The sequence below is a fragment of the Streptomyces sp. 2-1 genome, assembly GCF_048564895.1.
GTDB lineage: Bacteria > Actinomycetota > Actinomycetes > Streptomycetales > Streptomycetaceae > Streptomyces > Streptomyces phaeochromogenes.
On record NZ_CP183383.1, the window covers coordinates 284,530 to 396,519 of the forward strand.

The window sequence follows — 111,990 nt, forward strand, 5'->3', positions numbered from 1 at the left end:
ACGCACCTGGAGCGCTACCCTGCCGGTACCGTCGCCTACCCGCACCTGTACCAGAAGTTCGCTGTCGAGGGCGTCTGCGAAGGGGAATGACGTCCGCTCCCCGGTTCCGGGTTATACGTCGCCACGCACACGACGCGTGGCGACGTATAGCCCCTGGGCCGCCGGACGACCAGCGGAAGCGGCAGCATCACCGCAAAGTCGTCCGCCCGTCCTCCGCGGCGGCGGACACTGTCACACCGCCTCCACGGAGTCTGCCTTGCCACGGACAACTTCCCGCAGGCGCTTCTTGTCGATCTTGCCGACCTTCGTCAGCGGAAGTTCGTCCAAGAGCAGCAGGTCCTCGGGGAGTTTGTAGCGGGCCACCTGCATCGTGGTGAGGGCGGCGCGGACCGATTCGAGGGTCAGGTCGGTGCCCGGTTCGAGGACCACCACCACGCACACCCGCTCACCCAGGTCCGGGTCGGGCTTCGCGACGGCGGCGACGCGGGCGACACCAGGCAGGCGGTAGATGAGGTTCTCGACCTCTTCGGCGGATATCTTCTCGCCGCCCCGGTTGATGAGGTCCTTGTCGCGTCCTTCGACGACGAGGTTGCCCGAAGGGTGCAGCCGGACGATGTCGCCGGTGCGGTACCAGCCGTCGGAGGTGAATGCACGGGCGTTGTGCTCGTCGGCCCCGTAGTAGCCGCATGGGGTGTACGGGCCACGGGTGAGGAGGGCGCCCATGCTTCCGGGGGGCACGGGATTGTCGGAAGCGTCGACGAGCAGGATTTCGTCGTCCGGGCACATGGGGCGCCCCTGGGTTTCGATCTTGATGTCGTCGGGGTCGTCGGGGCGCGTGTAGTTCAGCAGCCCCTCCGCCATGCCGAAGACCTGCTGGAGCGTGCCGCCGAGCACCGGTTCGGCGCGGCGGGCGACCTCCGGGGCGAGGCGGGCGCCACCGACCTGCAGGAGCCGCAGCGCGGGCGGGGCGGCGTGGCGGCCGGAGGACACGGCGTCGATCCAGCGCTGGACGACGGCCGGCACGGCGGCGGTGGCCGTCACACCCTCGGCGGCCATCAGCGGCAGGACCTTGGCGGGGTCCGGAGTGCGGGCCAGCACCACACGGCCACCGTTCATGAGGGTGCCCAGGATCCCGGGGCAGGCCAGGGGAAAGTTGTGCCCGGCGGGCAGGGCCACCAAGTAGACCGTGTCGGAGTCGAGGCCACACACCTCGGCGCTGCGCCGCGCGTTGTACTCGTAGTCGTCGTGAGTGCGGGTGATGAGCTTCGGCAGTCCGGTCGTACCGCCGGAGAGCAGGAAGACGGCGATGTCGCCGCTGTCCGGGGCGATGTCGTCGAGCCGGGCCCGTGCGGCGGCCGGGTCGTCGGCCGGGTCGGCCAGGGCGCGCAGATCCGTGGCATCGGTGTCGACCGTGCCACCCGCGACGAGCAGCAGCCGTACGCTCGGCGTGGCTTCGGCGACCTCCCGCCCCAGTGCCTGGTGATCGAAGTCGCCCAGCCGGTCCGGTACGGCGATCGAGGTGACCTCGGCATGGGCTGCCAGGTAGCGCAGTTCGTGGCCGCGGTGCGCGGGCATCGCCATCACGGGGGCGATGCCGGCTCGCAGACAGGCCAGGGTGAGCGTGACGAACTCCCAGCCGTTGGGCAGCTGGACGAGCATCGAGTCACCAGGTCGGAGGCCGGAGTCCAGCAGACGGCACGCCAATCCGTCGGCGCGGTGGACGAGTTGACGGTAGGTCAGGCGTGTGTCGCCGTCCACGACGGCCACCGCGTCGCCATAGGTCCCGGCCCATTCGTGGAGGTACGAGCCGAGCGGCCTGCCACGCCAGTACCCGGCCTCGCGGTAGCGGTCGGACGCTTCCTTGGGCCAGGGGACGAATCCCTCACGCATCGTCGGATCCTCCTTGATCCCGGGGGTCACGCAGCAGCAGTACGGCGTCGAGCGCGACGACATCGCCGTCGGGCAGAACGCGCAGGGGGTTGATCTCGCACTCGGCCACGGCGTTGTCGGCGGCGAGCGAGGAGAGGGCGAGCAGCACGTGAGTGAGTCGCGCGCGGTCGACCGGGGTGGCGCCGCGCGCGCCGAGGAACATGTCGCGGGTGGCGAGTTCGTCGAGCATCGCGTGGGCCTCGTGCGTAGGCAGGGGCGCGAGGCGCAGTGAGACGTCTCCGAGGATTTCGGCCGCCGTCCCTCCGGCGCCCAAAGCCAGCACGGGGCCGAAGACCGGGTCGCGGCGTACGCCGACGATGAGTTCGGGGCCCGTGGGGGCCATCTGCTCGACCAGGAGTGCGGGGCTTGCGGGCATGCGGGCGAGCGCGTCGTCGAGCTCCTCGTGCGTGCGGATGCCGATCTGGACCCCGCCGACCTCCGTCTTGTGCAGGATCTCCGCGTCGAGGATCTTCACGACGACCGGTCCGCCGAGCTCATCGAGTGCCGCGTGCGCCGCGGCAGGGTCGGCGCACACCCGTCGCACAGGCGTACGCATGCCCAGGTCCGCGAGGACTTCCTTGGCGGTGTGCTCGTCGACAGGGCCGGACAGGGGCAGCGCGGGTGCACCCGGTGCGGTAATGACGCCGGCCTCCAGGCGGGCGCGGGCCGCCGCGTCCTCGACGAGCGCGCGGACCATGGCCGCTCCGGAGGCCGGTGTGGCCGCGCAGGGGATGCCGGCTTCGCCGAGTTGTCGGCGGGTCTGCCGCGCCTGTTCCTCGGGTCCGCCGACGACGGCGACGAGCGGGGTGGCCGTGCGGGCGGCGGCCAGCGCGGCCGAAAGGTCGACGGCCGTGGGTTCCAGCAGCCCGTAGACAGCGGTGACGTCGATGCCGGGATCCTCCGAGACCCGCTCCACGACCTGCGTGAGCGCGGGCGAGGGGCGGCCGGTGTCGACGGGATTGTTGAGGTAGGTGAGGGCGGGGAGCAGCTCGCGCAGTTCCTTCACCGTCCGTTCGACCAGTGGCGGAACCTGGATGCCGTGGGAGCGCAGGTCGTCGGTGAGCAGCAGGCCGGGTCCGGCCTGTGCGGTGACCAGGCCGATGCCTGGACGTGGGTTGGCCGGGAGCCGTACACGGCTGAGGGCTGTGACGGCGTCGACGAGGTCGCGTTCGTCGTCCACGAGGACGGCTCCGGCCTGGCGCAGGGCCGTCCGTGTCACACGCCAGGAGGTGGCCAGGGCGCCGGTGTGGGAGCGGGCGAAGTCGCCGATGTCGCTGCGGCCCACGACCAGGGCCACGACGGGGACATGACCGGTCAGGCGGCGTACGGCCTCGGTGAGGCGGCGGCCTTCCGCGGCGGTCTCCACGTGCAGGGCGACGGCCCGTACGGCGTCGTCCTCGGCAAGGTGGCCCAGGACGTCGGCCTGGGTGACGTCCAGGCTGTTGCCCAGCCCGACCCCGAGGCGCAGGCCGACGCCTGCCTCGGCCAGGGCGAAGGCCAGCGCGTGGTTCACGCCGCCGCTGGCGGCCACGACCGCCACCGGGCCCGGTTCCAGGTCGGCCACGCCCGGGACGAAGCTGGCCGTCAGTCGTCGGTGGGGGGCGAGGAAGCCTGAGGTGTTGGGTCCGAGGACACGGATGCCGGTGTCCCGCACCACGTCGGCCAACGCCTGTTGCTGCAGCGCACCGTCGCCGCCGGCTTCGGCGAAACCGCCGGCGCACACCAGGGCGGCGCGAGCGCCGGCGGCCGCCGCGGCTCGGACGGCCCCGGCGGTGGCGGCGGCCGGGATGCAGGACACCACCAGGTCCGGTGCAATGCCATAGGCCTCGGCGGCCTCGGCGACGGTCGGGAAGAAGCCCTGGCCGGGATCCGGTCGGCCGGCGTTGACCTTCATCACCGGTCCGGGGAACGAGGCGAGGGAGTCGGTCATCGCCGAGCCGAGCTTTCCGGGCGTGGCCGACGCACCGAGCACGGCGATGGCACGGGGCGCGAACAGTGCATCCATGGCGGTCACTTGGTGCCTCCGACGAGGTCGGCCCGGCCGGACAGCAGGAGTGTGGTCGCGCTGTCGTCGTCGTACCCGCCGATGACCGCGGCGGGCAGGCCGTGCGCGAGTCGGGCCTCCTCCGCGACCAGTACCCGGGTCAGCGTCGTACCTCCGCGTATGCCGACGAGCGGGGCGCCCGCCTCTGCCGTCTCGCGCACCTGGTCGAGGGCGAGCGGCAACCCCTCTTCGGTGTCCGGGGCGTCGATCCACACACCCGCGCACGACGACTGACCGCTGAACGGGACCATCGGGATGTCAGTGCCGTCGGTCCCGGTCAGAAGGTCGTCCCCGGCTGTCACCCGGCGCGACGGAAGCCTAAACGGCCCCCCACGGAAGGGTGTCTCCAGGGGCACTGCCTCGTGGCGCTGTCGCCACCATCCGTCGACGCGGTCCGCGTACGCCGCGTCGCGCACGGCCAGTTTGCCGCGCGGGATGCTGCGGGTGAGGAAGTGGAAGGCGAACTGCGTCGGCTCGTCGAACGAACGGACATAGCGGCCGAAGTGCTCCCACCACGAGAGGCTGGGCCGAGCCGAGTTCTGGATCTTCTCGACCTTGGGGCGGCGGCGCGTCTCGTAGATCTCGAGTGCCTCCGGCACGCTGTGCGGCGCCTCCCCCAGAGCCTCGGCCAGCGCGACCGCGTCCTCCATGGCCATCTTGGTGCCGGACCCGACGGAGAAGTGCGCGGTGTGCGCCGCGTCGCCGAGGAGCACCCACTTTCCCCGTCGCCATGAACGGGCCCTGCGAGTGGCGAAGTTGGCCCAGCGGGAGTTGTTGCCGACCAGTGGGTGCCCGTCGATCTGCTCGCGGAACAGGTCTTCCAGGTAGCTCTTGGTCTTCTCGTCGCTCGTGCCCGGCGGGGTCGAGGGATCGAAGGCGTCGAGTCCGGCCCTGGCCCAGGAGTCGGCGTCGGTCTCGACGATGAAGGTGCTCAGCGAGTCGCTGATGGGATAGGCGTGGGCGGCGAAGACACCGTGGGGGCCGTCCTGGTGGACGAAGGTGAGCCCGTCGAACATGTACGGGGTGCCGAACCAGATGAACTTGGCGGTGGCCACCTCGGCGGTCGGCCCGAAGTCGTCGGCGAACAGGGTGCGGAAGCGGCTGTTGGCGCCGTCGCACACGACGACCAGATCGAAGTCGTCCAGTTCGGCGGGGTCGCGGACCTCGTACTGGAAGCGCGTCGACACGCCCTCGGCGCGAGCCCTCTCCTGCAACAGGCCGAGCAGCGTTTTGCGGGCCACGGCCGCCATGCCCATGCCTCCGACCCGCTCCCGTGCGCCGTGTACGCGGACCTCGATGTCGTCCCAGTGCCGGCCGTGCTTGTCCAACGCCTCGCTGAGGACGGGGTCGGCGTTGTCGATGGCGTCGAGTGTGGCGTCGGAAAAGACCACTCCGAAGCCGAACGTGTCGTCGGGACGGTTGCGTTCGAAGACCACGACCTCGGCGCCGGGCAGGCTCCGCCTGAGCAGTGTGGCGAAGAACAGTCCTCCAGGACCTGCGCCGATGCAGGCAACTTTCATCGTCTTTCCTTCGCTGTCACAACCACGCGGGCAGCTTCGGCAGGGATGCCCCGCCGGCGGGATGGAGGGGGCCGGGCACGGGGCGTCCGGTCGAGTAGGCGGCCAGGCTGGGAAGGGCACCGCTCACCACGACCGGCTCCGCGCCGCCGGGCACGCCCAGGAGCCAGCTGCGGGCGTCGTCCTGGGTCCGCAGCTCGACGGGGGGACAGTCCGGGTGGGTCAGGAAGGCGGTGGCCACATCGTCGACGAGCGCCGCACACACTTCGTGCGGGATGTCGTCGAAGGTGGTGATGTCCAGGTCGACGGTGTGGACCCAGACTTCCCGCACCCGCATCCACGGCACCATCGTGGCGGGCACTTCGCGTCCCCGTGCCGTCCGCACGGTCGCACCCCAGCACTGGTCCGGCAGACCGGCGAGTTCCTCGGCCAGTCGTCCGTCGGCCGCGAGGAGGTCGGCGCGCAGGGCGCCGGCCGGTTGGCGGGCGCCATCCTCGATCTCGTTCGTACGCTGGTGGGGACTTGCGTACATGGGCGTCTCGACACCCGTACGCGCCCAGGTCAGCAGGTTGACCAGTGCGTCGGCGTTGCGGGCGACGTGGGCGACGACGTGGGCCCGGCTCCAGCCAGGCAGGTACGACGGCCTGGTGATGCCCGAGTCGGTCAGCCAGTCCACGGCGGCTTCGAAGGCCGCCGTGCCCTTGGCGACCCACTCCAGCATCGGGTCCGGGCGTGCACTCACCGCGTCTCCCGGCGGCAGGTGTTGCGGCACTCGCCGATGCCCTCGATCCGGGTGACGAGGCGCGTACCGTCCTGCAGATAGCGGGCGGGCTTGCGGGCATGGCCGACGCCGCCGGGAGTGCCGGTGGCGATCACGTCGCCGGGCACCAGCGTGATGATCTCGGACAGGTACGCGACCAGCGTCGCGGGGTCGAAGACGAGGTCACCGGTGTCGGCCTTCTGGACCGTGTCGCCGTCGACCTCACAGGTCAGGCTCAGGCCCTGAGCGGCGACCGCGGGGTCGTCGGCGGTCACCAGCCACGGCCCGATGGGGGTGGTGTCCTCGAAGGTCTTGCCCTGGTCCCACTGGGTGGTGCGGTACTGCCAGTCGCGGGCGGTGACGTCGTTCAGCACGGTGTACCCGGCGATCGCGGCCCGTGCCTGCTCCCGGTCGGCGTGCCGGACCTCGGCCCCGATGACGACGCCGAGCTCGGCCTCCCAGTCCACCTGCTCGGACGCGGCGGGCAGGGTCACGTCGTCGTACGCACCGACCAGCGCCCGCGCGTACTTGTTGAACAGCGTGGGGTGCGAGGGGAGTTCGCGGCCCATCTCCAGAATGTGGGTGCGGTAGTTGAGGCCGACGCACACGACCTTCTCCGGAGCGACGACCACCGGCGCGTAGTCCAGGGCGCCTTCGTACGTCTCACCGTCGGCGTTCGCGGCACGCGCGGTCCAGTCGCCGTGGCGCAGGAAGGCCACCAGGTCGCTCTCGCCCAGGTCCACTGCCTTGTTCTCGTCGACGCGGACGGCGCGAGTCGTGCTGTTGACGCGGATGGTGGCGAGCTTCACTTGTGTTCTCCTCGGGCGGTACGGGCGAGGCCCAGGGCCTCGTAGACGGGCTCGTCGCTGAACCGGAACAGGTCGACCTGGGTGCGGGCGGACAGCGAGACCTCGCACCAGGACGGGACGACGAACAGGTCGCCCTTGGCTATCTCGAAGACCTTGTCGCCGACATGGGCGACCGCCTCGCCGTCGAACACCTGCCAGACCGCGGAGCCGACCGTGCGCACCGGGACGGTCTGCGTACCGGCCCGCAGTCGGCGCATCTCGGTGCGCATCGTGACCAGGGCGTCCTTGCCGGTGGTGGGGTTGGAGAAGCGCACTCCGGCGTGTCCGGGCTCCAGCACGCCTGGTACGCCTTCGTTCTCCAGCTCGAGTTGTGCGGTCAGGGCGGCGTCGGTGTGCTCCCAGCGGTAGGCGCCCAGCGGGGAGTTGGGCTGGTCGAGCTGCCCGATCGGGCGCAGTCCGGGGTGGCCCCACAGTCGCTCGCCGCGCGAGCGCTCGGGGGTTTCACGGGTGGAGAGTTCGTCGGGTCCGAACTCGAAGAAGCCCGCGTCCAGTTGGGAGACGAGCGGGATGTCGAGGCCGTCGAGCCAGGCCATCGGCTCGTCGGTGACGTTCTGGTGCTCGTGGAAGGCCCAGCTCGGCGTGAGCAGCAGGTCACCCCGCCGCATCGCCACCGCGTCCCCGTCGACGTTGGTCCACACACCCTCGCCCTCGACCACGAACCGGAAGGCTCCCTGGCTGTGGCGGTGCGAGGGGGCGACCTCGCGCGGGCCCAGGTACTGGATCGCGGTCCACAGGGTCGCAGTCGCGTAAGGACGGCCCGGCAGGCCGGGGTTGGACAGGGCCATGGCGCGGCGCTCGCCGCCACGCCCCACCGGTACGAGTTCTCCGGAGCGCTGTGCGATGGGCAGCAGCTCTGCCCACCGCCACAGGTGCGGGACCGCGGCGGGCTGCGGCGACATCGGCATGAGGTCGTCCACCTGGGTCCACAGCGGGATCAGGCCCGCGTCCTTAAAGTCCGCGTACAGCTCGTCGAGCAGCTTGTGCTCGGTCTGTTCACTGGTGGTGTCGGTCACGGAAACCTCCACGTCGTGTGTCTGGCGACCGCCAGAAGAAGCGCGCTTCATTCCGCGCTGTTCCTGACGCTACGCGGCCGTTTCCCCTCACCGGAATCCTTGAAGGGTAGGATTCCTCTGTGGAGAATTCAGAGAATTCGGCGGACCGTTCGCCCAGCCCCTCGTATCCGGTGAGCGCCGCCGGCAACGCCCTGCGCGTCGTCCGGCTGCTGCACGAGCTCGACGAGCTTCGGGTGATGGACGTCGCGGACCGGCTGGGCGTCGCGCGTTCGACCGCTCACCGGATCCTCGCGATGCTCGTCTTCGAGGGATTCGCGGCGCAGGACCGCCACAAGGTGTACCGGCCCGGGCCGGCCCTGCAGGCGATCAGGGGAAGCCATGCGGCGCCTCCCCCGGACCTGATCACCATCGCGCAACCCCACCTGCGACGGCTGGCGGACGCCGTGGGTGAGACGACCCACCTGATGGTGCTCGAGGGCAACGGAGCCCGCTTCCTGGACGGCGTGGAGGGACCCCAGGCGCTGCGGGTCAGCTACCGCACCGGCACGCTGCTGCCCGCGCATGTGGCCTCGGGCGGAAAGGCCATACTCGCGGCCCTGCCGGCGGACCGGCTCCGGGCCCTCTACCCCAACGGACTCCCCGGGGACCGGGCAAAAACTCCCAGGGACTTCGAGAGCCTGATGCACGAACTGGTGTCCGTGCGCCGCCACGGCTACGCCCTCAATCTGCAGGAGAGCGAGCGCGGAGTCCTCGCCGTCGGCGCCTGCGTGCGTGACCGCACGGGGACCGCCGTGGCCGCCGTGGCCGTGGCGGCTCCGTCCGTCCGCTGCACCCGCGCACGGCTCACGGAACTGTCCCGACCACTGCTCGCGACCGTGCAGGACATCGGTCAGGGACTGTGAACGGCGGCGTGCGGCACCGTCGGCCCATGGGTGCCGTATTGGTCGCTGTACGCCGTACCTGCGAGGCGGTTACGCCGCCTCGCAGGCCGGGTTTCACTTGTCCGGTCCAGTCACCTCGAGGGACGGCGCCCAGCGCGGGATCTCGCCCCTGCCGGAGACCAGGCGGATGTTCTTGCTGTAGCCGTACTCGCGCAGGGTTTCCGCCGCGGTTTCGCGGCCGAAGCCGCTCGCACCCACACCACCGAACGGCGCGCCCGTGAAATTCCGGTTGTAGTTGTTCACGAATACGAACCCGGTGTGCAGGGCGCGGCTGACCCGCAGCGCGCGTTCGGAGTCCGGTGTGAACACCGCGGCGACCAGGCCGAAGTCGGTGCCGTTGGCGATCCTGACGGCCTCGTCCTCGTCGCGGAAGGGGATCATCGAGATGACCGGGCCGAAGATCTCCTCCTGCGCGATGCGCATGTCCGGTCGAACACCGGTGAACAACGTCGGCGCGACGTAGAAGCCGCCTGCCAGCTCGGGGTTGTCGGGGAGCGGAGCCTGCGCCGCGATCGTGGCACCCTCCTTGACGCCGATGTCGATGTAGTCCAGCACCCGCTTGCGCTGGGCGGCGGACACCATCGGTCCGATGTGCGTGCCGGGGTCGACACCGTTGCCGACGCGCAGCCGCTTCACCGCGTTGCCGTAGCGGCGCGCGACGTCGTCGTAGATGTCGGCGTGTACCAGGACGCGGGATGCCGAGGTGCAGGCCTCGCCCTGGTTGAAGAGGCCGCCCTCGATGGCCCACGGCAGCGCGAGGTCGAGGTCCGCGTCCTCGAAGATGATGAACGGGTCCTTGCCGCCGAGCTCCATCAGGGTCGGGGTCAGGTTGTCGGCCGCGGTCTTGATGACCGAGACGCCGGTGGTGGGCGACCCGGTGAAGGAGATCTTGCCGACGAGCGGGTGCCCGGCGAGCTGCGATCCGATCGAGCCGGTGCCGGGAATGATGTGCACCACGTCGTCGGGCAGGACGGACTGGATGATCTCCACCATGCGCATGGCCGACAGCGGGGCCTGCTCCGGCGGCTTGATCACCACCGAGTTGCCGACGGCCAGCGCCGGGGCCAGCTTGCTGGCGGTGTGAATCGGCGGCCAGTTGAACGGCACGATCGCGGCGATGACGCCATAGGGTTCGAGCACCGTGATGTCCAGCAGGCTTCCGCCGTCGTTGACCTGGCCGGGCATGGAGTCGCACAGGCTCGCGAAGTATTCGAAGATCCCGATGGCCGCGTTCACGTCCATATTGCGCGCCTGGGTCAGGGGCTTGCCGTTGTCGCTGCACTCCAGGGCCGCGATCTCGTCGGCGTGCTCGCGCACCGCCTGGGCGATCTTCCGCAGCCAGCTTCCGCGCTCGCGGGCGGTGCGGGCCTTCCAGGAGAAATGCGCGTCGTAGGCCGTCTGTACGGCCCGGTCGACTTCCTTGTCGCCGGCGCCCTGCACGACGGCCAGCGTCGCACCGGTCGCGGGGTTGTCGACGGTGAACTGATCGGCGGCGTCCTCGGACGACCACCGGGTGCGGATCGCACCTTCGGGTTGTGACGATATTGCCATGGTCCTGCTCCGCTCAGGGGTTTGCTTCGGTGTGACGACTCGCTCGCCCATGCGGCAGCCGTCGGTGTATGACGGCCTCTCAGGGCCTGAGAACGATCTTTCCGTTCGTGTGCCGGCGTTCCAGTTCGAGGAAGGCGTCGCGGACTTCGTCGAGCGGGTAGACGCGGGCGACGGGGATTTCCAGCTCACCGTCGGCGATCAGCGAGGCAAGTTCCCGCAGCACCTCGGCCCTTGCCGCCGCCGCGCTGCCCTCTGCCTTGGTGCCATGCTTCGCCGCGCCCGGGAAGTCGATGATCGTGTTGATCCGTTCACCAGGTACGCCGAGTTCCAGCGCCAGTTCGATGTAGGGAGCGCCGAAAGTGTCGATGAAGGCGTCGATCGTGCCGTCGACCGCGGCGCGGATGCGCTCGTCGACGCCCTCTCCGTAGGTCAGCGGGATCGCTCCGTGCCGGGTGAGCCATGCGTGGTGGGGCTCGCTCGCCAGTCCGATGACGGTGGCCCCGGCGTGCCGCGCGAGTTGGACGACGAGAGAACCCACCCCGCCGGCGGCCCCGGAGACGACGACGGTCTCGCCACGCTCGACCTTGACGGCGTGTACCGCCGCGTACGCCGTGGTGCCGGCGACGAAGAGCGCGCCTGCCTGCTCCCACGGGACGCCCGCCGGTCGGGGGCTGAGGTGGTCCTCCTCCACGATCACGTACTCGGCGTGGCTGGCCCGGTTGTCGGTGAAGGCGATCACCTCGTCACCGACGGCGAATCCGGTGACTCCCGCGCCGAGTTCCTCGACGGTCCCGGCGAGGTCGCTGCCCTGGCCAGACGGGAACGTCGCCGGAAACATGTCGTGGAAGAACCCCTGCCGGATCACGGCCTCGCCCGGATTGATCCCGGCGGCCACCACCTTGACGAGTACCTGGCGTTCACCGGGCTCGGGCCGTTCCACGTCGACCACGTTCAGTACGTCGATGTCCCCGTACTCCGCGAATCGCACTGCTTTCGGCATCGTGGCTCCTCTGATCGCACCGCGGGTGAAGAGAAAGCGGGACTACGTGCGGGCTGTCGGTCGTTCACAGCCCCAGAAGACGGTCGGCATTACCGTGCGCGATGCGTGCCAGGTCGGCCGGCGCGTACGGCGCGGAACGCAGGAACCCCACCGCCTCGGCGCTCGACTCGAACGGGTAGTCGATGGAGAACAGCACCCGGTCGACACCGACGGCATGAACGGCTCCCAGCAGCGCGGCATGCGACATGACTCCGCTGGTGGTCACGTACACGTTCTTCCGCAAGTAGTACGAGGGCAGGTGATCCACCCTCTGCTCAACAGGCACTTGGGGGTAGCGGCTGTCGAGCCGGGCCATCTGGAACGGCAGCAGCTCGCCCATGTGCCCCAACGTCACCGAGGCGCGCGGGAACTCGTCGAACACGCCGCCGTAAATCAGCCGGAGCGCATGGGCACCCACCGTCGCGGTCCAACCCCAGGACGGCCCGACCAGCACGGGATAGCCGTCGAAGACGCGCCAGTTGTCGGCCGGGATGACAGCCGGATGCAGATACAGCGTCACGCCGAGGCGCTCCAGTTCGGCCCATACCGGCCTGAACCGCGGTTCGTCCAGGTAGTGCCCCCGGACGTGGTCGTTGTACAGCACGCCCTTGAGCCCGAGTTCCTTCACCGCCCGGCGCAGCTCCACGACCGCGGCCTTGGGGTCCTGCAGCGGAAGGACCGCGAAGCCCGCGAACCGTTTCGGGTGTGCGGCGACCACCTTGGCCAGATGGTCGTTGACCCGCCGCGCGACAGCCACCGCCTCCGCCGGGTCCTCGATCACTTCCAGACCCGGCGTGGAGTACGAGAGGACCTGAACATCGACGCCGTTGGCGTCCATGTCCGCCAGGCGCAGTTCGGTCAGATCGTCCAGGCGCCGGAACCACTCCTGCTTGATCGCCTCCGGCACGTCCATGCGCTGGCGGATCGCTGCCTCCTGCCTGATGGCTCCAGGAATGGAGAACGCCTCTTCCACGGCCACGATGCGCATCTTCTTCTCCTTCTTGGCGTTCCGATCGTCCTTCGAGCCGCCGACCGCCGTGGCGGCACGGCCGCCGGGCGCCGCCTCGGCGGCGAGAGCGGGTTGACCCGCGGCCAGACCGCCGACCACGGCGGCTCCTCCGGCAGCGGCGGTCGCGGCGATGAATCTTCGCCGGGTGGCCGTAGTCGGGGGCTCGGCGGGCGGAGTCACGGCTTGGACGGGACGTTCGTTGGACATGTCCGCTCTCCCTCATTGGTGGCGCGGTGATTGTCGGGACGTGCCGATCGCTGTCGCGCTCCGCGAAGGTGCGCGTCGTTTCCCCCGGAGCGGTCCGATGGCCCGCCGAGCCGGTCAATGACCGGTCGTGACGCGGTGGATGCCGGACCGGGCTCCGCCCGAACCGTTCGTCTCCGCCCGTCAGTTGGCGAGCTGGTCAGTCAGTCTTCTCGGCGCTCTCGGCCAGGATCCTGTTGCGCACGCCGGCGAGGGCTCCCGCCATCGCGCCCGCGGGCCTGCCGAAGGTGGTGGCCGAGAACTGGGCGGGGCCGGTCTTGGCGGTGAAGGAGTGCGGGTAGGCGAACTCCCGGAGTCCTTCCTCGCCCTGCTTGCGCCCGTAACCGCTGTCGCCGCGACCGCCGAAGGGCACCGCGGGGTTGATGGAGAAGACCAGGGCGTCGTTGATGCTGGTCATTCCGACGCGGAGCCGACGGGCGATGTCCTCTCCGCGGTCGCGGCTGAAGACGGCGCTGCCCAGTCCGTAGCGGCCGCCGTTGACGTGGGCGATGGCCTCCTCGGTATCGGTGACCTTGACGACGGCGAGCGTGGGCCCGAACGTCTCCTCGGTCACCGCCAGCGCGTCGGGGCTCACGCCGACGAGGACGGTGGGGGTGACATAGCGCTCCCCCACCGCGTCGAGGCCGCCGACAGTGGCTGTCGCGCCGCGGTCGAGAGCGTCCCGGATGTGCTCCCGGATGATCGGGATCTGGGTGGGCAGGGGAACAGGGCCGATCTCCGCGGCGTCGTCGCTGCCGGCGCGTACCTGCTTGGCAAGGTCGCTGATCTTCTCGACGAACGCGTCGTGCACCGACTCGACGACGTAGGCCACTTCGAGGCTGATGCAGCCGTGTCCGGTGTTCTGCATGGCGCCCCAGACGATGTGCCTGGCCGCTTCGTCCAGGTCGGCGTCCTCGGCCACGATGACACCGTCCTTTCCGCCGAGTTCCAGCAGAACGGGGGTCAGGGTCTGCGCGCACTGGGCGGCCACGGTCTTGCCGGTGGCGACGCTGCCGGTGAACGCGAGCTTGTTCAGGCCGGACTCGATGAGTGCTTGGCCCGTGGCCCCGAACCCGTTGAGGCACTGGAGGACGTCCGGGAAGTCGGGGACCGCGCGCTGCCAGGTCCGGACGAGCCACTCCCCGATGCCGGGCGTGATCTGGCTGGGCTTGAGGATGGCGGCGTTTCCGGCCGCGATCGCCTCGATGAGGATGGCGCCCGGCGTGAGCAGGGGGAAGTTCCACGGGCCGATGACACCGACGACGCCGTAGGGCTGGTATTCGACCCACGCGCGCTGGTTGGGCACGGTGGGACTGTCCGGGACGTCCCGACGCCCCAGCACGCGCTCGGCGTTCTCGACGGCGTACTGCACGTGCTCCAGAATCCCGAGCACCTCCACACGGGCTTCGTCCAGAGGCTTGCCGTTCTCGGCGTGGATGAGAGCGACTCCCTCCTCGCCGCTGATGGCCATCTCCCGCCGCCACGCGCGCAGTTGCTCGGCACGGCCCTCGAATCCCAGGTCCCACCAGGGCCCGGCGGCCGAGCGGGCGGCAGCGACGGCCGCGGCCGCCTCCTTCTTGCCGGCCACGGGGTACCGGGCGAACTCCGCCCCGGTGGCCTGATCGACGGTGACCACCTCGCTCCCGTCCTGTCCGATGACTCCGTCACGCGTGATCGTTGGAGTGTTGTTGGTCACGGGTCTCTCCCACTTTCTTACGACCGCCTGCGCCCGAGCAGCACCCCGAGGGTGATGGGCAGATGACGGACGCTGTGTTCGGCGCGATGAAGGGCCGCCGTGTGACAGCGGGCGCGCGCCGACGTGAATGACTTGTGCGATGGCCCGAGGGCCTTGGCAAGTACTAGATTATCAACCCACTGACTAGTGTCAAGCGTTTGATAACCAGTAAGACACTTGACATTCAGTCGGTCAGGTCGAGAGCAACACGGACGATGCTGTGGCGCGCCCGGCCGGGAAGACCTGATCCAGTACCCAGGACTCGGCCTGCTCGTGGCCCTGCCTCGCCCGCACCGCCCGGTACAGGAGATCGGGGCTGGTGACACACACCACCTCCGCCGGGACCCCGACCCGCGCCAGACGATCAGGGGCCGCCAGCGCCACCGCGTCCATCGCGGCGATGGTGACCTTGGCGCCGTCGGTGCGCAGCAGGGGATACTCCCCCGCGACGACCTGGCGTCGACGACGCTCCCGTGCGGCAGGGGCATCGGGCACCGCGGCCGACGTCTGATTGATCGGCCGCGTCGACAGCCGTACGTACGCGGAGCTGCCGTACGTACGCGGAGCTGCCGTCCGGCCTGCCGAGCCGTGCCATGCCGGCGAGCAGCCCGATCGGCGTCGAGAGCGAACGCCGGTTCACAGGTGACGCAGCCGGGCCGCTCCAGGCCGATGGCCGGGGCCTCGATCGACTGGTGCGCACCGCCTTCCGGCACCAGCGAGACCCCGGAAGGCGTACCGACCAGAAGGGACCGTCCGCCGGCGTAGATACCGAACGGCCAAGGCTCCAGGGCGCGTTCCACACCTTGAGTCCCGAGGAGTTCACGCGGACGCGGTTCGCGTGGTGGGTGATCGCCGATGACAGCCGGAGCACCCTGCTTTCCACCTCGCGCAGAACGCCGAAGTCGTCCTGGGTGTCGGGCGGCGCGGTTGCTGGGCTGCTCATGACTGACCAACTCCTGCGGTCAGCGGCGGCTTCGGAGAGGCCAGCTGACCATCAGCGTGTGAGCGGTTCACGCAGCCGCTCTTGAACTGGAGCCAAGTTAGTTATGAGGTATTGATCCAGTCAACACTCAGGACAAGGGCGGGAAATCTGCCGTTCCCCTCTCATGAATTAGAGCCAAGAGTTGAGTAGTCTCGCCGGGCAGGCAGGAAGCGATCACCTGCCCACCGGCCATGGCTGCCCTAAGCGCGCGGAGCCGCGTAGCGAGCCGCGAGTGCCGGCTGGTTGCCGCCCGAGACGAAAGCGGCCTCCGCGGCGAGCAGGGCATCCAGGGCGGCGTCCTGACCCTCCAGACCGGGGGCGCAGACGGTCTCCCCCAGGCGCAGCCCGGTCAGGCTGGCCGACGCCACATCCTCGGGCGTCATCGCCCAGGGGATGTTGTGACCGGCGCCACTGTTCCACTCCGTTGCCACCACGCCGGGGCACAGCACCTGGACGCGGAGCGGGGTGTCGGCGAGTTCGCTGGCGAGGGTGCGGGTGAAACCCAAGGTGGCGGCCTTCGCGGCGACGTACAGGGTGCGCCGGGGCGCTCGCGCATCCGTGAAACCCGCACTGAAGGCGAGAAGCGAGGCGACGGTGACGATGGCGCCTTCGCCTGCCGCGAGCATCCCGGGAAGTGCGGCGTGCACCAGCCGCACGGGCGCGACGGCGTTGAGGGTGAGCAGGCGGTCGATGTCGGCCGACTCGACGTCGGTGAGCGGGGCGTAGCCGCCGGCGCCGGCGTTGCTGATCAGCGTGCGTACATCCCCGGCGGCCAGGCGGTCGGTGACAGCGGTGATCCCGTCGTGGGTCATGAGGTCGGCGGGCAGCACCTCGACGGCTGCCCCATGGGTGCGGAGTTCCTCGGCGAGGTCGGCGAGCCGGTCGGCGCGTCGCGCCACCAGGACGAGGTCGTGGTCGTCGGCCAGGAGCCGGGCGTACGCGGCGCCGATGCCGGAGGAGGCGCCAGTGATCAAAGCGATGGTACGAGTCATAGAGTCAGTGTTATTCAAACACTGGAGCACTGTCAAACGCTTGATGGTCGTGAAGTGTCATATCCTTCTCCGGTGATACGAAACAATGAGGAGCTCGTCGAGCCCAACGCTCTTGACCGGGTGACCTGGGCGTTGCGCCGCGCGGAACTGGCTGTACAGGCACTCAAGGAGCAGCGGCTGCGCCCGCTGGGCCTGGCGGCCTCGCACTACACCCTCCTGATGTCGGTGCACTCCGACCCTGGCCTGACCGGTGCAGAACTGGCCCGTCGCCTCAACGTCACCCCGCAGGCCGTCGCCTCACTGGTGGCGCGGCTGGAGAGCCGCGGGCAGCTGGAGAGACGCGAGCACCCGCGCCACCGGCATGTGCAGGAGCTGCACCTCACCGATGCCGGGCGCGAGGTCCTGCGCGCGGCCGACAAAGTGATCGCCGGCATCGAGCTGCAGATCACCGGCGGTCTCGGCCCGCAGGAGAGCGCCCAACTGCGAGGGCTGCTCGACCGGGTGGCCGAGACGGTTCGCGAGGACTGAGCCGCGGCAGGCACTCAAGAAGGACCAATGGTCAGGTCGTTGGCTGTGATCAGGCGTTTGACATATGCCCAGGTGTCGTATTCTCGCGGCGTGAGACACGATGATGACCGGCTGATCGCTGCCGACGCACTGGACCGGGTGACCTGGGCGATGCGGCGGGCGGAGTGGGCTGCCCAGGCCTGGAAGGACCAGCGGCTGCGACCGCTGGGGCTCGCGGCCGCGCAGTACACCCTGTTGATCAACATCCATTCCGATCCCGGTCTGACCGGCGCGGAACTGGCCCGCCGCCTGAACGTCACCCCGCAGGCAGTGGCCTCCCAGGTGGCCCGCCTGGAAGAACGTGGCCACCTGGAACGCCGACCGCACCCGCGCCACCGCCACGTGCAGGAGCTGCACCTCACCGACGCCGGCCGCGAGGTCCTGCGTGATGCCGATGCCGTGATCGTGGAGATCGAACAGCAGATCGCCGAGAAGCTCGGTCCCGAGAAGACCTCGCAGCTGAGGGCACTCCTCGATGAGGTGGCTGACGCGGTCCGGGCGCCTTGACCGGTCCCCTTCCGGAGGGGAAGCGGGCCCGTGCCCGGCTGCACCGAGCGCGCCGATCACCGCCCGTGCTGTTCCGCGCTTCCAGCGGCGTGTTCCGCCCCTGACCGAAGGAGAACCGGTGGGCGCCCCCACACTCGATTCCCTCGACCTCCAGATCATGCAAGCGCTGCAGCTCGACGGGCGCGCCCCGTTCAGCCGTATCGCCGCCGTCCTCGGTGTCTCCGACCAGACCGTCGCCCGGCGGTACCGACGGCTGCGCAGCACCGTCAACGTGCGGGTGCTCGGCATGACGGACGAGAACCGCCTCGGCCGCCAGAGCTGGCTCGTACGCATGCACTGCACCCCGGATGTGGCGGAACAGCTCGCGGACGCACTCGCCAAGCGCCCGGACACGCTCTACGTGAATCTCATCTCCGGTGGCACCGAGGTCGTCTGCGGCATGAAACCACGCAGCCGGAAAGAGCGGGACGAGCTGCTCTTCGACCGGCTCCAGCGCACCCGGCAGATCGTCACGGTGACCGCCCACTGCCTGCTGCACTCCTTCTACGGCGGCCCACTCGGCCGGCTGAACAAGTCCAACGCGCTCACCCCCGACCAGGAAGCCGCTCTGCGACTGCCGCCTCCGGTGTCGCCGGATGCACCCGTCACTCTGGACGCGGCCGACAAGGCGCTCCTCGCGACGGTCCGCCGCGACGGCCGGGCCACCCTCACCGACCTGCAGAAGGCCACCGACCAGTCGGAGTCCGCGGTCAAACGGCGCCTCGAAACCCTGCTCTCCACCGGCGTGCTGTACTTCGACGTGCAGTACGACCACGGGCCTCTCGGGCAGGACGTCGGCGCCATGCTCTGGCTCACCGTGGCACCCCACGCGCTCGCCGAGGTCGGCCGCAGCCTCGCCGCACACCCTGAGGTGCACTTCGCGTCCGCCACCACGGGCCAGGCCAACATCGTCGCCACGGTCCACTTCCGGAGCCCCGACGACCTGTACACCTACCTGAGCGAGAAGATCGGTGCCCTCAGCGGCATCCAAGCGGTGGAGTCGGCGCTCATCCTGCGCCAGATCAAGCAACTCACCTACGAACCGAACCGCTGACCCCGGCACGCGATCGCGCAGAGGTCGGCGTGTCGTGGTCCGGGACCCGCGGGAGTACGGGTCCCGGACCACGCGCGGGCGCCTTCCCGTCCCCACGGACGCGCCCCATACCGGTACCGGCCGCTCCATGCCCTCGCTGCGACCCGGTCCGGTACGTTCTGCGGCCCTGCCTCTCGGAAGGGCCCGCTGGTCAGGCGGCCGACTCAGCTCTGCGGATGAGTCAGTTCCAGGTCGAGCTCACGTCCCGGCCCGTCCACGACTATCGGCGCGGCAACCGGCGGATAGCCGCCTGCGATCACCGAGTAGTCGCCCGCGTCCAGGTCGGCGAAGGCATAGCCACCGTCGGCCCCGGTGGTCGCCGTGCCGATCACGTTGCCCGCCTTGTCCACGAGCGTGACCCGCGCGTCGGTCAGCGGCCGGCGATCGGCGCCCGCCAGCACGGTGCCACGAAGTACCGCCCCCGGCCACAACGCCACGTCCAGACGGGCGAGTCGAGGGCCGAACACCCGCACCGGGAGAGCGGCGGGCCGGAATCCCGCCGCGTTCACGATCACCGTGACATCGCCCTGCGGCAGCTCTCCGAACGCGAACGCACCTGCCGCGTCGGTCGTTTCGGCGGCCAGTGCCTCTCCCCGCGCGTCCGTCACCGCCACCGTCGCACCCTGCACGGGCGCCCCGTCCCCGGCAGTGACCACCGTGCCGGCCAACCCGCTGCTCGCGGGCAGCAGGACATCGTGCGACAGCGGCTCCTCCCCCACCACCACACTGGACGCCTGCGGTTGGTGGCCCTGGGCCGACGCGATCAGCACGTACGATCCCGCGCTCGGTGCGTCCAGACGGTAGCCCCCTCCGGGATGTGCCACGGCCCGGCCCAGCTGTCGCCCGCCCAGTGAGATCAGCGTCAGCGTGGCTCCCTCGACGGCGTCCCCTCCCGTCTCGAGCACCCGGCCGTACAGGGCAGGACCCCGTACATCGTCAGAGACGAACGTGTCGCCACCGTTTGCGGAACCGACCGCGCCCGGCCGCTTCCCGGGCTCGCCCGGCCGCCCCCGAGCATGGGCACCGACCAGCACCGGCTCCGGCACGAACTCGGACTCGACGGAAGGCCCGGCGTCCTCGGGTGCCGCATGATCCGCAGAGCTGGCAACAGGTGTCATGGTGTGCTGTGGAGTCCGCAGCAGTACCGCGCCGACGAGTGCGGCGACCAGGGCCAGACATGCGGCCACGATCAGGCACAGGTAGAGGCCGTCAAGGAAGGCCTCACCCAACGCGCCCATGGCCCGGCCGGTGTCCTGGCCGAGGTTCACCCGGGCCGCCGCTCCCAGACCTCCCGCGTCCACGGCGTCGGTGATCCGGTGGGCCATCGGCCCGGTGAGGCCGACGTCGCGCAGGTGGCCGGGTAGGGTGTCGGCGCTCTTCGTCGTCAGCAGGGTACCCAGCACGGCCGGGCCGAGCACGCCGCCGACCTGCCGGAAAGCGTTGTTGCCCGCCGCCGCCATACCGGCCAGGTGGTGCGGCACCGCCGCGACCGCCGTCGCGGTCATCGGGGTGATCACCAGGCCCAGACCGAGACCGAGAAGGGCCAGCCGCCAGGCCAGCGGGCCGAAGCCGGTCCCGGCATCGATCGCGGTCAGGGAGAACAGCGACCCCGCGGTGATCAGCAGGCCGGTCGTGATCATGAATCGGGGCGGGATCCGGTGCATGAGGCGGCCCGCCAGTGCTCCCACGACCAGGGACATCACGCTGACGACCAGCAGCCGGTAGCCCGCATGCAGGGTGTCGAGGCGCTGCACCATGCCGAGGTAGAGACTGAGGACGAAGAAGAAACCGATCAGCCCCAGGAAGGTGATCATGGCGATCAGGGCCGTAGCGCTGAAGGCCGCGCTACGGAAGAGCGACAGGTCGAGCATCGGGCCGGCGCTGCGCAGCTCGACCAGGACGAAGGCGATGGCGCCGACCACGGCCAGTGACAGGGCCGCGATCACCCGACCCTCGGTGAACGACGCGGCACCGCCCTCGATGACGCCGTAGACCAGCGCGCTGATCGTCACCGCCGCGGTGATCTGGCCGGGCCAGTCCAGCCGACGCTCACCGGGCGCGCGGGAGTCCTTCACCAGGGGCGCCGCGACCGCCAGGGTGATGGCCGCCACCGGTATGGCCGGCAGGAAGATCCAGCGCCAGGTGGTGTGGTCGAGAATCACACCGGCGATCAAGGGGCCGACAGCCAGCGCGGCCATGAGAGACGCCGCCCAGAGCCCGACGAACGTGCCACGTTTGCGCGGGTCGGGAACGGCATGACTGATCAGCGCCAGCGTCGACGGCAGCAACGCGGCCGCGCCCAGACCGGCGCACGCCTGACCGACCCACAGAACCTCGATCGACTGCGCCGACAGTGCGATCACGGCTCCCGCGCCTGCCAGCGCGAGGCCTGTCAGGTACACCTTCTTGCGGCCGTGTACGTCTCCGAAGACCCCGGCGGTCAGGATGAAAGCGGCCATGGGGAGCTGGAACGCGGACGAGACCCAGGTCAGTTGGGAGGTCGACGCGTGCAACGCGCTCTGGATGGTGGGCAGGCTCACCGAGACGGTGGTCACCGGCAGATAGGCGACGAACATCCCGAGACAGGCCATGACCAGTGTGGCCACCTGCCGTTCTCGTGGCTCGTTCACCGATGGCGCGACGTTCACAAAACTCTCCCTTGTGGCGCGGCGGGGCCGCACTCTGCTGACACGTCGACACCTTCCGGCCACTCCTGCCTCCCGAGCCAGCCACAGCCGCCAGAACCCGGAAAACCGACATCCGGAGCGGCCTTGCGAGGGATTTCCGACGAGCCGACGGCTTTGGAACGCAGCGCGGGCAAGCGTTCGCCCTGGCTCCGGCCCTTCCAGGAATTTCGATCACAGTGGCCGACGACGAGCGTCACTCCTAGGTCGCTGCTGCCGACAGCCGCGTACCGCGGTCGTGGTACAGGCAGTGACCGCCGTAGGGCGACGCAAAGACGGACCCCGTTGAACGAGCCTTGAGGCCTGTAGCAACCCGGAGGTGGATTGTGATCGAGGTGAACAACCTCAGTAAGAGGTACGGGGACAAGCTCGCGGTCGACGCGCTGAGCTTCACCGTGCGCCCTGGTGTGGTGACCGGATTTCTCGGGCCCAATGGGGCGGGCAAGTCGACGACGATGCGGATGGTCATGGGGCTGGACCGGCCGTCGTCCGGAACCGTCCGCGTCAACGGCCGCCCCTACGAGCAGCACAAGGCCCCGCTGCAGGAGATCGGGGCACTGCTGGAGGCGAAGGCGATCCACCCTGGACGCTCGGCGTACAACCACCTGCTCGCGCTGGCCGCGAGCAACGGCATCGGCAAGCAGCGGGTGCTGGAAGTGATCGACATGGTCGGCCTGACGGAGGTGGCCCGCAAGCGGGCGGGCGGCTTCTCGCTGGGTATGGGGCAGCGGCTGGGCATCGCCTCGGCCCTGCTCGGCGACCCGCACATCGTCATGCTGGACGAGCCGGTGAACGGCCTCGACCCCGAAGGCGTGCTGTGGATCCGCAACCTCCTCAAAGACCTCGCGGACCAGGGACGGACCGTCTTCGTCTCCTCCCACCTGATGACCGAGATGGCGTTGATCGCCGAGGACCTCATCGTGATCGGGCGCGGCCGGCTGCTGTCCGCGGGCCCGCTCGCCGACTTCATCGCCCAGTCCGCCGGCCGGAGCGTGCGGGTGCAGTCACCGCAGGCCGCGTCCCTGCGTGACCTTCTGCTGGGGGACGGCGTCTCGGTCAGCAGCAGCCGGCCCGGCGTGCTGGACGTCCAGGGGCTGGAGGCCTCCGAGATCGGTGAACGTGCCGCAGCCGCCGGGCTGGTGCTGCACGAGTTGTTCGTTCAGGAGGCGTCGCTGGAGGAGGCGTTCATGGAGCTGACCCGCGACTCCGTCGAATACCACGCCACCACCGCCGAGTTCGCCACCGCCGGAAGGACGAACCGATGAGCACCGCCGCCCTCGACACCCAGGACGCACAGGACTCACGGAAGACGACCGAGACCGCCGGTCGGCACGCGGGCGGTCAGCAGGTCACCTTTCCACGGGTCGTCCACATGGAATGGATCAAGCTGCGGTCGCTGCGCTCGACTCTCTACACGCTGGCTATCACCGTGGCCCTGGTCATCGGCTTCGGGCTGTTGTTCAGCAGTGTGGTCGGTTCGGGAGACGGCCCGGGAGAGGATGATTTCGGTGACCCGACGTCGATCAGCCTGGGCGGGGTGATGCTCGCCGCGCTGGCCGTCGCGGTGCTCGGGGTGCTGATGAGCGCCGGCGAATACGCCACCGGATCCATCCGCGCCACGCTGGCCGCGGTCCCCTCACGCCTGCCGGTGCTGTGGGGCAAGGTGACCGTCTTCGCCGTGGTGAGCTTCGCGCTCATGCTCGTCGCGGTCCTGGGGGCCTTCCTGGCCGGTCAGTCGGTCATGTCCTCCCGGGGTCTGGACACCACCTCGCTCTCCGATCCAGGCGTGTTCCGAGCGCTGATCGGCGCGGCGGTCTACCTCACCGGTGCCGGGCTGATCGGACTGGCGGTCGGCGTCCTGCTCCGCAACACCGCCGGAGCGATCACCCTCGTGGTGGGCGCACTGTTCGTGGTGCCCGGCCTGATCCAGCTGCTGCCGAGCAGCTGGAACGACGCCATCGGCCCGTATCTGCCGTCGAACGCGGCGAACGCGGTCATGACGGTGAGGACGGCCAGTGACTCGCTGTCACCCGGTTCCGGGCTGATGGTGTTCGCCGGCTACATCGTCGTGCTCCTGGCCGGCGCGGCCGTACTGTTCAAGCGACGCGACGCGTGATCCCGGTTGTCGCGGTCACGCCGTCGACCCGCGCGTACGTCTTCAGGCGTGAGGACAGGCGGCCGCATCTGTCCAAAACCGAGGATCTGTACTGAGGACCTGTACTAAGGAACGGTGAAGCCGTGATCGGACCGGCGTCGCTGCAACGGGTGACCGGCACTCACCCGCGCCTCCTGGATGCCGCCCTCGCCACCCTCGTGGGCGGTATCGGCCTGCTGCCCCTGCTGTTCGGACGGTGGCCCGACGGCGTACAACCTTCGGGCGCCGACGCCGTCGCCGCGGCGGCCGCTTTCCTGCTTCTGCTGGCCCGCCGCCGGGCCCCGCTGCCCGTCCTGGCGCTGACAGTGCTCGGGGAGGTGGCCTTCACCGTCCTCGCGTCGTATCCGTCACGGGTGCTGAAAATCGCCGCGTTGATCGCGGTATACACCGTGGCCCGAACGGTCCGTCGGCGGACCGCCTTGATCGCCGTAGCGGGCACAGCCCTCTCCCTGTACGCGGTCATCACCTATGCGACGGATTCGGCCGCCGGCCCGGAGGCCGGCGCCGTGTTCGCCTGGACCGGGATGTTCGCCGCCGTCGGGGCCACCGTACGCACCTGGCACGACTACGCCGCCGCGATGGAGGAGCGAGCGCTGCGGGCGGAGGCGGGCAAGGAAGAAGAGGCCCGCCGCCGGGTCGCCGAGGAGCGGCTGCGCATCGCGCGGGAACTCCACGACGTGATCGCCCACCACATCGCCCTGATCACCATTCAGGCAGGGGTCGCCGGTCACTTCCTGCGGGGCCGGCCGGATCAGGCCGAGGTGGCGCTCAGCCACATCCGTGACGCCGGCCGCACGGTCCTGGACGAACTGGGCCCGCTGCTGCACGTACTGCGCCAGTCCGGCGACGAGACCACCGACGAGGCGCAGCCGACCGAGCCCGTGCCCGGCCTGTCCCGCCTCGGGGGGCTCCTCGAATCGCTGACCGCCGCCGGGCTGAGCGTCCGCCACCGGCAGTCCGGACACCCGCGCCCCCTGCCGACCGCCATCGACCTGGCCGCCTACCGCGTCATCCAGGAGGGGCTGACCAACGCGCACAAACACGGCGCGACCGCCGAGGCGGACCTGTTCGTCTACTACGGGCCCGACGAACTGCGCATCCGGATCACCAACGCCCTGGACTCCGGCCTGTGCGCGGCGACGGGCACCGGACACGGGCTGACGGGCATGCGCGAGCGCGCCCACGCGGTCGGCGGCAGCCTGAATGCCGGTGCAGACGCCGACGGTCGTTTCCGTCTCGCTGTACGTCTACCGCTGCCCACCGCCGGACCACCGACCGACACTCGCACGTCGGACCGCCCGGGCACTGCCCTGCCCGCGACCGCCGCCAACGGGAGGCAGGGATGACCGTCCGCGTTCTGCTCGCCGACGACCAGGCCCTCGTACGCTCCAGCTTCCGCATGCTCATCGAGTCGGAGCCGGACCTTGAGGTCGTCGGAGAGGCTGCCACGGGCGAAGAGGCGGTCGCGCTGGCCCGCAGCACCCGTGCCGACGTCGTGCTGATGGACATCCGGATGCCGGACATGGACGGCCTCGCCGCCACGCGCGCCATCTCCGCGGACGAAGACCTCGCGGGCGTCCGGGTGCTGATCCTGACGACCTTCGAAGCCGACGAGCACGTCTTCCACGCGCTGCGCGCCGGGGCCAGCGGGTTCCTCGGAAAGGGCGTGGAGCTCTCGTACCTCCTCGACGCCATCCGGCTGGTCGCCCGCGGAGAGGCGCTGCTGTCACCCAGGGCGACCAGGACACTCATCTCCCACTACCTCGCCTCACCCGACATGACGAGCACTCCGACCCCGGCGCTGACAGCCCTGACCGACCGCGAGCGCCAAGTGCTCCATTTCGTGGCCGCCGGACTCTCCAACGACGCCATCGCCGAACAGCTCCACATCTCGCCGTCGACCGCCAAGACCCACGTGAACCGCATCATGACCAAGCTCGGCGTCCGCGACCGCGCCCAACTCGTCGTGATCGCCTACCAGAACGGCTACGCCCACCCCGGCGCATGACCGACCGCACACCACTCGGTACGCCGGATGCCGGTCGGCTGCGCCGCCTGACAGCGTGCGGGGTGACTTGTGAGGGGTCCGCCGCCGCGTCCTGGGGGAGAGGACGTGGCGGCGGACTGTGCCCGACAGCGCGGCATCGCAAGCCGCCGGACACTTGAGAGCCCCGATAGCCGGGTGACCAGGTGGGTGCACCGGCCACCCGGAGGCTCAGAGCAGTGCTTCGGCGGTGATGGGCAGTTCGCGGATGCGGCGGCCGGTGGCGTTGAAGACCGCGTTGGCTATGGCCGGTGCCACTCCGACGATGACGATCTCACCGAGTCCCTTGACGCCGATGGGGTCGGCTTCGTAGTCCTCGCCCTTGATGTAGATCGCCTTCATGTCAGGCATGTCGGCGTGTGTCGGCACGAGGTAGTCGGCGAGGTTCGCGTTGACGATCCTGCCGTCGCGGTGGTCGGTGACCGTGTGCTCCAGGAGGGCATGACCGATACCGCCGACCATGGCCCCGATGGCCTGGCTGTCGGCGAGCCTCGGGTTGATGATCCGGGCGGCGTCGTACACGCCGACCATGCGCCGGACCCGCACCAGGCCGAGACGGGCGTCGACGGCCACTTCCGCGAAGGTCGCGGCGTAGGCGTAGAAGGAGAACTTCTCCGATTCCGGCGCCCCGGCGTACGAGCCCATCGCTTCGAGGTGGGTGCGGTTGTTGCGGGCCAGCAGCCGCCGGTACGTCTCCCCGCGGGTGGGCTCGTCCTTCGCATACAGCCGGCCGCCTCGTACGACGATGTCTGCGGCGTCGGCTCCGTGCAGGGGTGATCCGTCGTCGTTGACCGCAAGCGTGATGGCCTGCCCCCGCAGCTTGTCGCAGCCGTCCTGCACGGCGGAGCCGACGCTGGCCATGGTCTGTGAGCCGGCGTGGACGGGGGCCGGCGGCATGAGGGAGTCGCCGAGCCGGAACGTCACCTGACGCATGGTCAGGCCGAGGGCGTCGGCGGCGACCTGGGTCATGGAGGTCGCGGTGCCGGGACCCATGTCGCTGGTCGCGGACTGCACCAGGGCGGTGCCGTCGGCGTCGAGCCTGACCGAGGCCTGTGCCGCGCTGCGCTGGGTGTCGTAGACACCGGCGGCCATCCCCATACCGATGAGCCAGTCACCGTCACGCGTCGAGCGGGGCTTGGGGTTGCGCCGGTGCCAGCCGAACTCGCGGGCGCCCGCGCGGTAGCAGTCACGCAGGCGACGGGTGGAGAACGGCAGATGGGTCGACTCGTCGTCGGCGGGTTCGTTGCGCAGTCGCAACTCGATCGGGTCCAGGCCCAGTTCGTGGGCGAGTTCGTCCATCGCAGACTCGACGGGGAAGGCGCCGCTGGCGTAGCCGGGGCCGCGCATGAACCACGGCGTGCTCACGTCCAGCGGGACATGACGGTAGGCCTGACGGACGTTGGGCGTGCTGTAGAGCATCCGGCCGGGTTCCAGGACGTGTTCGCTGTGCCGTTCGTAGCGGGAGCTCTCGGTGCGGATGTCGTGCGCCGACGCGGTCAGGCGGCCCTGCCGGTTGCCGCCGAGGCTCAGGTCGTACTCGTATGCGGGGCGGAATCCCACGCCGAAGTACAACTGCCTGCGCGTGAGGACGAGTTTCACGGGGCGTTTCACCTCGCGGGCGGCCAGGGCCGCGGTGACGGCGTGCACGTAGGTCCGGGCGGCGCTGCCGAAGGCCCCGCCGACGAACGGCGAGATGACGCGGACGTTGCCGGGCGGGATGCCGAACTCACCGGCCAGGGTGCGCACGGCGCCCACCACGTTCTGGGTCTTCTCCCAGACGGTCAGCCGGTCACCGTCCCAGCGGGCGACGGTGGCGTGCGGCTCCATCGGATTGTGGTGGTTGCGGGCCATCCGGTACGTCAGGTCCAGCCGGACCGGGGCGGATTCCAGGGCTGCGTCGGCGTCGCCGCGTGCATAGGTCTCGGGGTCGTCGGCGGGTTCGGCGACGCTGATGTCGGTCGCGACGGACTCGGCATCGTAGGAGACCCGCACCAGGCTCGCGGCGTGCTGTGCACTCTCCAGCGTGGTCGCCACCACGACCGCGACCGGCTGACCGAAGAACCGGACCCGGTCGTCCTGGAAGGCACGCAGCCGCTGGCCCGGCGGGAATCCCCCCTGGACGGGCGGCAGCTTGGGCGCGTTGAGGTGACTGATCACCTTCAGGACGCCGGCTTCGGCTTCGGCGGCACGGGCATCGACGCCCGTGACACGGCCCCGGCCGACGCTGCTCTCGACAAGAACCGCGTGCACGACCCCGTCGGGGCTGTTGTCGGCGGCGTACTTCGCTTTACCGGTCACCCTCAGCCGTGCGTCGACCCGGGGCTCCGCCGCACCGACGGCTGCCTGCGGCTGCGGGCTCATTTGGTGCCTCCTACGGTGCTCAGCTGGCGTTCGACGGTGCGTTTGAGGAGCTCGACCTTGAAACGGTTGTGCGCAAGGGGGCGGGCCCCGACGGCCGCTTGCTGCGCGGCGGCCGCCCACAACGACGCCGAGGGACGCTCACCCACGAGATGCAACTCGACGGCGGGCAGCTTCCACGGCACCGTGCCCACTCCCCCGGCGGCCACCTTCGCCTCCTGGATCACGCCACCGCGCACGTGCAGTGCGACGGCGGCCGACGTGAGCGCGAACTCGTACGACTGCCGGTCGCGCACCTTCAAGTAGCCGGACTTCAGAGGGCGCGGAAGGGCCGGGATCTCGACCGCCGTGATCAACTCGCCCTGCCGGAGGGCCTGTTCGCGCTGCGGGGCGCTGCCCGGCCGCAGCAGGAAGTCGGTGAAGGCGACATGGCGTTCCCCGTCCGGGCCCAGCAGGTGCACTCTTGCCTCCAGTGCCGCGAAGGCCACGGCGACGTCGGAGGGGTGGGTGGCCACGCAGTCGTCGGAGGTGCCGAGGATCGCGTGGGTGCGGTTGAAGCCTTCGAGCGCCGCGCAGCCCGAGCCGGGGTCGCGCTTGTTGCAGTCGGCGCTCACGTCGCGGAAGTAGGTGCAGCGGGTGCGCTGCATGATGTTGCCGCCGATGGTGGCCATGTTCCGCAGCTGGGCGGATGCGCTCAGCTCCAGCGCCTGCGAGATAACGGGGTACAAGGTGCGCACCTTGGGGTGGGCGGCGGCCTCGGCCATCCGCACCAGGGCGCCGATGCGCAGGCCCCCTCGTTCGGTGACGGTGACCTCGCGCAGCGGCAGCGCGCTGATGTCGACGAGCGTGTCGGGGTGTTCGACGGTCTCACGCATGAGGTCGACGAGGGTGGTGCCGCCTGCGATGTAACGCCCGCCGCGCCGACCGGCGTTGAGGGCCTCGCGCGTGTCCGCGGCCTTGGTGTAGGTGAAGGGATACATGGGATCAGCCCTTCCGGCCGGCGGCCTGCTCGACCGCGCGCTCGATCTTCACGTAGCAGCCGCAGCGGCACAGGTTGCCGCTCATCCACTCCCGGATCTCCTCCGGCGAACCGGTGTGACCCTCCTGGATGCACCCGACACCGGACACGATCTGCCCCGGCGTGCAGAAGCCGCACTGGAAGGCGTCCTGGTCGATGAACGCCTGCTGCAACGGGTGGAGCCGGTCGCCCTTGGCCAGGCCCTCGATCGTGGTGACCTCGGCGCCTTCCAGACGCACGGCCAGCGTCAGACAGGAGTTGACCCGGCGTCCGTCGACCAGGACCGTACAGGCGCCGCAGGCCCCGGCGTTGCAGCCCTTCTTCGAACCGGTCAGGTCGAGATGCTCACGCAGCAGGTCGAGGAGCGAGGTGCGGTTGTCGACCGTGACGGTGCGCCGGACACCGTTGACCGTCAAGGCGACACGGCTGCCAGGTGGCGCCTCGACGGCGTCCGCTTCCTCGGCGGCGAACACGGACGATCCCGCGGCCAGGCCGCCGACCGCGGCGGCTCCTCCTACAGCGGTCGTCGTGGCGATGAAGGTACGCCGGGTGGGCGGTGCCGGGGAATCGGCGGGGGGAGTCACGACATGGAAGGGAGGTTCGGTGGACATGTCCACTCTCTCTCATTGGTGACGCGGGCGGTTGTCAGGTGTGCCGATGCCCTTGCGGCCTCCGCGAAGGCGCACCGCTCGCGTCGCCCGGGCAGGCAGCCGCTCCCGGTGACGTAAAGGCGGAGGAGGACGGGACGGAATCGGCTCCCGGAAGCGCGTCGAGCGCGGCGCACTGGTCTTTCAGCCCGGGAGAAGCATCCACTCCACCGGGGCACCGGGACGGAGTCGTAGCCGGCGGACAGGGACGAGGCACAGTCGGCACCGCTGACCAAGCAGCCCTCGGGGATGGAGGCCGGGATTCGTAACACCTGCCAAGCATTAACCTCCTGATGACTATCAAGCAAGCGTTACTGTATCAATCACCCTTACACTCATGCTTATTTAATTCGACACCCCGCCGGGACCGTCCAGGAGGACACCTGGTCGTTCGACATGCCGCTGCCAGGGCTCCGTCGGGGCGACGCCATCCACGAGGACCGCAGCCGGCCGAGCGACGTACATCGGCGCACCGCGAGCGAAAGGACGGGATGCCATGAGCAGTCCCGAGAGCCGCCCGCCGTCGCACGGATCCACCCGCGGTCGTCCCCGCAGCGAAGCCGTGGAACAGGCCATCCTGGACGGGGTGATGCAGCTCCTGGAGGACGGTGTTCCGCTGGCTGATGTCTCCATCGAACGCATCGCTCGCTCCGCCGGCGTCGGCAAGGCCGCCATCTACCGGCGCTGGAGCGACAAGGAGGATCTGTTCGTCGACGTCATGCGTGCCGCCGAGCCCGCAGAGCCCGAGCTTCCCGGCACCTCGATGCGCGACGACCTGGTCGTGCTGCTGGAGTCGCTGCGCCAACGCAGCCTGGTCAGCGTCTTGTCGGCGATCCTGCACAACGCGCACGCCCAGATGAGGAGCAGCCCGAAACTATGGGCCGCCTACCGCTCCGGCGTGATCACTCCCCGGCGCGACCTCGGCCTGGAGATACTCCGCCGAGGCCGGACGAACGGGGAACTCCGTACGGACGTCGACCTGGAGCTGGCTGTCGAAATGTTCGTCGGCCCCCTGCTCACCCGCGCGTTCATACGCCACGACCCCGACCTCCCGGACGGACTGGCCGAACAGATCGTCGACACCGTCCTGAACGGCCTACGGCCCGTCGGTTCCCGGAGCGCTTGACCAGGATGGGCCGCCTGAGCGGTGTGGAAGCCTGAGTTCACAGGCCTCGGCAGCATCCGCAGCGAAGCTGGGTGCTCAACCGACCAGGCGGGGCAGCAGGCGGTGGGCGTTGGCGGTGGTCAGGGACTGCCAGGTGGTGCCGTCAATGGGGGCCGGCGTGTCGGCGAACGTGGCGGTGTGGATTTCCGCAACGGGGGCCGGGGTCCAGCAGTAGTCGCTACCGAACAGCAGCCGCTCGGGGGCAACCAGGTTGAGCAGGGCAGGGACCTGGCGGGTGAGAGGGGAGAAACCGGCGGTGTCGTAGTACAGCCGGCGCAGTTGGGCGACAACGTCCGGAGCACCGTCTCGGTCGGGGCCGAACAACTGCAGGAAGCTGTTGACGCGGTCGGCCACCACTGGCAGGGCGGCGCCGCAATGCGGAACGATCACCCGCAGCCTCGGGTAGCGCTCGAGAGTGCCGGCGAAAAGCATGTTGGTGACGGCGCGGGTGGTGTCGAAGAGAAACTCGATCACCGGGCGCGGGTGTCCGAGGGCAGTCTCCTCCGAGCACACCGGAGAAGTGGGGTGCAGCAGGACGATCGCGCCACGGCGGTCGAGTTCGGCGAAGAGGGGTTCGAGCCGAGGATCACCGAGGTAGACCCCACGGGTGTGGGTCTTGAGGATCACTCCGTCGACGTCCAGCGAATCGAAGGCGTACTTGATCTCGGCCAGGGCGCCGTCGACGTCGGGCAGCGGCAGGCACGCGAACAGGCCGAAGCGGCCGGGATGGTCGCGTACCACCCGGGCTCCCTCCTCGTTGAGTTCCCGGGCGAGCTCGCGGGCGGCGCCATCGTCACCGAAGTGCGGACCTGGAGACGCCACCGACAGCACTGCCGTGTCGATGCCCGAGCGGTCCATCAGGTCAAGGTGCGCCTCGACCGACCAGGTGGCCCACGGCATACCGTCGGCCAGGTCATGGCCTGCGGCGCGGGCCCGGGCGACGGAGGAGTCCGTCACGTAGTGGGCGTGGACGTCGATGAAGCCGGGACCATGGGCGATGCTCACTGTGATCTCCTGGTCAGGTCAGGTTTCGGGTCGACGCCTGTGGCGGGGACGGTTCAGGCGGCGGAGCCTTCCCAGTCCATGCCGTCGAGCTCGGCAGGGGGCGTTGGCGGACTTCGTGGGCCTCATGCGGGCGAGGGAGGTTGAGCATGTCCTTGGTGCCACGCCTATGCGCTGTCGGTCGCCGGACGGCGCCGTTCCATTACGCAGCGCTCGGCGAAGACGAGCGCTGCGCGGACGTAGGCGTCGCCGAGCCGGTGATGTTCGATGTTGTGCCCGGCCCCACGCCAGAGCGATGCGTCGACGAATGGCGCTCGAGAGAAGAGCCGGCCGAAAGCGCCGACCCGTTCCTCCGACACGGACCAGAAACCGTCGAATTCAGCGAGCCCATACTGGACCGGCACTTCCACGGCGCGTGCGATCCTCGGCAGATTCTCAGCCCATTCAGGCATTTCGAGCATGTCGTCTGATGGGGTGGTGACGGGCAGATCGGCGGCCCCGGCCAGCGCCGGGTTGTCCAGCGTCCAGTCCGGACCGTAGAGCACTGGGCGCGTGGCTTCGAACGGGAAGTCGACGGCGGTGCCCGGCGGCAAGCGCGTGAACTGCTCCATCGCGCGGGGCGAGATGACGTCGCCCACACCGGAGACGGTCAGCCCGAGCAACGGCCACGTGAGTGTTCGGGCAGCCGCTATGTGCACGGCGATCGCTCCGCCGATCGAATGGCCGAGCAGCACGACGCCGGGGCGTCCATCGCCGAACTGCTGCCAGGCATCGGCGATCGCTTCGGCGATGATGGCAGCCGCCTCGGCGAACGACGGTTGCCGGCGAGCGGACTCCTCGTCGGCGGGATGGCCGGGGCGCGTGAGAGCGAGGGCCGGGAAGCCCGCGGCAGCTGCCCGGCTGAGCAGTGAGGAACCTGGAGCGTCGAAGTAGCGGCTGTCGTAACCGCCGCCGTGCAGGCCCACCAGGAGTGGAGTGTTTTTTCGTTCCGTTGTGGTCCAACGTCCGTCGAGCGGCATCCCTTGGCCGAATCGGCCCTTCTTCGAAACGGACATTTGGCCGAGTCCCCTTCTTCGCTGGTGACGGTGGCGACTTTCCACTTCGGGTTGACGTCGTCAGACGATCGAACTTCCTTGGAGATCTCCGCCGTCGCCGCCAGAAGCGCGTCGACGTCACAGAGAGCCGACGGTGAAGTCCTGGTCGGCGAACCCGATCAGCCGGAAGTGGCCGGGGCCGGACGACGGCGCCTCGGCGGGATCCAGGTGTTCGCTCCGACACATGCCGTCGTGGCGGCCCGCCGGTTCTTCCGGCGGGCCGTCACGATTTGCTGGTGGTCCTGGGCACGATGCGGGATCTCAGCGGACGGCGAACGCGGCGGTCGCTTCCGCGAAGGACGCGGGTTCGCGGCCGAGCAGCATCCGCAGGACGTTGCTGTTGCCGTGCAGGCCGTGCCGGTCGTAGTCCTGCCACATGGCACGCATGTCGGGGCCCCGGGACGGATCGTCCGCCACTCCTGGCGGGAGCGGTGCCTTTGCCCAGTCGACTGTCCGCGCCTCGAGCTCCACGCCTCGTGCACGTCCCGCGATGCGCAGGGCCTCGGCCGGCGTGGTGGTGGGTCCCGCCAGTTCGTAGGTCGCCGAGTCGTGGCCCTGCTCGGACAGCACCTTGACGCCGACCTCGGCGAGCTCACGCAGGTCGATGAAGGAGAACCGGTGATCGACGTCGAACGGCACGTCGACCTGCCCGGCTGGAGCCCTCCCCCACGTCGACAGGACGATCTGGGCGAACATCGAGGGCTGAAGGATCGTCCAGTCCAGGTCCGAACCCCGCACGGCGGCCTCGGCGTTGGCCTTGCGCAGGTGGTGACGGAGCCCGGGGGTGTGCGGGTGAAGAACGGACAGGTACACGAACCGGCGCGCGCCCGCGTCCTCGGCCGCCTCCAGCGCCCTGATCGCGAAGATGTCCTCCTCCGGGTGGAACGCCGGCGGGATCATGAACACGGAGTCTGCGTCCTTCACCGCCCGGCGGACGGAGTCGGGCTCCGCGAGATCGGCCTCGACGATCTCGTCGGCGGCCGGGGCGGCCACCCGTGCACGGCCCGCCGGCCCGTGCACCACCGCACGGACCCGGAACGGAGACCGCCGCGCCGCCTCCAACAGGTACCTGCCACAGAGCCCGCCCGCCCCGATCACCGCGAGCAGAGGCGGCTCTTCGCTGCGTACGGCTTCCGTTTCGGACACTTTCCGGTTTCCTCTCACTGGATCCTCGATGGCTTCGCGGAACACGATGACGGACTCGTGCCCAGGATCAGGGATTGATCACGGGCATCCACATGGGTTCGTCACGGCGTTGGACAGCGTCGACTGCCCCCATCGCATCGCTGAGCGGGAACCGATGGGTGATGAGCTCGTCAGCGGTGAGCGCACCGGTCTCCAGCAGGCGCAGGACTTCCAGCGCATCGTTGCGGGTACAGGCGCGGGTCCCGACGAACCGCCACATGTTCATCATGAGTGCCATCGGTGACTGCTGCAGCGGCGTCATATTGCCTCCCATGTGCACCAGTGCGCCGCCGGTCGCAACCCCGGCCATGGCCTGACCGGTGACCGGCCCGTCGGGGACGTAGTCGAGGACCGCGTGTGCTCCGCCGGGTGCCAGTTCACGCAGCCTGCCGGAGAGCGCGCCGGTGGTCGCCCAGTCGTCGGGGAGTTCGTCCAGGGCGACGACGCTGGTCGGGATGCCACCGGACAGCCCGGCGACGGCCTTGAGCCGGTCTCTGTGGCGGCCGACGAGGATGAGGTCGGCGACACCGAAGTGCTTCGCGAGCTTGACCGTCGCGCTGCCCATGGCACCGGTCGCGGCGGTGACGACGATCGTGGATCCCATGGGCAGCTCGGCCCACTTGAGCGCGCGTACCGCGTTGCCCATGGTGAGAACCTTGGCGGCGATGTCGAAGCCGACGGATTCCGGCAGCGGGTCGACCAGCCAGTACGGGATGCGTACGTATTCGGCGAGCACGCCGTTGTGGTACTCGTCGTAGAGGGGCATCGAGGAGTCGTTGAAAGCGGCGTAGCCCATCATGGACTGCTGCGAGCACATCATGTCGCGGTCGGTACGGCAGTAGATGCAGGTACGGCAGTTCAGGAGGGTGTGCGCCCTGACCCGGTCACCGATGCGGACGCCGGTGGCGTCGCTGCCGACGGCGGCGATGGTGCCGGCGGCCTCGAAGCCGAGGGTGGTCGGCAGATGCTTGAACGCGCCCATTTTGAGCAGGCGCATGATCCCCGGGGCCAGGCCGGCGGAGGCGACCCGCACGACGACGTCCATCGGACCGGGCTCGGGAACGGGGATGTCCTCCAGGACCAGGGTGCTGGCGTCGCGATGGGCGCGCAGGGCAAGCATCGTGGTCATGAGTGGACCTCCGTGGTGAGGGCCGCGAGCCGTTCGGGCGAGTACCGGTCGGCGGTACGGGAGGTCTTGGCGACCTGCGGCACCTCGCTGCGCGAGAGCAGGCTGACATAGTCGCCCGCCTCGGTCGCGACACTGGCGTACGAGATCCCGAGCGGGATGCGCACGAAGTCGCCGGGCTCGAGGTCGACCAGACCGTGCTGGGTGATCAGGGTGCGGTGGCCGTTGGCCTGGTACTGGATCTCGTCGGCGTCGAGGGTGCGGCGGTAGCGGCGTTCACCGCCGGGCACGGTGTTGACGAGGCCGATGCGGACTCGGTCGGTGCCGTACAGCCAGGTGGTGTCCTGGGAACGGTCGGGGCGCAGTACCTGCAGCCGGCGGTCGTCGTTGTGAACATGTTCGAGCAGCTGCTGTTCGTCGACCCCGAAGATGGTGATGTCGCGACCGGGTGTGCCCAGGTTCCAGCTGACGGCCTCGTTGGCCGGGGCGGGCTGCCAGCCGGGAAAGGGAGGGAACACCGCCTGGGACTCACGCTGGGCCGGAACCAGCTCGGCGACCGGCGCGGGGATGTAGAACAGCAGGTGGCTTGCGGCGCGGCCGTAGTTGTCGTGGGCCACGCCCCGGGGGATGCGGGAGAACTCGCCGGGCCGGTGCTCGACCACGCCGAGTTCGGTCATCAGGGTGCGCTCGCCGGCGATCTGGTAGGAGAGCTCGTCCACGTCGCAGTTGCGGTGATAGAAGGGCTGCCGGCCGTCCATCTTCTGCCACTCGACGCGGAGCTCGTCGTTCTCGTACACACCGCGCGGCGGGGCGAACGCCTCTGCCTGGTACTCCTGCGGGTAATGCACCACCGTCAGTGGCGGCTGCTCGTCCCACAGTTTCATGGGCACCTTGGACGGATGCGGTGGGGCCAGCAGCAGGTGCTCGTCGCGGACGACGCTCTGCAGCGGCTGGTCCGATGCCATGACCATGAGGTCCTCGTTGACACTCACGGCTACCTCCTCGTTCGGGGTGGCGTCGCTTGATGCGGCTCGGGTTGTCAGCCGATCCCGCTGCGGGAACTCGGCAGGATCGGGGTCTCTTCGGAGCGATTTCGGTGCTGCCGGCGCTGTTATTTCTTTCGTCCCCAGAACATCTCGATTCCGCGCCATTCCATCAGCTGCGGGCTGTCGACGGTGTCCCCGAATGCTTCGCGGACCTCTTCGCCGGACCAGTAGGGAATGTCTTCGACGGAGACCTGCTGAAACAGCTTGTCGAACCATTGCCGGAGGTGGACGTCGGAGTTGATGCGTGCGGTGAACGTCGGCCCCTTCAGGACCGACTCGGCCAGCACGATGCGGCGGCCCGGCTTCATCACGCGCAGCAGGTCCCTGGCCGCCTCCTCCCAGTCGTCGCAGTGCTGGGTCGCCTGGAGCACCGCGACGCAGTCGTACTGCTCGTCGGCCTTCGAGTCGGCGTAGTCCCAGCGCCAGCAGCCGGTCTGACCGTTCCGCCCGGGGAGCTTGCCCAGGACCGCCTTGCGGCCCTCGTGGATGATCTCCACCTCATCCACGACGCCGTCCGGTCCCACGATCTCCCGCATGTCTTCCACCCACCCCGCAGGGGCGATGCCCTCGCCGATGAGCAGGACCTTGTCTCCGGCGCGGAGTTCGAGGAGGCCATAGACGATTTCGGAGATCGGCCGGGCCAGCTCCCTCCAGATGTAGGGCAGCCCGCCGGCGATCGACACGGCGGTCCCCCACTTGTTCTGCAGGGTGCTGTCGTGGACTTCCTTCCCGAAAATTTCCTCGTCCCACGGCTGAATGTGGTCCCACGGGTTTCCGCCGCCGAAACTGCTCTTGGGATCGCTGGTCACCTGATTGCCTCCTACGACTGGGCCGTCGCTCTTGCGATGGCCGCCAGAATTGACTATTGCCGACTTCCCGGACGCCACGGCTCCGGCATCCTCAGGGTGGCCTCCGCGCGTCAGGCGCAGGTGTTCGCGAGGGTGCCGATGCCCTCGATCTCGATCCGGACCTCGTCCCCGGATCGCAGGAACAAGCCTCGTTTGTGCCCCACTCCGGCCGGGGTTCCGGTGGCGATCACGTCGCCGGGTTCGAGGGTCGTCTGCCGCGACAGGTAGGAGACCAGCGCGGGAACCGGGTGAATGAGCTGGGAGGTACGCGCGTCCTGGCGGAGCTCGCCCGCGACCCAGGTGCGCAGGTGCAGGTCATCAGGATCGGCGAACTCGTCGAGCGTGACCAGGGCGGGGCCTATGGGGGTGAAGGTGTCGAAGCTCTTGGCCGCGGTGACGTTGGCGGCCCGGCCGGGTACCCGTCCCTTCTGGACATCGCGCGCGCTGACGTCGTTGCAGATCGTGAAGCCGGCAACGAACGAGTACGCGTCCGCCTCCGGCACGTCCGTTGCGCGCCTGCCGATGACGACCGCGAGTTCGCCCTCGTAGTCGACCTCGTCCGGGGCCGCCTTCGGGAGGCGGATCCGCTCTCCTGTGCCGATCACCGAGGACGGGGCCTTCAGGAAGATGACCGGGTCCTCCGCCGTGCCGGCGTACCCCACTTCCGTGCGGTGACCGGCGTACGCGTAACCCACCGCCCAGATCTTGGAGGGCCTGGGGACGGGCGCGGCGAGCTGGGCCTGGGCCATGGGTATCCGGTCGCGGACCGCGGCCGTGGCGATGGACGCGATGTCGAGGCCGGACTGCAGGGCCGCACCGATGTCGGTCGCGTCGAGGTCGAGGAGGGCGACGGTCTCACCGTCGTCCTCCAGCCTGCCGATCCCCTTGGCCGTGCTGACGAGCCTGGTCACAGGGCCACCGCCTGGTTGTCGAGGCGCAGCAGCTCGTCCTTGGGGTCACCTGCTCGGTAGCGGGCGACGAAGCGGTCGGGGTTGAGTTCCAGGCCGGAGGGGTTCGCCGCGAAGACGGGGCCGGACATGAATGCCACCTCTTCCTCGGTGGTGGCGAAGTTGGCGCAGGAGAACTCGACGATGTTCCTGTCCGGGTCGCGGTAGTAGAAGCTGGTGGCCTGGCCGTGGTTGGCGGCACGGTGCGGGCGCGCACCCAGGGACGCCATGTGCTCGTCCTGGGTGACCAGTTCACCGAGCGAGCCGACACCGAACTGGAAGTGATGCAGGCCCGGCCCTGACGAGTCGGTCCCGATCAGGCTGTCGATGCCGAACAGCGCGAGGACCTGACTGCTGTGCGGGGCGTCATGCACACGGAAGAAGCCCAGCCGGACATCGACCGCTCGCTCGGGCATCCCCGCGGGACGCGGTGGGGAGTCGGGATCGGGGGTCCGCTCGTAGAACGGGCCGTGTCCCAGTACGTGCGTGTAGAAGGCGGCCATGTCGTCGTAGCGGCCGGTCTTGAGTACGAGCTCGGCTATCTGCAGCGCGACGGCCTGTGTCTCGGTGGCCGCGGGGGCGGCCGTGCTCTGGGGGGTGGTCGTCATCGTGAGGGACTCCTTGTCCGTCAGACGGTGGGGTGCAGCGGCCTCGAGGTGCGGTGCGTGATCCGCCACTCCCCGCCGGCGTGGCGGAACCGGTGAACGGTGTTGAGGACGCGGTCCAAGACATAGGCGCCGTCGGGTTGCCGGACGTGCAGCAGAACCATGGCCTGCAGCTCGACCCGCTTGCGGCCACTTCCGTCGTCCTCGTCGTCATGACCGGTGACGACCTCGTTGGCGAGCACATGGACGGTCTGCCGTCCGGTGTCGGCCTCTCGCGCCTTGAGGAAGCCGAGTATCTCGTCCCGTCCGCGGAAGACCCGGCCGTGTGCCTCGAACTCGGCGTCGTCGGCGAACGCGCCGATCCCGGCGGTGGCCCGGCCGCTGTCGATGTCGCGGTGGTAGCTGACGACCAGGGCCCGACAGTGGCCCACAGCATCCCTTCGATCCGCCGGAGACACCACGACGTTCCCCTATCTCTTGAACTGGGGTCAAGCGTAACACCGCACCCACCTTGCCGAAAGATGCCTGATACATATCGCTCTTCCAAAAAACAGCCTGGACATGCGAGTCTGACTCCGGTTCAAGAGTTTGGGTCGCGATTGATCCAACCCGTGTTCAGGAAGGCAGGTCCCCTGTGTCTGACCGCAACGAAAGAGCCGAATCCCGGCGTGTCCTGGTCGTCGGGGCGGGCCCCGTGGGCCTCTCGCTCGCGATCGAGCTGGGGTGGCGCGGTGTGCCGGTGACGGTGATCGACCAAGGCGACGGCCGCGTGCCCTTCCCGGCGGGCGAGGCGATCTTCTCCCGCACCATGGAACACCTTCGGCGCTGGGGCTGTGCGGAGGAGGCGCGCGCGGAGTCGGCACCGCCCACGGACTATCCGCACCGCACGGTGTTCGCCACGTCAGTGACGGGACACGTACTCGCCGAATTCGATTACGGTGTCACGAACCGGTCTCCCGGCATGTACGGCCCGCTGACGCCGGAGGGTCCCGCGTTCCTGTCCAAGTTCTCGTTCCTGCCGTTGCTCGAACGGACGGCGCGAGGTCTGCCCTCGGTGGAGATCAGGTTCGCCACGCGTCTGGAGACGTTCGAGCAGGACTCCGACGGTGTCCTCGCCGTGGTGCGTGACCTGGAGAGCGGCGCCTCCGAGACACTGGCCGGCGCGTACCTCGTGGCCTGTGACGGAGGCCGCAGCAGCGTCCGGCGGACGCTGGGCGTCGAGTTCGAGGGCATGTTCGCGCAGGGCCAGAACTTCGCGGTGCACTTCCGTGCGCCGCAACTGCCGTCCCTGCTCCGGGAGCGGTTGGGCGGCCCGGCGGTGCAGATCCACACACTGTCGTCGGCGCGCAGGCCGTACATCACGGTGGTCAACGGCGTGGACGAGTGGCGGCTCTCGGTCTACCTGGAGCAAGAGCCGGAGCCCGGGGACGCGGTCGCCTGGGTGCAGGAAGCCGTAGGTGCGCCCATCGACGTGGAGATACTCGCCGCCCAGCCCTGGAGCGGGCACTGCGTCGTGGCCCGCAGCTACCGCGCGGGGCGGGTGTTCCTCGCGGGTGACTCGGCGCATCTGCTGTGGCCCAAGGGAGGCTTCGGTGCCAACACCGGGATCGGCGACGCCGTCGACCTCGGCTGGAAGCTCGCCGCGGTCCTTCAGGGCTGGGCGGGCCCCGCACTGCTCGACAGCTACGAGTCGGAGCGGCGGCCGATCGCCGTCCGCAATGTCACGGAGGCTTCGAGCAACTGGCGGTCCGACTCCGAGCTCGCACCCGACGCCGCACTCGGCCGCGCGGACGCGGAGGGCGACCGGGTCCGCGGTGAGATGGGCAAGATGATCCGCCGGTCGAGGGGCAAGGAGTTCCGCTGCACGGGCATCCAGCTCGGATACCGCTACAGCGGCTCCCCGATCTGCGTGCCGGACGGTACTCCGGAGCCGCCCGACGAGCCGGACGACTACGTCCCGTCGACCTGGCCCGGTTGCCGCGCACCGCACGTATGGCTGCCCGACGGCGGCTCGGTGCTCGACCACTTCGGCCGCGGGTTCGTGCTCGTGGTCTCGGGGCCGGCGGACCCGTCCGCGCTGGTGGAGGCCGCACACCAGCGCGGCGTGCCGCTGACGGTGCTGCGCCTCGCCGATCCGGCCGCGGCGAGGCTCTACGAGAGGCCGCTGGTGCTGGTCCGCCCCGACGGGCATGTCGGGTGGCGGGGCGAGCAGGCCCCGGCCGACCCCGGGGCTGTACTCGACCGGCTGCGCGGGGCGGAGGCCGGGAATCCGGCCACGGATTCGGTCATGGAGGCGCGGGCGGTGTCGGCGGGAGTCGCCACCGGCCAACTCTGACCACTCGCCAACTCCGGCCGTCGCGACTCCAGCCCGCCGCGATCAACGGTCAGCAGTCACGCCCTCTTGACCGGTGAACGCCCGGCCAGGACGGACTCCAACAGGAAGCGGAGCATCTCGTGTGCCGGTCGGTTCCGGTCATTGGGCACGTGCGCGCCTTCGAACACGGTGACCACGGTGTCGCGGAGGAGCGTGGCATCGATGTCGGGGTCGCCGTCGAGGCCGTGTTCAGCCATGACCTCGTCGACCAGTCCGACGATCCAGCCCAGGAAGGTGTTGTGGGCGGCCCGAACCGCCTCCGAATGCGGAAGCCGGTCGTGCATGGCCTGGTGCAGCGGCCGGGAATAGCGCATGTCGGACAGCCCCCGCACCAGCCGGCTCAGTGGGTCGGCGCCCGCCTGCTCCGCACTGAGGGTACGGATCTCGCGGCTGAGCATCCGGTCCATCACCGCGGCGAAGATGTCGTCCTTCGAGTCGAAGTACCAGTACACGTTGCCCCTGGCCACCCCGGCGGCGGCACTGATGTCCGCCATCGTGGTCTTGTCGTACCCCTTGGCGAGAAAAAGCTCGGTGGCCGCGGCCAGCAGATCACCTGCCCGCTCTTCACGGGGGATCTGTTGGCGGTTCCGCGGCATTCCGGGCTCCTCTGATGTGTTCAGCTCGTCTCAACTGAGTGTAGTCAGCGAACTGAACCGGCCTGACGGCAATGAAGCGTTCTTGCCGAAAGAGCGGCGGCACGACGGTGCCGGGCATCCCGGAAGCCTGCGAGATGGCTGTATGGCGTAGACATGACTGTGTCCCCCCACCTGTGGCGGGGGGACACAGTCGTCTCGGTCTGCCGACCGGTGCTTCGGCGTCCGTGAGGTCGTCGGCCGAAAGCACGGTCCCGTCGAGTCAGGGCACCAGGACGATTTTCCCGCTGGTGCGACCGGTCATGACCTGGCGATGGGCGGCAGCGGCTTCGTGAAGCGGGTAGCTGCCGGCGATCAGGACGTTCAGCCGCCCTGCCTCCGCAGCCTCGGTGAGCCGCAGTCGGGCGGCAGCCCGGACCTCCGTGCCCGGATCCGCGCCAGGCCCGCCACCGAGCAGCTTGATGCCGGCCTGGGCCCCGCGCGCGAACCCCGCGATGGTGGCGATGCGGGAACGGTCCGCCACGAGTTCCACGGAGACGTCAACCGCCTCGTCGGTGCCCACCAGGTCGGCCGCCGCGTGGACACCCTCCGGCGCTGCCGCGCGTACCCGGTCGGCCAGACCGGGCCCGTACGCGATCGGAATCGCCCCCAGCTCGCGCAGCATGTCGTGCTTGCCGGGGCTTGCCGTTCCCACGACGGTGGCGCCGCCCGCCACCGCCAGCTGCACGGCCATCAGGCCGACTCCTCCGGCGGCACCATGGATCAGCACCGACTCGTCCTTGCCCAGACCGATCGCATCGAGAACGTGTGCGGCGGTGACGCCGACGACCATCAGGCCGGCGGCCTGCTCCCAGGACAGCGCGGCGGGCTTCGGTACCACCGACGAGGCCGGGACGACGAGTTCGGCAGCGTACGCGCCGGGCGCACGATAGGCGATCACCTCGTCGCCGACCTCGACCGGACCTGCGGGGCCGTTCGCGTGGGCGCCCACCGCGGTCACCACACCCGCCGCCTCGGCGCCGAGCCTCATCGGCAGCTTCGCCGGATCGGTCCCGAAGGTGCCGTCGTACGTCTTGTGGTCGAAGGGGTTCACCCCGGCGGCGCGGACCGTGATGCGCACCTGGCCCGGCCCGGGGTCCGGGACGGCGACATCGATCACCGACAGCACCTCGGGATTTCCGTACGCACTCGCCACTACTACTTCACTCATGTCACCAACTCAGTTCCGAGGGACTCATTCCCGCACAGTCGCAGTCGCTTGCGTCGTCCGGCACGGTGCCGAGCAGCCGCGCCCACCGCGAACAGTGGACTGTCACGCAGGGGTGTCGATGCTCCAGGACGTGACGAAGTCGGGTACCACCTCGACCCAGTTGGGACCGAAGCCCGGCCCGAGCACTTCGCCGCTCTCCGTGTGCAGGACCGCCGCTCCCTTGATCAGGATCCCGCGCGGCTGCCAGGTCTGCCCGTCCGCCACGTCGTCGACCACCAACGCCGCCTGCGGGTTGACCGTGAGGTGACGGATGTAGAGCCGCTCCTGTCCGCGCCCTTCCAGGACGCGCCCCCCGATCTTGATGACCTCGCGCTCCGGATCGAAGTGGTACCGGATGGGCACCACGTGCGGTTTGCCGGACGTACCCGTCGTGGCGAGCCGCCCAAGGATGTGTTCGCTCAGGTAAGCGACTTCCTGCGCGTTGAACCTACCCATGTCGATCTCCGTTTCGTTGGTTGGCTCCGACGTCCACGGAACGTCGGCTCCCTGCGGCAGCGGCTACTGGTAGCGGGAGGCGAGGTCCGAACGGCGGCCGCCGGACAGTACGGCGCTTTCGGCGGCGAGCAGCGCGTCGAGTGCCGCAGGCTGGTCCTCCAGGCGGTCCGCGCGGCGGGCCACCAGGACGAAGTCCATGTCGTCTGCGTGGAGGCGGGCATACGCGGCACCGATACCAGAGGAAGCACCTGTTATCAGAGCAAGGGGCCTAGTCATGACGACATGGTAATTCAGCAGCTTGCCCACTGACAAATACTTGATACTCATTAAGGCACCTTACCTTTCCCCGGTGCCTGAAGCGGCGAACCGGAGGGGCGGATGAGTCGCGGCGGGCGACCGGGGGGACCGGGGGGCTGCGCCGCTGTTTGCTGCGTGACCGCTCACCGGGTGCGCGGTCACGCCTCTCCATCGCCGTCAGCCGACCCCGGGCAACCCGCGCGTGCAGCGCACCCGCAACCGCGTGCTGGCCGTCGCACGAGAACTGCTGCCCCAGGTCGGACCGTCCGGGCTGACCTACGCCCTGCTCGCCGAACGGGCCGACGTCACCCGCCAGACCCTCTACCGGCACTGGCCCACCCGGGCCGCGCTCCTCTTCGACCTCGTCCTCGAAGGCCCCGACCTCGGCACCTATCCCGAACCGGGCAACGATGTACGTGACGTGGCCACCGCCTGGCTCAAAAGCCTGCGCGCCGGCGTCAGCGTCCCGGCCGTACGCACCGCGGCACTGGCCGTCACCGCTCAGGCAGACCACGACCCCGACAGCGCCCGGGCACTCGTCCGCATCAGCGAAGACCGCCACACCGGCTTCAACCAACTGCTGGAGCCTTCGGGCATCCAGATCAGCGACGACGAGTTCACCCTGCCCTACGGACCCGTCCTCGCCCGCCTCTTCCTCGACCGAGGCCGAGTTCGGCCACCGGTTCACGTCCAAGCCCGCAGGAACCGATACCACACGGGGAGAGGGCGCGGGTGAAGTGTCAGGCGGACGCGTCGCGGTCCATGCTCACACCGTGGCCGGGCTCGTACGCCTCGGTGCGCGGCAGCAACTGACCTTCCTCGTTCACAGGGGCACCGGCCCACACTCTCGAGGCGTCCATGCCCGGGCCGAGCCACTGAGCGCCTCCGGTGAGGCGATAGGTGACGGACACGGGAGGGCCTGCCGCGACTTCCCGCTCCACCAATGCCTGCGTCCGCCAGTTCCGTCTTTCAACACCGCCCTGGCGACCGTCGAGGCCGACGACTCGGTGAAGCAGACCGCCGCCGCGGGCGAAGTCGGCGACTTCCTGACCGCACGGGACTCGGGCCGCTACGCCAAGGGCGTCGACGTATCCGTGCTGTCGGTCGTGGGCGACCACGACACCTTCTCCATCGACCCTGCCGACCGCGACAGGACCGTCGCCGCGGAGCCGGCCGCCTACCCGGCCAGCCCTCGAGGCGACGTGAAGGTGATTCCCGACGCCGGTCACGACCTCGCGCTGCAGCTCACGGTGAGCGCACCACGTGAGCCGATGCCGGACCGACAGGCCGGCCCATGGCACTCCGATGTCTACCCACCGCACCTGCCCGAGAACCAGCCGGTGGGCGACGAACCCCCCTCAGACGCCTGGCGGACCGCGACCTCACACCAATCCGGCGAACGGTAGCCTCGCGCTGTCCGCGGCACGGGCACCAGCCGGGCGCGGCGCCGCGCGGTCGAGGCCGTGGCTGATCTTCCGCCAGGCCCGGTGGCCCATGATCGAGGCCCCTCGGCGATTCTCCACGGGAGGCCCCCGCCTCCCTTTCAGGGGAGAATCGCTTACCCGCGAATAGCAACCGGCACGCAGGTCAATTCCCGCGGTCGCGCCTTTCCGCAGACCCCGAAGGGAAGAATCGCTTACCTGGAGAACGGTAGGCAGGGGAAATTTTCTTACCCCTCACAGCGCGCTCTTCCGATGCAAAGCTTGGTCACGAACTGAGCAGAAACCTCGAGGAGCCCGATCACGATGTCCCGTTCCGGCCGCCCCACGATCGCCATTGCCTTTCACTCCGGCTACGGCCACACAGCCGTCATCGCCGAAGCCGTGGCGCGTGGCGCAGCGGAAGCCGACGCCGAGGTGGTCTCTATCGCCGTCGGCACCATCACCGACGAGCAGTGGGCACAGCTCGACGCCGCGGACGCGATCATCTTCGGAGCCCCCACGTACATGGGGACCGCGTCCGCGGCCTTCCACGCGTTCGCCGAGGCCAGCGGCAGACGCTGGTTCTCCCATGTCTGGGTGGACAAGCTCGCCGCGGGCTTCACCAACTCCGGCGCCAAGAACGGCGACAAGTCATCCACGCTGGGCTACTTCGCCACCATGGCCGCCCAGCACGGCATGCACTGGATCAGCCTGGGTCTGCAGCCGGGCTGGGCCTCCACCACGGGCACCGAGGACGACATCAACCGCCTGGGCTTCTTCATGGGCGCCGGCGCCCAGAGCCCGACCGATGCCGGACCGGACGCGGTCCACAAGTCGGACATCGCCACCGCAGAGCACCTGGGTGCGCGCGTCGCACACCAGGCCGCGATCTTCCGGGCCGGGCGGGCCGCCCTCCCCGCCTGATCACAAGGCCCTCTTTCCCCTATCCGAATCACCACCCCCCGCAAGGAGCGCACCATGTCCGACTCCCCCGACCTCGCCCTCATCCGCCGGGTCTACGAATCCCGCATGGCGCCCGAGGTCACCAAGGAGGTCATGGCCCCTGACTTCGTCTGGGACATCACCCCGGGGTTTCCGAACAGCGGCGTGTACCACGGCTGGGACAGCGTGGCGAAGGACTTCTTCGGCACACCGATGCCGAACATCGTGTCCTTCGGCGCTGTGCCCGAGGAGTTCTACACCGACGACGCAGGCCACGTCTTCGTGTTCGGGCACTACCACGCCGAGACCAAGACCGGCGGCAAGGCCGACGTCCGGTTCATCCACCTGTGGACCGTCCGCGACGGCAAGGCCGTCAGCATGCGGCAGGCCGCCGACAGCCACATCCTCCAGGAAGCCCTCAAGGGCTGAGACCACCCCCAAGGAGACCTACCCATGGCGAAGATCCTCTTCGTGATCACCGCGTCCGACCACTGGACACTGGCCGACGGAACGCGGCAGCCGGCCGGCTTCTGGGCCGAGGAAGCAATCGGCCCTTACCAGGTCTTCAAGGAGGCCGGATTCGAGATCGCGTCGGCGACACCCGGCGGTGTGCCGCCCACGGCGGATGCGCTCAGCCTCACCGCGGAGTTCAACGGCGGAGAGGAAGGCGCACAGCGCATGCGCACCGCCCTGCGTGAGGCGACCGAGCTGGCGCACCCGATGCGCATCGAGGACGTCAACATCGACGACTACGTCGCCGTGTTCTACCCCGGCGGCTGGGGCCCGATGGAGGACCTGCCCGACAACACCGCCTCCGGCAAGCTCCTCACCGAATGGCTCGCTTCGGGCAAGCCGGTGTCGCTCGTCTGCCACGGCCCCGCGGCGCTGCTTGCCACCATCGGCCCCGACGGCACGTCCCCGTTCGCGGGCTACCGTCTGACCGGCCTCTCCAACGCCGAGGAGAAGCTGAACGGGCTCGCGGACCGTGCGAAATGGCTGTTGCAGGACCGCCTCGTCAACGAACTCGGGGCGGACTACCGCGAGGCCGATCCGTTCACGGTGCACGTCGAGTTCGACCGCAACCTGTACACCGGCCAGAACCCGGGCTCGGCGGTCCCGCTCGCCCAGGAGCTCGTCAAGGCACTGGACTGACCCCGCAGCTGTGTGATCTCTCGGCGGCCCGTACGCGCTCAGGACCGCCGAGTCCACTTTCACCTGCTGCCACAGGGGTCGGAACCGAGGCATTTTTCGCACATCAGCCAGGCCGACATGGGCAGGAACTCTCCCCCTCACAGCTGCCGAGCTTTTGTGCGAAGCTGCAAATCATGAATCGCAATCCCCATCTGAACGAGCTGGGTGAGTTCCTCAAGGCCCGCCGTGCCGAAGTCAGCCCTTCCGAGGTCGGACTCCGCGGAGGGCAGCGGCGGCGTGTGAGCGGTCTGCGCCGTGAGGAAGTGGCTCTTCTCGCCGCGATCAGCACCGAGTACTACACACGGATCGAGCAGGGCCGTCTCCAAGCATCGGCCCCCCTCCTCGAGGAAATTGCCCAGGTGCTCCGCCTGAACGACGATCAGCGGACCTACCTCTTCGACCTCGCGGCGAAAGAGAGACTGCGTCCGCCGACGTCCGGAGACCGCCAGCACGTGGACACGCAGCTGCAGCGCATGCTGGATGATCTCACCGCCTCCCCGGCCTTCGTCATCGGCCGGCGCACCGACATCCTGGGCTGGAACCAGCTCGCCGCCGCCCTGTGGACCGACTTCGGGCGCTATCCGGAGCAGGAGCGCGTGTTCGTCCGGCTCCTTTTCACCGAACCCTGGATGCGCGAGCTGTATGCCGACTGGGAGGAGGTCACCCGGCTGGCCATCGCCCAGCTGCGCATGGAGAGCGCGCGCTACCCCGGCGACCAGCGCCTCACCGCTCTGGTCGAGGAACTCTCCGCCCGTGACGCACAGTTCCGGGAGTGGTGGACCGCCCATGACGTCGCGATGCGGGGCAAGGGCGTCAAGAAGCTTCGTCACCCGGTGGTGGGCGAGCTGACACTCGACTGGAACACGCTCACGTGTGGCACCGACCCCGACCAGCACATCATCGTGTGGAACGCCGAACCGGGTTCCCCCTCTCACGACGGGCTACGCCTCCTGGCTTCCTGGGCCGCGGACCAGAAGCGGACGGCGTCCGGCACCGTCGCGTAAACCTCTCCCAGGATCACTGCGGTCAGAAATCAACTGCGGAGTGCGAGAAGGACCTTGGGCACCACGGCCCCGCCGGACAAGTCGGCGCCATCGCCGACTGCGACCGAGTCCCAAGCCCTGACACCGCCCGCCACGCGCCGGACGTTCACGGCCGCGGACTGACTCTCCTGTTCGCGATGGCGGGCGACGCAGCCGTCGGGAACCTCTACCGGGCAGCCGATGCTCGACTTCAATGCAAAGGACCTGCACGCTGCGACCGCCACCGCGGGCTCGTCACGGCTACTCAGGTCGGCTACGCCGCGGGGATCCTTCTCCACGTGCCGCTCGATGACGTACGTGACCGGCGAAGGCTCATCCCCGTGATGTTGCTGTGCTCTGCAGTAGCGCTGCTCTTGTGCGCGCCGACACCCTCGCGACAGCGGTGAGGTGGTGTTCGTCGTGGATGACCACGTCCGCGTCTCCTCGTAGCAGCCGGCTACCCGCCCGCAGCAAGCACTGCCAGGGAGTGCCCGAAGGCCGTCTGGCCCGCGCAACGACGCTGTCCACCCAATGAACAACGAGTAAGGGATCAGCTGTTGTTGCGGACCTTGACGCCAGGGCGCCAGCCGAGGAGGCGGGAGATGCCGAGACCGCTCGCGATCACGGACGGAAGCACCTCCTGGTGCTTCACCGAGTCAGTGCGCACGACCACGGACAGCGCCGCTACGACACGGCCTTCGCCATTCACGATGCGCATGGCCACCGAATCCAGACCGGGAGTCAGCTCCTCTCGCACCGTGGCCGTCCCGGTGCGACGACAGTCGGCGAGCTCCTTGCGCAGCACCTCCGGCGCCACGATGCTTCGCGGTGCGTATTCCCGGAGTTCGCCCGACAGCACGGCCTCGATCAGCTCAGTGCCTCCGTGGCTGAGCAGCACCTTGCCCACGCCCGTGCAGTGCAGGGGAAGCCGCCCACCGACCTGGGAGACGAGCTCGGGTGCCTCCGGCGCGGACAGCCTCTCGATGATCACCGCTTGCCGGCCCTCCAGGACCGCCAGTTGCACGTGCTGGTGGAGTGCGGTGTAGAGATCCTCGAGGAACGGCTGGGCCAGCGTGCGCAGTGATTCGGTGAGCGGGGCCAGGGTCCCGAGTTGCCACAGACGCAGTCCCACCGTGAATCTGCCGTCCGGCCGACGATCCAGCGCGCCGAAGTCGGCGAGTTCCATGGCCAGTCTCCGCACAGTGGCGTGAGGCATGCCCGTCTTACGCACCAGGTCGGCGAGGCTGAGCGCAGTGTGCCCGGGCTGGAACACGAACAGTACTTCCAGCAGGCGGGAGCCCACCGTCCTGCCGGGCTCGCTGGTCCGGGGCATACGGCACTGCCTCCTCGCTGTGCGGTACCGCTCGTCTTGCCCGACTCAGGATAGCGACGCCATGGAAAGCGGTGTCCATTCAATGAACACAGCCGTTCCCGGCGGCGCCGGACGCCAGACAGGATCTGGGGCCAGTTGATTTGCCCTGGACGAGTCAGAGGAGTCCATCAGTGCCTGCCACCGTGCCTGGTCCGCGCATTGCCATCGTCGGGGGTGGCATCGGTGGTCTGGCCGCCGGTGCCTTCCTGCGCCGCTCAGGGTTGACGGCCACCGTCTACGAACAGGCGACCGCACTCACCGAGGTCGGCGCCGGGCTCGTGATGGCTCCCAATGCCGTGCGGCTGCTGCGGCGCCTCGGCACCATGGACCAGTTCCTCCGCCGGGCCGTACCGCTGGACTGGGGTTGGGAGTTCCGCCGCTGGACGGACGGGAGAGTGCTCTCGGTCGAGAAGCTGAACGGTGTCTGTGAGCGGCTCTACGGCGAGCGCACCTATGGCGTGCACCGCGCCGACCTGCTCGACTCACTCAGGGCGGCCGTGCCCAGCGAGTGGGTCCGCCTGGGCGCACGCTGCACGGCGGTCGAAGCAGGCGAGGACGTCGTGCTGCTGCGCTTCGCCGATGGCAGCCATGCCGAGGCGGACATCGTCATCGGCGCCGACGGCGTGCACTCCGTCGTCCGCAGCGCGGTGACCGAGCCCTCGCCGCCGACGTACTCCGGTATCTGCGCCTTCCGCACGATCGTGCCCGCCCGAGCCGCGCCCGACTTCGCGCTGCGTCGCGCCCAGACCCTCTGGCTCGGGCCCGGACGGCACTTCGTGCACTACCCGGTCGCCGGTGGGCGGGCCGTCAATGTCGTCGCGTTCGCTCCGGCCGGGGATCACACCGACGAGTCCTGGAGTACGACGGCCACGATCGAGGAGTTCCGTGCCGAGTTCGCCGACTGGGACCCGCGGGTGACGGACCTGATCACCGCCGGCGGTGTACCCGGGCGCTGGGCGCTGCTGGACCGGGCACCACTCCGGCGTTGGAGCCGGGGCAGGATCACCTTGCTCGGGGACGCCGCGCATCCCATGTTTCCCTTCTTCGCCCAGGGCGCGGCCCAGTCCATCGAGGACGCCGCGGCCCTGGCTCGCTGCCTGGCCGCGTATGCGAACGACCCCGAGCGGGCTCTGAAGCGGTACGAGGCGGCGCGGATCGAACGCACCACACGCCTGCAGGAGATCAGTCATGGTCGCAGGGAGATCAACCATCTGCCCGACGGGCCCGAGCAGCAGGCGCGCGATGTCGCACTGGCCGAATCCGATCCGCTGGTGCGCAACGGCTGGATCTACGGCTACGACGCCGAGGAGGCACCGACCTCGTGACCAACAACGCCCACGGCAGGAGGAATGCCACCAGGGCCACCACCACTCCCGCGGCACCGGACGGCAGCGTCAGGTCGAGGAGGAGCTGGTCCAAGCAGTCCTAGCGTCATTCCAGGACACCCAGGATCCGCGGCTCAAGGAGCTGATACAGGCCCTCGCATCAGCTGGCCACGGCGCCGGCGCACACAGCCCCCCGACGGGCGAGCCTCGCGCCTCGTTTTGTCAGGCTGTCCCATCCCGCGCCCGCTGGTACGGGGAGGCAGTCCACGAAGCAAGGAAACGCAGTCCGTCATGAGACGGGGTCCCGGACTCGGCCGTCATGACCACCAGTTGCTGTGCTGGGTCAGCCGTACAGGTCAGGCTGTCCCAGTCGAGAGTGAGGTCACCGGCGACCGGGTGACGCAGCCTCTCCGTGCCGACCCGCAGACCGGGCACCTGGCGACCGGCCCACCACTGCCGGAAGTCGGCGTCGGCCACCGACAGCTCGCCGACAAGTCCGGTCAACGCGGGGTCGCCAGGGCACCTGGCAGCCTCCACCCGCAGTTGGGCGACGCAGCTCCGGGCAACCGTCCTCCAGTCGAGGTAGAGCTCCCGAAAGCCCGGGTCGGTGAAGACCAGCCGGGCGTAGTTGCGCCTCTTCTCCGGAACCCGCTCGAAGTCGGTGAGCAGAGCGGCTGCCAGAGCGTTCCAAGCCAGGATGTCCATGTGACGGCCCAGGACGAGCGCAGGGGTCGCGGTCAGTTCGTCCAGGAGACGTCTGAGTTGCCCCTGGACCTTCTGTGCCGGTCGGCGGCGCGGCGCACACTCACCGCTCGCCGCGAGCGCGAACAGGTGGTCACGCTGGTCATCGTCGAGATGCAGGACACGGACGAGCGTTGCGAGCACTGCTGTCGACACTGGGGCACGCCCCTGTTCCAACCGCGCGTAGCGGTCGGCGCTGATCCCCGCGAGCTGGGCGACCTCCTCCCGGCGCAGCCCCGGCACTCGCCGGGGCGCCCCGGACTCGGGCAGACCCACCGTGCGCGGACTGAGCTGCGCCCGGCACACCTTGAGAAATTCTCCCAGTTCGGCCAAATGCGCTTTGCTGCACATAGCAGCTAGTCTCGCAGCGCTCGACTGAAAAGTGAGGGGGGAGGGTTTTCTCCCAGGCTCTGGGCAGTCGCCTCTTGTTTTCCCGCGGCGTGAGGCTACAGATCCCCGGTGATCATTTGCGGTCAGGTCAGGTCACCCGACCGGCTGCGGACTCGCCGAGGTGACTGGCAGCCCACGAGGCCAGCGTGCGCAGTCCGTCGTACGACGGACTGCCGGGCTCCGCCGTCCAGACGACGAGTTCCTGATCGGGATTCGTGCTGCAAGTGAGGGTGTCCCAGTCGAGGGCCAGTTCGCCGACGACGGGGTGGTAGAACCGCTTCGTGCCTATGGTGCGGAACGCCGCGTGGCGGCTTCCCCACCACTGTCCGAAGTCCTTGTCCTGCACGGAGAGTTCGCCAACCAGACTGGTCAGCCGCGGGTCGTCCGGGTACTTGGTGGCCAGCGTGCGCAGATGGAACACGCATGCGCGGGTGACGGTCCGCCAGTCCGCGTACAACGTCCTCATGGACGGGTCGGTGAAGAGGATCCGGACGTAGTTCCGGTTCCTTTCCGGCACCTGCGCGAAGTCGGTGAGCAAGGCGGCTGCGAGCGGATTCCACGCCAGGATGTCCATACGGCGGCCGATCACGACGCCGGGAGTCGCATCGAGGTCGTCGAGCAGGCGGCGCAACTGTGGCTGCACCCTCTGCGCGACCTGGCGGCGGTGGCGCGCCGCGTGTCGGCCGACCAGCTCGAACAGGTGGTCGCGCTGGTCGTTGCCCAGATGCAGGACCTGGGCCAGAGCTGCCAGCACCGGCGCGGACGGCTGGATGCGGCCCTGCTCCAGCCGCGTGTAGTAATCAGTACTGATGGCTGCGAGCAGGGCGACCTCCTCGCGGCGCAGGCCGGGCACACGCCGGGGACCACCGGTGTCCGGCAGACCGACGGTGCGCGGGCTCAGTACGGCCCTTCGCGCCTTGAGGAATTCACCCAGCTCGTTCAGATGCGCGTCGCCGGTCATGAGGGCCAGTCTCTCACCGCTCGGCCCTCGCGAGGGGGGTAAGGATTCTTCCCCTGGATAAGTCATTCCCAGGATGGAATTCTCCCCTTTGCGGGTTCGCACGATGGTGGCAGGGTCGATGGAGCGGCCCCACGATCAGGACCGCCCTACGGAGAGCATTCACCCGAAGAGGCGGGGTCGCCAACCTCGGGGCCGCAATTGTTTTCCGAACGTCACCGATATTCGGTATTTCCATGCGGCAGGCGGAGGAGGCGGGAAGAGAAAGTGCTGAAAGAAGTCAGGTCTCCCAGCAATGGCCTGGCACTTGGCGCCGGTCTCCACGCCCGGCGACTGGCCTCGCACGACTTCGCCTCTCCCTCCCTGAACACACGTTAGGAACACCCCCCCATGACCGACCGGAAGAAGTTCGCGCCGCCGGCGATCCAGGAGTTCGCCCCCAAGCTCGCGGAGGTGACCGACACAGTCCTGTTCGGCGACATCTGGGAGCGCCCGGGTCTGTCCCCGCGCGACCGGAGCCTGGTCACCGTCACCGCGCTCGCCGCCCTGTACCGCAACGACCAACTCGCCTTCCACCTTGGCAAGGCGCTGGAGAACGGCGTGACCAAGGACGAGTTGATCGAGGTCATCACCCATCTGGCCTTCTACGCCGGATGGCCCAACGCCATGACCGCCATGAACCAGCTCAAGGAGATCGTGGACAAGGCCGACCAGTCCGGCTGAGGCCTCTCCCGGACAGCCCACACCCGACAGAGCGGGCTCGCGCCCCCATCCGCCGCCGCGCTGTCTGGCGACAGCACCGCCAAGGGAAACACACATGGAACTGCTGAAGCAGCCCCCGACCATGAGGCTTCCCGCCGAGTGGTTCACCGGCGACGCCTACGCCGACGTGATCTACCGCGGCGAGGCCCCCTCCCGAATGCGGGCCAACATGGTCCGGTTCACGCCCGGCGCCCGCACCGCCTGGCACTCCCACTCCCTGGGACAGACCCTCTACATCGTCGAGGGCATCGCCTTGGTGCAGTCGCGTGGCGGCGACATCATCGAGGCCCATCCCGGCGACGTCATCCACACGCCCCCGGGTGAGGAGCACTGGCACGGGGCCGCGCCCGACCAGTTCATGATCCATCTCGCGCTGTGGGAGACCGACGACGCCACCTGGCTCGAGCACGTCTCGGACGTCGACTACCACGGCCCGCGCGTCAGCACCCGCACCCGCCCCTGACGCCACCACGTACCTGCCAAGACCTGGGACAGCATCATGCGAGCAACCATCATTCACGGCCCCGGCGACATCCGGGTGGAGAACGCCCCCGAGCCGAAGATCACGGCGGCCACGGACGCGGTCATCCGTACCGTCGCCACCTGCGTGTGCGGCTCCGACCTGTGGAGCTACCGGGGCATCAACCCGGTCACCGAGCCGCAGCCGATCGGCCACGAGTACGTCGGCATCGTCGAGGAGGTCGGCAACGACGTATCGACCGTCAGGCCCGGCCAGTTCGTCATCGGCTCCTTCATCGCCTCCGACAACACCTGCCCGAACTGCCTGGCCGGCTACCAGACCAACTGCCTGCACCGGGACTTTCCCAACGGCTGCCAGGCCGAGTACATCCGCATCCCCCTCGCCGACGGCACTCTGGTCGCCATTCCGGAGCAGCCGGCCGAGGAGCTGATTCCGAGCCTGCTGGCCCTGTCCGACGTCATGGGCACCGGTTGGTACGCCGCCAAGGCGGCCGCGGTCCAGCCTGGTTCGACGGCCGTGGTCGTCGGTGACGGCGCGGTGGGCCTGTCCGGCGTCATCGCCGCGAAGGAACTGGGCGCCGAACGCATCATCGCCATGAGCCGCCACGAGTCCCGGCAGAAGCTGGCCCTGGAGTTCGGCGCCACCGACATCGTCACCGAACGCGGCGAGGAAGGCATCGCCCGCGTCAGGGAACTGACGAACGGCGTCGGCGCCGACTCCGTCCTCGAGTGCGTCGGCACACAGCAGTCGATGCAGCAGGCCCTGCAGTCCACCCGGCCGGGCGGCAGCGTCGGCTTCGTCGGCATGCCCCACGACGTGCAGATCGACGGCCAGGAGCTCTTCTTCTCCCACGTCGGACTGCGCGGGGGCCCCGCCCCCGTGCGGGCCTACCTTCCCGACCTCATAGAGCGCGTCTTCAGCGGCCGTATCAACCCGGGCAAGGTCTTCGACCTCACCCTGTCCCTGGACGAGGTCGCCGAAGGCTACAAGGCCATGGACGAACGCCGCGCCATCAAGGCGCTGCTGCGTCCGTGAAATAGAGCCCCGGCGGTGGTGGGCAGCCCCAGCCGCGCCCGCCCACCACAGCCCAGCAGAACGGACCGACCGCCATGACCAGCGAGGCGATCCTCACCGTAGAGGCGTACTTCGACGCCCTCGGCACACGCGAAATGGAACGGATCCTCTCCCACTTCGCACCCGACGCGACCTGGACAATCCCGGGTGACCCGGCACTGACACCCTGGGCCGGACGCCGCACCGGACCGGAGAAGATCCGGCAGTCGCTCACCGAGTTCTTCGCCGCCGTCGAGCCGCTCGCGTTCGAGCTGCAGACCATGGTGGAGGCCGACGGACAGGTACTGGCGCCAGGCCGGTACGTCTCCCGGTTCCGTCCCTCGGGACAGGTGCTCGAAAGCGAGATGATCCTGCGTTTCACCGTCGCCGACGGCCTGATAACCGATTATCGCGTCTTCGAGGACTCACTCGGCATCACACGTACCTGCCTCGGCGAGCATCTCTCCACCACTCCCGCCTGACCGCAGGTCTTCCGGCACCCCCGACCACAGTGACGCCCGTTCCTACGCCTTCGCCGACGCCGCGGTGAATCTCGCCCTGAGGCCGGCCCGACGACCGTGACGAGCTTCCTTCCGCCCTCACCGGATGATGGAGATTGGGGAAACACCGATGACGACATGGACCAGCGACGAGCTCAACCGCATCGGCGGGGCCGACGAGCTGGAGATGTCACCGCTCCGTCGTGACGGCACCCTGCGGGGGCCGGTGCCGATCTGGGTCGTCCGCGACGGCGACCATCTCTACGTCCGCTCCTTCCGAGGTACGGACGGCGGTTGGTGGCGCACGGCACGCGCGAACCATCAGGGGCGCGTCCGATCCGGCGGCGTCGACAAGGACGTCACGTTCGTCGAGGTGACGGACTCCGAGATCAACGACCGCATCGACACCGCGTACCGCGCCAAGTACGGCCGCTTCGGCGGCGCGTACGTCAATCCCATGGTGTCGGCACGCCCGACGACGCTGGAGCTCGTGCCCAGATGAGCCAGACGTGCCCGCTGGGGGCCACTGGACTCCCGCCAGCAGTCCGCCCGACCCAGGAGCAAGCCCCGTGATCGGTCTCGAACTCGTCGTGCTCCTGGGCGTGGCCGTGCTGGTCGGCCAGTTCGTCGCGCAACGCCTGGGCGTGGCACCACCCGTCATGCTGCTTGTCGTGGGTGCCCTCGTCGGGCTGGTCCCGGCCGTGCGCCAGACACAGCTTCCCCCGGAAGTCGTGCTGCTGCTCTTCCTGCCGGTGCTGCTGTACTGGGAGAGCCTCACGACGTCCATGCGGGAGATCCGTACGAACCTCCGCGGCATCACCCTGCTCAGCACGGTCCTGGTGATCCTCACCGCGTGGGCCGTCGCGGTCGCCGGGCACGCGCTCGGACTGCCGTGGGGACCGGCGTGGGCGCTGGGCGCGGCCGTGGCTCCGACCGACGCCACAGCGGTGGGCGTCCTGGCCCGCTCTCTGCCGCGCCGTCAGGTCACCGTGCTGCGTGCCGAAAGCCTCGTCAACGATGGCACCGCACTGGTCATCTTCGGCCTGGCGGTCGGTCTCACCGTCGGCGAGGAACACCTCACCCTTCCACACGTCGGCGCACTGTTCCTCCTGGCCTACGGCGGAGGGGCCGCAATCGGGGTGGCGGTCGCCTGGATCAACATGAACCTGCGGCGACGCCTGGACGATCCCCTGCTCGGCAATCTCGTCATGATCCTTGCGCCGTTCACGGCGTATCTGCTCGCCGAGCTGATCCACGCCTCAGGCGTCCTCGCGGTCGTCGTGAGCGGGCTGATCATGGCCCAGGTGGCTCCCAGCCTCATCCGCGCCGAGCACCGGCGCCAGGCACTGGCCTTCTGGCCGCTGCTCACCTTCATCATCAACGGCACACTTTTCGTCCTGGTCGGAGTGGAACTCCAGTACGCGCTCCGCCACTTGAACGGGTCCGACCTCCAGAACGCCCTGATCGCGATCGGAGTGGTCAGCGTCGTGCTGGTCGCGGTCCGCTTCGTGTTCCTGTTCGCCTCCGCCTACCTGATCCGCGCCATCGACCGGCGTCCTCAGCAGCGGGAACTGAGAATCAGTCACCGGGCACGTGTCGTCAGCGGTCTTGCGGGCTTCCGTGGCGCGGTGTCGCTCGCCGTGGCGCTCTCGGTGCCGGAGACCCTCGACTCCGGCGCCCCCTTCCCCGACCGTGCCTTTATCGTCTTCGTCACCTCCGGCGTCATCGTGGTGACACTCGTGGTGCAGGGGCTGCTGCTGCCGGGCGTGGTGCGCTGGGCCCGGCTGCCGCGCGACACGTCCGTCGACGAGGAAGAGATCCTCGCCGACACCACGGCCACCGAGGAAGCAGTCCAGGCACTACCGCGACTCGCCGAGGAACTGGGCACCACCCCGAAGGTCACGGAGTGGCTGCGCCAGGAGTACGAGGCCCACCTGGCAACCGTACGGGCCAGGGGCGCGGGCTCTGACGGCGATCCCGCCCTGCTCCACAACCGCCACTACACCGAGCTGCGCCTGGCCCTCATCGCCCACAAACGCGCAACCGTCGTCCGCCTGCGCGACGAACGGCACATCGACGACACCGTGCTGCGCCGGCTCCAGGCGGCCCTGGACAACGAAGAAGTGCGGCTGGCCGGGCGCGAGCAGGCGGAGTGAGCCAAGCGTGACGCCCGGCCTGGATCCAAGCCTCACGAGCCTTACAAGAAGGGACCCCCTCGTCATGTCCTCCGGTCTCGTCGACGTCCACGCCCACCTGCTGCCCGACTTCTACGTCCAGGAGGCGACGGCGGCGGGCCACGCCCACCCCGACGGCATGGGCGGCTGGCCCACGTGGTCCGTGCAAACGCACCTGGACCTGATGGACCGCAACGGCATCGACACCGCGATGCTCTCCATGTCGTCCCCCGGCGTGCACTTCGGCGACGACAACGCGGCTCGCCTCCTCGCCCGACGTGTCAACGGGTACACCGCCGAGCTGACCCGCGACCACCCCGGCCGCTTCGGCAACTTCGTGTCGCTTCCCCTACCCGACGTGGACGGCTCGTTGGAGGAGATCGCATTCGCCTTCGACGAACTCGACGCCGACGGCGTGGCCTTGCTGACGCACACGCACGGTGTATACCTGGGCGACCAGCGCCTCGACCTGGTCTTCGCGGAACTCGACCGCCGCCGGGCTGTGGTTTTCCTGCACCCGACCTCACCGGTGTGCTGGGAACAGTCCGCACTCGGCAGACCGAGGCCGATGGTCGAGTACATCTTCGACACGGCCCGTACCGTCACGGACCTGGTGATGGCGGGCGTCCTGACGCGCCACCCGAACATGCAGGTGATCGTTCCGCACTGCGGTGGCGCGGTTCCCGTCCTTGCCGACCGTATCAACGAGTTCATGAGGCTGTTCCTGACTTCGGAGCAGGCACCCTCCCTCGATGCCGTCCAGCAACTACAGGGCCTGTACTACGACATGGCGGGCACAGCCTTCCCACGCCAGGTCCCCGCACTTCTCGAACTCGTCGGTCCGGACCGCGTGCTGTTCGGCAGCGACTACTGCTGGACGCCTCCCCCGCTGGCCGATGCCCACATCGCGGCGATCGACGCAGCCGAGTCACCGGTAGAGGGGACCACGTGGCGTTTCCTCACAACGGCCAACGCGAAACGCCTGTTCCCGGGGACAGGTCGGTGAAAGCGTCAGGTGGCGCCGTCCAGCCTCTCCGGCGCCCTCTCGATGCCGGCAGCCAGGGAACACAGGGCCCTGTAGGTCTGGCTGCCGGGTTCGGCGGTCCACACCACGAGCTGCTGTTCGGGATCCTCCGCGCAGATAAAGGTGGACCGTTGAAATGCCAGGTCGCCGACCATGGGATGCCGGAGCAGCCTGGTGCCGCCGGCTCCCACGGCGACATCGTGCGAGGTCCACCACAGCCGGAACTGCGGATCGAGCGCGGAAAGTTCTTCGACAAGCACGGCCAGTCGGGGATCGTGAGGGTTCCGCCTGCTGTCCATGCGCAGGTGGGACACGGCCAGTCGGGCCATGTGCTCCCAGTCTCTGTACAACACCCGGATGACGGGTTCGGTGAACAGCAGGCGCACGTAGTTGCGCTGTTCCTCGGGGACACGCCCGAAGTCCGTCACCAGAGCGGCGGCCATGGCGTTCCACGCGAGAAGGTCCGTGTTGCGCCCGATGACGAACCCCGCTGTCAAGGTGAGGTCGTCCAGCAGGTACCGCAACTGCGGGCCGACTTCTTGCCGAGCGCTCTTGTTCACCGGGGGCAAGGCGGTCTTTCCCGCGAGGGTCAGGATGTACTCGCGCTGATCGCCGTCGAGGCGGAGCACCTGCGCCAGAGCGTCGAGGACAGCCACGGATGCCTGAACGCGACCCTGTTCGAGCCGGATGTAGTAATCGGTGCTGATCGTGGCCAGCCGAGCGACTTCCTCACGACGCAGACCGGGAACACGCCGCTGCTCACCGGTGTCGGGCAGCCCGACCCCGCCGGGGCTCAGCTGTGCACGGCGCGCCTTGAGGAAGGCTCCCAGTTCGTCCAGCCTCGGCTCGCGTTGCACATCCACAGCTTCGCACGTTGCCGTGATCCCGAACATCAAACCAAGCGGCTGCTGACGTCATCGACTGGAGGTCGCTGTCGATCACCGCCGTAGTGGTGATCGTCGCAACGGCCGCGGTCTGCGGCTCGGCCACACCTCGCGGCCACCCAGTGCCGTCCCCGGCGACGAAGGTCGAGGGTCGAGGGTCGAGGGTCGGCTGCAGGCTCGATCCACATCGAGCACCAAGAACGACACCGGATGGAGAAATGATGCATACCCGAACACTTGGGCAGGACCTGCTGGTCTCCGCCATCGGTCTCGGCGCCATGGGAATGTCCCAGAGTTACGGCCCGAACCCCGGTGATCGAAGCGCCATGGTCGCCGTGCTCCGCGGGGCCGTGGACCGCGGAGTCACGTTTTTCGACACCGCGGAGGTGTACGGCCCCTACGTCAATGAGGAGCTCGTCGGAGAGGCCCTCGCTCCGGTCCGTGACCACGTGGTGATCGCCACGAAGTTCGGCTTCCGTATCGAGAACGGTGCGTCAGTCGGACTCAACAGCCGGCCCGAGCAGATCCGTGCCGTCGCGACGGCCTCCCTCGAACGGCTCGGGGTGGAGACGATCGACCTGTTCTACCAGCACCGTGTTGATCCACAGGTGCCGATCGAAGAGGTCGCCGGCACGGTGGCGGAGCTCGTGCAGGAAGGCAAGGTCCGCTGCTTCGGGCTCTCGGAGGCCGGTGCGGAGACCATCCGTCGTGCTCACTCGGTCCACCCGGTCACGGCAGTGCAGAGCGAGTACTCGCTGTGGACCCGGGATCCCGAGTCACAGATCCTGCCGACGTGCGCGGCGCTCGGCATCGGATTCGTTCCCTTCAGCCCGCTCGGCAAGGGGTTCCTGACCGGGTCGGTGGACGCCTCGACGTCGTTCGCGGCCGACGATGTCCGAACCACCATTCCACGGTTCACGGCCGAGAATCGAGCGGCCAACCAGGCTCTCATCGATCACATTGCATCGCTCGCGCAGGCCAAGGACGCCACACCGGGGCAAGTCGCGCTCGCCTGGCTGCTTGCACAGCATCCGTGGATCGTCCCGATTCCCGGAACGCGGCGCCTCGCGCGCATCGAGGAGAACATCGGCGCCACTCAACTACCGCTCTCCGCCGACGAACTGTCGGGCCTCAACGAACTCGCCGACCGGGTCGGGGTACAGGGGGACCGCTACAACGAGCACCACATGTCGCTGGTCGACAAGTAGCCGGACGAGCGGAAACAGGCTGCGAGCGGACACACCGGTTTCCGGTGGCAGCACCCGTTCGCCGCCTGTTGCGTCGGCATCGAGCCGCACACGGATGAAGGTCTCCCAGCGCACGTGGGCCTACGACTGCGGTTGACACCCGCTCTGTCGAAAGCCCTCGGTTCGTCGAGAAGGACCGGGACCTGGCCGGACTGACCTGGCACCGCCCGAGCACGCACCGGTGCTGTGCGCACAGATCGCGTTCTCCAGCGTTGATCGGCGCGGGCGGTCCAGGGCCCGGTACTTCGACCCGGTTCGGACCGAATCCCGGCCGTGTTCGGGATCGAAGTGGTACCTGATGGGCACCACATGCGGCTTGCCGGATGCACATCCTGTCGGACGCGAACGGGCTGCCTCCTCGTCGGCATCTCGGCCGGCAACACCCACGACAGCGAAGGTCTGAAGCCCATGATCGAGGGTCACCAAACGAGACACGACCCCCACCGCGGCCGGTACTTCAAGCCCCAGCGACTACACGCAGTAGGCGGGAATCTCCAACGGCAGGCGAGCCCGATGCCGGGCCGCTCGGCGAGCCAGGCCGCGAGCGTGTCCGCCTCCCGATCGGGAAGGAGGTCTACCGGCCGACGTGTCTCGACGTCAACAAGCGCAGTTCCGTGGACACGGCCCGTGCGCCCTGTGTACGTGTGCACGCCGACCATGCGGAGTACTGCGGTAGCGGGGTCCGGAAGCGAGGCGATCAGCCTCAACAGGGTGTTCCGGCTCACCGGAACATTGAGGGCATCCGCCATCAGGGCGCCGGTCGCGATCCTGAACACGAAGACAGGAACCGTAGGGCACGTGACAGAGCTCGTCAACGGCGCCAGGGTGTGAAGCAGTCAGGTACGGCGAAGGCCGGTGGGGCCCGCTGGGCGGGATCCACCGGCCTCCGTGCCGGCACCGTCGAGGTGCTCTTGATCAGGCGTCGGTGCGGACCGTCCGCAGGGCCTTCGTCCAGCTCACAAGCTGGTCGAGCGTGGTGTCCAGGGCCGCCTTTTGGTGGTCACCGGGCTTGAACATCGAATAGTTCTCGAAATCCGTGGCGAGGGAGAGAGCGACCTGAGCCCGTACCGTCGCCACCTGCAGCTCGGCCATGATCAGACGCAGGTGCTCGACGGCACGGGCGCCGCCGACGCTGCCGTAGCTGACGAAGCCCGCGGCCTTGTTGTTCCACTCGCCGTACACGAAGTCGATGGCGTTCTTGAGCGCGCCGGAGGTCGAGTGGTTGTACTCGGGGGTGACGAAGAGGTAGCCGTCGAAGGAGGCGACCTTCTGCGCCCACTCCTGGGTGTGGGTGTTCGCGTACTGGCCCATGGACGCGGGGACGGCCTCGTCCAGGTGCGGCAGCTTGAAATCGGCGATGTCAACGAGTTCGAACTCCGCGTCATCGCGCTGAGACGCGATCTCCTGAGCCCACCTGGCGACGGCCTCGCCGTTACGGCCCGGACGGGTGCTACCCAGAATGATCGCGATCTTCACACTCATAGCCTGCTCCAAACTTGAGATATCAGCCGTACGCGTCCGCGCAGTCGCCCCTGAGGTCGATTCGGCCGACCACCACACCGCATCGGCTGACATCGCGTCACGAGTGGGCTCGGCCTCCGCATGAAGACGGTTCTCGGGCCTCGGGGGCGGCGCATCCGATCGAGTGGATGATGTGTCATCTACATTAGCATCGACAGTTGATTCGTCAACCAGATGCGTCATGCCCTCTGCACTCCACAACACCACTGACTTGGACGGCAGTTGACCGCTCGCACACCTCATCGAGGGACGGATCGAGGCCCTTTCACCCGCCTTTCCGGGACGCCCCGGCCTTCAGCCGGAGCCACGAAGTGACGGAGTTCCCTACGCGTACGCCCCGAACCTGCACCTTCGGGATGCGGTCAACCAATGCACGCATGAACGGCGGGGATCGGGATGGGTGAGGTGGAGTACGCCCCCTCGGTACACGTACGAACCGCCCGTGTCATCCACTGCGCTCGCCCGGCTGGAGGCCGAGTGGTCGCGCTGCCGCCGGGGGCGGAACGAGTGCGTGGCGATGCCCCCCAAAGGTCCACCGTCCACAAGACGAGTTGTGGCTGCCTTTTGGGCGAGTGACGCCGCCGACGGAGTTGATGCGTGCACAGAGAGGAGGCGGGCGGCGGGCCAGCAGCCACCAAGTCCTGGCCGCGATCATCTTCGTGGCCACCTCGGGCTGCACCTGGAGGCAACTCCCACCAGCGTTGCGTCCGAGCCGGCAGACGGTCCACCGACGGTTCGCTCAGTGGAGCAGAGCCCGCGTCCGGGCAACGCTCCACCGCGGCGAACTGGACAGGAATCCCCTCTGCCAGGAGAGGGAGGAGCATGCAGGGCTACTCAGCCGAGCTGCGTCTTCAGCCACCGCAGGACATCAGGTGTGACCGGGTCGGTGATGTCCGCGAACTCATCGTGCCGCTTGAGGAACTTGGCGACGTAGGGGCAGACCGGGACGATCCGCATTCCGGATGCGCGCACATCGGCGAGTGCCTGCTGGACCAGTTGTGGGGCCAGCCCCTGACCTGCGAAGGCCTCGTCGATCTCCGTGTGGAAGAAGACACGTTGCACCCCCAGGTCACGGTAGGCGGTCAGACCGGCACGTCGGCCGTCGGCCGTCGACCAGGATCTCGTACCGGCGACCGGTGTCCGCACGCTCGACGACCGTGGTGGTGGAGGGCTCGCTCATGGGGTGCCTTTCGCAAGGGAGGTCAGCGGGCCGGCGGGTTCCGGCGCGGTGTGATGACGGCGTTCGGCAGGGCCGGTGCGGGCAGGGGGCCGCCGGGAAAGTCCTCGATGGCGCCGAAGCGGTCGGAGGAGGCTTCCCACTCCTCGCGGGCTTTCACCATGTCCTCGTGGCTGCGGCCGACGAAGTTCCACCACATGACGATCTCCTCTCCGAAGGGAGGTCCTCCGATGAGGACGGCCCGCGCCGGGGCGTCGGTCTCGTTCACCATCGTCAGGGTGTCCGCGCCGCGAGGGACGTAGCCGAGTTCGGCAGGCCGCAGCACAGTGTCGATCATGCGGATGTCTCCGCGGTCCACGAGGAGGCCGTGCTCGAAAGTCGCGTCCACAGCGAGAGTGAGCGTCACATGGGGTTCGATGACGATCTCGGCGCCGAGCAGCGGTGTGAAGGCCCGGGCCGGGGAGGTCCGGCCGACGAGCGAGCCCAGAAAGACCCTGATCTCGGCGCCGTCGACCTGCGCGGGTTCGGGCACGTAGTGCTGGAAGTCCCGGGCGGTGTAGCGGTGTTCCTCGGGCAGCGCGACCCACAACTGGACGCCGTGGAGGACGGTGGTGGTCGGGGTGGAGACCTCTGAATGGGCGATGCCATATCCACCGGTCATGAGGTTCATCTCACCGGGCCGGATCAAGGCGCGGGTGCCGAGGGTGTCGCGATGTTCGATCTCTCCGCTGAACAGCCAGCTCACCGTCTGCAGTCCGGTATGTGGATGCGGGGGCATGTTCATGCCCCCCGAGACGGCGACCTGGTGTGGGCCGTAGTGATCGGCGAAGCACCAGGCGCCGATGAGTGTGCGCTGCCGCTGGGGCAACGTCCGCCGCACGTGCATCGCGCGTGGACCCCCGAGAGGGACCTCGCGCGCCGACAGGACATCGACCCTGGGGGCTCCTGCCGGCCGGTCGCTCTCGACGAGCGCACCGCAGCGCAGAGCCGCGACATCGCTTTCCGCGTTGCCCATCGAGAGCACCTCCCACACGATCTGGTTGTCACATCAACTAGGATGCCACAGGGCAGGCCGATGGCCAACGCACCCGCACGAACACAGGCCACTACGAGCGTGGCCCGAAGGAGGCCCCGCCGTGAGCGACCCCACCCACATATCCCCGCCCCGCAGGATCTTCATCGACAAACAGAGCCCCAAGGCCTTCCATGCTCTGGTGCAGGTCTCGGAGGCGGTCAGGGCAACAGCCTCCGAGGCGGGGCTCGACCGCACCACCGTGGAACTGATCAACGTCCGCGTGTCGCAACTCAACGGCTGCGCCTACTGCCTCGATGTGCACATCACGGCGGCCCTGCGCGCCGGTGAATCACCGCGGAGACTCGGAGTCCTGAGCGCATGGCGGGACACAGGCTTGTTCGCTCCCTCGGAGCGCGCCGCCCTGGCATTGGCCGAGGCCACAACCGATCCGGTGAACGCCGCGACCCAGACATCGGCTTTTGAGGCCGCCCGACAGGTTCTCTCCGAGGACCAGATCTCAGCCGCGATCTGGGTGGCGGTCACCATCAACGCGTTCAATCGCGTGTCGATCATGAGCAAGCACCCCGTACCGCCGCTTCACAACAAGTAGAGGCGGCCCGCTCGCCCCACCGCTGCGTCACGGGGAGGTGCCGTGACGACCGCTGGAACCCAGGGGGCAAGCCGGGTTCCAGGATGTACGTCATCTCGTGAATGAACCGCTCAGTGCTGATGCCTGCCTGATCCCGCAGAGGCCTGGGCACAGCGGATTGCCCCAGCGCTCGTCAGACCGCTGGGACATGAAACCGATCTCGCTCTCACTGTGGACGGAGACTGTCTCAGGGGCGGGGCAGGTTTCGCAGGTTGGCGCGGGCCAGGTCGAGCATCTTGCCGACGCCGCCGTCGAGCACTGTCCGGCCCGCGGCGAATGCGAATCCCTTGACCTGGGCGGCCGAGACATGCGGCGGGATCGACAGCGCGTTGGGGTCGGTCACCAGGTCGACCAGGAACGGTCCGTCGTGGGCGAGCGCCCGCTTGAGTCCCTCGACGACATCCCCGGGGCGCTCGATGCGGAGCGCCTCGATGCCCGCGCTGCGGGCGATCGCCGCGTAGTCCACCGGCTCGTGGTCGGTCTCGTGATCGGGCAGACCTTCGACCAGCATCTCCAACTTCACCATGCCCAGGGAGGAGTTGTTGAAGACGATCGTCTTCAACGGCAGATCGTGCAGCTTCACTGTGAGCAACTCGCCCATCAGCATGCCCAGTCCACCGTCACCCGACATCGATATCACCTGGCGGCCGGGGTATGCGAACTGCGCGCCGATGGCGTGCGGCAGCGCGTTGGCCATCGTGCCGTGCAGGAACGAACCGATCACCCGGCGCCGTCCATTGGGGGTCAGATAACGCGCCGCCCACACATTGGACATGCCGGTATCCACGGTGAACACCGCGTCGTCGGCGGCGAGTTCGTCCAGGACAGAGGTCGCGTACTCAGGGTGGATCGGGGTGTGCCGCTCAACATCGCGAGTATAGGCGGAGACCACCTTCTCCAGCGATTTTGCATGCTTGTGCAGCATCCGGTCCAGATAGGTACGGTCCCGCTTCGCCTCGATCAGCGGCAGCACAGCCCTCAGTGTCTCCCGGACGTCTCCGTGGACCCCGAGTTCCAGCACAGTGCGACGGCCGAGCCGGCCCGCATCATGGTCGATCTGCACCGTACGCGCCTGCGGCAGGAAGTCGTTGTACGGGAAATCGGTGCCGAGCAGGACGACCAGGTCGGCCTCGTGCATCGCGTCGAAGCAGGCGCCGTAGCCCAACAGACCGCTCATGCCCACGTCGTACGCGTTGTCGAACTGGATCCACTCCTTGCCCCGCAGGGTGTGCCCGACGGGGGCTGCAGCCTTCTCGGCGAGCGCCATGACCTCGGCGTGCGCGTCCTGCACTCCCGCGCCGCAGAACAGCATCACCTTCCGTGCCGCGTTCAGCCTCTCGGCCAGCGCCCGGACCTGTCCGTCCGGCGCGACGACGCGGCCGCGCTCAGTGACCAGGTCGCTGGTTCCTGTCGGGCGAGTCGCCTCGTCGTGCGCGACGTCGCCGGGTATCACCAAGACCGACACGGCGCTGTTGCCAAGAGCCCGCTGCATGGCGATCCGCAGAACCCGGGGCATCTGCTCGGGGGTACTGATCATCTCGCAGTAGTCGCTGCACTCGACGAACAGCCTTTCCGGGTGCGTCTCCTGGAAAAAGCCGGTACCGATCTGATGGGACGGGATGTGCGAGGCGAGCGCCAGCACGGGCGCACCGGAGCGGTGCGCGTCGTACAGTCCCTGGATCAGGTGGGTGTTTCCCGGGCCACAGCTTCCGGCGCACACCGCGAGTCTGCCGGTCAGCTGTGCCTCTGCTGCCGCGGCGAAGGCGGCGGCCTCTTCGTTCCGTACATGCACCCACTCGATGCCGTCGGTACGACGCACCGCGTCGACCACCGAGTTCAGGCTGTCTCCCACCACGCCGTAGATCCGCTGCACGCCCGCCTGACGCAGAACGTCCACCATCTGCTGGGCCACGGTCAGATTCCGCATCGCCGGACTTCTCCCCTAGGGCTGCACACCGGTCATACATGACGCTCGACAGCCGCAATATAGTTGATGAATCCACTAGTAGAGCAGGAGCACCGGGGCTCGCCACCGAGGCCGGCTCACTGGTCGTTTCAGAAACAGGTACTGCGGCTTCTCGACCAGGCGCACTGGGTCAAGGGCCGGCTGCACGTCTCACCAGGGTCACGCCTCACCGATCTGATCGACCGTTCCGGCCACGACGGAGCCGAGCCCGCCCAGGAGGTCGCCGATGCGCAGCACGGCAGAGGTGCCGTACTCGGAGAACCGCACGGCCGCGTCACTGACCACAGGGCCCCGCGTGGTCGCAGTACGGCTGGAGGCGGCTGTGCCCGCAGCCGCACAGTATGACCCTAGTCTCGGCACGTGTGCCCTGCGGCGTGTCCACACTCAGCTCCCCGCGCACGGTCAGCTGCCCGTTGGCACTGCGGGTGATCGTGGTGGGTCGGTCGGGGGTTTCCGCCACGCCCTCTGCGAGTTCGTACCGGAGCGCGCCCGAGGGACAGCGCCGCACCACTTCCGCCAGGCGCTCGGCCGTGGATTCATCCGGCTGGATCCACGGCCGTTTCGTCGTGTCGAACACCTCGGGCAGGCCATGGACGCATTCGGCGGCATGGAGGCAGCGCCTGGCCTCGAAGGTCACCGTGATCGACTCTGCCTGGTAGGCCTTCTGCTCGGATTCGCTCATGCCCGCCTCCGTTCCTGCCGTGCTCGGCTTTTCAGTCACTGACCTTGCTGCGGGACTGGTACAGCAGGTCCTGGTACTCGGGGTGCCGGCTGATCCAGCCCGCGAAGAAGGGACAGGTGGCCAGCACCCGCAGGTTCGCGGCGCGTGCCTCGTCAAGGGCGGTACGGGCCAGCGCGGACCCGACCCCCCTGCCCTCGTACTCCGGCTCGACCTCGGTGTGCACGTAAGCGACGAGTTCCGTCGTACGGATGTATTCCGCGACGCCGGCCACCTTGGACTCTCCATCAACGCGGGCCTCGTAGCGCTTCGCCTCGGGCACGTCGCTCACTTCGACCGTCATGTGTCCTCCTTGTGGGGGCTGATCCCGCTCGACGCGGCAGATTCCGTCAGCCACGACATGACCCTAGCCCCATAAAGTTGATGCATCAACTTAACTTTCGACGAGGGCGTCCGCGGCACAGAGCGGACACCGGGCGCCGACCTCCGGACCTGCAGGAGACACGGCTCGCACCACTCGCCTTTGACTCCAAACCGGCCAAATTTGTCACATACCCCGCCCGACCGACGGGCATCGATGTCACGACGCACGCAGCCTCGCTGAGAGTTGCATCGCCACCACCGCCAGTAGATGAGCTGTCAACAATTTCGTTAGACTGCCCTCATGGACGCACAGCCGCGCTGGCTCGACCCAGAACAGAAGGCCGCCTGGGACAGCTTCATCCGAATGCAGGAGACACTCATCGGACGGCTGTCCCGACGCGTCCAGGCCGACTCCGGAATGTCAGCCTCCGACTACCTCGTGCTCGCCAGCCTCACCGAAAGAGGCAACGGGCGGATGCGCTTCCTGGATCTGGCCAAATCCGTGGAGTGGGAGAAGAGCCGGATGTCCCACCAGGTCACACGGATGGCGAAACGCGGGCTCGTGGCCAAGGAGGAGTGCCCCGACGACGGACGCGGAGCATTCATCGTCGCCACCCCGGCCGGCTACAAGGCGATCGAAGATGCCGCACCCCAGCACGTCGAGCACGTCCGCCGACTCTTCATCGATGCCCTGACCCCCAACCAGCTCAGCACACTCGGCCGGATCTCCAAGCGCGTCCTGGACCACATGGAGAAGCAGCCGGACTGATCGGGCGGAGGACGCGGCTGCCTGGATCACGAGATGTCAGCCCTGCGCGGCACGAAGGGACGTCCTGGCGCGTGGGGCCGTCGGCCGATTTCGCGACAGACTCACCCACCACTGAACCACCCGGCCCCCGGGTCGGCATGGCCCCGCGCCCCGACATGGAAGCCGACCGCACCGAACAGAGTGACGGTCACACCGACAGCCGCAGCAACGTATACAGGGTCTCCCTCCACTCCTCCACGTCAGGACCGGAAGGGCGCAAGGTTAGGTGAGCTTTCACCCGGAAACCTAGGGCAACGTGGTTGACCTGTCAACTTCCGACGATCAGGACAGAAGCAGCTGCACCCCGCATCACGTTCGCCGTTGGCACCAGCCTCCGTACTGCATCAACTGACTTACACGGTTGCGCAGTTGACTGGTAGTGACGGCGGCCGCGGCCAGCACCGCGCCCGTCGGCCGCCCTTGGCGGCGGCAAGCCGGCCAGTCCAACCGCGTCGGCTCCCCCGGCCCCAAGCCACTGACCTACGTTGGTACTCGACCGCCAACGACAGTCAGAGCACTCCCTGCTGCGGCGTACCGGCCGGGTGGGGCCGCAGTACCCGCCCGTCCAGCTCGCCGACGATCTTCCCCTCGATCTCCTTCAGAAGTAGACCAACTGCGGGTCGACTGCAGCCACTTCAGCCGCGCCTTCAAGCAGCGCTACGGACCGGCACCTACCGAGTACGTCCGGAAGAACACCTACTCAGGGGCTGACCACCGCTGGGTTCGCCGGGTTGCGACGACCGTCGGAGACCAGCGCGTGACCGTTGAGGTCATCTCATTCGATCCGTTCGAAGCGGGTTACCGCTCCGCGGCGAAGCCCACGGGCGCGTCCCTGTGCCCGCATCCGGCGCAGAGCATGGGTCGCGTCTCGCCCGAGGTGGCGACCAGCGCACGACCGGCAGTTGGAGCCAACGCACAGAGGCTTCGCCGATTGTGGAGCGACTCATTGTCCAGTCGGAGATGTCGACGATCACCACTGCGCTGGAACCCCGGCCGGCGAACGGCCCGAACAAGCCCCGGTCGGCCCGGTTGTGGACCAGGCACCAGTTCGCTGACGTGCAGCTGCACCAGCCATGCCACGATCTGGTTGACATAACAACCAAGAGGGTGCCATGTTTACGTGTCAACTAGATCGGCGGAGATGGTGCAGGTGAAAAAGAGGAGACTGCGACACGAGTCCCGCTGTTCGGGTTGAGAAGCGGAGGTCACACCTGCACCTCATGAACGGGCGGGACATCGAAGGCCCGGTCGGCCGGCACCGACGTCCCGCCAGGTCGTCACGAACCAGGCACCGCCACACCCCGACACAACGAAAGCGTTGAACGAAGTGAACACGATGGATGTCTCGCAAATCGAGTTCGGCATCGACAGCTTCGGAGACCGGCCCCGAAACGACCAGGGCATCATCGTCTCGCACGCGCAGGCGATCCGCGCCGCAGTGACCGAAGCGGTCCTTGCCGACCAGGTCGGTATCGACGTGGTCGCGTTGGGCGAGCACCACCGATCCGAGTACGCGATCTCCAGCCCTGAGACAGTACTGGCGGGCATCGCGACCGCCACGGAGCGCATCCGGCTCGCCTCAGGCGTGACCGTGCTGTCCTCGGACGACCCGGTGCGCGTGTTCCAGCGGTTCGCCACGGTCGACGCGCTCTCCAACGGCCGCGCCGAGGTGATCCTCGGACGTGGTTCCTTCACCGAGTCCTTCCCCCTGTTCGGGTACGACCTCAAGGACTACGAGGTGCTGTTCGAGGAGAAGATCGACCTTTTCCACCGTCTCCTGGACGAGGGGCCGGTCACCTGGGAAGGCACCACGCGCGCCGCCCTGCACAATGCGAACGTCTACCCGAAGACCGATTCAGGACGCCTCAACACCTGGGTAGGGGTTGGCGGGACACCGCAGTCCGTGCTCCGCACCGCTCAGTACGGCTTCGGGCTCATGCTCGCCATCATCGGCGGCGCCCCCGATCGGTTCGCGCCCTACGTAGATCTGTACCGGCGTGCCAGCGAGGAGTTCGGCACGACCGCACAGCCGGTCGGAATGCATTCGCCCGGCTTCGTCGCCTCCACCGACGAAGAAGCCAAGGAGCTCTTCTACCCTGGGTACAAGGAGATCCGCGACCGGATCGGGGGGCAGCGCGGCTGGCCGCCACTCCGCCGGGAAGAATTCGACGCCGAGGTGGACCGCGGGTCGCTGTACGTCGGCTCGGTTGAGACGGTCGCCATCAAGATCGCCCATGCCATCCGAGTACTGAACGCGGGCCGGTTCGACATGATTTACTCCGCCGCCGGCACCGTTTCAGCCTCCGCACGTCTACGTTCGGTCGAGCTGTACGGCACCCATGTCATCCCCCGGGTCCGCGAGCTTCTGACCGAGCAGCCCGCCCCCACGGCGGGAGCCACGCGATGACCAACCCTGTCACCACGATCGGGATTCTGGGAGCCGGGAAAGTCGGCACCGTCGTGGCGCGCCTGGCCGTCGCCGCCGGCTATCGAATTTTGATCTCCGGGTCCGGCGACCCCTCCAAGATTGCGCTTACCGCCAAAATCCTCACCCCCGGAGCGACCGCCGTGTGGCCGGCGCAGGCCGCGGAGGCCGCCGACGTGGTGGTCCTGGCTCTCCCGCTCGGCAAATACCGCGACCTCCCAGTCCCGAAGCTGGAGGGAAAGTTGGTCATCGACGCGATGAACCACTGGTGGGAGGTCGATGGTCCCCGCGAAGCGATCCTCCCGCCCGACACCTCTTCGAGCGAAGTCGTTCAACGGTTCCTGACGGGCGCGCGTGTCGTGAAAGCCCTCAACCACATGGGGTACCACGACCTCGAAGACGGAGCTCGTCCATCCGGCGGCCTCGGACGCAAGGCCATCGCGATCGCCGGTGACTCGCCCGAGGATCTCGCCGTCGTGTCTGCGCTGATCGACACTCTCGGATTCGACCCCCTCACCATCGGCGACCTCGCGGCGGGCGTCCGCCTCGAGCCCGGAACCCCCGCCTTCGGAGCCAACGTCGACGCCGACCGGCTTCGCGTGCTTACCGCCACCCCTGCTCCGACAAGACTTTTTGAGCACTCGTAACACAAAGAACAGAAGCACCTCGGCCTGACCGGAGAACTGTGGCCACGCCCTGACGCTCTCTGAAGAAGGACAGTCAGATGACTCAAGGATTGACTCACAACACCGGTGCATCCGTGACGGTCGAACTCGATCTCGCCAGCCCGATCAGCTCCTACACAATCGTTCGCGCCGACGGAACACCCGTCGGCACAGCCGACTTCGTCGCCACACCTGGTGCAAGCGAAGAACGAATATTTTTCCATACCGAGGTGTGCCAGGATCTCGGTGAACATGGCCTGGTTGCCCTGCTGGTGAGCACGGCACTCACAGACAGCATTCGCGAAAACGTCACCGTCGTGCCGTTGTGCCCGATGTTCGCTCACCATCTTCAGGTGCATGGCGACGAATTTATCGCGAACGGTGGTGCATTTCGCCAGCCGACACCTGACGACATAGGAGTAATCACGCACGCCGCGCTCGGCGAAACGTGAGGTCATCTCTCCCGGTTGCACCGACAATGTGATGCTGTGAAGCGCCGCCAGATGCAGCCCGGTACCAGGTCGGACGCAACGCAGTTCTCACAGCGTGAAGATGGCGATTATGCATGGAGGGCGAATGCGGCCAATCATTCCCGACTATCTGGCCGAGGCACTTAGAGACGTGGAGTCGGACACGTCCGGAGATCTGGCGGGATACATCCCTGAGCTCGCAGCAGCGGACCCCGAGCGCCTCGGTGCGGCCTTTGCCATGATTGACGGAGAGGTCTATGGTGCCGGTGACATCGATATCGAGTTCACAATCCAATCGATCTCCAAGCCGTTCATATATGCGTTGGCCCTGTCTGATCGCGGATTCGACCCTGTGCTCGCCAAAGTCGGTGTCGAGCCGTCCGGAGAGGCATTCAACGAGATCTCTCTCGAGAGCGATACCGGGCGCCCCCTCAATCCCATGATCAACGCCGGCGCGATCACCGTACACTCAATGGCCGGCGCGGAGGACCTCAATCCGACGGAGCGTGTGGAGCGCGTGCTCCACGGCCTGTCGGCGTTCGCCGGTCGTCGGCTGAAGATGGATGAGGCGGTATGTGCGTCAGAGATGGAGAACGCGCACCACAACCTCGCCATTGCACACATGCTCCGCAGTCACAACGTCCTCACCAAGGATCCAAGGGCCGTCGTGGACGGCTACACCCGCCAGTGCTCCGTGCTCGTCACCACCCGAGATCTGGCCATGATGGCCGCGACGTTGGCCAACCGCGGGATAAACCCTCTCTCGGGTGAGCAGGTGGTGGCGGAACCAGTGGTGCGGCAGGTGCTCAGCGTCATGTTCAGCTGTGGAATGTACGACGCCGCTGGTGACTGGACAACCCAGGTCGGTATTCCGGCAAAGAGCGGAGTGGCCGGGGGCCTGATCGGCGCGCTCCCCGGACAGATCGGCATTGCCACGTTCTCACCACGACTGGACCGTCACGGGAACAGCGTTCGCGGAGTGTCACTGTTCGAACGATTCTCTTCAGACATGGGTCTGCATGTGATGGAGGTCCCCGCCGCCGCGCGTGCCGTCGTGCGGTCCAGCCATGTCGTTGGCAGCGGACCGAACGCGCTCCGGGTCCTGCAACTGCAAGGTGGCATCGGCTTTTCCGGAGCCGAGAGAATTGTTCAGGAAGCCATGGACATTTCACCTGCGGAAGTCAGGGTGGCTGTAGACCTGACAAGGGTTTATTCGATCGACGACGTGGCACGGCGCGTGCTGCTGGAGGTCGCACGCCGACTGACGCTGAATGGTCACGAGGTCTACCTCGTCGACCCAGAATCGATCATGCCCGATCCCGATCCCGGCGATGGCGGCCGAATCACACTCGTGGACAACGTGGATCAGGCTGACCGACACGCCGCAATCGCGGGAAGAGGTCAAGGCGGTTGAACGCGCATGATGGAATTCGCGCCCCACCACAGGCCGATGCGGAGCGGCGAGACCTCTGACCACCTCCGACAACGCACAGCTTCCACATACAGACCTGGGCCTGCGTTCGTTTCGTCGGCCAGAAGGGAAAGAAATCATGGGTTACATCACCGTCGGCACGGAGAACAGTACTCCGATCGAGCTCTACTACGAGGATCAGGGTTCTGGGCAGCCGGTCGTCCTGATCCACGGCTACCCACTGAACGGGCACAGTTGGGAACGTCAGACGCGTGAGCTGTTGGCCCAGGGCTATCGGGTCATCACCTACGACCGTCGTGGCTTCGGCCAGTCGTCGAAGGTGAACTCCGGTTACGACTACGACACCTTCGCCGCTGACCTGAACACAGTCCTTGAGACCCTCAACCTGCAGGACGTCGTCCTCGTCGGTTTCTCGATGGGCACCGGGGAACTCGCCCGCTACGTCAGTCGCTACGGTCATGAGCGTGTCGCGAAGCTCGCCTTCCTCGCCTCGCTCGAGCCGTTTCTCGTCGCCCGCGACGACAACCCCGACGGGGTGCCGCAAGAGGTCTTCGACGGCATCGCCGCGACCGCAAAGGCGGATCGGTACGCCTGGTTCAAGCAGTTCTACGCGGACTTCTACAACCTCGACGAGAACCTCGGCACCCGCATCAGCGAGGAGGTCGTGACCGGTAGCTGGAACGTCGCGATCCGCAGCGCTCCGGTGGCTGCGTACGCTGTGGTACCGGCATGGATCGAGGACTTCCGCGCCGACGTCGAGGCGGTCCGCGCGAGCGGCAAGCCCGCACTGATCCTGCACGGCACAAAGGACAACATCCTCCCGATCGACGCCACTGGGCGCCGATTCCACAAGGCACTCCCCGAGGCCGACTACGTCGAGGTCGAAGGAGCGCCGCACGGCCTGCTCTGGACCCACGCCGACGAGGTCAACACCGCGCTGCGCGACTTCCTCTCGAAGTGACGACGAATGACCTGCTGTTCCCCTGACGGCTTCTCATGACGCGAAACCGCGTCATCGCCGCCGACGAGGGGCGTATGTGGCGCCGAACTGATGGTGGGGCGCCACATAGCCCCTCGAACGCAGGAGGGATACGACAGGCCGTGGAGCACTCGCCAGCTTGCTGAGCCGGCGAACACGACGGTGAACACCGTCCGCCACTATCACCATCTCGGTCTGCTCAATGAACCGGAGCGCCGGTACAACGCATACAACCAGTACGAGGTGCAGCAACTGGTGAGTCTGCTGCGCATCCGACGTCTCGCAGAGCTCGATGTGCCGCTCGCACAGATCAGTACTGCCGGCGCCGACGCCGACCGCACACCGGGTGTCCTGCGCAACCTCCACGCCGAACTCCAGCGGCACATCGAACGCTTGAAGAAGGCCCGGACGGACATCGCAGCAAGCCTCCGCGCCGACGGACGCTGTCGCGGCCGGCAAACCCCTGCCCCTGGAGCCGTGTCCACGTACGAGTCGTGGACACCGCTCGGTGAGAAAGCCGAACGTGCCACTGAAGCCCCGTTGTTCACAGATCAGGCCATCCCGGCGGAGACGGGTGTAGTGCGGGAGCCGAGGAACTGAAAGAGGAAAGGCAGCAGTTCACACCACGGGAGTCGAGGCGGCAGGTGCCCAGCGTGGATCATCTCGCCCGAGATCGCCCATGCCGTCGCGGGCGTCGGCTCCTTCTCCGTCTACCCGAGTTCACCGCGACGGAGGGCGTCCCGTATCTCGCTGAACTTCGCGGTCGTTGCCGGGGTCCGCTCCTGTACTTGATCAGCGAGTCGGAGGGCATCGTCGATCTCGCTGAGCTTCCTGGAGGACAGGACGGCCGCCCGCTCTATCAGGTCGTCCCGGGACACGGTGGTCAGCCACGTACACGGGGTGAAGCCTGGACGCGGGAACGCGAGCCGCAGCACGCCTTCGAGCGGCAGCCCTTCACCGGCGCCGACCGTCACTTCAATGCCCAGACCGCTCATGTCGAGGCCCGCCGGAGCGACGACCTGCATCACCTGGAACCCGGACGCGTCGTCTCCTGACAGCAGTACGACCAACCTCCGCTCGTCGAACTGGACCCACCAGACTTCGCCACGTTGCACAAGCCCTCCAATACACAGGACGGCAGGCAGACGCTGCGCGACCTGACGCGGTGTGGAGACGGGTGCGGCCACCGTTGGCCATCGGCGTGTGAAGACAAACGATCATGCGGTGGCCGCAGGCCACAGCGTAGACCCTGCCTGCTGGCAGGAGGCGTTCGAGGGCCTGATGAGCCGGACAGCGGGACGCTTCACACGGGCCGAATCCCGACGCCGGGCCGGGAAGTTGGTACTCGGCCTGTTGTCGGACCTGCCGCGCAAGAACTGCTGGACCATCGCCGAGTGGGCCGGGGACAGGACCCCGGACGGCATGCAGCAGCTGCTCGGGAGGGCGAAGTGGGATGCCGACCAGGTCCGCGACGAGGTGGGTGACTACGTGGTGGAGCACCTGCACGACGACGAGGCGGTGCTGGTGGTCGACGAGACCGGCGACGTGAAGAAAGGCACCGACACCGTTGGAGTCCGTGACTCTGTTGGTGATCTTGTCGGAGTGGTGACGGCGGTCGCTGGTGGTGGTTGGCTCATCGGTGGCGGGGCGGGCAGCCGCCGCAGTGGAGACGCGGGGGTGGCCGACCGCCGACAGCGTCGATACGGTAGTCGGATGGATCAGGATGAACGCCTGCTTCATTCCTCGTCGTTCGGCGCGGCGGCGGTCGCATACGCCGAGCACCGTCCCAACTACGCGCAGGCCGCTGTGCGGTGGGCACTTGAGCCCGCGTCCGGGCCACGCGTGCTCGACCTCGGCGCCGGAACCGGCAAGTTGTCCGCCACGCTGGTCGCGCTGGGTGCCGAAGTCGTTGCGGTCGAGCCCGATTCGGCGATGCTGACCCAGCTGCGCCGCTCGCTGCCGACTGTCCGTGCCCTGCCGGGCAGTGCCGAGGCGATTCCGTTGCCGGACGCGTCTGTCGACGCCGTGCTGGCCGGCAACGCCATGCACTGGTTCGACATGGCCGTCGCGGGACCCGAGATCGCCAGGGTCCTCGCGCCCGGCGGCATCCTGGCAGGTCTGTGGAACGTCATGGACGACGACGTCGAGTGGGTTTCCGAGCTCGCGCGGGTCAGCGGAAGCGCGGCCATCGGCCCGCGTGACACGCCCACCAGTTGGCGCGCCGAGACGGCAGACCTGCACCTCCCAAAGACCGGCGTACCCGCCCGGTTCGGCTCACCGGAGCAGGAAATGTTCCCGCACGGGCAGCGCCGCACCGCCGACACGCTCGTCGCGACTCTCGCGACGCGCGCGGGGGTGCTGGTCATGCCAGAACAGGAACAAGAGGCCACGCTGGGCCGGATCCGCGCGTTCCTCGCGAGCCGACCGGAGACCGCCCGCGGCGAGTTCACTCTCCCGATGCAGACAGGCGTGCTGCGCGTCCGACGGCTGTGAAGCATCACGCCGACACCCGAGCCTGCAGCGAACCGGCCGCCGGGGCGTGCCGTTCTCGTTCCTGCGGGGCGACCGGCCGGCGGACAGCTGTCCATCGATCCCGACCGACGCACCTACGTACGTGCCCTATCCGGTGGAGACCCGCACTCCATGACGCCACGGACTAGCAGCGGGGCGGGACATGAGCATGATGAAGGCCCACTGGATATGGGCTTCGGCGTGGTACAGCAGTCGTTCGTCGTCCCTATACGAACCGAGCCTCGGGCGGAAACCCGGACAGAGCTGTGACCTGCCGGGATCCGGTCAAGGTGTCCGGGACACTCCCCGGAGGTTGTCCCGACCACTGCATCGCACACACGATCCCTGCACCACCGGCTGAGTAACTGAGCCCTATTCAAGCTGGCGGTGCTGACCGCGAGTTGGACCATCCTGCGCAACGACGCAGCTCCTGGTAGACGGGTTCTCGACCAAGATCACCCGTGTCCGCCAGGAGCTTCGCGCGCTTGTCTACCCGTCCTCGATTGATCTGTCCAGCCGCACCTTGCGGTACCTGACCGGGCAACTGACAGCCCGGCGGCAGGAGATCGGAACGCGGTGGCGGCGCCTTCCTGTCGGACGTCAGGCCCTGCTCGCCCTGGCCCACCTGCGGTGCGGTGACACTTGCGCCCAGCTCGCCGCAGTGTTCGGCATCGGCATCGCGACCGTGCAAGGCGTTCGTCATCCTCGACGGCACCTTGCTGCCGATCGACCGCATCGCCGCCGGAGCCCCGTACTACTCGGGGAAACATAAACGCCACGGCATGAACGTCCAGGTCCTCACCGATCCCATCGGACGACTGCTCTGGGCCTCGCCGGTTCTGCCCGGCTCGACTCACGACCTGACCGCCGCGCGGCAGCACGGGATCATCGAAGCCCTCGCCGATGCGGGGCTCAAATGCCGGGCGGACAAGGCGTATCAATGCGCCGGCGATCCGTCCGAGTACCGTTTCGGGGCCGCCGCCACAAGCGATGGAAGCGTCGCCACAACACCACCCACGCCAAGATCCGCTGCCTCGGCGAGCGGGCCATGGCCACCCTCAAGGGCCGGCGCCTCCTGCGGAAGCTCCGCTGCAGCACCAACCGAATCACCAATCCGGTGAAGGCCGTCCTCGTCCTCCACTACGCATCAGCGTGAGGTTGGAAAAGGCTCATTCTTAGCGGCGGCTGCCGCGACGGTTGCCAGGTCTTCGCCAGAGAAGCCAGCACGGCTCAGCACTGCCAGAGATTTGTTCGTTGCCAGCGTGCACAACGCCACCTCTGCCGCCTCCTGCTCATCGGCCCCCGCCGCCAGCAGCGCCTGCTCCAGCATCGCCCGCAAACCGTCGATCATGGCCCGGACCATCGCCTGGCCCTCCGCGTCGAGAGCCGGGAACTGCGTTGCCGACACCGTGAGCAGGCAGCCATCCGGGACCGTCGGGTCGGCGATGCGGTTCAGGGTGACCCGCAGGTAGGCGGCCACGACGGCGCTCGGGCTCGGGTGGGGGCCGGACAGTGCCTGCTCGTACTGCGGGTGGTAGGTCTGCGCGTACCGTTGGAGGCTTTTGCGGAAGAGGGTGCTCTTGTCGCCGAAGGTGCCGTAGAGCGAGCCCCGGCCCAGGCCCGTGCCCTCGGTCAGGCGATCGATCGAGGCCTCCGAATACCCCCAGCGCCAGAAGACGTGCATCGCACGTCGTAGTGCCTCGTCCACGTCGAATTGCTTGCGGCCTGCCATGGTCCGTCAGCCTACACATCTTGTACCGATCGTTCAAAGATGGGTAGGGTCGCCGGCATGACAACCTTGAGTTCGCTGCGGCTGCCTGACGGATTCCTCGACGTCTTCACCAGCCGACTCGTGGAAGTGAACGGACTACGGCTGCACGCGGTCACCGGTGGGGACGGCCCGGCGCTGCTGCTGAACGGCGGGTGGCCCCAGACGTGGTACGCCTGGCGACATGTGATGTCCGCGCTCGCCCGCCGGCACACCGTCGTCGCCGTCGACTCGCGCGGGGCCGGGCTCTCCGACAAGCCCGACGACGGGTACGACGCCGGCACGCTGTCCGCCGATCTGGTCGCGCTGATGGCCGTGCTCGGGCACGACCGGTTCGACGTGGTCGGCCACGACATCGGTACGTGGACCGGATACGCCCTCGCCACGGATCACCCCGAGCGGGTGGGCCGGCTCGCCATCGTCGAAGCAGTGATCCCCGGGCTCACGCCGTCCCCGCCGTTCTTCGGCCCGGCCGCGGTCAACCTGAAGCTCTGGCAGTTCGGCTTCAACCGGCTCACCGACCTCAACGAGGAACTGGTCCGGGGACGGGAACGGCTCTTCTTCGGCTGGCAGTTCGCCACGAAGGCCGCCACGCAGACGGCGATACCCGCGTACGCCGTCGACGTCTACGTCGACGCGATCGCCGCGGATCCTCGCGCGCTGCGGGCGAGCTTCGCGTACTACCGGGCGCTGGACGAGACGATCGCGCAGAACGAGCAGCGCAGCAAGACCCGGCTGACGCTGCCGGTGCTCGCCGTCGGCGGCGCGCTGTGGAGCGGCGCGAATGTCGCCCAGACGATGCGGCTGGCGGCCGACGACGTCACGGGGGTCGTCCTCGACGACTGCGGCCATTACCCGGCCGAGGAGCAGCCGGCGCGGTTTGTCGAGATCCTGGAGGACTTCCTCGTGGCCAACCGGTAGCAGGCACGCCACACAGCTGAACTTCGCGAACAACAGGCAGAGCTTCACAAACTCCACTACGCCTCGAGCAGGACTCGCCCCCCTCCACCAGCTCAAACACCTCGCCATCCGATGGGAACGACAGCGGATACCCGGCTTCGTGAAGGCACCTGTACGCCGTACTTCTCGGCATTCAACTTGGCGCCGAGAATCGGATGTTGACGTCCTGACGCCAGAGTTCATGAGCGAGACGAGCCGACCTGCTGTTGTCCGCGAGGGGACCGGTTAACGACAGGCAGTACCCGATACGGATCGGTGCCGACGTGGCGGCGCTGTCATGCCTCGCTTCCGGTGGGCGTCGCCAGGAGTTGCATCTCCCAGGCGAAGGCCACACCGCTGGCACCGCCATGCTGCGCCTGGACCTCGGCCGCGCCCTGCACGGTCTTCTCGCGGGCCCAGTCGCGCTGCCACTCGCCCAGCACAGCCATCCAGGTGATCGGGACCACGCCCGCCTGGATCATCCGCTGCACCGCCATGTCGTGGGCCTCCTTCGAGACGCCACCCGACGCGTCGGTGACGACGAAGACCTCGAAGCCCTCGCCCGCCGCCTGTATCGCCGGCATGGCCACACAGATCTCCGTCCAGAGGCCGGCAATGATCAGCTTCTTGCGTCCTGTCGCCTTGACGGCATCCACGACGCGCTCGTCCTGCCAGGTGTTGATGAAGGTCCTGTTGATCGGCTTCTGCTCCGGGAACACATCCTGCAGGCCCTGGATGAGAAGGCCACCACGCTCCTCCAGGACGGTTGTCAGAATGGTCGGAACGTCGAACACCTTGGCAGCCTTGGCCAGCCCGACAGCGTTGTTGATGACCATCGTCGGTTCGTGGCTGTGCAGGTTGGCGACCTGGAACGGCTGGTGGTCGATGAGTGCGAGAACACTCTCCTCGGGCGTCAGCAGCGCGCCGAGTCCGGCCTTGTTCTCAGTACTCACGAGATTCCCCTTCTGGAACTTTGCGTCCGCGGGTCTCCGGCAGTGCACCGACATCTCTATGCCCCGCAGTGGCAGATACGGGCTGGCCGGGCTGGCGACCTCAAACCATTTGGTTGACGCGTCACCTACGCTAGATGTCGATGATTGACACGTCAACCAGCTTCGCAGTTGGGCGTTTTGGCGAGCCGGCCAGGCATGGCCATCGGCGTCTGTGAAGCGCAACTGGGCTGCGATGCGGGCGGTCCTGCTGATCCCGCACCGCAGCGAGAATCCCGACGAGGCCGCGCCGCCCGCCGCCCGCCGGCTACCGGCTACCGGCTACCGGCTACCGGCTACCGCAGGATCCTGGCGATCGTGCGGGCCGCCGACGGCCCCGTCCAGGTAAGGCCGGTGGGCGAGGAACTGGGCCTTCAGGTGACGGTGCGCGGCAAGCTGGAGCCGCTGCGCGCGAAGATGACCAAGCTCGCCGACCGCGGCTGGCTGCGCAAGCGAGGCGACGGGCGGTTCGCCGCACGCTCCCAGTAGTAGCGGCACAGAAGCTGGAACAATTCAGATGCCACCCACCGTGTGGTGCCTGCTCAGATCTGGTTCGTGCCGCCGTCGACGTAGATGTTCGCGCCGACGACGTAGCTGCTCTGTTCCGAGGCCAGGAAGGCCACGACTGCGGCGGCCTCCTCGGGCTGGCCCATGCGGCCCTTGGCCACGGTCGCGGCGACATTCTCCTTGACGGCCCGGGCGGTCTCCTCGTCGCCGAAAGCGGCGGTGCCCCCGGGAGTTTCGATCCATGCCGGCGAGACCGCGTTGACCCGGATGCCACGGCCCTTGAGCTCGTTGGACCACGTCCGTGCGAAGGACCGGACGGCCGCCTTCGACGCCGCGTACGCGCCGAACGCCTCCACTCCACGGTCGCCGGCCGTCGAACCGACCAGGACGACCGAGGCTCCGTCGTTGAACAGCGGCAACGCCTTCTGCACGGTGAACAGCGTGCCTCGGACGTTGACCGCGAAGGTCTGGTCGAAGTGCTCCTCGGTGGTCTGTTCCAGCGTCACGAACGCACCGACCGCAGCGTTCGCCACGAGCACGTCCAAACCCTTGCCTCTCGCCCGGACCGCCTCGTAGAGCCGGTCCAGATCCTCCGGCTTCGAGATGTCGCCGACGACCGCAGTGGCCCGGTCCGCTCCGATGGTCTTGACGGCGGCCTCCAGTTCGGACTCGCGTCGGCCGGTCACGAACACGTACGCGCCCTCGTCCGCCAGCCGTACGGCGGTGGCCAGACCGATACCGGTGCTGCCCCCGGTGACCACCGACGTCTTGCCTTCCAGCTGTCCCATGTGAGTGTCTCCGTCACTGTCTCGATGCCGATCCGTTCGACATCGATACTGCGGGAGATCGGGGATACTATCCATAATGCAGAGTCCGGCGTTCTTTACGCATCGTCCAGGAGGTGTTGTCGGTGCTCGGATTTCGGGATCCAGTGGCTGACGCGATCGGCCTGCTCCGGCCCCACACGGTGATCGGGCCCAGTCTCCTGGCCGCAGGAGAGTGGGCTTTGCGCTTCGACACGTTCTTGCACGTACGGATCGGGGGCCTCGTGCGCGGAACGTGCTGGCTGATCCTCGAAGGACACGAGCCGGTGCTTCTGCAGGAGGGTGACACCTTCATGCTGGGCAACCCGCCGCCTTACGTACTGGGCAGCACGCCCGACGCAAGCCCCCGCCCCGCGGAGCCGGTGTTGGCGGGTGCCGAAGACGGGTTCGTGCGGATCGGCCCGGAGTCCGAGGAGAACCTCTACCTCTGCGTCGGGCACATCGCGTTCGACGACGAGAACGCGGCCCTCCTGACCGATCTTCTGCCGCCACTCGTGGTCGTCCGCGTCGCCGATCCTCATGGCAGGCGGCTCGCGCAACTGATCGATCTCCTGGCCACCGAGGTCGGGGTCGCCGCCGCCGGCGGCCCTCTGGTGCAGAACCACCTCGCACAGATCCTGCTCGTGCACATGCTGCGTGCACACGCCGGTCAGACAGACCGGCCCACCGGCTGGCTGGGCGCCCTGAACGAGGACGGCATCGGTGCCGCCCTGCGTGCCGTGCACGCGGACGTAGCCCACTCCTGGAGCCTCAAGGAGCTCGCCGAGATCAGCCACATGTCACGTTCCACGTTCGCCCAGGCCTTCAAGAGCCACGTCGGGGTCCCGCCGTTGGAGTACCTGATCCAATGGCGCATGAGCCTCGCCCGCGACGCCCTCGCCCGCGACACTCTGTCGATCTCCGAGCTCGCACGGGCCACGGGTTACCTGTCCGAGAGCGCGTTCAGCACCGCGTTCCGCCGCGTGGTCGGCTCATCGCCCGCACAGTTCCGGAACCAGGCACGGCAGCCACCGCACTCGGCCGCGAACGGAAGCTCAAGGAGGCGTCCTGTGCTCAGCTGCGCCGCTCACGCCGACGACGAAGACATCAATACACCGCCCGCCGACACCACTACCAACGACGCAGGCACGCGTCATGAACGCGAATGTGTACCAGCAGTGCCGCGGTGAGCGTCGACGGGGCGTAACCGGCGGGCTCCCGACGGCAGTTGAGTTCGGTGTGAGGAAGGACAACCACGCCGTCGAGGGCCCTGACGGCCTTGCCTGGACCGCCCGCCTGCCGCTGTCGAGCGCCACCTTGAACTATCTCGCCAACCTGATACGCGGCCACTTGAAGAAGACCGGCTCGCGGTGGCGACGGGGTGCCGGTAAGAACCGAGTCACCAGCCGCAAACGGCGATGATCAGTCCTTGGATGGTGATCTTCCTGGGCTGGGCGGCTCGTACACTGACGAAAATGGAGGACCACACGGCCACCGTGATCGGTGCACGTCCGGCGCCCGTCTTGCGGCAGTACGTCGACTCGTATGTCGGCTTCGACCTCCGCGGGCTCCCGACGGGGGTGCACTGCGGCCCGCCGAGCCGCGCGCTCACTGCGGTGATCAGCCTGTCAGATCCTTTGGAGGTGGCGGCGGGCGTCGACGACGGGTCACCGGTCACCCCATTCGACAGCGTGGCCGGCGGTCTGATGTGCCGGTCCGTCGCGATTCACCACGACGGACGCCAGCAAGGTGTTCAGGTATCGCTGACACCGCTCGGGGCCCGGGCCATCTACGGCATGCCCGCCGCCGAACTCGCACACCGACTGGTCCCACTTGACGAGCTTCTCGGAGCGCTTGCCGTCGAACTGGTCGACCGGCTCCGATCGGCGACAACATGGGCGGCGCGGTTCACCGCGCTGGACGAATTGCTCCTCCGAGCTGTCGGCCGTGGCGCCTGCGGCGACCATGTGCGCTGGGTACGCCCCGAGGTAGCCGAGGCATGGCGCCGCCTCGTCGCCGCGCGGGGTTGCGTCCAGGTCGGTGCGGTCGCCGCGGAACTCGGCTGGAGCCGTCGGTACCTCACCGAGCGGTTTCGCGGCGAGGTGGGCCTGTCGCCGAAGACCTTCGCCCGAGTCCTGCGCTTCGAGCACGCGCACGAAATGGCGGCGGCGCAGGACCCGCCCCCGTGGGGCGATGTGGCAACCATCTCTGGCTACGCCGACCAGGCCCATCTCGTCAGGGACTGGCGCGAGTTCACGGGTCGATCGCCGACGGCCTGGCGTCGCGGCGAAGTCCTCCTAGGAGCCGGGTAACCGCCAACCGGCTGCCCGTCACCTCGGCTTCTCTTCCCTTTTCTTCAAGACGGCCCGATCGCTGGCGTGGACGATCGTCGGCATGAGACTCGTCAACCACGAACGCAATGCCGTGGACCTGCGGACCACCCCCGTGCACCTCGGACTGGGATCGAGAGCGCAACCCGTCGAGGGCTTCACCTGGGACTTGGAGGTGCTCCAGGCCTACAGCGCCGCGGTCGCGGCAGACGGCGCCCAGGGCCGGATGGTGATGATCTTCGACGGCGACGGGCTCGGCGACCATTGGGAGAGCCACCCCGCAGGCGACGAACTGGTCGTTTGCCTCAGCGGGTCCGTGACGGTCACCCGCGACGTGGACGGGGTGCCCGACCACATTCTGCTCGGGCCGGGCGAGGCCACCATCAACCCGGCCGGGGTATGGCACGTGGTCGACGTGGAGGGGCCGACGTCCATCCTGGCCATCACTGCGACCCTCGGCACCGACCACCGCCCTCGGACCGACACCCGCCCGACCGAACCCGTCGCGCCCAGCCCGGAGGAAGCGCCGTGACGACACGCATCGCCTGCCTCGGCGACAGCCTCACCCGCGCGCAGTTCAGCGTCGACTACCTGGATCTTCTCGGACGACGTCACCCTCCCGGTGACGTGCAGCTTGCCCGTATCGGCGCCAACGGCGACTTCGCCTACAACCTCTTGCAGCGCCTCGACGCTGTCGTCACGAACCCACCCGATGTGATCACCGTGTTGATCGGGACCAACGACGCCCGAGCGAGCCTTGCCGGCTACCCCGTCGAGCAGGCCATGAAGCGCAAACAGCTCCCCGAGCGCCCGTCGGCCGCCTGGTTCCAACAGTGCCTGGAAGCCGTCGTCGCACGGCTGCGAGCGGACACCGACGCGACGATCGGTCTGCTGTCGCTACCGGTACTCGGCCAACAACTCGACGGAGCAGCGGCACAGGCATCGCTGGCGTACAGCCGGATGATCGCCGAGGTCGCCGCCACCAACGAGGTCGCCTACCTTCCGCTCCACGAACGCCAGATCGAGGAACTACGCCAAGCGGACCCGCCACCGATTTCATACCGGGAGGTGACGCCCGCAGCGGCCGTCGGCGTCCTGGTCCAGCACGCAGTGCTGCGCCGCAGCCTCGACACGATCTCGCGGCGGCGCCGTCTCGTGCTCACGACCGACCACATCCACCAGAACAGCCGCGGCGCCACCCTTATCGCTGAGGTCATCGACGCCGGTCTGCTGACCCACAGCGCGTAACTGGTTCCGGTGCCAGGCCAGTCGGATGCCATCCACCGCGCCGAGGTGGCATCCGATCCAGGCGGTCAACGCCTACGACATCCGGCTCGTCTGGCTTGCGAACCGTCGTCCGGCCTCGGCTCCCCGCACTCGGTCTCCCGCTTCGTCTACTTCGTCACCTTGATCCTCTCGAACACGGTGGACTTCGGCGCCAGGCAGACGAACCAGTCGTAGGGCGAGTGCTTGGGGCTGTGGATGACCGGAACGTCGGCGTTCGCCTCGGTGGCCGCGGACGCACGGCCGACCTTGGTGGACGTGCCGTCCTTCCAGGTGCAGGTGACCTCCCGGGCGGTCTTGGCGACCTGGCCGGTCACCAGGCGCGGGGCCGTGTCGTTCCCGGGGAGCAGCGGGAGCGAGGTGGCTCCGTACTCGCCGCCGGACAGGACGTCGTCCTCAGGTACGACGATGTCCGCGATCTGGGTGGTCCTCGCCTCTTCACCGGTGACCCGGTGCACGAAGTGCGCGACCTTGCCCACCAGTTCGGAGGCCGTGGAGACGTCCTCCGGGTGCTCACCGAACTTGGCCATCGCCGCCAGGGTGGCCTGGGCCTCCGCCCTGTCCGCCGGAGCCTTCCACACGTCGATGTACACCCTCCACGGCACTCCCGCGTCGGTGCCGCTGGCCAGGGTCGTCCGCATGTGCGGCTCGGGTGCCTCCGCGCTGGCGACCGGCGGGCTCGCCGGCGACACCCCCCGGTCCCTGTCACCGGACAGCCCCGTCAGCGCCAGAGCCCCCGTGGAGCCGGCCACGACCAGGGTGGTGGTCGCCACGACCGCCCAGCGACGGGCCTTGCGGCGGCGGCCGCCGCGAATCAGCGCCTGGGCGGGGGCCGTGCCGATCTTCACCTCGTCGGCCGCGTCGGCCAGCAGGAGTGCGATGTCGTGCTGTGTCATGTTGTGGCTCGTCTCCCCGTCCGTGCTCTTCACTTTCGTCCTCCCAGCGTCACCGTCTCCGCCAGTCCCGATATGGCGCGCAGCTTCGCGATCCCCTTGGCCGCGTTGCTCTTCACCGTGCCGACCGAACAGCCCATCGCCTCGGCCGTCTGTGTCTCGGTGAGGTCCTCCCAGTAGCGCAGGACCACTGCTTCCCGCTGCCGTGCCGGCAGTTCGGCCAGCGCCTTCAGCAGCGTGTGGCGGTCATCGGCCTGGGCGATCCGGTCACCGGTGTCGGCCACCTCGTGTGCCAGGCCCGCGTCCTCGCTCCTGGGCGCCAGGAACTCCCGCAGTTTCCTGCGGTACCTGCGGGCATGCGCGTTGATCATCACTCGCCGTACATACGCCTCCGGGGCGTCCGCCGAGGCGACCCTGTGCCAGGCCACATAGACCTGTTCCAGCGTCGACTGGACCAGATCCTCCGCAGCGTGCTGCTCCCCCGTGAGCAGGAATGCCGTACGCATCAGCCGCGGCCAGCGGCCGACGACGAAGGCCTGGAACTCTCTGTCCCCGGCCTGTTTCCGAACCCCCATGAGCACCTCCTAGATGTTCAACAGAGGCTATGAGAGGCCCAGACCGTTGCCTCACCGCGGAATCTTCTTCCGCGTTCTCGTCAGTGTTCGCCGCCTGACATCCTCTGCGGACGGTGGAGGGGTTTCAGAGGGGCTGCCCACCTATCCCATCGGGCAGCCCCTGCGGGCTCCCCATGCCGCACCGGCAAGTGCAAGGTGGCGATCTCCTACCACACCGCCCGCTTGCGCCTCGTATCCCAACTCGCCAAGGCGCTCAGTGTGCCGACCCCCGCTCACCGTGCGGTTGCCCGACGGTGAGTGGCGCGGATCAGCACGGTGACCAGCGCCGCCAGGTCGAGAGCGCCGTCAGGGTCGTCCGCATAGCGGGTGGTCTGCAGCGGCCCCACTTCGTCCAGGCGCGCTCCTTCTCTCTCCAGGACGTGCGCGAGGACCAACAGTGCCAGGCGGGCGTTGCCGTCCGGGTAGGGGTGGAAGAAGGCGACATCGAGGTATGCCCTGGCCGCGCGGGCTGTCAGGGGAACCGACGGGTCGGCGCTCTGGTGCAGGCAGACGGCGAAGTCCTGCCATGTGTGGGGCGTGAGGCCGTATCGTTCCCGGCCGCCCTTGGCGAAGGCGTCGCTCTGACGCAGGCCCACCTCGTTCACACCAAGGACCAGCCTCTGCCAGTCGGCGAGCAGGGTCGGAGTGAGCGGCTCTCCCTGTGAGGCCGCGACGCGGGACAGGGCCATCGCGGCGAGCAGCCGACCGGCACGATCCGGGTCGCGAAGGCGGACCGGACCGTCGAACCAGGCAGCGAGTCCGTCGACGGCCGAGCGCACCGGTACCGGGCCTACGCTCGCGGCCGAGGACCAGTCGACCTGATCCCTGACCTTGCACCACGTTGCCAGCGCGTCATCGCTCACGATAGAACCCGCGACCGGTCAGGCGAATTGCCAGGTCCTCTCCAACCGTGTCGACCAGGGTCGGGGCAGGAGCAACGTGGCTCTTGAACCGGCCGCCGATAGCGGCTTCCACCGCCTTCTGCGCCTCTTCCAGGCCCAGGCCGGTGGAGGTGAGGAACCAGGTCAGCGTCGTCTCGCAGAGCCCGTACCAGGACGACTCGGCGTGGGTGCTGCTGACGACCGCGGTGACCAGGCGGGTCACCGCGCGTTCCAGATGCCAGCTTCGGTCCTCGGCGTCCGCGTCGGGATGCGGTGCAAGCTGCTCGAACCGCTCGGCCACGTCCTCCAGCCAGTCACGCCACTCCAGCAGGCAGGCCACGACGCGTTCGGCGGTCTCCTGTGCCTCTCCAACCGAGTGCGCATCGCAGCACCAGGCGTCGACCGGACCACCGTTGTGGACCGAGTAGTCCCAACCGCGGGCCCAGCGGCCGTAACGGGACACCAGGAGCACGGTGACCTTGTCGATGAATCGAAAGCCCGCCATCCGGTCGGGATCAGCCGTCCGGTCGGCCTCGGAAGGCACCATCGGGACGACAAGCGCCGTCAGCTGTGCCGCCTCATCGTTGTCCCAGTCGAAAGCGTTCCGGCCGGGGTCGGCGGCAGCCCAAGGCAGCGACCAGGCTCGTTCGCGGTGGATGGACGTGGCGTACCCCCGAAGTCAGACGTGACGGAACAACCGACCGATCATGCCCACGAGGCCGAGACCTGTCACCCCAATTTGTTGCCCCTTCCGCCCGGCTGCTTTTCACCCGCGCGTGGCCTTATCGACGACTCACGACAGCAGTTGTTCACGACCTCGGGAGGCTCTCGGCCCGGGCCGTAGTCGATGTTCACGAGAACGGGAGGCACCTTCTGAACCTCTCACGCGGCGGGTGGAGGCAGTCGTCGGCCGGGCCGCGCGTCGGCGTCAGGGCGCCTCGTAAGGTGGTCTGATGTCCGATCGTTTGGAGATCAGGGTGTTGCCGCCGGGATCCCGGTTCGCTGCGCAGGTGCGGTTCTGGGTCAACGGCGAGGACATCGTCGAAGAGGCGGTCGACGAAGGCGGCCGCGGACCGTACGCCGCCGATATGCTGCCGGCGGGGCGGCCCAGCCCTCTCCGGGCGACCGGCGAGGCCCGCCGCCTGGAGCTGGGGGAACCCGACTGCACCGGCGGGTGCTGCGGCTTCCTCACCGTGGTCGTGCAGCGATTCGGGGAGATCGTGCAGTGGTCGGACTGGGAGGCCCCGAATGCGGCGCACGCCCCCACGCCCCACCCCCCGCCGGAGCTCCACTTTGATGCGGGTCAGTACGACGCCGAAGTCGCCCACGCTGAGGCGAACCCCTGGTGGCAGGTGCACCCCTAGGCCCGACAGGGCACTACCCCGCCCGGCTGCGGACCCACACCGGGCCCGCGCCCTTGGTCGACGAGAACGCCTCAGCAAGCCCAGGTGCCGTGGAACTCGCGAACATTCCGGCCAGGCCGCGACCGCCAACCGCCTCCCGAACCGACGTCGAAGTGCCGCTCGTTCTCGGGCTCTGGCCCACGTTCTGTGGAGGGCTCACCGACAGTGATGTCGGTGGCTTGTGGTGAGATGGCCGCGCTCTGTCAGCTGCCTGGTGGGAGATCGTTCCAATGCCTGTGTACCCGTCGCTGACCCGTGCTCTGGCGGAGGCTTTGGCCGATGTTCTCTGGTTCGTTGAGGGGTGCGAGGACGAGCAGATGGATCCGGATGACGCGGTCAAGGTCCTTGAGGGTGTTGCCCATCTGATGGCTCAGCTGTCGAGTGATCAGCGAAGCGAGTTCATCGACCTACTCGGTTCGATGGCTGCCGAGGAAGCTGATCCTTCGCGCCGCGAGTTCTTGGAGGGCTTCCCTCAAGGTTTCGGACTCGTTGAGGACGACACCTGACCTGTGATCTATGCATCGAGCAGGACGCGCTTGCGGAGGAGTTCGAATCCCGCGCGCCCGAACATCTGGCGTTCGAGCATCTTGATCCGGTTGACGTGGCCTTCGACCACACCGGAGTTCCAGGGAAGTGAGAGGCCGGCGATGGCGGCGTCGAGGTCACGTTCGAGGTGCTGGGCGAACCGGCGGAGACTGGGCAGGTCGGTGGCCGCTGCGATCCATTTGGGTAGCTGGTCGCCTTGCAGCGGGTGAGCATGTGGGCGAAGGAGCTCACGTGCTCGGCGAGCGCTACCAGTTCACGGCAGTTGACCAGGACGGCCTTGAGATGAAGTCGGTCGTCCTCGTTCAGGGCGTTGGGGTGGCTGAGGATCCAGCGTGTGACGGTTCGGGCCGATGACGGCCGGGGCCCGACCGGCTGAGGCTTGCCGCGCAGTGTCCTGCTGACATAGTCGCGGACGCTGGCGTACCAGGCGACGTCGTCGTCCGGACTGAGGCGGAGGCGTCCAGGAGCTGGCACCAGGACGTTGCGCCGAAGCTCAGCATCGAGCGAAGGCCGCCAGGCTGTCGGGCAGTTCCGGTTTTGACGATCAAGTTCGAGGGAGCATTCGAGCGGTCAAACCCGCGACCTGGAGAGCTCGGCGGTAGGCGTCACTTGAGTCTTCTGGTGGTGGGTAGGTGTCCCAGCAGTAGCGCGGCGCACGCGCGTGCGGAGCGTGACGAGAACGCATGGCCGCGCCCGGCTGATCGCTAGATCCTCGAACGTCGGCTGAAGCCTGGCCGGGCGGGCGGCTGTCGAAAGGTCAGGCGGTGGGAACCGCCTGCGGATAGAGCACGCTCGGGTCGGCGGACAGGGCCGCCTTTAGCTGGACGCAGTTGTTGTCGGCGAGGATCTCCATCTTCCCGGCCTCGATACCGTCGAGGGCGGCGCGCACGACATCGGCGGGGTCGTTCTTCTCCACGTCCCACCCGGCCATCATGTCGGTGTCGGTGCTGGCCAGGTGCAGGCCCGTCACCGCGGTTCCCTGGCCCGCGAGTTCGAGGCGGATGCCGTTGGTGAGGCTCCACGCCGCCGCCTTCGACGCGCTGTAGGCGTTGGCCCCGTCGTAGGCGAGCCAGGACATCGCCGACAGGACGTTGAGGATGGCCCCGCCGCCGTTGGCGGCCAGGACGGGAGTGAACGCCCGGACCACGTTGAGGGTGCCGAAGTAGTTGGTGTCCATCTCCAGCCGGATCTTCTCGGGGTCCCCGGTGACGAGGTTCTGCTGGGTGAAGACGCCAGCATTGTTGATCAAGAGGGTGACGTCCGAGGCCACGCCCGCCACGGCGGCGACCGAAGCCGGATCGGTGATGTCGAGCCGCAGTACCTCCACACCGGGGAGGTCGACGAGGTGGGGGGTGCGCGCGGTCGCGTACACCTTGGTGGCACCCCGGTGCAGGAGCTGTTGGGCGAAGTGCCTGCCGATGCCGCGGTTGGCGCCGGTGACGAGGGCGACGGAACCGGTGATCTTCATGGGGAGTCTCCTGGCAGTGGTGAGGTGATTCCTGTCCGGGCTGTTCACGGGCGACGCTAGAACCTGACATTGACGTCAGAGGCAAGGAATGTGATCCAGGCCATGGAGGGGGCGTTGATGCGCATCGGTGAGCTGGCCTCAAGGGTGGGCGTAAGCGTGCGGGCACTGCGCTACTACGAAGAGCAGGACCTGCTGGCCTCGGCGCGCAGCCCCAGCGGCCAGCGGCAGCACCCGGACAGCGCGGTCGACCGCGTCCAGCTGATTCAGCAGCTGTACTGCGCAGGGCTTCCGAGCAGGGCGATCCTGGAACTGCTGCCGTGCGTCGAGACCGGTGACGTGACCCCCGCGCTGCTCGACCGGCTGTCGGCCGAGCGGGACCGCATCGATACGCAGGTCAGCACCCTGGTGAAACCCCGGGACCGGCTCGACGCCATCATCACCACAGCCTCCACAGCCAGGAGCGCGGGCCGGCCCTGCCCTCGTTGAGCAGCACGCCTTCCCCAGGCGTGCGGCAGTGCTTGTCCGCCCGACGCAGACGGACGCCCGTCAGCAGGCGTCACTTGAGTCTCTTGGTGGTGGGCCGTCCGTCCCAGCGGTAGAGCGGGGTCGCGCGGCGGATGAGCATACGGAGCGTGACGATTGCGGCGGACAGGCAGAGGTAGAAGTCCACAGCGCATTGGCGTTTCTCGCTGCAGTGGCGGATCTTGCCGAAGCCGTTCATCCATGCGTGGCTCCGCTCCACGACCCACCTCTTGCCGGCCTGGATCGGTGCGGGCACGCCCTTGCGGCCGATCTCGCCGGTGAAGCCCAGTTCATCGAGCGCGGCTCGGGTCTTGTCACTGTCGTAGCCCCGGTCCAAGTTGACGTTGACCTGCTCGGGAAACACACCGATCTACTTCTTCGCGGCCTCCAGGGTGGGCACGAGCAGCGGGGAGTCATGACGGTTGGCCCCGGCCGAGACGAGACCGATCGGGACGCCGCGGGCTTCGGTGGCCACTGAGCGCTTCAGGCCCTGCTTGCCCCGGTCGACCGGGGAGCGTCCGGCTCTCTCGCCGCCGCAGGGAGCCTTGGTGATGCACCCGTCGACGGACAGCTCATGGAGTTGGAGGCCGATCATGCGGTCGTACGCCTGCACGGCCAGCTCGTGCACCTGCTCGGCAATGCCCAGCTGTTTACCAGTACTTGACGCGGCGTCGGATGGTGCGGTCGGAGCACTGGCGGTCGGCGATCCGCTCGTATCCGGAGCCGTGCACCAGGGCGGCGCTGATGCGCTCGAAGACAATCCGGTCCGGGATGCGCGGGTTGTGGCAGCCGAGCGGATGGGTATCGACATGCTCGGGCAGCAGCGGTGCGAACTGGTCCCACAGGGGTTCGAGCAGGCATGATGGCAGGACAGGAACGAGCCCTCCGGTGATCACTGAGCGTCAAGAACTCCATGATCACCCAGGCTCGTGCCTGTCTTGCCTCCGGGTCATCACACGGCCATTAGCCACACCTACCGCCGGGCACTCCTAGACCGTCGCTGACGGCACCAGCGACACCACCAGAACCGCCGCGAGGCAGCCCGCGCCATGCCCGCCCGACGGCGCAGGCCCGGCCGCGCTCAACGACCGCTCTCCCCCGGCTTCCTACCGGGCATCGCGCCGAACCGGCCGACTGCCATCACCCACACACATGGCACCGCTCCATCAACCGAAATGATGCCCCCCGCCGGCGGCCGGACCGACCGCCACAGGTCACCCGCGCGATCCAGCCAGCTGATCAGAAAAGCGAAGATCGAGGAGAACCGGAGCATCGCACTATGCAAGAAGTACGGCGTACAAAAGCGCCGTTGGCGCCACTCCTGTCCCTGATGCCGCACCGGATCCGCCCGGGCGGACATGGCCGTGGCAGGGCCGACGCAACCATGGCCTCAGGGAGAGGACGAACCGTCACGGGCATCATGCGGCAGATCCTCGACTGGACCCGACCCACCAGGCACCATCCCGTCACACTGCCGCGGACGGACCCTGCCGCTGCGGCCAGGCCCTCACCCGGCACCTCGGCAAGCGGCAGACCGCGCCGCCGACACTGCCCCCGCTTGTCAGACAGCAATGCCCCCCTCGTACCGCGCCCATGACGCCGATCCGGGCCTAGGCGAACTGCCCCTGGCCGCGGTGACGGTGGCCGCGAGCACGCTGCTTGGCGCAGGGCGATGACGACGGCCAGTTCCGCTCCCCCGCATCCCCCCGCATCCCCTGCGTCCGTCCTGCCGACGGACCGTGTGGAGGCGGCACCTGCTGCTCAGCGAACACCGCCGCGGCCCTGGCCGGGCCCCTCGCTTGTCAGGATGCCCTCGACAGGACCCCGACCTCGTCACCGAACCCGACCGCGAAGCGCCCGCCCGGTGCCGTCGCGAGTGAGTGCACGGGGAATGGGAGCAAGTGGTCGCTACCGGCTGGGCACCCTGCGGTGAGATCGCGGAACCGCACGGTGCGGTCGTCGCCGAAGGCCGCGACGAGCCGTCCGTCGGCCATCGCTGAGACCGCCAGCGTGTTGCCGGAGCCTGACTCGGCGGCCTGGGCGTCGCGGATCTGCTGCCCCGTGGACAGGTTCCACACGCGTATCGTCCGGTCCCGGCCCCTGCTGATCGCGACGGGAGCTCCGTCCAGGGTTGCGGTGGCCACGGCGGTCACCCAGTCGGTGTGGCCGGTCAGGGGTTCGCCGAGCTGCCGGCCGGTGGCCAGGTCCCACAGTCGCACCGTCTTGTCCCAGCTGCCCGTCACTGCCACGGGCCGTCCGTCGAGGACCGCGGTGGCGACGGCCGTGATGCGGCTGGAGTGGCCGGTGAGAGGTGCGGCCAGCGGCTGTCCGGTGGTGAGGTCCCAGACGCCCACGACGCGATCGCTGCCTGCGGTGAGGGCGACGGGCAGGCCGTCCAGGTTCGCCGTGGCCATGGCCAGGACTCTGCCGTGGCCGCTGGGGAACGGACGGTGCACGGTCCGGCCGGTGGAGAGCTCCACAACGTGCAGGGTGGCGTCGGGAGTGGCCGTGACGACGAGCGAGTCTCCGCCCACCACCGCCGTCGCCATGGCGGACACCTCTGCGCTCAGGGAGTCGCAGGCCTGAGAGCCGGTGGTGAGGTCCCAGGTGCGCACGGTGTGGTCGGCGCCCGCGGTGACGACCACGGGGACACCGTCACAGACCGCTGTGGCGACCGCCAGGACGGATCCGGTGTGTCCGGCACGCAGCTGGCCGCCGTCCCCTTGGGCGGCGGTGACGTCCCAGGTGCGCACCGTGTGGTCCTCCCCTGCGGTGACGGCGACGCACCGTCCGTCCACCACGGTGGTGGCGACGGCCCACACCTGGCCGGTGTGCCCGGTGAGGGGCTCACCCTCCTGTTCACCGGTGGCGAGATCCCAGACCCGTACGGTGCGGTCGCGGGATGCCGTGACCGCCAGGGTGCGCGGCCCGACCTGGGCGCTGTCGATGGCCCACACCCGATCGGTGTGACCGGCCAGCACCCTGCCCGCGGCCGACGCGTCGAGCGCGTGCCGAGGCGTGACGGTGCCGTCCGGACCGGGGACGAGGGAGACGGGCGTGTCCCCCAGCACCAGGCTCCGGGAAGCGTCCCTCACCCGGATTTCCCAGCCGGACTCAGCGACGACCAGACCGTTCGTCCGGGCGGAGAGCAGACTCGCCAGGTCGACGAGGTCTCCTGGACCACCCTTGACCAGCTCCTGGCCCGCGGTTGCTTCCACAGGGATGCTGCGCATGCTCCGCGTACCGCCAGGGCCCGCGGAGTCCATCGGGCTCGCCGGCAGGTCCCACAAGCGCAGCGTGTGGTCCACGCCCACGGCGAGCGCGACACTGCGCCCTTCCAGGGTCAGGGTCGGGGACGGGCCGTAGGGAACGAAGACGGGGACGAGGTCGCCGACGAGCTCCGGTGGGCCCTCGTAGTGGGTGTCGAGGACCACGACCCGGCCATCGACGACCGTCAGGGTTGACACTGCGTCCATGGACGCCAGGGCTGACACTGCGTGTTCGTACTCGGCATCCGCCAGCAGCTCCCGCAGGTCGGCTGCCAGAAGCACGTGGCGGTCCAGATCCCACACACGGCCCGCCCGGCCCTGCTCCTTGGTTACGGCGATGTCCCGCCCGTCGAGTGTCCACGGTCCCTCAGCCGACAGGCACTCGCCGACCTCGCGTCCGGTGGCCAGGTCCCACACCTGCGCTTCGTGGTCCGGGTGGCACGTCACAACAACCTCGCGCCCATCCAGCTCCCCTATGTCCACCATCCACGGGAACACTCCCAGCCGACTACCGGTCGCCTGGTCCCACACACCCAGCGTCCGGTCCGCCTGGACGGCCAGCACCACGCGCCGGCCGTCCAGGACCAACTGCGCCAACCCCAGGGCCAGTTCGCCCGCAGAACGCCCCGTCGCCGGATCCCACAGTCTCCCGGTCCCGTCGACGTGGCAGGTGAGGACCAGGGGCTGCCCGTCGACCACCACCGTGACCAGGGCCACCAACTCGGGCGACAACGACGACATGAGGTCGGCAGGAGCTGCCGTCAGCGTATGCAGCCGCTCCCCCGTCGCCAGGTCCCAGACACACACCGTCGCATCACGACTCGCCGACACGACAACCGCACGCCCGTCGACGACCGCCGTCGCCACCGCGACCACGGGGGCGTCGTGACCGTTCAAGGAGCGGAGCAGCCGAGGATCGGACGCGGAACCGCACATCCACTCCGCCCGCCAAGAGGCCGCCTCATGCGAGGAAGTCACTTCCCGGGACACGTGATCAGATCTTTCCGTCATGGCCCCCAAGCTATGGGGCCGCACTGACAACAACCCTCGGAGAGCGGGCCGCTCGGCATGGAGTCGAGGCCGCGTCCGCGTTGGTGTTCAGATTCTGCGCAGTCGCGCACTTCAAGGCCGTCGGGCCGGACATACACGCCGCACCCGGGTAGTGGTGGCGCAGTTCGCTCAGCACGCGCGTCGACAGCCCTGACGTCCCACGATGAGCCGCCGAACTCGGTCTACCACGGTGGGCGGGTGTCGCGGCGGGCTTCCGGGGTCTGCTCGGGCAGAGCCGTGTCTTGGTCGGTGCGCAGCAGCATGCCCGGGTCGGGTTCGAAGTCCTCATTGGGCGGTGCCGGCTGGTGGAAACGCTCGGTGCGCGGAATGGTGACTTCCACCAGCCGGCCCTCCTGGAACATCCATAGCCCGAAGCAGTCGTCGTCCTGGTCGCGAAGCAGAACTTGCACCGTATGCGGATGCGGCCACGGCAGCGACTCCAGGTGCTTGAGCAGGCCTTTGCGGGCACGCACTTTCTCGAGCTCCAGGGCCCACCCGAACTCGTAGCCCCAGTGCCCCGCTAGCGGGATGAAGCGGCCTCGCCACATGCGTTCTGGATCGTCCTGCGTCAGCGGTTCCATCACCTCGTCCGACCAGCGGGCGAGCACGATGACCTCGGCATCTCTACTCATGCCGGAGTATCACCGCATCCGTCCAATCCACCGCAACCAAATTCCTCAACCGGCCGACGCAGGAAACGGTGGGCCGATTGGCAACGAGCTCTCAGTGCCAGCGAGCCCAACGACGGCCGCCTTCGGAGAAGCCCATCTGCGCCTAAGCCACGGCCGTGATCTGCTCACACCTCTCATCGGACAGGCCCTGGGCGAGAGCCCTCGGCGACGGAGCTGCACAACACACACGAAAGGTCGGGCCCGTCACCACGGGGGGAGTAACGGGCCCGACCTGAATCCACGGTGCCATACCCTTCCCCAACACGCGCGGTCTGCGGGCGAAGTCGCCGCGGGATGGCGCGACTTCGCCCCAACCCGAATGCGCTACGCCCGGGCCTGGAGCAGCGCGAGAGCAACGGCTGCGTACGCCCAGGAGCGGTCCCAGACTGCGAAGGAGTCGGTACGCATCCGCCTGGCCTTCTCGCTATCGACCCGGTGCTGCACACGGGAGACGCAGCCGGATCGATCCGAGGCTGTCTTCTCAGAGTTGGCGCAGAACACTGACGACTTTGCCGAGAATCTGGGCCTGGTCGCCGGGGATCGGCTCGTACGCGGAGTTGTGGGGCATGAGCCACACCTGGCCGTCCTGTCGGCGCAGCTGTTTGACCGTGGCTTCGTCTTCGAGGAGCGCGGCGACGACATCGCCGTGATCGGCGCTGTCCATGCGGCGGACGATGACGATGTCACCGTCGCAGATCGCCATCTCGATCATGCTGTCGCCGACTACGGTCAGGGCGAACAGGTCGCCTTCGCCGACGAGTTGTCGCGGCAGCGCGTAGACGTCCTCGACCATTTCCTCGGCGAGCAGGGGTGCGCCGGCGGCGATCCGTCCGACGAGCGGCACATCCACCGCGGGCTCGGCCCTGTCTCCCAGGTCGGGCGCCCACGAGGGGCGTACGCAGTAGGCGCGGGGACGGTGCGGGTCGCGATACAGGACGCCTTTGCGTTCCAGGGCCATCAGCTGGTGGGCGACCGAGGACGTACTGGCGAGCTTCACGGCCTGGCCGATTTCCCGCATCGACGGCGGGTAGCCCTGCCGGGCGACCTGCTGCGTGATGTAGCGGACGATAGCCGCTTGCCGGTCCGTCAGCTCTCTTTCCGCGGTCCGGGTGCCTGGGGGCCGGCCCCGGCGAGTCGGCGCGTTGTTGTCCATGCCAGGCACCTCCGTACAAGATCCGCAGACTGTGACTTTAACTCGCCGCCCCCACGAAGGGAACACTGGTTCGACTTGGAGCCGGTGCTGCCCAACCGTCCGTCACCCGGGTGTCATCACGGAACTGAGGCAGCTCCTCGACGTCGGACTCACGGATCCAGGTCTTGTACGTCCCCGGCTCGAAGCTGCCGTGCAGGAGATACACGACGGGTCACGTCTCACACGCCCGCCGCCGCTCCCAGCCGTCCGGGGTCAGCAACCGGACCCTGGCCGCCCCCTCCCCCCAGCGCAGGCGAGGAGACGGGGAAATCGACCAAACGCTCCCCAGCGCTCTCCTCGGCGATGATCCGGGCACCGTGCCGCCCGGGAACCCTCGCTTCGGCGTCGGCGGCAGACACTCCCGACAACAGCAGGAGGTCCGCAACAACCAGGATGTGGAACAGCCCTAGACACGCAAGGCTCCAGGGCACGACGAAGGTCCCTTCACACGGGTCGTACGTGGACTGTTGTCACCCGTCACGCGTACGCAGGGCCCCGGCCGCGAGCGGCGGCTCCGCCGTGTAGCCGGCGACCCGGAGCAGGGACATGCGGGGCCGAGGCTGCCGACCGTCCGTACGGTCGCATCCGTGGTCTGGGAGCTGCAGCAGCGCGCCCGTCGGGGGACGCCCGCGCCGCAGTGCTGGGCATCACCGAACAGTGGCCCGAGCGGGGAGGGCAGGAGCAGCAGTCCGGTCAGGGCGGTGTCGGCACGCGAAAAGTGGCGGATGAGGTTACCGACCGCCAGGCCGAGCAGCGCGGCCGCCGCGACGGAGGCAGCGATGCCGTGCAGGGCGGGCAACCGCGCTCGCTCGGGCGTGCGTGCCGTCGTCGAGCAGCGCGTCGCCGGAGAGGTAGGTGAAGGTGCGTGTCTCCATCACGCCGACGACGCTACGAAGCACAGACGAACCGGGCATCCGCCAACGGGAGGGCGGGGCTACTCCCCCGAAAGTAGCCGCATCACCAAGTGGGCAGACTCCTCCACATCGAGCGTGTGACCGCCGGGGCACGGAGGCCCATCTGAGACGAGAAATACACGACAGTTTGATCTCTGGCTCCGCCATCACCGAGGCCGATCTCCCGGATGCTTGACCACACCCCTGTGCCGCCGAAGACCTCTCGCCTGCCACCCTGCCGGATGCTGCACGACACGCGCCGACCCGCGAGGAAGGGGAGAATGAGAGAACATCGCGGAACGCTGAAGGCGGTGGAAACCATGGTGCTGCCGATCGTCGTGGGTGTCGATGGCTCAGAGCCCAGCCTCCATGCCGTCGACTGGGCCGCGGACGAGGCAGTCCGCCACGGGGTGCCGCTGCGGGTCGTCCACGCCTCCCTCTGGGAGCGGTACGAGGGTGCGGCCCTGGCGGACACACCCGAAGTCGCCTCGGATGCGGTGACCGGACACGATCTCGCCGAGAGCGTCGTGGCGGGAGCGGCCTGGCGTGCCGGGCTGCGCGCCCCGACGCTGGAGATCAGCACGGGCGTCGTACCGGAGGATCCCGTGTCGGCCCTGCTGCGCGAGGCACTCCGCGCCAGTGCCGTCGTGACCGGTGTACGAGGCAGGGGCCCGATCAGGGAACTCCTGCTGGGCACGGTCAGCCTCTCCCTCGCCGCCCGTGCTCCCTGCCCGGTCATCGTCGTACGCGGCCGGACACAGAACGGACAAGCAGCCATCGGCCGTATCGTGCTGGGCGTCGGAACCGGTGCCACAGCGCCGGCAACAGTCCGGTACGCCTTCCGGGAGGCCGCGGTACGCGCGTGCGAGATCGAGGCGGTACGGGCCTGGCGTCGCCCGGCACACCGGACTGCGCCGCATCCGCTGTCTGCCGGGGAGCCCGCCCACGCCGAGGAGGTTGAGGCCGCGGCTCTCCTCGACGAGGCGTTGGACGGCGTTGCCAAGGAGTATCCCGGCGTAGTCGTGCACCGCGCGCTCGTCGAGGGCTCCGCACGCCATGCGCTGGTGACCCGGTCCTCGGCGGGCGACCTCCTGATCATCGGTGCCCGCCGGCCTCGCGGTCACCTCGGACCGCAACTCGGCCTGGTCGGGCACACGGTGCTGCACCACTCCGACTGCCCGGTGGCGGTGGTTTCGCAACAGGAGTGACAGGGTGGACAGACTGCGCCCGTCACCAGGCGGGCTTGTATCACTCCTCGTGCCTGAGGCCGACCCTCGCGATCGGCATGCTCACATCCGGCGTTGGGTGGGCACGATCACGCTTTGTGCAGCGAGCTGGATCACGGGAGCGTGATGAGGGCGATGCTGTCTGTCTGCGCGATGGCCAGCCGGGTGCCGTCGGGGTGGAGGGCGGCCACGGGAGAGGGGACGTGGGTGACGCCGAAGCATGTGGTCTTGACGGGTACGCCGACCTCGGGCCATTCCGCAAGGAGACGCCCGGTTGCGGTGTCGAGCAGTCGCGGATGGCCGAGGAGAGAGATCACGTGATCGCCACGGGGCAGGAGCAGGACACCCGGCTCGGCATCGGCGATCGGGTTGCGGTGGAGCCACCGTCTCTCGGACACCGACCACACACCGAGGTGGCGAGCCGGAAGCGTGGAATCCTCTTCGCCGTTCGCCCCTTCACACCCCGTCGCCAGCACCAGCCGATCGCCGTCGAGCCAGCAGCCCGCTGTCACCTCACCGTTCGTGACCGCCTCTGTCGGCAGCAGACCCTCGCCGTCCAGAGTGCCGGGGTCGGTGAGCGCGAGCGCCGTGTCGTAGACCATGGCGACCCCGAAGGGATGCCAGAACCATCCGACCGCGAGCAGGTACCGGCCGTCCGGGCTCAGGCTGAGCCTGGAGTGGAAGACGTCCCTCGGCTCACGCCCGCCGGCGGTCAGCCGTTCGCCGCTCGCCGCATCCTCGATCTCGAGCACGTTGTACTCGTCGGGGCAGTGCACGACGACCTCGCGGCCGTCACCCAATGCGCCCAGGGCGAGCGGGTAGTCGTAGTTCTCCGCCTGGTAGTCGCTGCGGTCCAGCTCTCGCACCACCCGTTCTCGTTCGAGCAACACCCCCTCTGTGCCGCGTTCCTGGTACACCGCGGAGTACGGCCCTGAGACCGAGGTGATCCCGGCATCGAACGGAAAGCTCCACGCGAAGGCCACCTTCCGCTCCACCCCGTCGCGGCCCCAGCGCCGACCGCATCCGGAGACCAGCTCGTCGCCTTGCCATGCCAGCGCTTTCGGCGCGGCCCTTACCGGTATCGACTCCACGGCCACGGATGACCACCCCATTCCGAGAACCCTGGACGGGCCCCTCGCCGGGAATTTACGGGACCCCATCGGCGGAGCAGCGGCCGGGACCACACGGATGGCTCAATCGCGCGACGCCCGGCTCCCCAGGCAGTGCGCACCGAGTCCGGATTCAGCGTTTCCCGCAGCTACAAGTGCGCAGGAATCCGGGCAACCGACAGTGACGGTGGCCTCCCGGCCCGGTGGGTTCGAGCAAGCCGAGGTCGCGCTCTGCCCACACGGGCACGGGCTGTCCGGCCGGCTCGTACGTCACGGTCTGGAGCGGACAGCCGAGCGCAAGGTCCCGCAGGGCCGCGAGTTCGGTATCGTCGGCGGCCACGTTGTAGCGGAGCTTCGTACCCGCCCACTCCGCGGCGTACTGAGAGCGCACCTCATGGCCGGGGCGGGAGGCAACCACCGAGCCGGGTCCGGGTCGGACTTTGAGCGGTTGGATCGGGCGGTGGCGGCGACCAGGGACGTATCGGCATCCTGGCAGCTGGCGCAGGACTCGCGGCGCTGCGGCGTCTGGGCGGAGACGCCGCTGACCATGTGGTCGACGTCCGGACCGAGCGCGGAAGTCACCCAAATCGCGTCCTAGTTGGACCACCAGCGGCCGGCCATCAGCCGGCAGCCGGGGCCGATCTCGGAGGCTTCGACGGCCTCAGGGGTCAGCACCTCAACCTTGCTGGTGCCGTCTCTTGACTCGCGGCCGCCACAGTCATCACTCCCCCCCCCGACCCTTGCGTAGCCTATCGAATTTCGATAGATTCCCATCGTCATTCGATGGGAGGATGGGTCGTGGGAAAGCTGACAGTGCGTGCGCTGCGCGCCGTACTCGGGGTGCTGTTCACCGGAACCGTGTTCGTACAGGCGGGGATGGTGTGGGCGTTGGTCAGTGGGAACGACCCGGAGGACGGGTCGCTCCCACTGACACCGCTGCGCGTGATCACGATCCTGGGGATGGTGTCGGCCCAGGTCGTCCTGGTCTGCGTATGGCGGCTGGTGACAATGGTGCGACGCGGAACCGTGTTCTCCCACTCCGCCTTCCGGCACGTGGACGGCGTGATTGGTGCGATCGTGGGGGCCGCCCTCCTGTGGTTCACAGTCACAGCCATCAACGCGCCCGGCCAGCGGGACGACCCGGGCGTCAGCGTCATCATGGGCGGGATCGGCCTGGCCATCCTGGGCGTCGCGCTCATCGTGCTTGTACTGCGGATGCTGCTCGCCCAGGCCGTCGCACGCGACGTCGAAGCGACGCAGATGCAGGCCGAGCTGGCAGAAGTCATCTGATGCCGATCACCGTCGACATCGACGTGATGCTGGCCAGGCGGAAGATGTCCGTGGGCGAACTCGCGGACCGCGTAGGCATCACACCCGCCAACCTGGCGGTACTCAAGAACGGCCGCGCCAAGGCGGTGCGCTTCACGACGCTCGCCGCGCTCTGCGAGGTGCTCAAATGCCAGCCGGGAGACCTGCTGCGCTGGGAAGCCGAGGACGCCGCAGGCGGATGACGTGCCCCTTCCGAAGCCGCGTTCGGCCTAGGGTCTGTGGGGAGTCGCGATCAAGGTGTCGGTTGGAGGCTGTGAAGCCAGATGACAGTGCCGCGGAGGTGGACGGCGGCGAGGTAGGTGTCCGGCGTCTTGTCATGCCGGGCGGCGATCCCGCGGCATGCTTTGAGCTTGTTGATCAGGCGTTCGACGGTGTTGCGGTCCTTGTACAGGTCCTCATCGTGGGTGACCGGCCGTCCGCCGCGCCGTCCCCTCTCTTCTGGTTGGCCGCCTGGTCCTTCTTCTCCGGGATGACGGCCTTGATGCCGCGTTCGCGCAGGTGGGCGCGGTTGGCGCGGGAGGAGTACGCCTTGTCGCCAGCCACCGCGTCGGGGCGGGTGCGGGGGCGGCCGGCCCGGCCGCGGACCCGCGGACCGCGGCTACGACCACGACAAGTACCGGCGCCTGCTGTGGCAGCGTGGCATCCGCCCGGTGATCGCCGAACGAGGCGAGAAACACGGCTCCGGCCTCGGCATCTTCCGTTACGTGGTCGAGCGCACGATCGCCTGGCTGCACGGCTTCCGCCGCCTGCGGATCCGCAGGGAACGACGCGACGACAGCCACGAAGCCTTCCTCGGCCTCGCCACCTGCCTCATCACTCACCGCCACGTCCAACGCCTCTGTTAGGACCTCTAAGGCTGTGTCCGCATAGGTTCGCCGGTTTGGTGGTCGCGGCGGTTGGATGTGGGGTGACGTCCGCGGGGCATCCGGATGCCGCTGAGCACGACCTCGATCCCCGCATCCTTAAGGACGGCATCGAACAGGGCGGGGAACCTACCGTCCCTGTCCCGAATCAGGAGCTCTGCCCGGCAGCCCGCGTCTTCGAGGTCCATGACGAGGTTCTTCGCGGCCTGTGCCACCCAGGAGGCGGTCGGGTGCGCGGCCGCGCCGCGCAGCTGACCGCGCACATTGCCGGCTGAGCCTTCTCCAGCAGATCATCCGCAGGCGAGGGAGACCAGGGCGTCGTGCAGGTCGAGCCGTCGTTCCCACCGGACCGCGAGGCGCTTGAACTGGTGCAGCAGGGCGAAGGTCTGCTCGACGACGTAGCGGAGCTTGCCCATGCCTTTGATGTTCGCGATGCCCTTGCCGGAGATGACCGGCATGATCTTGCGGCGCCGTAGCTCCTGGCGCACGGCTTTCGAGTCGTATGCCTTGTCGCCCAGCAGGGAGTCGGGGCGACGACGCGGATGTCCCACCCGCCCGGCGATGGATGGGACGCCGTCGACCAGGGCGAGGGCCTGGGTGATGCCGTTGACGTTCGCCGCGGTGGTGATGACGTGCAGCGGTGTGCCGCGGCCATCGCAGATCAGGTGGTGTTTGCTGCCTGTCTTCCGCCGGTCGACCGGCGACGGACCGGTCGCGGCTCCCCTTTTTTCGCGCGAATGTGGGAGCCGTCCACACACACGCGTGACCAGTCGAGCTCGCCGGCCGCGATCAATTCGGAGAGCAACAGGCGGTGCAGACGGTCGAAGACGTCGGCCCGCTGCCACCGCTCCAGGCGCCGCCAGCAGGTCTGCCCGGAGCCGAACCCCAGCTCCAGCGGCAGGAGCTGCCAAGCGATGTCCTGATGCAGGACGAACAGGATGCCCTGCAGACACCGCCGATCGTCCACCGGCTTCGGGCCTGGCGACCGCTGTGGCCAGGGCGGCAACAGCGGCTCGATTAGCGCCCACAAGTCGTCATCCACGATCCACGGCCGAGTCGTCACAGACCGCAAACGGCCCGATCGTCACACAAGTCACGCCCTACCAGGACCGTTCAACAAGATCCTGTTACGAGCTCTAAGGCTGGCGGGAGGTTTTCGGTTGCAGGTCGTCTCGCATGACCCTCTGCAAGGTTTCCAAGTCCCGGAAGAACGGTTGTCTTACTGCTTCATATTCTGCCGATTCCGGTCGAAGAGGCTGCGCGGCGAGGAGTTCCCGCATGACGCGGAGCTGTCGATAAACCGGCAGAGCGGCTTGATAAACGTGATCTGGAGAAGCAATAGCCAACTCCCGCAACAGGGATTTTGCGTCACTATGTTGAGGGTCGTTATGGAAGGCATCGTGAACCCCGTCCCGCCGGACATCATCCGACTGCTCACGGAATGCAGCGCCTATCATGCGGCTATGCGCCTGCGCCAGAGACGTTAAGAAGCGCGCATATACAACGCGCTTCGTCTCATTCCAGTACCGATCCTGCTCTCTGCGCGACCGCACGAGGTCGGTGACGAGAGTCGTCCCGACACCGAAGACCGCTCCGACGACTGCAACCACGAGAGTCCCCAATTCCATGTAAGCAGTCTACGTTTCCCGCTAGTTGGGAACCAGATTCAGTCTCCAGCCGCAGCAACAAGACAGTCTTGCCCGAGCCCAGCGGGCCAAGGACCAACAGCCGCTGGATAGGCACCTTGCCGGCGAACAGACGAGTGATCTCTGCCTCTGCTCCGCCCAGCTCCGCAGGACTCTCAGCCCACCCCGCAGGGTCGCTTCCCGGTCCCTCCACCCAGTCAGCGGCGATTGCCCGCAACAGCTGCCACGGCTCGGCCAGATCCTCCGGAGCCGCTTTCCAGGACACGGCAGCGGATAGCGGCCATTGAGTCGACGTACCCGTGTCTCGGCTTCCCACTGGCTCTGGACATCTCGCGCCAACTGCTCGGCGGTCTCTACCAATAGCCGTTCGGCTGCCCGCTGAGCACTCACCCTGAACGTCACCCAGGACAGGAACAGCGGAGCCATCGTAGGCAACAGTGACGTCGCAGTAGCGGCGGCTCCCAGGTGATAGCGGTCGGCCAACCGCAGTGCCCCGACCATGCCGCCTAGCTCAAGGACCATGTACGTCCCACTGACACGCCATGTTGTGGACCGCCGGCCCGAGACGATCACCGACGTAGTCACGGACGCCGTCACGCAGAGCCTCCGCGTCGCAGACACCGCTGTTCAACGGCCGCTCAAAGCCGTCCCGCTACGCCGGTTTCAACCAACTGTGGCACGTCGACCGTCTGACACGCGCCTGCCCAAGGCCGTACGGCCTTGCCCCGAAACGTATTGCGCTAGGCCGGGTACGGGCACCAACGCACGGGCACGGCAATTTCGGCGGCTGGTGCGTTGAGGCTGGCAGAAGCTCCAAGGGGAGGAACCTGGAGAGAGGATGGACAGGCGGCGAGTGGGGGGGCGGAGACGCTAATCAGTTGTCACTCGTAGCCGAGATCTTCTTCGGAGTGCAGGCGCCACCCGTCGTACCGCTTCACCAGGACGAAGGCGGTGCGCTTAAAAGCGTCGTAGTACCCGGAATCCGGGTCGTGGCCATATGTGAACCAGAGCGCCTCGACCCGTGCCGTGTCCGAGGTCTCGCTGACGACGGTCACATTTTCCAGTGTGGACCCACCTCCGAATTCATCGGTTTTGTCGCGGTTGTGAGCTTTGGCGTACTCGGCACAAAAGTCAGCAGGGCTCTGGTAGAGCATCTGAACCTCTTGGGTGCGGGGTGCGACAGATTCGTATGAGCATGATGGCATTGCCGTCGCTCACGGAAGCCGTAGAGGATCGGCTCGAACCGCGCTTCCCACTCGGTTATCAGGGCGTTGAGGCCACAGCCCGCAAGTCTCTGTTCCTCATCACCCTCCTTGAGGGTCTTCTGCGAGCACCCGGCGATTCACTGCCCAATCGCGTACACCGACGTACCGCCGGCCAGCGCCACCCGACCGCCGTCGGCAACCGGCGCCGGCCAGACTTGCGGAGCCTTCCGGCCGGGTCCCACCAAGGAAGCAACCTCGTATCAGGAGTCACCAGGCTCCGGCTGTGTCGGTTCGGGTACACCGGCACGCAGCGCCGGGGCGGCCCGCTCACAGGCCCGGGCGATCTGTTCACGGAAGGGGTAGATCCGCGGCTGGGTCACCGCGCGGCGCAGGGCCGCCCGTGCCTCCACCCACTCCATCGCATCCTCGGGCAGGTGTAGGGCCGGCCCCTCAGCCGCCGTGCCGGGTGAGGCGCCGGCGGGGCCTGGCCGGCCTCCTGGAGGACAGCGGTGCACTGAACGACCTCCCGCACCGGTGCCCGCGACGCCTGCCCCCGTCTGGATGAGACGTGACAGGCGTCGCGGGCACGTGCCGCAGCGGCCGTCAGAGGTGGCCGTCCAGGAACTCGCGTACCTCGGCGATGGTCACAGGCCCCGTGCCGTGCGCCACCGTCTCTCCGTCCTTCAGCAGGACGTAGGAGGGGGCTCCGGTGATCCCGTACCGCTCGGTTGCGGCCGGACAGCGCGTGATGTCGGTGCGGACGGCCGTCAGGCGGCCGGTGTAGTCGTCGACGATGGCACCCACGACGAGGTCCATCTCCCGGCAGGGCTCGATTGCCTTGGGCCATGTCCCGGTGAAGTAGGCGAGGACCGGATCTCCGCTCATCCTGAGGATGAAATCGAACTCCGCGTCCTCACGGGGTTGGTGAACCCGCTTCGCCATGGAAGCTCCTGACCTCGCGTTCCGTCATTCCCTCCCCATCATCCCTTGCACGGTGTGCCGGGCCGGCCCGGTCGGTCGTCCGGCTGGCCTGTCGGCAGGGGGGGCACGGGGCCGTTGCAGAACCACGGTGGTCCCCGGCGCTAGCGGCCCGGCCCCCGCCCCTGGTGACCCGGCCTGGCCGCCCCGCCGGTCACCCGGCTGCAGCCCGCCGCGCGCCCGTGGGTCAGCTCCCGCCAGGACAGCGCCCCCGGCGGCGGCTTCCCGAGACCTGTCCGGTCTTCGCATCCACCTTCGGTCTCAGCCGGCTCATGCCGCTCTTCCCCGGGCCGCATGAGCCGGCTGATGGCGCCGAGAACGAGGCACGATTCCTGGACCGCTCGCGGACGCGGTCGTGGACGGTCGACGTACGGGTCAGCTGCCCCGAAGACCGACCGCCAGCGTCAGTTCAAGGACCCGCTGTGGCGATGCGAGATCAGGAAACAGCTCCCGCAGCTGCGACATCCGGTACCGGACCGTCTGGGGATGGACGAACAACGCCGCCGCCACCTCCTCCCGCCTGCCCTGGTGCAGCAGCCACGCCCGCAACGTCTCCTCCAGCCGCCGTGCGGTCGCGTCAGGCAAGGTCCGCAACGGTGCGAGGGCTCGGGCACGCAGGTCTGCGAACGCGTCCACGTCGGCGCTCAGCACCAGCTCGGGCAGGTGGTCCTCGGTGTCGCGGATGTCAGAGGAGAGGGAACGCGCGCGTACGGCTCGTGCGTACGAGGCGGACGCACGAGTCCATGGCCGGGCCGGGCCGACCACGGCGGTGCGGTCGGTCAGCTGCCGCAGGAGATGTGATCGGTCGGCATCGGGGACGAGCAGCACGCCGAAGGCGTCCGGCAGATCGTCGAGGACGAGGGTGCCCTGGTCGAGCGCGCGGTAGGCGGGCCGGGCCTGGGCGGCGGGCAGCAGGACCGCGGTCAGTGAAACCGGAGGCTGCCACCCGGCCCGTTGAGCAGAGGCCAGCAGCACGTCCGGGCTCGCGCCGGCGAGGAGATCGCGGGCCAGGTGTTCCAGGTGGCGCTCGTGGTCCCTGCCCCGGGCCGCCAGTTCGTCGGCGTGGCCCGCGGCGCTCGCGGCGGAGAGCTCGTCGATGTAGGCGAAGGTCAGCTCGGCGAACTTGGCGACCTCGGCGGCGGGCAGACCTGCGGGTACGGCACCCGCTGCCAGGCATCGCCAGGCCACGCGGGCGCCGACGCGGTAGGCGCTGAGCAGCGCGTCCATCGAACGGCCGTCCCGGACCTCGCCGCGGCCCAGCTCGTAGGCCGCGTCACCGGCGTCGCCGCCCGTGGCGTTCCCGCTCGCGAGGTCCAGGTAGTGCCCCAGGGCGGTGCGGACGGCTCTGCGGATGGTGGCGCCCATGCGGCCCGAAAGGGCGTTGGCGTAGGGAGGGACCTCGTCGATGATCGCCTCGACGACCTCGTCGGCGGTGGTCCTCAGCGCGGCCCGCAGTGCGGTGACCGTCGTCTCATCCAGGGCCAGTCCGCTGGCCCTCCTGATTGCATGGCTCACGTTTTTGTTCCCTGCGAACAATTGGGCCGACCAGATTTACGTCCTGCGGTCAGGACTTTACCCCTTGAGGCGCAGCAAGCTGGAGTCATGACGAGTACAGCCCTCCGCAGCAGGGCGTGGAAACTGCTGGAGATGGTCACGACGCCGCTGCTGCCGTCGGACTACCTCGACCTGGTCAGCCCGCTGCGTGCGGGCGCCGACCTGCGTGGGCGCATCGAGGCCGTGCACCCCGAGACGGGTGACGCCGCGACCATCGTGATCAGGCCGGGACGGGGCTGGCGCGGCCACACAGCCGGTCAGTACGTGCGAATCGGGGTCGACGTCGACGGGGTGCGCCTGTGGCGTGCCTACTCGCTCACCTCGCCGACGGACCGCCAGGACGGCCGCGTCACGATCACAGTGAAGGCGATCCCGGACGGCAAGGTCAGCAACCACCTGGTCCGCAGGGCGAAACCGGGCACGCTGATCCAGCTCGACCAGGCGACCGGTGACTTCGTGCTGCCGCAGGCCAAGCCCGCCAAGGTGCTCTACCTGACGGCCGGAAGCGGCATCACGCCCGTGATGGGCATGCTGCGCGACACCGAGTTCGACGACGTCGTCATGGTCCACTGCGCGCCACAGCCGCAGGACGTGATCTTCCGCGACGATCTGCACGACCTGGTCGCGGACAAGAAGCTGCGGCTCACCGAGGTGCACACCGACACGGACGGCATGCTCGACATCGCCCGTCTCGACGAACTCGTGCCCGACTGGGCCGAGCGCGAGACCTGGGCGTGTGGGCCCGCGGGTCTGCTCGACGCCGCCGAGGAGCACTGGACCGAGCACGGCGTCCAAGAGCGCCTGCACACCGAACGCTTCCGCCCCAGCATCGTGGTCGCCGGCGACGGTGGCGGCGAGGTCACGTTCAGCACCACCGGCAAGACCGTCGACGCGGACGCCGCCACGCCGTTGCTGGACGTCGGCGAGGAGGCCGGCGTGCTCATGCCCTCCGGGTGCCGCATGGGCATCTGCTTCGGCTGCGTCACACCGCTCAAGGCGGGCGCCGTCCGCGACCTGCGCACCGGCGAGATCACCGAGGCCGAGCCGGGCGTACTCATCCAGACCTGCGTGTCCGCCGCGGCGGGCCCCTGCGACATCGAACGGTAGGAGCACCTTGACCGCCATCGACCCCACCGCCCACCTGACCGCGGAGCAGATCGAGGAGCTCGGCCGCGAGCTGGACGCGATCCGCGACGAGGTGATCGCCGACCGCGGCGAGAAGGACGCTGCCTACATCCGGAAGGTCATCTCGGCGCAGCGCAAGCTCGAGCTGGTCAGCAGGGGCGTGCTGCTGTTCTCGATCTTCCCGCCCGCATGGCTGATCGGCACCGCCGGGCTGTCCGTGGCGAAGATCATGGACAACATGGAGATCGGCCACAACATCCTGCACGGCCAGTGGGACTGGATGCGGGACCCGAAGATCCACTCCACCACCTGGGAGTGGGACCACGTCTCGCCGTCCGAGCAGTGGAAGCACTCGCACAACGAGCTGCACCACACGTACACGAACGTGATCGGCAAGGACAACGACCTCGGCTACGGCATCATGCGCGTCGACGAGGACCAGAGGTGGCACCCGTTCCACCTCGGCCAGCCGCTGTGGAACTTCCTCAACGCCTGCTTCTTCGAGTACGGCATCGCCGCGTACGACCTGGAACTCGGCAAGAACCTGCACAAGCGCCGCCGCAAGAACCCGGAGTTCCGCGCGCGGGCCAAGGCCGTGGGCCGCAAGATCCGCAAGCAGGTGCTCAAGGACTACGTGATCCACCCGCTGCTGTCGGGCCCGTCGTTCCTCCCGACGCTCGCCGCCACGTTCACCGCGAACCTGGTCCGCAACGTCTGGACCCACTCGGTGATCATGTGCGGGCACTTCCCCGAGGGCGTGCAGGTCTTCGAGCGCCGGTCGATCAAGGGCGAGACGCGCGGCCAGTGGTACCTGCGCCAGATGATGGGCTCGGCGAACATCAGCGGCAGCAAGGCCATGCACTTCATGACCGGCAACCTGTCGCACCAGATCGAGCACCACCTGTTCCCGGACCTGCCGAGCAACCGGTACGCCGAGGTCGCGGTGAAGGTGCGCGCGCTGTTCGAGAAGTACGAGCTGGAGTACGTCACCGGGCCGCTTCCCAAGCAGGTGTTCTCCGCGTGGCACAAGGTCTTCCGGCTCTCACTGCCGAACAAGGAGCCC

At 68.4% G+C, this 111,990-nt stretch carries 110 protein-coding genes and 9 pseudogenes (2 of these 119 cut by a window edge); 55 read left to right on the forward strand and 64 right to left on the reverse strand.

Annotated features, from left to right (window positions below; all coding sequences use genetic code 11):
* Nucleotides 1-90, forward strand: partial view of an antibiotic biosynthesis monooxygenase family protein gene (locus tag ACN20J_RS01385; protein WP_419664908.1) — the end only. The gene continues 282 nt to the left of window position 1, outside the view; the window shows 90 of its 372 coding nt (coding positions 283-372); its start codon lies beyond the left edge, outside the window; the stop codon is at nt 88-90.
* Nucleotides 91-231: 141 nt separating this feature from the next.
* Here the strand turns inward: ACN20J_RS01385 and ACN20J_RS01390 are convergent, their stop codons facing one another.
* From ACN20J_RS01390 to ACN20J_RS01415, 6 genes are read right to left on the reverse strand one after another with little or no spacing between them, the layout of a single operon-like run.
* Nucleotides 232-1,890: a (2,3-dihydroxybenzoyl)adenylate synthase gene (locus tag ACN20J_RS01390; protein WP_419664909.1), complete on the reverse strand. Its 1,659-nt coding sequence runs from the start codon at nt 1,888-1,890 to the stop codon at nt 232-234.
* Entirely contained in the window at nt 1,883-3,934 is a 2,052-nt protein-coding gene (locus ACN20J_RS01395; protein ID WP_419668809.1) for an acetate--CoA ligase family protein, read from the reverse strand. The genes ACN20J_RS01390 and ACN20J_RS01395 overlap by 8 nt, the downstream gene beginning before the upstream one ends.
* Before the next feature lie 5 nt (nt 3,935-3,939).
* A complete protein-coding gene (locus tag ACN20J_RS01400; RefSeq protein WP_419664910.1) occupies nt 3,940-5,493 on the reverse strand; it encodes an FAD-dependent monooxygenase in 1,554 nt (517 codons plus the stop codon).
* Nucleotides 5,494-5,509: 16 nt separating this feature from the next.
* Complete coding sequence (locus ACN20J_RS01405; protein WP_419664911.1) at nt 5,510-6,232, reverse strand: maleylpyruvate isomerase family mycothiol-dependent enzyme; 723 nt, start codon at nt 6,230-6,232, stop codon at nt 5,510-5,512.
* Nucleotides 6,229-7,059 carry a fumarylacetoacetate hydrolase family protein gene (locus tag ACN20J_RS01410; RefSeq protein ID WP_419664912.1) on the reverse strand — a complete coding sequence of 277 codons (831 nt, stop codon included), beginning with the start codon at nt 7,057-7,059 and terminating at the stop codon, nt 6,229-6,231. The genes ACN20J_RS01405 and ACN20J_RS01410 overlap by 4 nt, the downstream gene beginning before the upstream one ends.
* The gene (locus ACN20J_RS01415) at nt 7,056-8,183 is read right to left on the reverse strand and encodes a cupin domain-containing protein (protein ID WP_419664913.1); all 1,128 of its coding nucleotides are present in this window, start codon (nt 8,181-8,183) and stop codon (nt 7,056-7,058) included. Before ACN20J_RS01415 ends, ACN20J_RS01410 begins: the two co-directional genes overlap by 4 nt.
* Before the next feature lie 68 nt (nt 8,184-8,251).
* Here ACN20J_RS01415 and ACN20J_RS01420 point away from each other — a divergent pair, with 68 nt between their 5' ends.
* The gene (locus tag ACN20J_RS01420; RefSeq protein WP_419664914.1) at nt 8,252-9,034 is read left to right on the forward strand and encodes an IclR family transcriptional regulator; all 783 of its coding nucleotides are present in this window, start codon (nt 8,252-8,254) and stop codon (nt 9,032-9,034) included.
* Between the two features lie 93 nt (nt 9,035-9,127).
* On the opposite strand, the gene ACN20J_RS01425 is transcribed toward ACN20J_RS01420, so the two are convergent.
* The 6 genes from ACN20J_RS01425 to ACN20J_RS01450 form a co-directional block, all read right to left on the reverse strand.
* Nucleotides 9,128-10,624 (reverse strand): aldehyde dehydrogenase family protein, encoded by a 1,497-nt coding sequence (locus ACN20J_RS01425; protein WP_361922226.1) that lies wholly within the window; start codon nt 10,622-10,624, stop codon nt 9,128-9,130.
* A 79-nt stretch (nt 10,625-10,703) separates the two neighbouring features.
* A complete protein-coding gene (locus ACN20J_RS01430) occupies nt 10,704-11,624 on the reverse strand; it encodes an NADP-dependent oxidoreductase (RefSeq protein ID WP_419664915.1) in 921 nt (306 codons plus the stop codon).
* Between the two features lie 64 nt (nt 11,625-11,688).
* Entirely contained in the window at nt 11,689-12,879 is a 1,191-nt protein-coding gene (locus ACN20J_RS01435) for an amidohydrolase family protein (RefSeq protein WP_419664916.1), read from the reverse strand.
* A gap of 196 nt (nt 12,880-13,075) precedes the next feature.
* Nucleotides 13,076-14,611: an aldehyde dehydrogenase family protein gene (locus ACN20J_RS01440; RefSeq protein ID WP_419664917.1), complete on the reverse strand. Its 1,536-nt coding sequence runs from the start codon at nt 14,609-14,611 to the stop codon at nt 13,076-13,078.
* A 231-nt stretch (nt 14,612-14,842) separates the two neighbouring features.
* A complete protein-coding gene (locus tag ACN20J_RS01445) occupies nt 14,843-15,145 on the reverse strand; it encodes a hypothetical protein (protein ID WP_419664918.1) in 303 nt (100 codons plus the stop codon).
* 687 nt (nt 15,146-15,832) lie between these two features.
* Nucleotides 15,833-16,624 carry an SDR family NAD(P)-dependent oxidoreductase gene (locus ACN20J_RS01450; protein WP_419664919.1) on the reverse strand — a complete coding sequence of 264 codons (792 nt, stop codon included), beginning with the start codon at nt 16,622-16,624 and terminating at the stop codon, nt 15,833-15,835.
* Between the two features lie 72 nt (nt 16,625-16,696).
* Between ACN20J_RS01450 and ACN20J_RS01455 the strand changes: the two genes are divergently transcribed.
* The 3 genes from ACN20J_RS01455 (at nt 16,697) to ACN20J_RS01465 (ending at nt 18,791) form a co-directional block, all read left to right on the forward strand.
* Nucleotides 16,697-17,152, forward strand: coding sequence for a MarR family winged helix-turn-helix transcriptional regulator (locus tag ACN20J_RS01455; protein WP_055612980.1), 456 nt, complete (start codon nt 16,697-16,699; stop codon nt 17,150-17,152).
* A 90-nt stretch (nt 17,153-17,242) separates the two neighbouring features.
* Complete coding sequence (locus ACN20J_RS01460) at nt 17,243-17,698, forward strand: MarR family winged helix-turn-helix transcriptional regulator (RefSeq protein ID WP_213089973.1); 456 nt, start codon at nt 17,243-17,245, stop codon at nt 17,696-17,698.
* Between the two features lie 118 nt (nt 17,699-17,816).
* Nucleotides 17,817-18,791 (forward strand): Lrp/AsnC family transcriptional regulator, encoded by a 975-nt coding sequence (locus tag ACN20J_RS01465; protein WP_259334209.1) that lies wholly within the window; start codon nt 17,817-17,819, stop codon nt 18,789-18,791.
* Between the two features lie 203 nt (nt 18,792-18,994).
* On the opposite strand, the gene ACN20J_RS01470 is transcribed toward ACN20J_RS01465, so the two are convergent.
* Nucleotides 18,995-21,421, reverse strand: a complete 2,427-nt coding sequence (locus ACN20J_RS01470) for a DHA2 family efflux MFS transporter permease subunit (protein ID WP_419668810.1) — start codon at nt 21,419-21,421, stop codon at nt 18,995-18,997.
* Nucleotides 21,422-21,840: 419 nt separating this feature from the next.
* Between ACN20J_RS01470 and ACN20J_RS01475 the strand changes: the two genes are divergently transcribed.
* From ACN20J_RS01475 to ACN20J_RS01490, 4 genes are all read left to right on the forward strand, one after another.
* Nucleotides 21,841-22,779, forward strand: a complete 939-nt coding sequence (locus ACN20J_RS01475; RefSeq protein WP_361922239.1) for an ABC transporter ATP-binding protein — start codon at nt 21,841-21,843, stop codon at nt 22,777-22,779.
* Entirely contained in the window at nt 22,776-23,630 is an 855-nt protein-coding gene (locus ACN20J_RS01480; protein WP_419664920.1) for an ABC transporter permease subunit, read from the forward strand. The genes ACN20J_RS01475 and ACN20J_RS01480 overlap by 4 nt, the downstream gene beginning before the upstream one ends.
* 122 nt (nt 23,631-23,752) lie before the next feature.
* A complete protein-coding gene (locus tag ACN20J_RS01485) occupies nt 23,753-25,015 on the forward strand; it encodes a sensor histidine kinase (RefSeq protein ID WP_419664921.1) in 1,263 nt (420 codons plus the stop codon).
* Nucleotides 25,012-25,677, forward strand: a complete 666-nt coding sequence (locus ACN20J_RS01490; protein WP_189845610.1) for a response regulator — start codon at nt 25,012-25,014, stop codon at nt 25,675-25,677. Before ACN20J_RS01485 ends, ACN20J_RS01490 begins: the two co-directional genes overlap by 4 nt.
* Nucleotides 25,678-25,884: 207 nt before the next feature.
* On the opposite strand, the gene ACN20J_RS01495 is transcribed toward ACN20J_RS01490, so the two are convergent.
* Genes ACN20J_RS01495 through ACN20J_RS01505 form a run of 3 tightly spaced genes read right to left on the reverse strand, consistent with a single transcriptional unit; the run spans nt 25,885 to nt 29,700 of the window.
* Nucleotides 25,885-28,074 carry a xanthine dehydrogenase family protein molybdopterin-binding subunit gene (locus ACN20J_RS01495; protein WP_419664922.1) on the reverse strand — a complete coding sequence of 730 codons (2,190 nt, stop codon included), beginning with the start codon at nt 28,072-28,074 and terminating at the stop codon, nt 25,885-25,887.
* On the reverse strand, nt 28,071-29,051 hold the full coding sequence (locus tag ACN20J_RS01500; RefSeq protein WP_419664923.1) for an FAD binding domain-containing protein: 981 nt from the start codon (nt 29,049-29,051) through the stop codon (nt 28,071-28,073). The genes ACN20J_RS01495 and ACN20J_RS01500 overlap by 4 nt, the downstream gene beginning before the upstream one ends.
* A gap of 4 nt (nt 29,052-29,055) precedes the next feature.
* A complete protein-coding gene (locus ACN20J_RS01505; RefSeq protein WP_361922249.1) occupies nt 29,056-29,700 on the reverse strand; it encodes a (2Fe-2S)-binding protein in 645 nt (214 codons plus the stop codon).
* A gap of 532 nt (nt 29,701-30,232) precedes the next feature.
* Here ACN20J_RS01505 and ACN20J_RS01510 point away from each other — a divergent pair.
* Complete coding sequence (locus tag ACN20J_RS01510; protein ID WP_361922251.1) at nt 30,233-30,862, forward strand: TetR/AcrR family transcriptional regulator; 630 nt, start codon at nt 30,233-30,235, stop codon at nt 30,860-30,862.
* Between the two features lie 75 nt (nt 30,863-30,937).
* Here the strand turns inward: ACN20J_RS01510 and ACN20J_RS01515 are convergent, their stop codons facing one another.
* From ACN20J_RS01515 to ACN20J_RS01555, 9 genes are all read right to left on the reverse strand, one after another.
* The gene (locus ACN20J_RS01515; RefSeq protein ID WP_419664924.1) at nt 30,938-31,906 is read right to left on the reverse strand and encodes an amidohydrolase family protein; all 969 of its coding nucleotides are present in this window, start codon (nt 31,904-31,906) and stop codon (nt 30,938-30,940) included.
* Between the two features lie 164 nt (nt 31,907-32,070).
* A complete protein-coding gene (locus tag ACN20J_RS01520) occupies nt 32,071-32,958 on the reverse strand; it encodes an alpha/beta fold hydrolase (protein WP_419664925.1) in 888 nt (295 codons plus the stop codon).
* A gap of 300 nt (nt 32,959-33,258) precedes the next feature.
* Entirely contained in the window at nt 33,259-34,143 is an 885-nt protein-coding gene (locus tag ACN20J_RS01525) for an SDR family oxidoreductase (protein WP_419664926.1), read from the reverse strand.
* Nucleotides 34,144-34,210: 67 nt separating this feature from the next.
* Nucleotides 34,211-35,311 (reverse strand): alcohol dehydrogenase catalytic domain-containing protein, encoded by a 1,101-nt coding sequence (locus ACN20J_RS01530; protein WP_419664927.1) that lies wholly within the window; start codon nt 35,309-35,311, stop codon nt 34,211-34,213.
* Nucleotides 35,308-36,300 carry a hypothetical protein gene (locus tag ACN20J_RS01535; protein WP_361922258.1) on the reverse strand — a complete coding sequence of 331 codons (993 nt, stop codon included), beginning with the start codon at nt 36,298-36,300 and terminating at the stop codon, nt 35,308-35,310. Before ACN20J_RS01535 ends, ACN20J_RS01530 begins: the two co-directional genes overlap by 4 nt.
* A 119-nt stretch (nt 36,301-36,419) precedes the next feature.
* Nucleotides 36,420-37,163, reverse strand: coding sequence for a methyltransferase domain-containing protein (locus ACN20J_RS01540; protein WP_326732725.1), 744 nt, complete (start codon nt 37,161-37,163; stop codon nt 36,420-36,422).
* Between the two features lie 110 nt (nt 37,164-37,273).
* Nucleotides 37,274-38,113: a fumarylacetoacetate hydrolase family protein gene (locus ACN20J_RS01545; RefSeq protein ID WP_419664928.1), complete on the reverse strand. Its 840-nt coding sequence runs from the start codon at nt 38,111-38,113 to the stop codon at nt 37,274-37,276.
* Entirely contained in the window at nt 38,110-38,757 is a 648-nt protein-coding gene (locus ACN20J_RS01550) for a VOC family protein (RefSeq protein WP_419664929.1), read from the reverse strand. Before ACN20J_RS01550 ends, ACN20J_RS01545 begins: the two co-directional genes overlap by 4 nt.
* Nucleotides 38,758-38,777: 20 nt before the next feature.
* Nucleotides 38,778-39,185 carry a nuclear transport factor 2 family protein gene (locus ACN20J_RS01555; RefSeq protein WP_419664930.1) on the reverse strand — a complete coding sequence of 136 codons (408 nt, stop codon included), beginning with the start codon at nt 39,183-39,185 and terminating at the stop codon, nt 38,778-38,780.
* 203 nt (nt 39,186-39,388) lie between these two features.
* Here ACN20J_RS01555 and ACN20J_RS01560 point away from each other — a divergent pair, with 203 nt between their 5' ends.
* Nucleotides 39,389-41,089 carry an FAD-dependent monooxygenase gene (locus tag ACN20J_RS01560; protein ID WP_419664931.1) on the forward strand — a complete coding sequence of 567 codons (1,701 nt, stop codon included), beginning with the start codon at nt 39,389-39,391 and terminating at the stop codon, nt 41,087-41,089.
* Nucleotides 41,090-41,145: 56 nt separating this feature from the next.
* Here ACN20J_RS01560 and ACN20J_RS01565 read toward each other — a convergent pair whose 3' ends face one another.
* The 4 genes from ACN20J_RS01565 to ACN20J_RS01580 form a co-directional block, all read right to left on the reverse strand.
* The gene (locus ACN20J_RS01565) at nt 41,146-41,724 is read right to left on the reverse strand and encodes a TetR/AcrR family transcriptional regulator (protein ID WP_055612963.1); all 579 of its coding nucleotides are present in this window, start codon (nt 41,722-41,724) and stop codon (nt 41,146-41,148) included.
* Nucleotides 41,725-41,983: 259 nt separating this feature from the next.
* Nucleotides 41,984-42,916 carry a quinone oxidoreductase family protein gene (locus ACN20J_RS01570; RefSeq protein ID WP_419668811.1) on the reverse strand — a complete coding sequence of 311 codons (933 nt, stop codon included), beginning with the start codon at nt 42,914-42,916 and terminating at the stop codon, nt 41,984-41,986.
* A 117-nt stretch (nt 42,917-43,033) separates the two neighbouring features.
* Complete coding sequence (locus ACN20J_RS01575; RefSeq protein ID WP_419664932.1) at nt 43,034-43,426, reverse strand: pyridoxamine 5'-phosphate oxidase family protein; 393 nt, start codon at nt 43,424-43,426, stop codon at nt 43,034-43,036.
* 63 nt (nt 43,427-43,489) lie between these two features.
* Nucleotides 43,490-43,702, reverse strand: coding sequence for a hypothetical protein (locus ACN20J_RS01580; protein ID WP_419664933.1), 213 nt, complete (start codon nt 43,700-43,702; stop codon nt 43,490-43,492).
* A gap of 223 nt (nt 43,703-43,925) precedes the next feature.
* Between ACN20J_RS01580 and ACN20J_RS01585 the strand changes: the two genes are divergently transcribed.
* Nucleotides 43,926-44,459: a TetR/AcrR family transcriptional regulator gene (locus ACN20J_RS01585; RefSeq protein ID WP_419664934.1), complete on the forward strand. Its 534-nt coding sequence runs from the start codon at nt 43,926-43,928 to the stop codon at nt 44,457-44,459.
* Between the two features lie 4 nt (nt 44,460-44,463).
* On the opposite strand, the gene ACN20J_RS01590 is transcribed toward ACN20J_RS01585, so the two are convergent.
* Nucleotides 44,464-44,634: a hypothetical protein gene (locus tag ACN20J_RS01590; protein WP_419664935.1), complete on the reverse strand. Its 171-nt coding sequence runs from the start codon at nt 44,632-44,634 to the stop codon at nt 44,464-44,466.
* Between the two features lie 96 nt (nt 44,635-44,730).
* Here ACN20J_RS01590 and ACN20J_RS01595 point away from each other — a divergent pair, with 96 nt between their 5' ends.
* The 5 genes from ACN20J_RS01595 (at nt 44,731) to ACN20J_RS01615 (ending at nt 48,281) form a co-directional block, all read left to right on the forward strand.
* On the forward strand, nt 44,731-45,129 hold the full coding sequence (locus ACN20J_RS01595) for a hypothetical protein (protein WP_419664936.1): 399 nt from the start codon (nt 44,731-44,733) through the stop codon (nt 45,127-45,129).
* Between the two features lie 339 nt (nt 45,130-45,468).
* Nucleotides 45,469-46,068 (forward strand): flavodoxin family protein, encoded by a 600-nt coding sequence (locus ACN20J_RS01600; RefSeq protein WP_419664937.1) that lies wholly within the window; start codon nt 45,469-45,471, stop codon nt 46,066-46,068.
* 54 nt (nt 46,069-46,122) lie between these two features.
* Complete coding sequence (locus tag ACN20J_RS01605) at nt 46,123-46,515, forward strand: nuclear transport factor 2 family protein (protein ID WP_419664938.1); 393 nt, start codon at nt 46,123-46,125, stop codon at nt 46,513-46,515.
* Nucleotides 46,516-46,539: 24 nt separating this feature from the next.
* Nucleotides 46,540-47,238, forward strand: coding sequence for a type 1 glutamine amidotransferase domain-containing protein (locus tag ACN20J_RS01610; RefSeq protein ID WP_419664939.1), 699 nt, complete (start codon nt 46,540-46,542; stop codon nt 47,236-47,238).
* Nucleotides 47,239-47,411: 173 nt separating this feature from the next.
* Entirely contained in the window at nt 47,412-48,281 is an 870-nt protein-coding gene (locus ACN20J_RS01615; RefSeq protein WP_361923656.1) for a helix-turn-helix domain-containing protein, read from the forward strand.
* Between the two features lie 568 nt (nt 48,282-48,849).
* On the opposite strand, the gene ACN20J_RS01620 is transcribed toward ACN20J_RS01615, so the two are convergent.
* Entirely contained in the window at nt 48,850-49,632 is a 783-nt protein-coding gene (locus ACN20J_RS01620) for an IclR family transcriptional regulator (protein ID WP_361921453.1), read from the reverse strand.
* A 170-nt stretch (nt 49,633-49,802) separates the two neighbouring features.
* Here ACN20J_RS01620 and ACN20J_RS01625 point away from each other — a divergent pair, with 170 nt between their 5' ends.
* On the forward strand, nt 49,803-50,996 hold the full coding sequence (locus tag ACN20J_RS01625; RefSeq protein WP_419664940.1) for an FAD-dependent monooxygenase: 1,194 nt from the start codon (nt 49,803-49,805) through the stop codon (nt 50,994-50,996).
* A gap of 222 nt (nt 50,997-51,218) precedes the next feature.
* Here ACN20J_RS01625 and ACN20J_RS01630 read toward each other — a convergent pair whose 3' ends face one another.
* On the reverse strand, nt 51,219-52,088 hold the full coding sequence (locus tag ACN20J_RS01630) for a helix-turn-helix domain-containing protein (RefSeq protein ID WP_419664941.1): 870 nt from the start codon (nt 52,086-52,088) through the stop codon (nt 51,219-51,221).
* Between the two features lie 127 nt (nt 52,089-52,215).
* Entirely contained in the window at nt 52,216-53,088 is an 873-nt protein-coding gene (locus tag ACN20J_RS01635; RefSeq protein WP_419664942.1) for a helix-turn-helix domain-containing protein, read from the reverse strand.
* 387 nt (nt 53,089-53,475) lie between these two features.
* Between ACN20J_RS01635 and ACN20J_RS01640 the strand changes: the two genes are divergently transcribed.
* The 7 genes from ACN20J_RS01640 to ACN20J_RS01670 all read left to right on the forward strand — a co-directional run bounded on the left by ACN20J_RS01640 (nt 53,476) and on the right by ACN20J_RS01670 (nt 59,061).
* Complete coding sequence (locus ACN20J_RS01640; protein WP_419664943.1) at nt 53,476-53,808, forward strand: carboxymuconolactone decarboxylase family protein; 333 nt, start codon at nt 53,476-53,478, stop codon at nt 53,806-53,808.
* Nucleotides 53,809-53,902: 94 nt separating this feature from the next.
* The gene (locus tag ACN20J_RS01645) at nt 53,903-54,310 is read left to right on the forward strand and encodes a cupin domain-containing protein (RefSeq protein WP_419664944.1); all 408 of its coding nucleotides are present in this window, start codon (nt 53,903-53,905) and stop codon (nt 54,308-54,310) included.
* Between the two features lie 36 nt (nt 54,311-54,346).
* The gene (locus ACN20J_RS01650) at nt 54,347-55,363 is read left to right on the forward strand and encodes a zinc-dependent alcohol dehydrogenase family protein (protein WP_419664945.1); all 1,017 of its coding nucleotides are present in this window, start codon (nt 54,347-54,349) and stop codon (nt 55,361-55,363) included.
* A gap of 74 nt (nt 55,364-55,437) precedes the next feature.
* A complete protein-coding gene (locus tag ACN20J_RS01655; protein WP_419664946.1) occupies nt 55,438-55,863 on the forward strand; it encodes a nuclear transport factor 2 family protein in 426 nt (141 codons plus the stop codon).
* A gap of 148 nt (nt 55,864-56,011) precedes the next feature.
* The gene (locus ACN20J_RS01660) at nt 56,012-56,383 is read left to right on the forward strand and encodes a DUF2255 family protein (protein ID WP_419664947.1); all 372 of its coding nucleotides are present in this window, start codon (nt 56,012-56,014) and stop codon (nt 56,381-56,383) included.
* Between the two features lie 67 nt (nt 56,384-56,450).
* Entirely contained in the window at nt 56,451-58,037 is a 1,587-nt protein-coding gene (locus tag ACN20J_RS01665; RefSeq protein ID WP_419664948.1) for a Na+/H+ antiporter, read from the forward strand.
* Between the two features lie 64 nt (nt 58,038-58,101).
* Entirely contained in the window at nt 58,102-59,061 is a 960-nt protein-coding gene (locus ACN20J_RS01670; RefSeq protein WP_419664949.1) for an amidohydrolase family protein, read from the forward strand.
* Between the two features lie 5 nt (nt 59,062-59,066).
* Here the strand turns inward: ACN20J_RS01670 and ACN20J_RS01675 are convergent, their stop codons facing one another.
* Entirely contained in the window at nt 59,067-59,972 is a 906-nt protein-coding gene (locus tag ACN20J_RS01675) for a helix-turn-helix domain-containing protein (RefSeq protein ID WP_419664950.1), read from the reverse strand.
* Nucleotides 59,973-60,184: 212 nt separating this feature from the next.
* Here ACN20J_RS01675 and ACN20J_RS01680 point away from each other — a divergent pair, with 212 nt between their 5' ends.
* Together ACN20J_RS01680 and ACN20J_RS01685 are read left to right on the forward strand one after the other, a co-directional pair.
* On the forward strand, nt 60,185-61,171 hold the full coding sequence (locus tag ACN20J_RS01680; protein ID WP_327398360.1) for an aldo/keto reductase: 987 nt from the start codon (nt 60,185-60,187) through the stop codon (nt 61,169-61,171).
* Between the two features lie 359 nt (nt 61,172-61,530).
* Nucleotides 61,531-61,687 (forward strand): annotated as a pseudogene (locus ACN20J_RS01685) (IS5/IS1182 family transposase); the annotation flags it as partial.
* A gap of 438 nt (nt 61,688-62,125) precedes the next feature.
* On the opposite strand, the gene ACN20J_RS01690 reads toward ACN20J_RS01685, so the two are convergent.
* Nucleotides 62,126-62,692, reverse strand: a complete 567-nt coding sequence (locus tag ACN20J_RS01690; RefSeq protein ID WP_189845119.1) for an NADPH-dependent FMN reductase — start codon at nt 62,690-62,692, stop codon at nt 62,126-62,128.
* Nucleotides 62,693-63,282: 590 nt separating this feature from the next.
* Here ACN20J_RS01690 and ACN20J_RS01695 point away from each other — a divergent pair.
* Nucleotides 63,283-63,609, forward strand: a complete 327-nt coding sequence (locus ACN20J_RS01695) for a transposase (protein ID WP_419664951.1) — start codon at nt 63,283-63,285, stop codon at nt 63,607-63,609.
* Here ACN20J_RS01695 and ACN20J_RS01700 read toward each other — a convergent pair.
* Both ACN20J_RS01700 and ACN20J_RS01705 read right to left on the reverse strand, forming a co-directional pair.
* Nucleotides 63,566-63,911: pseudogene (locus ACN20J_RS01700) on the reverse strand (GNAT family N-acetyltransferase). The gene ACN20J_RS01695 and the pseudogene ACN20J_RS01700 overlap by 44 nt on opposite strands.
* A gap of 22 nt (nt 63,912-63,933) precedes the next feature.
* Entirely contained in the window at nt 63,934-64,923 is a 990-nt protein-coding gene (locus ACN20J_RS01705; RefSeq protein WP_419664952.1) for a pirin family protein, read from the reverse strand.
* A 121-nt stretch (nt 64,924-65,044) separates the two neighbouring features.
* Here ACN20J_RS01705 and ACN20J_RS01710 point away from each other — a divergent pair, with 121 nt between their 5' ends.
* Nucleotides 65,045-65,533 carry a carboxymuconolactone decarboxylase family protein gene (locus ACN20J_RS01710; RefSeq protein WP_419664953.1) on the forward strand — a complete coding sequence of 163 codons (489 nt, stop codon included), beginning with the start codon at nt 65,045-65,047 and terminating at the stop codon, nt 65,531-65,533.
* A 226-nt stretch (nt 65,534-65,759) separates the two neighbouring features.
* Here the strand turns inward: ACN20J_RS01710 and ACN20J_RS01715 are convergent, their stop codons facing one another.
* The 4 genes from ACN20J_RS01715 to ACN20J_RS01730 all read right to left on the reverse strand — a co-directional run bounded on the left by ACN20J_RS01715 (nt 65,760) and on the right by ACN20J_RS01730 (nt 68,560).
* Nucleotides 65,760-67,499, reverse strand: a complete 1,740-nt coding sequence (locus tag ACN20J_RS01715) for a pyruvate dehydrogenase (RefSeq protein WP_419664954.1) — start codon at nt 67,497-67,499, stop codon at nt 65,760-65,762.
* A gap of 198 nt (nt 67,500-67,697) precedes the next feature.
* Nucleotides 67,698-67,823 (reverse strand): hypothetical protein, encoded by a 126-nt coding sequence (locus tag ACN20J_RS01720; RefSeq protein ID WP_419664955.1) that lies wholly within the window; start codon nt 67,821-67,823, stop codon nt 67,698-67,700.
* Nucleotides 67,813-68,220 (reverse strand): (4Fe-4S)-binding protein, encoded by a 408-nt coding sequence (locus tag ACN20J_RS01725; RefSeq protein ID WP_419664956.1) that lies wholly within the window; start codon nt 68,218-68,220, stop codon nt 67,813-67,815. The genes ACN20J_RS01720 and ACN20J_RS01725 overlap by 11 nt, the downstream gene beginning before the upstream one ends.
* 31 nt (nt 68,221-68,251) lie before the next feature.
* Complete coding sequence (locus tag ACN20J_RS01730; protein WP_419664957.1) at nt 68,252-68,560, reverse strand: GNAT family N-acetyltransferase; 309 nt, start codon at nt 68,558-68,560, stop codon at nt 68,252-68,254.
* A 321-nt stretch (nt 68,561-68,881) separates the two neighbouring features.
* Here ACN20J_RS01730 and ACN20J_RS01735 point away from each other — a divergent pair, with 321 nt between their 5' ends.
* The 7 genes from ACN20J_RS01735 to ACN20J_RS01765 all read left to right on the forward strand — a co-directional run bounded on the left by ACN20J_RS01735 (nt 68,882) and on the right by ACN20J_RS01765 (nt 75,959).
* Nucleotides 68,882-69,349: a MarR family winged helix-turn-helix transcriptional regulator gene (locus ACN20J_RS01735; RefSeq protein ID WP_419664958.1), complete on the forward strand. Its 468-nt coding sequence runs from the start codon at nt 68,882-68,884 to the stop codon at nt 69,347-69,349.
* 1,375 nt (nt 69,350-70,724) lie between these two features.
* Nucleotides 70,725-71,795, forward strand: coding sequence for an LLM class flavin-dependent oxidoreductase (locus tag ACN20J_RS01740; RefSeq protein ID WP_419664959.1), 1,071 nt, complete (start codon nt 70,725-70,727; stop codon nt 71,793-71,795).
* Nucleotides 71,792-72,460 (forward strand): NADPH-dependent F420 reductase, encoded by a 669-nt coding sequence (locus ACN20J_RS01745; RefSeq protein WP_419664960.1) that lies wholly within the window; start codon nt 71,792-71,794, stop codon nt 72,458-72,460. Before ACN20J_RS01740 ends, ACN20J_RS01745 begins: the two co-directional genes overlap by 4 nt.
* 77 nt (nt 72,461-72,537) lie before the next feature.
* The gene (locus ACN20J_RS01750) at nt 72,538-72,930 is read left to right on the forward strand and encodes a GNAT family N-acetyltransferase (RefSeq protein WP_189845129.1); all 393 of its coding nucleotides are present in this window, start codon (nt 72,538-72,540) and stop codon (nt 72,928-72,930) included.
* A gap of 124 nt (nt 72,931-73,054) precedes the next feature.
* The gene (locus ACN20J_RS01755) at nt 73,055-74,362 is read left to right on the forward strand and encodes a glutaminase (protein WP_419664961.1); all 1,308 of its coding nucleotides are present in this window, start codon (nt 73,055-73,057) and stop codon (nt 74,360-74,362) included.
* Nucleotides 74,363-74,498: 136 nt separating this feature from the next.
* The gene (locus tag ACN20J_RS01760; protein WP_419664962.1) at nt 74,499-75,341 is read left to right on the forward strand and encodes an alpha/beta fold hydrolase; all 843 of its coding nucleotides are present in this window, start codon (nt 74,499-74,501) and stop codon (nt 75,339-75,341) included.
* Nucleotides 75,342-75,431: 90 nt separating this feature from the next.
* Nucleotides 75,432-75,959, forward strand: a complete 528-nt coding sequence (locus ACN20J_RS01765; protein WP_419664963.1) for a MerR family transcriptional regulator — start codon at nt 75,432-75,434, stop codon at nt 75,957-75,959.
* Between the two features lie 110 nt (nt 75,960-76,069).
* Here the strand turns inward: ACN20J_RS01765 and ACN20J_RS01770 are convergent, their stop codons facing one another.
* The gene (locus tag ACN20J_RS01770) at nt 76,070-76,474 is read right to left on the reverse strand and encodes a type II toxin-antitoxin system PemK/MazF family toxin (RefSeq protein WP_419664964.1); all 405 of its coding nucleotides are present in this window, start codon (nt 76,472-76,474) and stop codon (nt 76,070-76,072) included.
* Between the two features lie 166 nt (nt 76,475-76,640).
* Between ACN20J_RS01770 and ACN20J_RS01775 the strand changes: the two are divergent.
* The 3 genes and pseudogenes from ACN20J_RS01775 to ACN20J_RS01785 form a co-directional block, all read left to right on the forward strand.
* Nucleotides 76,641-76,938: pseudogene (locus ACN20J_RS01775) on the forward strand (transposase); the annotation flags it as partial.
* Between the two features lie 26 nt (nt 76,939-76,964).
* Nucleotides 76,965-77,852, forward strand: a complete 888-nt coding sequence (locus tag ACN20J_RS01780; protein WP_419668812.1) for a class I SAM-dependent methyltransferase — start codon at nt 76,965-76,967, stop codon at nt 77,850-77,852.
* Nucleotides 77,853-78,324: 472 nt separating this feature from the next.
* Nucleotides 78,325-79,026, forward strand: a pseudogene (locus ACN20J_RS01785) (transposase family protein).
* Here the strand turns inward: ACN20J_RS01785 and ACN20J_RS01790 are convergent.
* Nucleotides 79,018-79,602 (reverse strand): TetR/AcrR family transcriptional regulator, encoded by a 585-nt coding sequence (locus ACN20J_RS01790; protein ID WP_419664965.1) that lies wholly within the window; start codon nt 79,600-79,602, stop codon nt 79,018-79,020. The pseudogene ACN20J_RS01785 and the gene ACN20J_RS01790 overlap by 9 nt on opposite strands.
* Before the next feature lie 57 nt (nt 79,603-79,659).
* On the opposite strand from ACN20J_RS01790, the gene ACN20J_RS01795 reads away from it, so the two are divergent.
* Entirely contained in the window at nt 79,660-80,559 is a 900-nt protein-coding gene (locus ACN20J_RS01795) for an alpha/beta fold hydrolase (RefSeq protein ID WP_419664966.1), read from the forward strand.
* 314 nt (nt 80,560-80,873) lie between these two features.
* On the opposite strand, the gene ACN20J_RS01800 is transcribed toward ACN20J_RS01795, so the two are convergent.
* On the reverse strand, nt 80,874-81,530 hold the full coding sequence (locus ACN20J_RS01800; RefSeq protein ID WP_189845136.1) for a hydrolase: 657 nt from the start codon (nt 81,528-81,530) through the stop codon (nt 80,874-80,876).
* A gap of 354 nt (nt 81,531-81,884) precedes the next feature.
* On the opposite strand from ACN20J_RS01800, the gene ACN20J_RS01805 reads away from it, so the two are divergent.
* Nucleotides 81,885-82,055 carry a hypothetical protein gene (locus tag ACN20J_RS01805; RefSeq protein WP_259334162.1) on the forward strand — a complete coding sequence of 57 codons (171 nt, stop codon included), beginning with the start codon at nt 81,885-81,887 and terminating at the stop codon, nt 82,053-82,055.
* Nucleotides 82,056-82,108: 53 nt separating this feature from the next.
* Here the strand turns inward: ACN20J_RS01805 and ACN20J_RS01810 are convergent, their stop codons facing one another.
* Nucleotides 82,109-82,861: an SDR family NAD(P)-dependent oxidoreductase gene (locus tag ACN20J_RS01810; protein ID WP_360067891.1), complete on the reverse strand. Its 753-nt coding sequence runs from the start codon at nt 82,859-82,861 to the stop codon at nt 82,109-82,111.
* Nucleotides 82,862-83,004: 143 nt separating this feature from the next.
* Here ACN20J_RS01810 and ACN20J_RS01815 point away from each other — a divergent pair, with 143 nt between their 5' ends.
* The 4 genes from ACN20J_RS01815 (at nt 83,005) to ACN20J_RS01830 (ending at nt 86,454) form a co-directional block, all read left to right on the forward strand.
* Nucleotides 83,005-84,066, forward strand: a complete 1,062-nt coding sequence (locus tag ACN20J_RS01815) for an AraC family transcriptional regulator (RefSeq protein ID WP_419664967.1) — start codon at nt 83,005-83,007, stop codon at nt 84,064-84,066.
* 285 nt (nt 84,067-84,351) lie between these two features.
* Nucleotides 84,352-85,188, forward strand: a complete 837-nt coding sequence (locus tag ACN20J_RS01820; protein WP_419664968.1) for a helix-turn-helix domain-containing protein — start codon at nt 84,352-84,354, stop codon at nt 85,186-85,188.
* 82 nt (nt 85,189-85,270) lie between these two features.
* A complete protein-coding gene (locus ACN20J_RS01825) occupies nt 85,271-85,738 on the forward strand; it encodes a cupin domain-containing protein (RefSeq protein ID WP_419664969.1) in 468 nt (155 codons plus the stop codon).
* Complete coding sequence (locus ACN20J_RS01830; RefSeq protein ID WP_419664970.1) at nt 85,735-86,454, forward strand: SGNH/GDSL hydrolase family protein; 720 nt, start codon at nt 85,735-85,737, stop codon at nt 86,452-86,454. The genes ACN20J_RS01825 and ACN20J_RS01830 overlap by 4 nt, the downstream gene beginning before the upstream one ends.
* Before the next feature lie 146 nt (nt 86,455-86,600).
* On the opposite strand, the gene ACN20J_RS01835 is transcribed toward ACN20J_RS01830, so the two are convergent.
* Both ACN20J_RS01835 and ACN20J_RS01840 read right to left on the reverse strand, forming a co-directional pair.
* Nucleotides 86,601-87,419: a hypothetical protein gene (locus tag ACN20J_RS01835; protein WP_419664971.1), complete on the reverse strand. Its 819-nt coding sequence runs from the start codon at nt 87,417-87,419 to the stop codon at nt 86,601-86,603.
* Nucleotides 87,416-87,958, reverse strand: a complete 543-nt coding sequence (locus tag ACN20J_RS01840; protein ID WP_362302818.1) for a SigE family RNA polymerase sigma factor — start codon at nt 87,956-87,958, stop codon at nt 87,416-87,418. Before ACN20J_RS01840 ends, ACN20J_RS01835 begins: the two co-directional genes overlap by 4 nt.
* Nucleotides 87,959-88,057: 99 nt before the next feature.
* Here ACN20J_RS01840 and ACN20J_RS01845 point away from each other — a divergent pair, with 99 nt between their 5' ends.
* Nucleotides 88,058-88,255, forward strand: coding sequence for a hypothetical protein (locus ACN20J_RS01845; RefSeq protein WP_419668813.1), 198 nt, complete (start codon nt 88,058-88,060; stop codon nt 88,253-88,255).
* Here the strand turns inward: ACN20J_RS01845 and ACN20J_RS01850 are convergent.
* Together ACN20J_RS01850 and ACN20J_RS01855 are read right to left on the reverse strand one after the other, a co-directional pair.
* Nucleotides 88,231-88,860 carry a hypothetical protein gene (locus tag ACN20J_RS01850; RefSeq protein WP_361994841.1) on the reverse strand — a complete coding sequence of 210 codons (630 nt, stop codon included), beginning with the start codon at nt 88,858-88,860 and terminating at the stop codon, nt 88,231-88,233. The two genes, ACN20J_RS01845 and ACN20J_RS01850, sit on opposite strands and share 25 nt — an antisense overlap.
* Nucleotides 88,850-89,425 (reverse strand): hypothetical protein, encoded by a 576-nt coding sequence (locus ACN20J_RS01855; RefSeq protein WP_419664972.1) that lies wholly within the window; start codon nt 89,423-89,425, stop codon nt 88,850-88,852. Before ACN20J_RS01855 ends, ACN20J_RS01850 begins: the two co-directional genes overlap by 11 nt.
* Nucleotides 89,426-89,831: 406 nt before the next feature.
* Here ACN20J_RS01855 and ACN20J_RS01860 point away from each other — a divergent pair, with 406 nt between their 5' ends.
* Entirely contained in the window at nt 89,832-90,242 is a 411-nt protein-coding gene (locus ACN20J_RS01860) for a hypothetical protein (RefSeq protein ID WP_419664973.1), read from the forward strand.
* Nucleotides 90,243-90,511: 269 nt separating this feature from the next.
* Nucleotides 90,512-90,787, forward strand: a complete 276-nt coding sequence (locus tag ACN20J_RS01865) for a hypothetical protein (RefSeq protein ID WP_419664974.1) — start codon at nt 90,512-90,514, stop codon at nt 90,785-90,787.
* 8 nt (nt 90,788-90,795) lie between these two features.
* On the opposite strand, the gene ACN20J_RS01870 is transcribed toward ACN20J_RS01865, so the two are convergent.
* Nucleotides 90,796-91,029, reverse strand: coding sequence for a transposase (locus ACN20J_RS01870; RefSeq protein ID WP_373310890.1), 234 nt, complete (start codon nt 91,027-91,029; stop codon nt 90,796-90,798).
* A 555-nt stretch (nt 91,030-91,584) separates the two neighbouring features.
* Entirely contained in the window at nt 91,585-92,295 is a 711-nt protein-coding gene (locus tag ACN20J_RS01875) for an SDR family oxidoreductase (RefSeq protein ID WP_189845144.1), read from the reverse strand.
* Nucleotides 92,296-92,412: 117 nt separating this feature from the next.
* On the opposite strand from ACN20J_RS01875, the gene ACN20J_RS01880 reads away from it, so the two are divergent.
* Complete coding sequence (locus ACN20J_RS01880) at nt 92,413-92,781, forward strand: MerR family transcriptional regulator (RefSeq protein ID WP_419664975.1); 369 nt, start codon at nt 92,413-92,415, stop codon at nt 92,779-92,781.
* A 70-nt stretch (nt 92,782-92,851) separates the two neighbouring features.
* Here ACN20J_RS01880 and ACN20J_RS01885 read toward each other — a convergent pair.
* From ACN20J_RS01885 to lexA, 4 genes and pseudogenes are all read right to left on the reverse strand, one after another.
* Nucleotides 92,852-93,710: pseudogene (locus tag ACN20J_RS01885) on the reverse strand (IS5 family transposase).
* Nucleotides 93,711-94,619: 909 nt separating this feature from the next.
* Nucleotides 94,620-97,097 (reverse strand): WD40 repeat domain-containing protein, encoded by a 2,478-nt coding sequence (locus ACN20J_RS01890; protein WP_419664976.1) that lies wholly within the window; start codon nt 97,095-97,097, stop codon nt 94,620-94,622.
* A gap of 221 nt (nt 97,098-97,318) precedes the next feature.
* Nucleotides 97,319-97,768, reverse strand: coding sequence for a hypothetical protein (locus ACN20J_RS01895; RefSeq protein ID WP_189845147.1), 450 nt, complete (start codon nt 97,766-97,768; stop codon nt 97,319-97,321).
* Nucleotides 97,769-98,288: 520 nt separating this feature from the next.
* Entirely contained in the window at nt 98,289-98,960 is a 672-nt protein-coding gene (lexA, locus tag ACN20J_RS01900) for a transcriptional repressor LexA (protein ID WP_419664977.1), read from the reverse strand.
* A 1,213-nt stretch (nt 98,961-100,173) separates the two neighbouring features.
* On the opposite strand from lexA, the gene ACN20J_RS01905 reads away from it, so the two are divergent.
* Entirely contained in the window at nt 100,174-101,100 is a 927-nt protein-coding gene (locus ACN20J_RS01905) for a universal stress protein (protein ID WP_419664978.1), read from the forward strand.
* Nucleotides 101,101-101,231: 131 nt separating this feature from the next.
* On the opposite strand, the gene ACN20J_RS01910 is transcribed toward ACN20J_RS01905, so the two are convergent.
* Complete coding sequence (locus tag ACN20J_RS01910; RefSeq protein WP_419664979.1) at nt 101,232-102,230, reverse strand: hypothetical protein; 999 nt, start codon at nt 102,228-102,230, stop codon at nt 101,232-101,234.
* Nucleotides 102,231-103,025: 795 nt separating this feature from the next.
* On the opposite strand from ACN20J_RS01910, the gene ACN20J_RS01915 reads away from it, so the two are divergent.
* Together ACN20J_RS01915 and ACN20J_RS01920 are read left to right on the forward strand one after the other, a co-directional pair.
* Nucleotides 103,026-103,517, forward strand: coding sequence for a DUF2975 domain-containing protein (locus ACN20J_RS01915; protein ID WP_419664980.1), 492 nt, complete (start codon nt 103,026-103,028; stop codon nt 103,515-103,517).
* Nucleotides 103,517-103,738 (forward strand): helix-turn-helix domain-containing protein, encoded by a 222-nt coding sequence (locus ACN20J_RS01920; protein WP_189845152.1) that lies wholly within the window; start codon nt 103,517-103,519, stop codon nt 103,736-103,738. The genes ACN20J_RS01915 and ACN20J_RS01920 overlap by 1 nt, the downstream gene beginning before the upstream one ends.
* A 50-nt stretch (nt 103,739-103,788) precedes the next feature.
* Here ACN20J_RS01920 and ACN20J_RS01925 read toward each other — a convergent pair.
* Nucleotides 103,789-104,144: pseudogene (locus ACN20J_RS01925) on the reverse strand (transposase); the annotation flags it as partial.
* On the opposite strand from ACN20J_RS01925, the pseudogene ACN20J_RS01930 reads away from it, so the two are divergent.
* Nucleotides 104,096-104,401, forward strand: a pseudogene (locus ACN20J_RS01930) (transposase); the annotation flags it as partial. The pseudogenes ACN20J_RS01925 and ACN20J_RS01930 sit on opposite strands and share 49 nt — an antisense overlap.
* A 71-nt stretch (nt 104,402-104,472) precedes the next feature.
* Here the strand turns inward: ACN20J_RS01930 and ACN20J_RS01935 are convergent.
* The 7 genes and pseudogenes from ACN20J_RS01935 to ACN20J_RS01965 all read right to left on the reverse strand — a co-directional run.
* Nucleotides 104,473-104,664 (reverse strand): annotated as a pseudogene (locus tag ACN20J_RS01935) (hypothetical protein); the annotation flags it as partial.
* Nucleotides 104,665-104,686: 22 nt separating this feature from the next.
* A pseudogene (locus tag ACN20J_RS01940) lies at nt 104,687-105,464 on the reverse strand (IS5 family transposase); the annotation flags it as partial.
* 91 nt (nt 105,465-105,555) lie between these two features.
* Nucleotides 105,556-106,047, reverse strand: coding sequence for a hypothetical protein (locus tag ACN20J_RS01945; RefSeq protein ID WP_419664981.1), 492 nt, complete (start codon nt 106,045-106,047; stop codon nt 105,556-105,558).
* Nucleotides 106,048-106,946: 899 nt separating this feature from the next.
* Nucleotides 106,947-107,120, reverse strand: coding sequence for a hypothetical protein (locus ACN20J_RS01950; protein ID WP_419664982.1), 174 nt, complete (start codon nt 107,118-107,120; stop codon nt 106,947-106,949).
* A 410-nt stretch (nt 107,121-107,530) separates the two neighbouring features.
* The gene (locus ACN20J_RS01955) at nt 107,531-107,689 is read right to left on the reverse strand and encodes a hypothetical protein (protein ID WP_419664983.1); all 159 of its coding nucleotides are present in this window, start codon (nt 107,687-107,689) and stop codon (nt 107,531-107,533) included.
* A gap of 184 nt (nt 107,690-107,873) precedes the next feature.
* The gene (locus tag ACN20J_RS01960) at nt 107,874-108,212 is read right to left on the reverse strand and encodes a thioredoxin family protein (RefSeq protein WP_419664984.1); all 339 of its coding nucleotides are present in this window, start codon (nt 108,210-108,212) and stop codon (nt 107,874-107,876) included.
* 411 nt (nt 108,213-108,623) lie between these two features.
* The gene (locus tag ACN20J_RS01965; protein WP_189845160.1) at nt 108,624-109,763 is read right to left on the reverse strand and encodes a PucR family transcriptional regulator; all 1,140 of its coding nucleotides are present in this window, start codon (nt 109,761-109,763) and stop codon (nt 108,624-108,626) included.
* Between the two features lie 87 nt (nt 109,764-109,850).
* On the opposite strand from ACN20J_RS01965, the gene ACN20J_RS01970 reads away from it, so the two are divergent.
* On the forward strand, nt 109,851-110,909 hold the full coding sequence (locus tag ACN20J_RS01970; RefSeq protein ID WP_419664985.1) for a ferredoxin reductase: 1,059 nt from the start codon (nt 109,851-109,853) through the stop codon (nt 110,907-110,909).
* 7 nt (nt 110,910-110,916) lie between these two features.
* Nucleotides 110,917-111,990, forward strand: partial view of a fatty acid desaturase family protein gene (locus ACN20J_RS01975; RefSeq protein WP_419664986.1) — the 5' portion only. The gene runs 45 nt beyond the window's last position; 1,074 of the gene's 1,119 nt are visible here — the first part of the coding sequence; the start codon lies at nt 110,917-110,919; its stop codon lies beyond the right edge, outside the window.

What these genes read in the sequence shown, in the direction of transcription:
- ACN20J_RS01390 (WP_419664909.1), bottom strand. Translation starts at nt 1,890, where the DNA reads ATGCGTGAGGGATTCGTCCCCTGGCCCAAGGAAGCGTCCGACCGCTAC.
- ACN20J_RS01395 (WP_419668809.1), bottom strand. Translation starts at nt 3,934, where the DNA reads ATGGATGCACTGTTCGCGCCCCGTGCCATCGCCGTGCTCGGTGCGTCG.
- ACN20J_RS01400 (WP_419664910.1), bottom strand. Translation starts at nt 5,493, where the DNA reads ATGAAAGTTGCCTGCATCGGCGCAGGTCCTGGAGGACTGTTCTTCGCC.
- ACN20J_RS01415 (WP_419664913.1), bottom strand. Translation starts at nt 8,183, where the DNA reads ATGAAGCGCGCTTCTTCTGGCGGTCGCCAGACACACGACGTGGAGGTT.
- ACN20J_RS01425 (WP_361922226.1), bottom strand. Translation starts at nt 10,624, where the DNA reads ATGGCAATATCGTCACAACCCGAAGGTGCGATCCGCACCCGGTGGTCG.
- ACN20J_RS01430 (WP_419664915.1), bottom strand. Translation starts at nt 11,624, where the DNA reads ATGCCGAAAGCAGTGCGATTCGCGGAGTACGGGGACATCGACGTACTG.
- ACN20J_RS01435 (WP_419664916.1), bottom strand. Translation starts at nt 12,879, where the DNA reads ATGTCCAACGAACGTCCCGTCCAAGCCGTGACTCCGCCCGCCGAGCCC.
- ACN20J_RS01450 (WP_419664919.1), bottom strand. Translation starts at nt 16,624, where the DNA reads ATGACTCGTACCATCGCTTTGATCACTGGCGCCTCCTCCGGCATCGGC.
- ACN20J_RS01470 (WP_419668810.1), bottom strand. Translation starts at nt 21,421, where the DNA reads ATGGCCTGTCTCGGGATGTTCGTCGCCTATCTGCCGGTGACCACCGTC.
- ACN20J_RS01480 (WP_419664920.1), top strand. Translation starts at nt 22,776, where the DNA reads ATGAGCACCGCCGCCCTCGACACCCAGGACGCACAGGACTCACGGAAG.
- ACN20J_RS01490 (WP_189845610.1), top strand. Translation starts at nt 25,012, where the DNA reads ATGACCGTCCGCGTTCTGCTCGCCGACGACCAGGCCCTCGTACGCTCC.
- ACN20J_RS01495 (WP_419664922.1), bottom strand. Translation starts at nt 28,074, where the DNA reads ATGAGCCCGCAGCCGCAGGCAGCCGTCGGTGCGGCGGAGCCCCGGGTC.
- ACN20J_RS01500 (WP_419664923.1), bottom strand. Translation starts at nt 29,051, where the DNA reads ATGTATCCCTTCACCTACACCAAGGCCGCGGACACGCGCGAGGCCCTC.
- ACN20J_RS01505 (WP_361922249.1), bottom strand. Translation starts at nt 29,700, where the DNA reads ATGTCCACCGAACCTCCCTTCCATGTCGTGACTCCCCCCGCCGATTCC.
- ACN20J_RS01510 (WP_361922251.1), top strand. Translation starts at nt 30,233, where the DNA reads ATGAGCAGTCCCGAGAGCCGCCCGCCGTCGCACGGATCCACCCGCGGT.
- ACN20J_RS01520 (WP_419664925.1), bottom strand. Translation starts at nt 32,958, where the DNA reads ATGTCCGTTTCGAAGAAGGGCCGATTCGGCCAAGGGATGCCGCTCGAC.
- ACN20J_RS01530 (WP_419664927.1), bottom strand. Translation starts at nt 35,311, where the DNA reads ATGACCACGATGCTTGCCCTGCGCGCCCATCGCGACGCCAGCACCCTG.
- ACN20J_RS01550 (WP_419664929.1), bottom strand. Translation starts at nt 38,757, where the DNA reads ATGACGACCACCCCCCAGAGCACGGCCGCCCCCGCGGCCACCGAGACA.
- ACN20J_RS01565 (WP_055612963.1), bottom strand. Translation starts at nt 41,724, where the DNA reads ATGCCGCGGAACCGCCAACAGATCCCCCGTGAAGAGCGGGCAGGTGAT.
- ACN20J_RS01575 (WP_419664932.1), bottom strand. Translation starts at nt 43,426, where the DNA reads ATGGGTAGGTTCAACGCGCAGGAAGTCGCTTACCTGAGCGAACACATC.
- ACN20J_RS01580 (WP_419664933.1), bottom strand. Translation starts at nt 43,702, where the DNA reads ATGACTAGGCCCCTTGCTCTGATAACAGGTGCTTCCTCTGGTATCGGT.
- ACN20J_RS01600 (WP_419664937.1), top strand. Translation starts at nt 45,469, where the DNA reads ATGTCCCGTTCCGGCCGCCCCACGATCGCCATTGCCTTTCACTCCGGC.
- ACN20J_RS01605 (WP_419664938.1), top strand. Translation starts at nt 46,123, where the DNA reads ATGTCCGACTCCCCCGACCTCGCCCTCATCCGCCGGGTCTACGAATCC.
- ACN20J_RS01610 (WP_419664939.1), top strand. Translation starts at nt 46,540, where the DNA reads ATGGCGAAGATCCTCTTCGTGATCACCGCGTCCGACCACTGGACACTG.
- ACN20J_RS01615 (WP_361923656.1), top strand. Translation starts at nt 47,412, where the DNA reads ATGAATCGCAATCCCCATCTGAACGAGCTGGGTGAGTTCCTCAAGGCC.
- ACN20J_RS01620 (WP_361921453.1), bottom strand. Translation starts at nt 49,632, where the DNA reads ATGCCCCGGACCAGCGAGCCCGGCAGGACGGTGGGCTCCCGCCTGCTG.
- ACN20J_RS01630 (WP_419664941.1), bottom strand. Translation starts at nt 52,088, where the DNA reads ATGTGCAGCAAAGCGCATTTGGCCGAACTGGGAGAATTTCTCAAGGTG.
- ACN20J_RS01635 (WP_419664942.1), bottom strand. Translation starts at nt 53,088, where the DNA reads ATGACCGGCGACGCGCATCTGAACGAGCTGGGTGAATTCCTCAAGGCG.
- ACN20J_RS01640 (WP_419664943.1), top strand. Translation starts at nt 53,476, where the DNA reads ATGACCGACCGGAAGAAGTTCGCGCCGCCGGCGATCCAGGAGTTCGCC.
- ACN20J_RS01645 (WP_419664944.1), top strand. Translation starts at nt 53,903, where the DNA reads ATGGAACTGCTGAAGCAGCCCCCGACCATGAGGCTTCCCGCCGAGTGG.
- ACN20J_RS01650 (WP_419664945.1), top strand. Translation starts at nt 54,347, where the DNA reads ATGCGAGCAACCATCATTCACGGCCCCGGCGACATCCGGGTGGAGAAC.
- ACN20J_RS01655 (WP_419664946.1), top strand. Translation starts at nt 55,438, where the DNA reads ATGACCAGCGAGGCGATCCTCACCGTAGAGGCGTACTTCGACGCCCTC.
- ACN20J_RS01660 (WP_419664947.1), top strand. Translation starts at nt 56,012, where the DNA reads ATGACGACATGGACCAGCGACGAGCTCAACCGCATCGGCGGGGCCGAC.
- ACN20J_RS01670 (WP_419664949.1), top strand. Translation starts at nt 58,102, where the DNA reads ATGTCCTCCGGTCTCGTCGACGTCCACGCCCACCTGCTGCCCGACTTC.
- ACN20J_RS01675 (WP_419664950.1), bottom strand. Translation starts at nt 59,972, where the DNA reads ATGTTCGGGATCACGGCAACGTGCGAAGCTGTGGATGTGCAACGCGAG.
- ACN20J_RS01680 (WP_327398360.1), top strand. Translation starts at nt 60,185, where the DNA reads ATGCATACCCGAACACTTGGGCAGGACCTGCTGGTCTCCGCCATCGGT.
- ACN20J_RS01690 (WP_189845119.1), bottom strand. Translation starts at nt 62,692, where the DNA reads ATGAGTGTGAAGATCGCGATCATTCTGGGTAGCACCCGTCCGGGCCGT.
- ACN20J_RS01705 (WP_419664952.1), bottom strand. Translation starts at nt 64,923, where the DNA reads ATGGGCAACGCGGAAAGCGATGTCGCGGCTCTGCGCTGCGGTGCGCTC.
- ACN20J_RS01715 (WP_419664954.1), bottom strand. Translation starts at nt 67,499, where the DNA reads ATGCGGAATCTGACCGTGGCCCAGCAGATGGTGGACGTTCTGCGTCAG.
- ACN20J_RS01725 (WP_419664956.1), bottom strand. Translation starts at nt 68,220, where the DNA reads ATGAGCGAATCCGAGCAGAAGGCCTACCAGGCAGAGTCGATCACGGTG.
- ACN20J_RS01730 (WP_419664957.1), bottom strand. Translation starts at nt 68,560, where the DNA reads ATGACGGTCGAAGTGAGCGACGTGCCCGAGGCGAAGCGCTACGAGGCC.
- ACN20J_RS01735 (WP_419664958.1), top strand. Translation starts at nt 68,882, where the DNA reads ATGGACGCACAGCCGCGCTGGCTCGACCCAGAACAGAAGGCCGCCTGG.
- ACN20J_RS01740 (WP_419664959.1), top strand. Translation starts at nt 70,725, where the DNA reads ATGGATGTCTCGCAAATCGAGTTCGGCATCGACAGCTTCGGAGACCGG.
- ACN20J_RS01745 (WP_419664960.1), top strand. Translation starts at nt 71,792, where the DNA reads ATGACCAACCCTGTCACCACGATCGGGATTCTGGGAGCCGGGAAAGTC.
- ACN20J_RS01750 (WP_189845129.1), top strand. Translation starts at nt 72,538, where the DNA reads ATGACTCAAGGATTGACTCACAACACCGGTGCATCCGTGACGGTCGAA.
- ACN20J_RS01755 (WP_419664961.1), top strand. Translation starts at nt 73,055, where the DNA reads ATGCGGCCAATCATTCCCGACTATCTGGCCGAGGCACTTAGAGACGTG.
- ACN20J_RS01760 (WP_419664962.1), top strand. Translation starts at nt 74,499, where the DNA reads ATGGGTTACATCACCGTCGGCACGGAGAACAGTACTCCGATCGAGCTC.
- ACN20J_RS01765 (WP_419664963.1), top strand. Translation starts at nt 75,432, where the DNA reads ATGGTGGGGCGCCACATAGCCCCTCGAACGCAGGAGGGATACGACAGG.
- ACN20J_RS01790 (WP_419664965.1), bottom strand. Translation starts at nt 79,602, where the DNA reads ATGGCAGGCCGCAAGCAATTCGACGTGGACGAGGCACTACGACGTGCG.
- ACN20J_RS01795 (WP_419664966.1), top strand. Translation starts at nt 79,660, where the DNA reads ATGACAACCTTGAGTTCGCTGCGGCTGCCTGACGGATTCCTCGACGTC.
- ACN20J_RS01810 (WP_360067891.1), bottom strand. Translation starts at nt 82,861, where the DNA reads ATGGGACAGCTGGAAGGCAAGACGTCGGTGGTCACCGGGGGCAGCACC.
- ACN20J_RS01820 (WP_419664968.1), top strand. Translation starts at nt 84,352, where the DNA reads ATGGAGGACCACACGGCCACCGTGATCGGTGCACGTCCGGCGCCCGTC.
- ACN20J_RS01825 (WP_419664969.1), top strand. Translation starts at nt 85,271, where the DNA reads ATGAGACTCGTCAACCACGAACGCAATGCCGTGGACCTGCGGACCACC.
- ACN20J_RS01840 (WP_362302818.1), bottom strand. Translation starts at nt 87,958, where the DNA reads ATGGGGGTTCGGAAACAGGCCGGGGACAGAGAGTTCCAGGCCTTCGTC.
- ACN20J_RS01855 (WP_419664972.1), bottom strand. Translation starts at nt 89,425, where the DNA reads ATGGTGCCTTCCGAGGCCGACCGGACGGCTGATCCCGACCGGATGGCG.
- ACN20J_RS01860 (WP_419664973.1), top strand. Translation starts at nt 89,832, where the DNA reads ATGTCCGATCGTTTGGAGATCAGGGTGTTGCCGCCGGGATCCCGGTTC.
- ACN20J_RS01865 (WP_419664974.1), top strand. Translation starts at nt 90,512, where the DNA reads ATGCCTGTGTACCCGTCGCTGACCCGTGCTCTGGCGGAGGCTTTGGCC.
- ACN20J_RS01875 (WP_189845144.1), bottom strand. Translation starts at nt 92,295, where the DNA reads ATGAAGATCACCGGTTCCGTCGCCCTCGTCACCGGCGCCAACCGCGGC.
- ACN20J_RS01880 (WP_419664975.1), top strand. Translation starts at nt 92,413, where the DNA reads ATGCGCATCGGTGAGCTGGCCTCAAGGGTGGGCGTAAGCGTGCGGGCA.
- ACN20J_RS01890 (WP_419664976.1), bottom strand. Translation starts at nt 97,097, where the DNA reads ATGACGGAAAGATCTGATCACGTGTCCCGGGAAGTGACTTCCTCGCAT.
- ACN20J_RS01895 (WP_189845147.1), bottom strand. Translation starts at nt 97,768, where the DNA reads ATGAGTAGAGATGCCGAGGTCATCGTGCTCGCCCGCTGGTCGGACGAG.
- lexA (WP_419664977.1), bottom strand. Translation starts at nt 98,960, where the DNA reads ATGGACAACAACGCGCCGACTCGCCGGGGCCGGCCCCCAGGCACCCGG.
- ACN20J_RS01905 (WP_419664978.1), top strand. Translation starts at nt 100,174, where the DNA reads ATGAGAGAACATCGCGGAACGCTGAAGGCGGTGGAAACCATGGTGCTG.
- ACN20J_RS01910 (WP_419664979.1), bottom strand. Translation starts at nt 102,230, where the DNA reads ATGGGGTGGTCATCCGTGGCCGTGGAGTCGATACCGGTAAGGGCCGCG.
- ACN20J_RS01920 (WP_189845152.1), top strand. Translation starts at nt 103,517, where the DNA reads ATGCCGATCACCGTCGACATCGACGTGATGCTGGCCAGGCGGAAGATG.
- ACN20J_RS01945 (WP_419664981.1), bottom strand. Translation starts at nt 106,047, where the DNA reads ATGGAATTGGGGACTCTCGTGGTTGCAGTCGTCGGAGCGGTCTTCGGT.
- ACN20J_RS01955 (WP_419664983.1), bottom strand. Translation starts at nt 107,689, where the DNA reads ATGGAGTGGGTGGAGGCACGGGCGGCCCTGCGCCGCGCGGTGACCCAG.
- ACN20J_RS01960 (WP_419664984.1), bottom strand. Translation starts at nt 108,212, where the DNA reads ATGGCGAAGCGGGTTCACCAACCCCGTGAGGACGCGGAGTTCGATTTC.
- ACN20J_RS01970 (WP_419664985.1), top strand. Translation starts at nt 109,851, where the DNA reads ATGACGAGTACAGCCCTCCGCAGCAGGGCGTGGAAACTGCTGGAGATG.